At 74.4% G+C, this 113705-nt stretch carries 106 protein-coding genes (1 of these 106 running past the window's edge); 49 read left to right on the top strand and 57 right to left on the bottom strand.

The window, feature by feature from the left end; all coding sequences use genetic code 11:
- Positions 1 to 103 precede the first annotated feature (103 nt).
- The 3 genes from G3T38_RS03345 to G3T38_RS03355 all read right to left on the bottom strand — a co-directional run bounded on the left by G3T38_RS03345 (position 104) and on the right by G3T38_RS03355 (position 5696).
- Positions 104 to 3532, bottom strand: coding sequence for an Rne/Rng family ribonuclease (locus G3T38_RS03345; RefSeq protein WP_163770688.1), 3429 nt, complete (start codon positions 3530 to 3532; stop codon positions 104 to 106).
- Positions 3533 to 3778: 246 nt separating this feature from the next.
- Positions 3779 to 4501, bottom strand: coding sequence for a TIGR03936 family radical SAM-associated protein (locus G3T38_RS03350; protein WP_163770689.1), 723 nt, complete (start codon positions 4499 to 4501; stop codon positions 3779 to 3781).
- Entirely contained in the window at positions 4494 to 5696 is a 1203-nt protein-coding gene (locus G3T38_RS03355; RefSeq protein ID WP_163770690.1) for a winged helix DNA-binding domain-containing protein, read from the bottom strand. Before G3T38_RS03355 ends, G3T38_RS03350 begins: the two co-directional genes overlap by 8 nt.
- 72 nt (positions 5697 to 5768) lie before the next feature.
- Here G3T38_RS03355 and G3T38_RS03360 point away from each other — a divergent pair, with 72 nt between their 5' ends.
- Together G3T38_RS03360 and G3T38_RS03365 are read left to right on the top strand one after the other, a co-directional pair.
- The gene (locus G3T38_RS03360) at positions 5769 to 6551 is read left to right on the top strand and encodes a DUF4190 domain-containing protein (protein WP_163770691.1); all 783 of its coding nucleotides are present in this window, start codon (positions 5769 to 5771) and stop codon (positions 6549 to 6551) included.
- Positions 6552 to 6579: 28 nt separating this feature from the next.
- Complete coding sequence (locus G3T38_RS03365; RefSeq protein WP_163770692.1) at positions 6580 to 7344, top strand: DUF4190 domain-containing protein; 765 nt, start codon at positions 6580 to 6582, stop codon at positions 7342 to 7344.
- 30 nt (positions 7345 to 7374) lie between these two features.
- On the opposite strand, the gene G3T38_RS03370 is transcribed toward G3T38_RS03365, so the two are convergent.
- From G3T38_RS03370 to G3T38_RS03410, 9 genes are all read right to left on the bottom strand, one after another.
- Complete coding sequence (locus G3T38_RS03370; protein ID WP_163770693.1) at positions 7375 to 8946, bottom strand: hypothetical protein; 1572 nt, start codon at positions 8944 to 8946, stop codon at positions 7375 to 7377.
- Between the two features lie 424 nt (positions 8947 to 9370).
- Complete coding sequence (locus tag G3T38_RS03375) at positions 9371 to 9883, bottom strand: GNAT family N-acetyltransferase (protein WP_163770694.1); 513 nt, start codon at positions 9881 to 9883, stop codon at positions 9371 to 9373.
- Positions 9880 to 11895 (bottom strand): TIGR03960 family B12-binding radical SAM protein, encoded by a 2016-nt coding sequence (locus G3T38_RS03380; RefSeq protein WP_163770695.1) that lies wholly within the window; start codon positions 11893 to 11895, stop codon positions 9880 to 9882. The genes G3T38_RS03375 and G3T38_RS03380 overlap by 4 nt, the downstream gene beginning before the upstream one ends.
- 348 nt (positions 11896 to 12243) lie before the next feature.
- Positions 12244 to 13443, bottom strand: coding sequence for a rod shape-determining protein RodA (rodA, locus tag G3T38_RS03385; RefSeq protein ID WP_338037439.1), 1200 nt, complete (start codon positions 13441 to 13443; stop codon positions 12244 to 12246).
- Positions 13440 to 15587 carry a penicillin-binding protein 2 gene (gene mrdA, locus G3T38_RS03390; RefSeq protein WP_163770696.1) on the bottom strand — a complete coding sequence of 716 codons (2148 nt, stop codon included), beginning with the start codon at positions 15585 to 15587 and terminating at the stop codon, positions 13440 to 13442. Before mrdA ends, rodA begins: the two co-directional genes overlap by 4 nt.
- On the bottom strand, positions 15587 to 16099 hold the full coding sequence (gene mreD / locus G3T38_RS03395) for a rod shape-determining protein MreD (protein WP_163770697.1): 513 nt from the start codon (positions 16097 to 16099) through the stop codon (positions 15587 to 15589). Before mreD ends, mrdA begins: the two co-directional genes overlap by 1 nt.
- The gene (mreC, locus tag G3T38_RS03400; protein ID WP_338037440.1) at positions 16096 to 17145 is read right to left on the bottom strand and encodes a rod shape-determining protein MreC; all 1050 of its coding nucleotides are present in this window, start codon (positions 17143 to 17145) and stop codon (positions 16096 to 16098) included. Before mreC ends, mreD begins: the two co-directional genes overlap by 4 nt.
- A gap of 2 nt (positions 17146 to 17147) precedes the next feature.
- A complete protein-coding gene (locus tag G3T38_RS03405) occupies positions 17148 to 18176 on the bottom strand; it encodes a rod shape-determining protein (RefSeq protein ID WP_275940814.1) in 1029 nt (342 codons plus the stop codon).
- 434 nt (positions 18177 to 18610) lie between these two features.
- A complete protein-coding gene (locus tag G3T38_RS03410; RefSeq protein WP_163770698.1) occupies positions 18611 to 20341 on the bottom strand; it encodes an ATP-binding cassette domain-containing protein in 1731 nt (576 codons plus the stop codon).
- Positions 20342 to 20397: 56 nt separating this feature from the next.
- On the opposite strand from G3T38_RS03410, the gene G3T38_RS03415 reads away from it, so the two are divergent.
- From G3T38_RS03415 to G3T38_RS03425, 3 genes are all read left to right on the top strand, one after another.
- Positions 20398 to 21318, top strand: a complete 921-nt coding sequence (locus G3T38_RS03415; protein ID WP_338037441.1) for an MOSC domain-containing protein — start codon at positions 20398 to 20400, stop codon at positions 21316 to 21318.
- Positions 21319 to 21415: 97 nt separating this feature from the next.
- The gene (locus G3T38_RS03420) at positions 21416 to 22177 is read left to right on the top strand and encodes an SDR family oxidoreductase (RefSeq protein WP_163770699.1); all 762 of its coding nucleotides are present in this window, start codon (positions 21416 to 21418) and stop codon (positions 22175 to 22177) included.
- Positions 22174 to 23010 (top strand): SDR family NAD(P)-dependent oxidoreductase, encoded by an 837-nt coding sequence (locus G3T38_RS03425; RefSeq protein WP_163770700.1) that lies wholly within the window; start codon positions 22174 to 22176, stop codon positions 23008 to 23010. Before G3T38_RS03420 ends, G3T38_RS03425 begins: the two co-directional genes overlap by 4 nt.
- An 18-nt stretch (positions 23011 to 23028) precedes the next feature.
- Here G3T38_RS03425 and hemE read toward each other — a convergent pair whose 3' ends face one another.
- Positions 23029 to 24090: a uroporphyrinogen decarboxylase gene (gene hemE / locus G3T38_RS03430; RefSeq protein ID WP_338037442.1), complete on the bottom strand. Its 1062-nt coding sequence runs from the start codon at positions 24088 to 24090 to the stop codon at positions 23029 to 23031.
- Between the two features lie 69 nt (positions 24091 to 24159).
- Here hemE and G3T38_RS03435 point away from each other — a divergent pair, with 69 nt between their 5' ends.
- Both G3T38_RS03435 and G3T38_RS03440 read left to right on the top strand, forming a co-directional pair.
- Positions 24160 to 24765 (top strand): DUF3000 domain-containing protein, encoded by a 606-nt coding sequence (locus G3T38_RS03435; protein WP_163770702.1) that lies wholly within the window; start codon positions 24160 to 24162, stop codon positions 24763 to 24765.
- Positions 24762 to 26072, top strand: coding sequence for an HRDC domain-containing protein (locus tag G3T38_RS03440; RefSeq protein WP_163770703.1), 1311 nt, complete (start codon positions 24762 to 24764; stop codon positions 26070 to 26072). Before G3T38_RS03435 ends, G3T38_RS03440 begins: the two co-directional genes overlap by 4 nt.
- A 7-nt stretch (positions 26073 to 26079) precedes the next feature.
- On the opposite strand, the gene G3T38_RS03445 is transcribed toward G3T38_RS03440, so the two are convergent.
- The 4 genes from G3T38_RS03445 to G3T38_RS03460 all read right to left on the bottom strand — a co-directional run bounded on the left by G3T38_RS03445 (position 26080) and on the right by G3T38_RS03460 (position 31065).
- The gene (locus G3T38_RS03445; protein ID WP_163770704.1) at positions 26080 to 27465 is read right to left on the bottom strand and encodes an extracellular solute-binding protein; all 1386 of its coding nucleotides are present in this window, start codon (positions 27463 to 27465) and stop codon (positions 26080 to 26082) included.
- Positions 27466 to 27513: 48 nt separating this feature from the next.
- Positions 27514 to 28791: a PucR-like N-terminal domain-containing protein gene (locus tag G3T38_RS03450; protein WP_163770705.1), complete on the bottom strand. Its 1278-nt coding sequence runs from the start codon at positions 28789 to 28791 to the stop codon at positions 27514 to 27516.
- 98 nt (positions 28792 to 28889) lie between these two features.
- Positions 28890 to 29843, bottom strand: a complete 954-nt coding sequence (locus G3T38_RS03455; RefSeq protein ID WP_163770706.1) for an HAD family hydrolase — start codon at positions 29841 to 29843, stop codon at positions 28890 to 28892.
- A gap of 127 nt (positions 29844 to 29970) precedes the next feature.
- Positions 29971 to 31065: a hypothetical protein gene (locus G3T38_RS03460; RefSeq protein ID WP_163770707.1), complete on the bottom strand. Its 1095-nt coding sequence runs from the start codon at positions 31063 to 31065 to the stop codon at positions 29971 to 29973.
- A 236-nt stretch (positions 31066 to 31301) separates the two neighbouring features.
- Here G3T38_RS03460 and G3T38_RS03465 point away from each other — a divergent pair, with 236 nt between their 5' ends.
- The 4 genes from G3T38_RS03465 to G3T38_RS03480 all read left to right on the top strand — a co-directional run bounded on the left by G3T38_RS03465 (position 31302) and on the right by G3T38_RS03480 (position 34152).
- Positions 31302 to 31946: a hypothetical protein gene (locus G3T38_RS03465; RefSeq protein WP_163770708.1), complete on the top strand. Its 645-nt coding sequence runs from the start codon at positions 31302 to 31304 to the stop codon at positions 31944 to 31946.
- Positions 31947 to 32029: 83 nt separating this feature from the next.
- Positions 32030 to 32665: a hypothetical protein gene (locus tag G3T38_RS03470; protein WP_163770709.1), complete on the top strand. Its 636-nt coding sequence runs from the start codon at positions 32030 to 32032 to the stop codon at positions 32663 to 32665.
- A 94-nt stretch (positions 32666 to 32759) separates the two neighbouring features.
- Positions 32760 to 33389, top strand: a complete 630-nt coding sequence (locus tag G3T38_RS03475; protein ID WP_163770710.1) for a hypothetical protein — start codon at positions 32760 to 32762, stop codon at positions 33387 to 33389.
- Between the two features lie 118 nt (positions 33390 to 33507).
- Positions 33508 to 34152: a hypothetical protein gene (locus G3T38_RS03480; RefSeq protein WP_163770711.1), complete on the top strand. Its 645-nt coding sequence runs from the start codon at positions 33508 to 33510 to the stop codon at positions 34150 to 34152.
- Here G3T38_RS03480 and G3T38_RS03485 read toward each other — a convergent pair.
- Positions 34139 to 35173, bottom strand: a complete 1035-nt coding sequence (locus tag G3T38_RS03485; RefSeq protein WP_163770712.1) for an ABC transporter permease — start codon at positions 35171 to 35173, stop codon at positions 34139 to 34141. The two genes, G3T38_RS03480 and G3T38_RS03485, sit on opposite strands and share 14 nt — an antisense overlap.
- A gap of 132 nt (positions 35174 to 35305) precedes the next feature.
- On the opposite strand from G3T38_RS03485, the gene G3T38_RS03490 reads away from it, so the two are divergent.
- Together G3T38_RS03490 and G3T38_RS03495 are read left to right on the top strand one after the other, a co-directional pair.
- On the top strand, positions 35306 to 35857 hold the full coding sequence (locus G3T38_RS03490) for a TetR family transcriptional regulator (protein WP_174267598.1): 552 nt from the start codon (positions 35306 to 35308) through the stop codon (positions 35855 to 35857).
- Between the two features lie 62 nt (positions 35858 to 35919).
- Positions 35920 to 36456, top strand: coding sequence for a VanZ family protein (locus G3T38_RS03495; RefSeq protein WP_163770713.1), 537 nt, complete (start codon positions 35920 to 35922; stop codon positions 36454 to 36456).
- 39 nt (positions 36457 to 36495) lie between these two features.
- On the opposite strand, the gene G3T38_RS03500 is transcribed toward G3T38_RS03495, so the two are convergent.
- Positions 36496 to 37725, bottom strand: coding sequence for a PucR-like N-terminal domain-containing protein (locus tag G3T38_RS03500; protein ID WP_163770714.1), 1230 nt, complete (start codon positions 37723 to 37725; stop codon positions 36496 to 36498).
- Between the two features lie 280 nt (positions 37726 to 38005).
- Here G3T38_RS03500 and G3T38_RS22915 point away from each other — a divergent pair, with 280 nt between their 5' ends.
- The 10 genes from G3T38_RS22915 to G3T38_RS03550 are packed head-to-tail and all read left to right on the top strand — an operon-like array spanning position 38006 to position 48787.
- Positions 38006 to 39793, top strand: coding sequence for an ABC transporter permease (locus tag G3T38_RS22915; RefSeq protein ID WP_163770715.1), 1788 nt, complete (start codon positions 38006 to 38008; stop codon positions 39791 to 39793).
- Positions 39793 to 40632: an MlaE family ABC transporter permease gene (locus tag G3T38_RS03510; protein ID WP_163770716.1), complete on the top strand. Its 840-nt coding sequence runs from the start codon at positions 39793 to 39795 to the stop codon at positions 40630 to 40632. The genes G3T38_RS22915 and G3T38_RS03510 overlap by 1 nt, the downstream gene beginning before the upstream one ends.
- The gene (locus tag G3T38_RS03515; RefSeq protein WP_163770717.1) at positions 40629 to 41957 is read left to right on the top strand and encodes an MCE family protein; all 1329 of its coding nucleotides are present in this window, start codon (positions 40629 to 40631) and stop codon (positions 41955 to 41957) included. Before G3T38_RS03510 ends, G3T38_RS03515 begins: the two co-directional genes overlap by 4 nt.
- Positions 41954 to 42976 (top strand): MCE family protein, encoded by a 1023-nt coding sequence (locus tag G3T38_RS03520; protein WP_163770718.1) that lies wholly within the window; start codon positions 41954 to 41956, stop codon positions 42974 to 42976. Before G3T38_RS03515 ends, G3T38_RS03520 begins: the two co-directional genes overlap by 4 nt.
- The gene (locus tag G3T38_RS03525) at positions 42976 to 43998 is read left to right on the top strand and encodes an MCE family protein (protein ID WP_163770719.1); all 1023 of its coding nucleotides are present in this window, start codon (positions 42976 to 42978) and stop codon (positions 43996 to 43998) included. Before G3T38_RS03520 ends, G3T38_RS03525 begins: the two co-directional genes overlap by 1 nt.
- Positions 43995 to 45068: an MCE family protein gene (locus G3T38_RS03530; protein WP_163770720.1), complete on the top strand. Its 1074-nt coding sequence runs from the start codon at positions 43995 to 43997 to the stop codon at positions 45066 to 45068. The genes G3T38_RS03525 and G3T38_RS03530 overlap by 4 nt, the downstream gene beginning before the upstream one ends.
- Positions 45065 to 46453, top strand: a complete 1389-nt coding sequence (locus tag G3T38_RS22060) for an MCE family protein (protein ID WP_163770721.1) — start codon at positions 45065 to 45067, stop codon at positions 46451 to 46453. The genes G3T38_RS03530 and G3T38_RS22060 overlap by 4 nt, the downstream gene beginning before the upstream one ends.
- Positions 46450 to 47658, top strand: coding sequence for an MCE family protein (locus G3T38_RS03540; RefSeq protein WP_163770722.1), 1209 nt, complete (start codon positions 46450 to 46452; stop codon positions 47656 to 47658). The genes G3T38_RS22060 and G3T38_RS03540 overlap by 4 nt, the downstream gene beginning before the upstream one ends.
- Positions 47655 to 48269 carry a hypothetical protein gene (locus G3T38_RS03545; protein WP_163770723.1) on the top strand — a complete coding sequence of 205 codons (615 nt, stop codon included), beginning with the start codon at positions 47655 to 47657 and terminating at the stop codon, positions 48267 to 48269. Before G3T38_RS03540 ends, G3T38_RS03545 begins: the two co-directional genes overlap by 4 nt.
- On the top strand, positions 48266 to 48787 hold the full coding sequence (locus tag G3T38_RS03550) for a hypothetical protein (protein WP_163770724.1): 522 nt from the start codon (positions 48266 to 48268) through the stop codon (positions 48785 to 48787). The genes G3T38_RS03545 and G3T38_RS03550 overlap by 4 nt, the downstream gene beginning before the upstream one ends.
- 40 nt (positions 48788 to 48827) lie before the next feature.
- Here G3T38_RS03550 and G3T38_RS03555 read toward each other — a convergent pair whose 3' ends face one another.
- The 3 genes from G3T38_RS03555 to G3T38_RS03565 form a co-directional block, all read right to left on the bottom strand.
- A complete protein-coding gene (locus G3T38_RS03555) occupies positions 48828 to 49433 on the bottom strand; it encodes a hypothetical protein (protein WP_163770725.1) in 606 nt (201 codons plus the stop codon).
- 327 nt (positions 49434 to 49760) lie between these two features.
- On the bottom strand, positions 49761 to 53630 hold the full coding sequence (gene hrpA / locus G3T38_RS03560) for an ATP-dependent RNA helicase HrpA (RefSeq protein WP_163770974.1): 3870 nt from the start codon (positions 53628 to 53630) through the stop codon (positions 49761 to 49763).
- 33 nt (positions 53631 to 53663) lie between these two features.
- Positions 53664 to 54071, bottom strand: coding sequence for a hypothetical protein (locus G3T38_RS03565; protein WP_163770726.1), 408 nt, complete (start codon positions 54069 to 54071; stop codon positions 53664 to 53666).
- Between the two features lie 119 nt (positions 54072 to 54190).
- Here G3T38_RS03565 and G3T38_RS03570 point away from each other — a divergent pair, with 119 nt between their 5' ends.
- From G3T38_RS03570 to rocD, 3 genes are all read left to right on the top strand, one after another.
- Positions 54191 to 54901, top strand: a complete 711-nt coding sequence (locus G3T38_RS03570; RefSeq protein WP_163770727.1) for a response regulator transcription factor — start codon at positions 54191 to 54193, stop codon at positions 54899 to 54901.
- 4 nt (positions 54902 to 54905) lie between these two features.
- On the top strand, positions 54906 to 56429 hold the full coding sequence (locus G3T38_RS03575) for an ATP-binding protein (protein ID WP_163770728.1): 1524 nt from the start codon (positions 54906 to 54908) through the stop codon (positions 56427 to 56429).
- A 127-nt stretch (positions 56430 to 56556) separates the two neighbouring features.
- On the top strand, positions 56557 to 57822 hold the full coding sequence (gene rocD, locus G3T38_RS03580; RefSeq protein WP_163770729.1) for an ornithine--oxo-acid transaminase: 1266 nt from the start codon (positions 56557 to 56559) through the stop codon (positions 57820 to 57822).
- A 45-nt stretch (positions 57823 to 57867) separates the two neighbouring features.
- On the opposite strand, the gene G3T38_RS03585 is transcribed toward rocD, so the two are convergent.
- From G3T38_RS03585 to mmsB, 3 genes are read right to left on the bottom strand one after another with little or no spacing between them, the layout of a single operon-like run.
- A complete protein-coding gene (locus G3T38_RS03585; protein WP_163770730.1) occupies positions 57868 to 59337 on the bottom strand; it encodes an aldehyde dehydrogenase family protein in 1470 nt (489 codons plus the stop codon).
- Positions 59338 to 59377: 40 nt separating this feature from the next.
- A complete protein-coding gene (locus tag G3T38_RS03590; protein ID WP_338037445.1) occupies positions 59378 to 60733 on the bottom strand; it encodes an MFS transporter in 1356 nt (451 codons plus the stop codon).
- Complete coding sequence (mmsB, locus tag G3T38_RS03595) at positions 60730 to 61674, bottom strand: 3-hydroxyisobutyrate dehydrogenase (RefSeq protein WP_163770731.1); 945 nt, start codon at positions 61672 to 61674, stop codon at positions 60730 to 60732. Before mmsB ends, G3T38_RS03590 begins: the two co-directional genes overlap by 4 nt.
- Positions 61675 to 61851: 177 nt before the next feature.
- Between mmsB and G3T38_RS03600 the strand changes: the two genes are divergently transcribed.
- From G3T38_RS03600 to G3T38_RS21345, 6 genes are all read left to right on the top strand, one after another.
- Positions 61852 to 62745, top strand: a complete 894-nt coding sequence (locus tag G3T38_RS03600; protein WP_163770732.1) for a LysR substrate-binding domain-containing protein — start codon at positions 61852 to 61854, stop codon at positions 62743 to 62745.
- A 105-nt stretch (positions 62746 to 62850) separates the two neighbouring features.
- Positions 62851 to 63087: an RNA polymerase sigma factor gene (locus tag G3T38_RS03605; RefSeq protein ID WP_163770733.1), complete on the top strand. Its 237-nt coding sequence runs from the start codon at positions 62851 to 62853 to the stop codon at positions 63085 to 63087.
- A 5-nt stretch (positions 63088 to 63092) separates the two neighbouring features.
- Entirely contained in the window at positions 63093 to 63362 is a 270-nt protein-coding gene (locus tag G3T38_RS03610; protein ID WP_241728461.1) for a sigma-70 family RNA polymerase sigma factor, read from the top strand.
- Positions 63298 to 64131, top strand: coding sequence for a hypothetical protein (locus G3T38_RS03615; RefSeq protein ID WP_163770734.1), 834 nt, complete (start codon positions 63298 to 63300; stop codon positions 64129 to 64131). The genes G3T38_RS03610 and G3T38_RS03615 overlap by 65 nt, the downstream gene beginning before the upstream one ends.
- Before the next feature lie 118 nt (positions 64132 to 64249).
- Positions 64250 to 65629, top strand: a complete 1380-nt coding sequence (locus G3T38_RS03620) for an MFS transporter (protein WP_163770735.1) — start codon at positions 64250 to 64252, stop codon at positions 65627 to 65629.
- Between the two features lie 316 nt (positions 65630 to 65945).
- A complete protein-coding gene (locus G3T38_RS21345; RefSeq protein WP_241728462.1) occupies positions 65946 to 66173 on the top strand; it encodes a hypothetical protein in 228 nt (75 codons plus the stop codon).
- 185 nt (positions 66174 to 66358) lie between these two features.
- On the opposite strand, the gene G3T38_RS03630 is transcribed toward G3T38_RS21345, so the two are convergent.
- From G3T38_RS03630 to G3T38_RS03640, 3 genes are all read right to left on the bottom strand, one after another.
- Positions 66359 to 67066 carry an NUDIX hydrolase gene (locus G3T38_RS03630; protein WP_338037446.1) on the bottom strand — a complete coding sequence of 236 codons (708 nt, stop codon included), beginning with the start codon at positions 67064 to 67066 and terminating at the stop codon, positions 66359 to 66361.
- Between the two features lie 32 nt (positions 67067 to 67098).
- Positions 67099 to 68028, bottom strand: coding sequence for an alpha/beta hydrolase fold domain-containing protein (locus G3T38_RS03635; protein ID WP_206675771.1), 930 nt, complete (start codon positions 68026 to 68028; stop codon positions 67099 to 67101).
- Positions 68029 to 68090: 62 nt separating this feature from the next.
- Positions 68091 to 68732 carry a TetR/AcrR family transcriptional regulator gene (locus tag G3T38_RS03640; RefSeq protein ID WP_163770736.1) on the bottom strand — a complete coding sequence of 214 codons (642 nt, stop codon included), beginning with the start codon at positions 68730 to 68732 and terminating at the stop codon, positions 68091 to 68093.
- Between the two features lie 72 nt (positions 68733 to 68804).
- On the opposite strand from G3T38_RS03640, the gene G3T38_RS03645 reads away from it, so the two are divergent.
- Positions 68805 to 70364 (top strand): flavin-containing monooxygenase, encoded by a 1560-nt coding sequence (locus G3T38_RS03645; RefSeq protein WP_163770737.1) that lies wholly within the window; start codon positions 68805 to 68807, stop codon positions 70362 to 70364.
- Positions 70361 to 71185, top strand: a complete 825-nt coding sequence (locus G3T38_RS03650; RefSeq protein ID WP_163770738.1) for an SDR family NAD(P)-dependent oxidoreductase — start codon at positions 70361 to 70363, stop codon at positions 71183 to 71185. The genes G3T38_RS03645 and G3T38_RS03650 overlap by 4 nt, the downstream gene beginning before the upstream one ends.
- On the opposite strand, the gene G3T38_RS22065 is transcribed toward G3T38_RS03650, so the two are convergent.
- Positions 71140 to 72414, bottom strand: a complete 1275-nt coding sequence (locus tag G3T38_RS22065; RefSeq protein ID WP_163770739.1) for an O-antigen ligase family protein — start codon at positions 72412 to 72414, stop codon at positions 71140 to 71142. The genes G3T38_RS03650 and G3T38_RS22065 overlap by 46 nt on opposite strands.
- 63 nt (positions 72415 to 72477) lie before the next feature.
- On the opposite strand from G3T38_RS22065, the gene G3T38_RS03660 reads away from it, so the two are divergent.
- Both G3T38_RS03660 and G3T38_RS03665 read left to right on the top strand, forming a co-directional pair.
- The gene (locus tag G3T38_RS03660; RefSeq protein ID WP_163770740.1) at positions 72478 to 73008 is read left to right on the top strand and encodes a ribonuclease FAU-1 family protein; all 531 of its coding nucleotides are present in this window, start codon (positions 72478 to 72480) and stop codon (positions 73006 to 73008) included.
- Complete coding sequence (locus G3T38_RS03665) at positions 73005 to 73544, top strand: hypothetical protein (protein WP_163770741.1); 540 nt, start codon at positions 73005 to 73007, stop codon at positions 73542 to 73544. The genes G3T38_RS03660 and G3T38_RS03665 overlap by 4 nt, the downstream gene beginning before the upstream one ends.
- A gap of 372 nt (positions 73545 to 73916) precedes the next feature.
- Here G3T38_RS03665 and G3T38_RS03670 read toward each other — a convergent pair whose 3' ends face one another.
- Complete coding sequence (locus G3T38_RS03670) at positions 73917 to 75248, bottom strand: threonine/serine exporter family protein (RefSeq protein ID WP_338037447.1); 1332 nt, start codon at positions 75246 to 75248, stop codon at positions 73917 to 73919.
- Between the two features lie 74 nt (positions 75249 to 75322).
- Here G3T38_RS03670 and G3T38_RS03675 point away from each other — a divergent pair, with 74 nt between their 5' ends.
- On the top strand, positions 75323 to 76456 hold the full coding sequence (locus G3T38_RS03675; protein ID WP_163770743.1) for a glutamate--cysteine ligase: 1134 nt from the start codon (positions 75323 to 75325) through the stop codon (positions 76454 to 76456).
- Positions 76457 to 76484: 28 nt separating this feature from the next.
- On the opposite strand, the gene G3T38_RS03680 is transcribed toward G3T38_RS03675, so the two are convergent.
- The 7 genes from G3T38_RS03680 to G3T38_RS03710 all read right to left on the bottom strand — a co-directional run bounded on the left by G3T38_RS03680 (position 76485) and on the right by G3T38_RS03710 (position 81679).
- Positions 76485 to 76997: a Sec-independent protein translocase subunit TatA/TatB gene (locus tag G3T38_RS03680; protein ID WP_163770744.1), complete on the bottom strand. Its 513-nt coding sequence runs from the start codon at positions 76995 to 76997 to the stop codon at positions 76485 to 76487.
- 7 nt (positions 76998 to 77004) lie between these two features.
- Positions 77005 to 77781, bottom strand: coding sequence for a twin-arginine translocase subunit TatC (gene tatC / locus G3T38_RS03685; RefSeq protein WP_206675772.1), 777 nt, complete (start codon positions 77779 to 77781; stop codon positions 77005 to 77007).
- Complete coding sequence (locus tag G3T38_RS03690; RefSeq protein ID WP_163770745.1) at positions 77778 to 77990, bottom strand: Sec-independent protein translocase subunit TatA/TatB; 213 nt, start codon at positions 77988 to 77990, stop codon at positions 77778 to 77780. Before G3T38_RS03690 ends, tatC begins: the two co-directional genes overlap by 4 nt.
- A gap of 63 nt (positions 77991 to 78053) precedes the next feature.
- The gene (locus G3T38_RS03695) at positions 78054 to 79127 is read right to left on the bottom strand and encodes an intradiol ring-cleavage dioxygenase (protein WP_163770746.1); all 1074 of its coding nucleotides are present in this window, start codon (positions 79125 to 79127) and stop codon (positions 78054 to 78056) included.
- A 119-nt stretch (positions 79128 to 79246) separates the two neighbouring features.
- A complete protein-coding gene (locus G3T38_RS03700; RefSeq protein ID WP_163770747.1) occupies positions 79247 to 80344 on the bottom strand; it encodes an FUSC family protein in 1098 nt (365 codons plus the stop codon).
- A 60-nt stretch (positions 80345 to 80404) separates the two neighbouring features.
- Positions 80405 to 80803 carry a hypothetical protein gene (locus tag G3T38_RS03705; RefSeq protein ID WP_163770748.1) on the bottom strand — a complete coding sequence of 133 codons (399 nt, stop codon included), beginning with the start codon at positions 80801 to 80803 and terminating at the stop codon, positions 80405 to 80407.
- Between the two features lie 186 nt (positions 80804 to 80989).
- Positions 80990 to 81679 carry an HNH endonuclease family protein gene (locus tag G3T38_RS03710; RefSeq protein ID WP_163770749.1) on the bottom strand — a complete coding sequence of 230 codons (690 nt, stop codon included), beginning with the start codon at positions 81677 to 81679 and terminating at the stop codon, positions 80990 to 80992.
- A gap of 164 nt (positions 81680 to 81843) precedes the next feature.
- Between G3T38_RS03710 and G3T38_RS03715 the strand changes: the two genes are divergently transcribed.
- Complete coding sequence (locus tag G3T38_RS03715) at positions 81844 to 83241, top strand: wax ester/triacylglycerol synthase family O-acyltransferase (protein WP_163770750.1); 1398 nt, start codon at positions 81844 to 81846, stop codon at positions 83239 to 83241.
- Here G3T38_RS03715 and G3T38_RS03720 read toward each other — a convergent pair.
- Entirely contained in the window at positions 83228 to 84412 is a 1185-nt protein-coding gene (locus tag G3T38_RS03720) for a DNA methyltransferase (protein WP_163770751.1), read from the bottom strand. The genes G3T38_RS03715 and G3T38_RS03720 overlap by 14 nt on opposite strands.
- Positions 84413 to 84467: 55 nt before the next feature.
- On the opposite strand from G3T38_RS03720, the gene G3T38_RS03725 reads away from it, so the two are divergent.
- A complete protein-coding gene (locus G3T38_RS03725; RefSeq protein ID WP_174267596.1) occupies positions 84468 to 85022 on the top strand; it encodes a GNAT family N-acetyltransferase in 555 nt (184 codons plus the stop codon).
- Here G3T38_RS03725 and G3T38_RS03730 read toward each other — a convergent pair.
- Positions 84967 to 85338, bottom strand: a complete 372-nt coding sequence (locus G3T38_RS03730; RefSeq protein WP_163770753.1) for a hypothetical protein — start codon at positions 85336 to 85338, stop codon at positions 84967 to 84969. The two genes, G3T38_RS03725 and G3T38_RS03730, sit on opposite strands and share 56 nt — an antisense overlap.
- Before the next feature lie 40 nt (positions 85339 to 85378).
- Between G3T38_RS03730 and G3T38_RS22070 the strand changes: the two genes are divergently transcribed.
- The 3 genes from G3T38_RS22070 (at position 85379) to G3T38_RS03745 (ending at position 88082) form a co-directional block, all read left to right on the top strand.
- Positions 85379 to 86260 (top strand): matrixin family metalloprotease, encoded by an 882-nt coding sequence (locus tag G3T38_RS22070; RefSeq protein ID WP_163770754.1) that lies wholly within the window; start codon positions 85379 to 85381, stop codon positions 86258 to 86260.
- Positions 86261 to 86359: 99 nt separating this feature from the next.
- Positions 86360 to 87262, top strand: a complete 903-nt coding sequence (locus G3T38_RS03740) for an ABC transporter permease (RefSeq protein WP_206675773.1) — start codon at positions 86360 to 86362, stop codon at positions 87260 to 87262.
- A complete protein-coding gene (locus G3T38_RS03745) occupies positions 87255 to 88082 on the top strand; it encodes an ATP-binding cassette domain-containing protein (RefSeq protein WP_163770755.1) in 828 nt (275 codons plus the stop codon). The genes G3T38_RS03740 and G3T38_RS03745 overlap by 8 nt, the downstream gene beginning before the upstream one ends.
- Positions 88083 to 88458: 376 nt before the next feature.
- Here G3T38_RS03745 and G3T38_RS03750 read toward each other — a convergent pair whose 3' ends face one another.
- Entirely contained in the window at positions 88459 to 89424 is a 966-nt protein-coding gene (locus G3T38_RS03750; RefSeq protein ID WP_163770981.1) for a glycosyltransferase family 2 protein, read from the bottom strand.
- Positions 89425 to 89534: 110 nt separating this feature from the next.
- On the opposite strand from G3T38_RS03750, the gene G3T38_RS03755 reads away from it, so the two are divergent.
- A complete protein-coding gene (locus G3T38_RS03755) occupies positions 89535 to 90770 on the top strand; it encodes a phosphodiester glycosidase family protein (protein ID WP_163770756.1) in 1236 nt (411 codons plus the stop codon).
- 31 nt (positions 90771 to 90801) lie between these two features.
- Here G3T38_RS03755 and G3T38_RS03760 read toward each other — a convergent pair whose 3' ends face one another.
- The 4 genes from G3T38_RS03760 to G3T38_RS03775 form a co-directional block, all read right to left on the bottom strand.
- Positions 90802 to 91422, bottom strand: coding sequence for a response regulator transcription factor (locus G3T38_RS03760; protein WP_163770757.1), 621 nt, complete (start codon positions 91420 to 91422; stop codon positions 90802 to 90804).
- Entirely contained in the window at positions 91419 to 92612 is a 1194-nt protein-coding gene (locus G3T38_RS03765; protein ID WP_163770758.1) for a sensor histidine kinase, read from the bottom strand. Before G3T38_RS03765 ends, G3T38_RS03760 begins: the two co-directional genes overlap by 4 nt.
- A gap of 125 nt (positions 92613 to 92737) precedes the next feature.
- Complete coding sequence (locus tag G3T38_RS03770) at positions 92738 to 93556, bottom strand: ABC transporter permease (protein WP_163770759.1); 819 nt, start codon at positions 93554 to 93556, stop codon at positions 92738 to 92740.
- Between the two features lies 1 nt (position 93557).
- On the bottom strand, positions 93558 to 94568 hold the full coding sequence (locus tag G3T38_RS03775; protein ID WP_163770760.1) for an ABC transporter ATP-binding protein: 1011 nt from the start codon (positions 94566 to 94568) through the stop codon (positions 93558 to 93560).
- A 103-nt stretch (positions 94569 to 94671) separates the two neighbouring features.
- Here G3T38_RS03775 and G3T38_RS03780 point away from each other — a divergent pair, with 103 nt between their 5' ends.
- Entirely contained in the window at positions 94672 to 95265 is a 594-nt protein-coding gene (locus tag G3T38_RS03780; RefSeq protein WP_338037449.1) for a mismatch-specific DNA-glycosylase, read from the top strand.
- Between the two features lie 19 nt (positions 95266 to 95284).
- On the opposite strand, the gene G3T38_RS03785 is transcribed toward G3T38_RS03780, so the two are convergent.
- The gene (locus G3T38_RS03785) at positions 95285 to 96769 is read right to left on the bottom strand and encodes a GntP family permease (RefSeq protein ID WP_163770762.1); all 1485 of its coding nucleotides are present in this window, start codon (positions 96767 to 96769) and stop codon (positions 95285 to 95287) included.
- Positions 96766 to 97314, bottom strand: coding sequence for a gluconokinase (locus tag G3T38_RS03790; RefSeq protein ID WP_206675774.1), 549 nt, complete (start codon positions 97312 to 97314; stop codon positions 96766 to 96768). Before G3T38_RS03790 ends, G3T38_RS03785 begins: the two co-directional genes overlap by 4 nt.
- A gap of 127 nt (positions 97315 to 97441) precedes the next feature.
- Here G3T38_RS03790 and G3T38_RS03795 point away from each other — a divergent pair, with 127 nt between their 5' ends.
- Positions 97442 to 98197 carry an FCD domain-containing protein gene (locus G3T38_RS03795; RefSeq protein WP_163770763.1) on the top strand — a complete coding sequence of 252 codons (756 nt, stop codon included), beginning with the start codon at positions 97442 to 97444 and terminating at the stop codon, positions 98195 to 98197.
- A gap of 32 nt (positions 98198 to 98229) precedes the next feature.
- Here G3T38_RS03795 and G3T38_RS03800 read toward each other — a convergent pair whose 3' ends face one another.
- The 3 genes from G3T38_RS03800 to G3T38_RS03810 form a co-directional block, all read right to left on the bottom strand.
- A complete protein-coding gene (locus tag G3T38_RS03800) occupies positions 98230 to 99216 on the bottom strand; it encodes a hypothetical protein (RefSeq protein ID WP_206675775.1) in 987 nt (328 codons plus the stop codon).
- 140 nt (positions 99217 to 99356) lie between these two features.
- Positions 99357 to 100439, bottom strand: a complete 1083-nt coding sequence (locus G3T38_RS03805) for a hypothetical protein (protein ID WP_163770764.1) — start codon at positions 100437 to 100439, stop codon at positions 99357 to 99359.
- Positions 100440 to 100543: 104 nt separating this feature from the next.
- On the bottom strand, positions 100544 to 101458 hold the full coding sequence (locus tag G3T38_RS03810; RefSeq protein WP_163770765.1) for a hypothetical protein: 915 nt from the start codon (positions 101456 to 101458) through the stop codon (positions 100544 to 100546).
- Between the two features lie 251 nt (positions 101459 to 101709).
- On the opposite strand from G3T38_RS03810, the gene G3T38_RS03815 reads away from it, so the two are divergent.
- Together G3T38_RS03815 and G3T38_RS03820 are read left to right on the top strand one after the other, a co-directional pair.
- Positions 101710 to 102156: a VTT domain-containing protein gene (locus G3T38_RS03815; RefSeq protein ID WP_163770766.1), complete on the top strand. Its 447-nt coding sequence runs from the start codon at positions 101710 to 101712 to the stop codon at positions 102154 to 102156.
- Positions 102157 to 102181: 25 nt separating this feature from the next.
- A complete protein-coding gene (locus G3T38_RS03820) occupies positions 102182 to 103969 on the top strand; it encodes a DUF429 domain-containing protein (protein WP_163770767.1) in 1788 nt (595 codons plus the stop codon).
- Here G3T38_RS03820 and G3T38_RS03825 read toward each other — a convergent pair.
- Both G3T38_RS03825 and tsaB read right to left on the bottom strand, forming a co-directional pair.
- Positions 103966 to 104427, bottom strand: a complete 462-nt coding sequence (locus G3T38_RS03825) for a GNAT family N-acetyltransferase (protein WP_338037450.1) — start codon at positions 104425 to 104427, stop codon at positions 103966 to 103968. The genes G3T38_RS03820 and G3T38_RS03825 overlap by 4 nt on opposite strands.
- Complete coding sequence (gene tsaB, locus G3T38_RS03830; protein ID WP_163770768.1) at positions 104424 to 105056, bottom strand: tRNA (adenosine(37)-N6)-threonylcarbamoyltransferase complex dimerization subunit type 1 TsaB; 633 nt, start codon at positions 105054 to 105056, stop codon at positions 104424 to 104426. The genes G3T38_RS03825 and tsaB overlap by 4 nt, the downstream gene beginning before the upstream one ends.
- A gap of 93 nt (positions 105057 to 105149) precedes the next feature.
- Between tsaB and G3T38_RS03835 the strand changes: the two genes are divergently transcribed.
- Entirely contained in the window at positions 105150 to 106514 is a 1365-nt protein-coding gene (locus G3T38_RS03835; protein WP_163770769.1) for a hypothetical protein, read from the top strand.
- 27 nt (positions 106515 to 106541) lie between these two features.
- On the opposite strand, the gene tsaE is transcribed toward G3T38_RS03835, so the two are convergent.
- Genes tsaE through glmS form a run of 6 tightly spaced genes read right to left on the bottom strand, consistent with a single transcriptional unit; the run spans position 106542 to position 113406 of the window.
- Complete coding sequence (gene tsaE / locus G3T38_RS22465) at positions 106542 to 107474, bottom strand: tRNA (adenosine(37)-N6)-threonylcarbamoyltransferase complex ATPase subunit type 1 TsaE (RefSeq protein WP_338037451.1); 933 nt, start codon at positions 107472 to 107474, stop codon at positions 106542 to 106544.
- Positions 107467 to 108516 (bottom strand): alpha/beta fold hydrolase, encoded by a 1050-nt coding sequence (locus tag G3T38_RS03845; protein ID WP_163770770.1) that lies wholly within the window; start codon positions 108514 to 108516, stop codon positions 107467 to 107469. Before G3T38_RS03845 ends, tsaE begins: the two co-directional genes overlap by 8 nt.
- The gene (gene alr, locus G3T38_RS03850; RefSeq protein WP_163770771.1) at positions 108513 to 109706 is read right to left on the bottom strand and encodes an alanine racemase; all 1194 of its coding nucleotides are present in this window, start codon (positions 109704 to 109706) and stop codon (positions 108513 to 108515) included. The genes G3T38_RS03845 and alr overlap by 4 nt, the downstream gene beginning before the upstream one ends.
- A 43-nt stretch (positions 109707 to 109749) precedes the next feature.
- Positions 109750 to 111174, bottom strand: a complete 1425-nt coding sequence (locus tag G3T38_RS03855) for an NAD(P)H-hydrate dehydratase (RefSeq protein WP_163770772.1) — start codon at positions 111172 to 111174, stop codon at positions 109750 to 109752.
- A gap of 26 nt (positions 111175 to 111200) precedes the next feature.
- Positions 111201 to 111557: a holo-ACP synthase gene (locus G3T38_RS03860; protein ID WP_163770773.1), complete on the bottom strand. Its 357-nt coding sequence runs from the start codon at positions 111555 to 111557 to the stop codon at positions 111201 to 111203.
- Positions 111558 to 111561: 4 nt separating this feature from the next.
- On the bottom strand, positions 111562 to 113406 hold the full coding sequence (glmS, locus tag G3T38_RS03865) for a glutamine--fructose-6-phosphate transaminase (isomerizing) (protein WP_163770774.1): 1845 nt from the start codon (positions 113404 to 113406) through the stop codon (positions 111562 to 111564).
- Between the two features lie 119 nt (positions 113407 to 113525).
- On the opposite strand from glmS, the gene coaA reads away from it, so the two are divergent.
- Positions 113526 to 113705: the 5' end (the start) of a type I pantothenate kinase gene (gene coaA / locus G3T38_RS03870; RefSeq protein ID WP_241728492.1), read on the top strand. Its footprint extends 804 nt past the window's final position; 180 of the gene's 984 nt are visible here — the first part of the coding sequence; its start codon is at positions 113526 to 113528; the stop codon falls past the right edge of the window.

A 113705-nucleotide genomic window follows, 5' to 3' on the forward strand; every position in this document is an offset into this window, starting at 1 on the left:
CGAGCCGCCGACCGCTGCTCTTCAGCATCCGCTCGACCAGCTCGGCCACCTGCGCGGGCGACACAGCAGAAAACGCTGCGCTGGGGCCACGACCCGGGAGAGGTCAGTCCTCGGTGGACTCCGCCGCCGGGGGCGCGACGGGCTGCCGGGTGCGCGTGACCACGGTGACGGCCGGGGCCGCCGGAGCGGTGACCGGAGCGGTCGCCTCCTCGGTGGGGTCGACGGTCAGCACGACCGCCTCCCGCGTGGTCACGACGGTCGCCCGACGCGTCGTGCGCTGGACCGAGCGCACGACCGGTGCGGTCGGCTCGGGCTGCGGCTCGGGCTGGGGCTCGGCCTGCTGGGGTGCCTCGAGCTCCACGGGCTCCACGGGCTCCACCGACTCCACAGGCTCCACAGGCTCCACCGACTCCACCGGCGCGACGGGCTCCTCGACCGCGGGCGCCGGGTGGCCGGAGGCCGCGGCGATGCGCGCGACCGCGGCGATCTCGGCCGGGTTGGGCTTCGCCACCGGCGCGGGCGTGGGGGTCGGCGACGGGTCGCCGTCCCCGCGTCCGCGTCCGCGACGCCGACCCGACCGACGCTCGCCGTCGCCCTGGTCACCGCCGCCGCCGTTGCCGCCGCGACCGTTCCCGGAGCTGTTGCCGCCGCCGTTGCCACCGCCCTTGGGCTCGATCGGGTGGTCGTGGAGGACGATGCCGCGGCCCTGGCAGTGGGTGCAGTTCTCGCTGAACGCCTCGACGAGGCCCGTGCCGATGCGCTTGCGGGTCATCTGCACGAGACCGAGCGAGGTCACCTCGGCGACCTGGTGGCGGGTGCGGTCGCGTCCGAGGCACTCGACGAGGCGGCGCAGCACGAGGTCGCGGTTGCTCTCGAGCACCATGTCGATGAAGTCGATGACGATGATGCCGCCGATGTCGCGGAGCCGGAGCTGGCGCACCATCTCCTCGGCCGCCTCGAGGTTGTTCTTGGTGACGGTCTCCTCGAGGTTGCCGCCGGAGCCGGTGAACTTGCCGGTGTTGACGTCGACGACCGTCATGGCCTCGGTGCGGTCGATGACCAGCGAGCCGCCGGAGGGCAGCCAGACCTTGCGGTCGAGGCCCTTCGCGATCTGCTCGTCGATGCGGTAGCGCTCGAAGACGTCCTTGCTGATGTTCGCCGTCGGGTCGGGCACGTGCCGCTCGAGCCGCTCGGCGAGGTCGGGGGCGACCTGGTCGACGTAGGTCGACACGGTCTGCCAGGCGTCCTCGCCCTCGATGACGAGCTTGGCGAAGTCCTCGGTGAAGAGGTCGCGGACGACCTTGAGGGTGAGGTCGGGCTCGCCGTACAGCAGCTGCGGCGCGCCGCCCTTGCCGGACGCCTTGGCCTCGATCTCCTCCCAGCGCGCCTTGAGCCGCTCGACGTCGCGGGTCAGCTCCTCCTCGGTGGCGCCCTCGGCGGCCGTGCGCACGATCACCCCGGCGCTCGGCGGCACGATCTCCTTGAGGAGCGCCTTCAGCCGGGCGCGCTCGGTGTCGGGCAGCTTGCGCGAGATGCCGCTCGTGGTGCCGTCCGGCACGTACACGAGGAAGCGGCCCGCTAGGCTGACCTGGCTGGTGAGGCGGGCGCCCTTGTGACCGACCGGGTCCTTCGTGACCTGCACGAGGACGGTCTGGCCCGACGAGAGCACCGACTCGATCTTGCGGGGCTGGCCGTCCTTGTGCCCGAGGCTCGACCAGTTGACCTCACCGGCGTACAGCACCGCGTTGCGGCCCTTGCCGATGTCGATGAACGCCGCCTCCATCGAGGGCAGCACGTTCTGCACCCGACCGACGTAGACGTTGCCGATGAGCGAGGTCTGCGACTCGCGGGCCACGTAGTGCTCCACGAGCACCTTGTCCTCGAGCACGGCGATCTGGGTCAGGTCCTCCTTCTGGCGGACGACCATCACGCGCTCGACCGACTCCCGACGGGCGAGGAACTCGGCCTCGCTCGCGATCGGGGCGCGACGCCGGCCGGCCTCGCGGCCCTCGCGACGGCGCTGCTTCTTCGCCTCGAGGCGCGTGGAGCCCGAGACCGCGGTGATCTCGTCCTCGATCGAGCGGCCCTGCCGCACCTTGGTGACGGTGTTGTCGGGGTCGTCGTTGGTCCCGCCGGAGGAGTCGCCCGAGCGGCGACGACGGCGACGACGGCGCGACGAGCTGCCGCCCTCCTCGCCCTCGGCGTCGTCGTTGGTCTCGTCGGCGTCGTCCGCGGACTCCTCGCCCTTGTCGGACGCGTCGTCCTGCTTCGGTCCCCGACCGCCGCCCGACTGGCCGCCGCGGCCACGTCCACCGCGGTTCGAGCGGCGCTCGCCGCCCTCCCCCGACGTCTCGGCGGCGTCGTCCGCCGCGTCGCCCGCGGAGGACTCGGCGGCACCGTCGGAGCCCTCGGAGCCCTCGGACTCCTCGTCGTCGCTGCTGTCGTTCCCGCCGCTGCCGCCCCGGCGGCGGCGACGACCACCACGGCGGCGACGGCGACGACCGCCGCCCGACGACTCGGAGTCGTCGTCGCCGTCGTTCTCGCTGTCCTCGGCGTCCTCGGTGTCGTTGGCGTCCTCGACCGCCGGCGTCTCGACCTCGGCGACCTCGGTCGCCTCCTCGGTCTCCTCGGTCGGCTCCTCGGTCGGCTCCTCGGTCGGCTCCTCGGTCGGCTCCTCGGTCGGCTCCTCCGCCTCGACGACGGGCGCCGGCGCGGCCGCCTTGCGGGTGCGCCGACGGGGCGCGGGGGTCGCCTCGGGCGCCTGGAACAGCGGTACGGCGAGGGCGCCGGCCGCAGGGGCCTCGGCGTCGCCCGGGAGGTCGACGGGGGCGTCGACAGCCACGGTCGCGGCCTCGGCCGGCGGGGCCGTCTTCGGGGCCGCCGCCTTCTTCGCCGTGGTCTTCTTCGCGGTGGTCTTCTTCGCCGTCGTGCGCTTGGCGGCGGCCTTCTTGGCGGGCGCCGCGGCGGGCTCGGACGCGGGCTCGGCCTCGGCGGCAACCGGCTCCACGACCGGCTCGACAGCGGGCTCGGCCGGAGCGGCCTTCTTCGCCGCACGCTTGCGGGTCGCCTTCTTCGCCGGGGCCGCAGCCTCCTCGGCGACCGGCTCGGCCTCGACGACGGGCTCGACGACGGGCTCGACGACGGGCTCGGCCGGAGCGGTCTTCTTCGCCGCGCGCTTGCGGGTGGTCTTCTTCGCCGGCGCCTCGGCGGGCTCGGCGGGGGCCTCGGCGGCGGGCTCAGCGGGGGCCTCAGCAGGGGCCGCGGCAGGAGCCGTCTTCTTGGCCGCGCGCTTGCGGGCGGTCTTCTTCGCCGGGGCCTCGACGGGCGCGTCGTCCGCGGCCGGGGCGGCGGCCGGGGTGGCGGCCTCGTCCGCGGCCGGGGCGGCGGCTGTCTTCTTCGCGGCGGTCTTGCGCGGGGCCCGCTTGCGGGGGGCGGGGGCCTCGGTGGCCCCGGGAGCCTGGAAGAGCGCGTCCTGCGGCGTGTCGCCGGCAGTGGTCTCGTCGGGCTGGTCGGTCGGGTTCTCGTCGAGCACGGTGCTCCTGTCGGCCCCGCGGCGAGCGCAGGGCGAGTCGGTACGCCGCGGCCGAGGTCTCCCACGGCGCGGACGCAAAGCCTGTCGTCGCACCGCCGGTGGCGGTGCGCGGCGGGCGGTCGCCGTGCTGCCGCGGTCGCTGGGGCGGGGCCGCTGTCACCGACCTCCGAGCCACGTCGCGGCGGCGCGACCGAGCACGCTCACCGTCGGCGAGTATCGCACACGCCGGTCGAGGAGACCGGTTCCTCAGCCGACGGCCGGGGCGAGCGGGTCGCCGACGACCGCCGTCGCCTCGTCGAACGGGCCCTGCGCCAACCGCGTCAGCCGGGGCGACTCGCCGGGCTCGACGCCGCTGGTGGCGCGCAGCCCGGTGAGGACGTCGTCGGGTCGCACCGCGGGCACGGCGTGGCGCAGCACGAGGTCGAGCTGCGCCGTACCCACGGCGTCCTCGACGACCGCCAGCCGCACGACGGCGCCGCGGCAGTCGAAGGAGCGGACGCCCTTCTTGGTCATCCGCTCGACGAGCACCTCCTCGGCGGCGAGGAAGGCGGCGACGCCCACCTCCAGCTCCGCGCGCGGGGTCGTGGTCTCGATGCGCCAGTGGCTGGCCTGGAGCAGGTCGGCCAGGGAGCCGCCGGGCGACTCGACGACCTCGACGACGTCGAGGCCGTCGGGCAGCGCCTCGTCGAGGAGGGCATGCACCTCGGCGGGGTCGACGAGGGCGGCGAGGGCGATCTCGAGGTACTCCGCCTCGCTCGCCGATCCCGTCGGCGCAGCGTTCGCGTAGGAGATGCGGGGGTGCGGGTTGAAGCCCGACGAGTAGGCCATCGGGATCCGCGCCCGGAACACCGCCCGCTCGAACGCGCGGCTGAAGTCGCGGTGGCTGGTGAAGCGGAGCCGCCCGCGCTTGGTGTAGCGGATGCGGAGCCGCTGGACGGGCGGGGCTTGCTGCTCGGGCTGGTCACGCACGGAGGACAGGGTACGGAACCTCCGCCGTCTCCTGCCGCATCGCCGTCGACGGGTAGACGGTCCCGACCCGCGTGCCGGCCAGCCAGGAGGTCAGCCGCGCGGCCTCGGCCCGGAGCGCCGCCGCGGCGTCGGGGCCGAGGGGCTCGAGCGGCCGCACCTCCACGACCCCGTCGGGGTCCTGCACCCAGCACCCGACGACGCGCCCGTCCCACCAGGCGGTGGTGCCGGCGTTGCCGTTGCGGTCGAAGAGGGCGTCCCGGTGCGGCCCGAGGTAGAAGCCGCGCTCCTTCCACCCCATGACGGTCGGGTCGAGCACCGGGAGGAGCGCGGCCCACGGCTCGACCGGCGGGAGCGACCCCTCCAGCAGCGGGTCGTCGGCGGCCACCCAGGCGGGTCGCCCGTCCTCCAGCGCGACCTCCACCGCGCCGACGTCGGCGAGCGCGCGCCGTACGACGCCCTTGGTCGCTCCCAGCCACCACACGACGTCGTCCTCGGTGCCCGGACCGAAGGTGCACAGCCAGGCCGCGACGAGCCGCGCCCAACCGGCGGCGGGCTCGAGGGGCGGCGGCACGTCGCCGAGCCAGTCGGCGATCGCGGTCCACCGCGGACGAGACAGGCGCCAGTGCTGCGTGTTGGCGCCGCGCACGAGGAGCGCCGAGAGGCCCAGGTTGGTGACGACCCGGCCGGCGAGCTGGCGGACCTCGGCGGGCGCGCCCTCGGCCGTGAGCTCGGGGAGCACGGGCCGGAGCTCCTGGGCGGTGAGCCCGTCGGGCGCCGTCGCGAGGGCGTCGAGCACCCGGCCGCGGGCGTCGTCGAGCCAGGCGTGGCCGTCGGGCGCCACCCCGAGCGCGACGGCGTCCTTGGCCACGCGGTTGCGCTCCGCGGCGAGCACCCGGGCACTCGCGCTCCCCCAGGCGGCCGGCAGGAGGTCGCGGGGGAAGACGAAGAGCGTGCGACGCATGGCCAGCTGCTTGACGACGGCCCGCGTGTCGTAGAGCTCGCGGTCCACGTCGGCGAGCGACAGGTCACCCACGCGGGCGTGCAGGGAGAGGTGCACGGTGGCGGGCTCGGTCGCGTGCAGCACCGTCATCGCGCGGACGGCGGTGACCACGTCGCCGTACCGGTGCTGCGGCGCGACGCCGTGCCGTCGCGCGAGCAGGATGCGGCGTTCGGCGTCGGTGACCGTGCGGACCATGGTGGGATCATGACGCACCCTCGACGAGGGCTGCTGCCCGAGACGACCCCTGCCGATGGAGCTGGTCCCGCGATGAGCGACCCGCACGACCCCTACCGCCCTGACCTGTCCAAGCCTCCGCAGGAACCGGGACCGCAGGGGTACGGCCAGCCGTACGAGCAGGGCCCCAGCCCGTACCCGCCGCAGCAGCCGCCCTGGGGCCAGGTCCACCCGGGCGGCGCGCCGGCGCAGTGGACGCCGCAGAGCCCGTACGGCGCGCACCAGCCCGCGCCCCGCGACGGCGTCTCCCTCACCGGCTTCTTCGTCAGCCTCACCTGCTGCCTCGGACCGCTCGCGGTCCTCCTGGGCCTCATCGGGCTCGGTCGCACCGGCGCGGGCAAGCGCGAGGGCCGGTGGGCGGCCGTGTCGGCGATCGTCATCGGCGCGCTCGGCACGCTGGGGATGGTCGCGGCCGTCGGGGGCGGGTTCTGGCTGTTCAACAACTCGCGCCTGATCGAGGAGACCTCGGTGGGCCGCTGCTACGACCGCTTCATGGCGGACTCCAGCTCGGTGCCCCTGCTGACGCCGCAGGACTGCGACGAGCCCCACGACGGCGAGATGGTCGCCCTCACCGACCAGGCCGAGGTGGACGAGGTGTTCGCGAGCCTCGGCGTCGACCAGGACGAGGCGTCCGGCGCCCAGCGCCGGGAGGCGTGCGCGCTCCTCGCGCCGGAGCGGTACGGCGACGCGCTCAGCAGCGACGACGTGCGCGCGCGGTTCCTCTCGGACTGGGACAATCCGAGCGGGCGCGACGTCGTCGGCTGCTTCGTCGAGAGCGCCGACGGCCAGCTCACCACGCCGCTCACCCAGCGGTGACCACGCTGCACACGAACCAGGAGCCCGCATGAGCAACCCGTACGAGCCCAACCTCAACAAGCCGGGCGACCAGCCGCAGCAGCCGCAGCAGCCGGCGTGGGGCCAGCCCGGTCAGGGGCAGCAGGGTCAGTACGGTCCCAGCTACCCCGCCTACGGCGGCCAGCAGTGGGGCAGCCAGAGCCCGTACGGCGCGCAGCAGCCCACCACGACCGACGGCCTCTCGATCACGGCGTTCGTGCTCAGCCTCACCTGCTGCCTGTCGTTCATCGGCCTCATCCTCGGCTTCGTCGGCCTCGGCCGCACGAAGAACAACCAGCGGAAGGGTCGCTGGGCGGCCGTCTCCGCGATCGTCATCGGCGGGCTCGGCACGCTGGCGCTGATCGGCGTCGTCGCGGTGGCCGTCTTCGTCGGCACGAGCGCCATCGACCCGCGTGACGCCGAGGTCGGCGAGTGCGGCAACATCCTCAGCGAGGACCGCGACACCATCACGATGACGTCGAAGGACTGCGACTCCAAGCACGACCTCGAGATCGTCTACGTCGGCACCTACGACGAGATCGAGGACTCGCAGTTCCTGCCCTCCGACCCCGACGACCTCACCGACGCCGGCATCTCCGCGGGTGTCTGCATCGACCTGATGCCGTCCGAGGACGTCGCGACGCTCGACGAGGCGGACGACGAGCTGCGCTACGGCATCGTCACCGAGGACACCTCGCCGAACGGCGACGACGCGTTCTTCTGCTACGTCGAGCGTCCCGGCGACGCGAAGCTCGAGGGCTCCCTGCTCGGCTGACCCACCCCCGTGGGGCCAGCCCCCTCGGGGTCAGCGGACCGTGATCGAGCGCTCCTGGCTGGCCCCGAGGGCGAGCGTCCCGCCCGAGTAGGCCACCGTCATCCGGTAGGTGCCCTTCGCCAGGGCGGGCAGTGCGGTGCGGTAGGTGCCGCCCGTGAGGGCGCGGGCACCCGAGTACCAGACTTGGCGGCCGTCGGCCCGGTAGATCCGGATGCCCACCGACCCGGCGGGCCGCGGCACCGAGGCCTTGCCGTTGCCGGTGAACGCGGCACCGACGAGCATCGTCCCGGTCGCCCGCGGAGTCGGCATCCGGCTGATCGAGCTGCCCACGACGGCGGCGCCCTTGTGGACGGCGAACGGGCTCGTCTGCCGGGTGCCGTTGCCCGCGCCGTTCGTCGCGAGCACGAACGTGGCGGTGTAGCGGCCCGGGGCGAGCGAGGCCGGCACCCGGAACGACGCGCGGCCGTGGGTGACGGTGGCCGTCTGGCGAGCACCGACCCCCGTGAGCGTCACGGTGCCGGCCCCGTCCGCCACGCCGCTGACGCTGACCCCCACCCAGGTGGTGGTCGCGTAGCGCTGCCCCGTCGAGCCCGCGAACGTGAGCGCGACCGCAGGCGCCGGCGTACCGGTCGTCGGCTGGACGGTCGGCTCGGCGGTCGGCTCGGCGGTCGGCTCGGTGGTCGGCGGCGCGGTCGGGCCGGGGCACGCGACGACGCTGCCGTGGTAGCTGCGGTCGGTGCTCCCCGAGCGGCTCGTCTCGCTCCACAGCACCGTCACGTTGCTGACACCGAGGGCGGAGAAGTCGAATGCGGCGGGCGCGGTGGCGGTCCAGCCGTCGACGGTGCCGCCCTCGACCTGGCGGACACCCGTGTAGGACCGCGTGCCGTCGCCGCGGCGGTAGGACACGTCGGTGAGGCGGACGTCCGTGGCCGTCGGCGCCCAGCGGACGGTGCAGCCGTCGACCGTCGTCGTGGTGCCGCGCGTGCCCGTCCCGAGCACGCAGTCGAACGTGTCGAGCGGCGCGCTGCTCCACCAGGCGCCGTCGGGGTCGGCGCCGTTGCGGGCGTCGTACGTCGCGGTCGCACCCCCCGCGCGGACCGTCGCCGTCGCGCCCGCGCCGGACAGCGTGAGGGCCGTCGCGCGGTCGCGGCCGGCGGCACCGTCGACGTACACCTCGACGGGCTCCGCGAAGCGGCTCGTGAAGGTGACGTCGCAGCCCGTGACCGTCGTGGTGACGAGGTCGTCGGCGCGGGCAGGGCCGAGGTACCACTCCCACGACAGCTCGTCCGGCTCGGCCAGGGTGTGGCCGGCGGCGGCGACCGCCTTGAGGTAGACGGTCCCGGTCGCGCCCCCCGACGCGGCCGGGACCGTCAGGCGCCCCGTGACCGGGGAGCCGTTCGCGTCGACGTAGGTCACGCCGGGGACGGAGGGGACCTCGACGGCGTTCCACGCGACGTACGTCGGCGTCGCCGGCCGCACCGCCGCCGGGTCGCCGGCCGTCGCCGGTGTCCCGCCGCCGGTGAGCGCCAGCGCGGCCAGCACGGTCACCACCGTGCCCGTGACCGCTGCGGCGCCTGCCGCGACGCCCGTCCGTGCCCGCATGTCGTGCCTCCCGAGTCGAGGGTCCCCGGGTGGAAGGTCGGCAGGGACGGGGCGATCTGGAGGAGAACGGTCGAACGAGGTCGGGGGAATGGTGCTGCGGGTGGGCGACCCGGTGCCGGGAAAGAAAACGCGGACAGGCTCCCGGGCCGGAGAAAGAAAACGCGGACCCCGGAGGCGACACGCCCGGCTCCGACCCCCTCCCGGTCCGCGTTTTCTTTCTCCGGGTCGGCCGGCCCGCGCACTTTCCTTCTCCGCGTCCGCGTTTTCTTTCTCCGGGCCGCCCGGCTCGGCCCGCGCCCAGGTCACCCGCAGGGCAGGTCAGGTCGGGTCCAGCCCGTCCTGCGCAGCATCTCGAACAGTGCGGCTGCGCCACGCCCGCCGGCGTGGACATCACCCCAGGTGCACAGTTCGGGCCCCGACCCTCTCAGCGCACGTCGTCGACAGCGCGCCGCACGAGCAGGCCGTCCGTGGTGGCGAAGCCGTGCCGCGCGTAGAGCGACACGCTCCGCGGCGACGGGCTCAGCACGATCCGGGCCCACCCGACGGCGTCGGCGTGGGCGGTGCAGGAGGCGAGCAGGGCCTGCCCCACGCCGCGTCCCCGGGCGTCGGGACGCACGTAGAAGTTGGCGAGGTAGCCCCAGGCCGAGGGACGCACGCGGTCCGCACGACGCGGTGTCGGCATCCGCTCGAACTCGAGCACGTTGAGCATGCCGAGCGCATCGGCCCCGGAGCCGAGCGCCAGCCACGTGATCCGCTGCTCACGCTCGCGGTCCCACCACGCGTCGAACCGCTCCGCGAAGGTGGGGTCGTCGAGCGGACGACCGGCGTCCTCCTCCGACCACGCCCGGCGCAGCGAGCGCACCGCGGCCACGTCGTCGGCGTCGCGGCCGTCGACGCGGCGTACCGGCACGGCGGCCCGAGGCGACCCGCCGCTCACACCACCGAGAGCGGCAGGAGCGTGCGTCCGGTCGGGCCGACCTGGATCTCGGTGCCCATCTCGGGGCACACGCCGCAGTCGTAGCAGGGCGTCCAGCGGCAGTCCTCGACCTCGACGTCGGACGACCCGTCGGCCACCGCGAGGGCGTCCTCCCAGTCGGCCCACAGCCAGTCCTTGTCGAGGCCCGAGTCGAGGTGGTCCCAGGGCAGGACCTCGTCGTACTCCCGCTCTCGCGTCGTGAACCACGCCAGGTCCACGCCGGTGCCGTCGAGCGCGGCGTCCGCGGCGGCGACCCAGCGGTCGTAGGAGAAGTGCTCGCTCCAGCCGTCGAACCGGCCGCCGTCGCGCCACACGGCCTCGATGACCCGGCCGACGCGGCGGTCGCCGCGGGAGAGCAGTCCCTCGATCGTGCCGGGCTTGCCGTCGTGGTAGCGGAAGCCGATGGCGCGGCCGTACTTCTTGTCCGCCCGCACCGTGTCGCGCAGCTTCTTCAGCCGCTCGTCGGTGGTCTCGTGGTCGAGCTGCGCCGCCCACTGGAACGGCGTGTGCGGCTTGGGCACGAACCCGCCGATGGAGACCGTGCAGCGCACGTCGTTGCGGCCCGAGACCTCACGGCCCTTCGCGATGACGCGCTTGGCGAGGTCGGCGATCTGCAGCACGTCCTCGTCGGTCTCGGTGGGGAGGCCGCACATGAAGTAGAGCTTCACCTGCCGCCAGCCGTGGGAGTACGCCGCGGCGACCGTCGCGATGAGGTCGTCCTCGGTCACCATCTTGTTGATGACCTTGCGCATCCGCTCGCTGCCGCCCTCGGGCGCGAAGGTCAGGCCGGAGCGGCGACCGTTGCGCGAGAACTCGTTGGCGAGGTTGATGTTGAAGGCGTCGACGCGGGTCGAGGGCAGCGAGAGCGAGACGTTGGAGCCCTCGTAGCGGTCGGCGAGGCCCTTGGCGACCTCTCCGATCTCCGTATGGTCGGCGCTCGAGAGGGACAGCAGGCCGACCTCCTCGAAGCCCGACTTGCGGATGCCGTTCTCGACCATGGTGCCGATGGTCTCGATCGACCGCTCGCGCACCGGCCGCGTGATCATGCCGGCCTGGCAGAACCGGCAGCCGCGCGTGCAGCCGCGGAAGATCTCCACCGAGAAGCGCTCGTGGACGGTCTCGGCCAGCGGCACCAGCGGCTTCGCCGGGTACGGCCACGCGTCGAGGTCCATCAGCGTGTGCTTGCGGACGCGGTGCGGCACGCCGGGCAGCGCGGGCTCGTAGGCCGTGATGGTGCCGTCCGCGCCGTACGCCACGGAGTAGAACTTCGGCACGTAGACGTTGCCGGTCACCGCGAGGCGCCGGAGCAGCTCGTCCCGGCCCGACAGGCCGAGCTCGTCGTTGCCGGGGCGCCCCTGGCCCTTCCACTCCCGCACGACCTCGGAGATCGCGAGCACGACCTCCTCGCCGTCGCCGAGCACGGCGGCGTCGAGGAAGTCGGCGATGGGCTCCGGGTTGAAGGCGGCGTGGCCGCCGGCGAGCACGACCGGGTCGTCCGCGCCGCGGTCGACGGCGTGCAGCGGGATGCCGGCGAGGTCGAGCGCCGTCAGCATGTTGGTGTAGCCGAGCTCCGTGGAGAAGCTCAGGCCGAAGACGTCGAACGCACCGACGGGACGGTGCGCGTCCACGGTGAACTGCGGGATCGGTCCCCGCTCGTCACCGGCGCGCAGCACGGCCTCCATGTCGGGCCAGACCGAGTAGGTGCGCTCGGCGACGATCCAGTCGCGCTCGTTGAGCACCTCGTAGAGGATCTGGACGCCCTGGTTGGGCAGGCCGACCTCGTAGGCGTCGGGGTACATCAGCGCCCAGCGCACCGTCGGGCCGGTGCCGGCCTGTTCGCCGCAGTCCCAGTCCTTGACCGTCGAGTTGAGCTCGCCGCCGACGTACTGGATCGGCTTGGAGACGCTCGCGAGCTTCGGCTCGAGACGGGCGAAGACGGACTCGGGGGCGGAGTCGGTCACGGGGGACGGCACGAGGACACCTCGGTGGTCGGGGGCAGGACGACGTCCCAGGGTACGGCGCGCCCCCGGCCCCGGCCTACTCCTGCGGCGCCCTCGGGTCGACCGCAGGCCCGTCGATCTGGTCCCGACGGCCGCACCATCCTGGGAGAAAGAAAACGCGGAACGCCCCGGGGCCGGTCCTGCGCGGGCGAAAGAGAACGCGGACTCCGAGCCGCGACACGCCGAGGCAATCCCAGCGCCGGTCCGCGTTTTCTTTCTCCGGCCCGCGCCGGCCGCGCACTTTCCTCCGCCGTCCTCCACGCGTCCGCGTTTTCCTGAACCCCGGCGAGCCAGGCCCGCCGGGGCGACCGCCGCCGACGCTCAGCCGGCCTCGCCGCGCGTGCCGTTGCGGAGGTGGATGCTCTGCAGCACCCCGACGGCCAGCATGACCGCGAAGAGGGACGAGCCGCCGTAGGAGACGAACGGCAGCGGCACGCCGGTGACCGGCATGATGCCGAGGCACATCCCGACGTTCTGGAACGCCTGGAAGCCGAACCAACAGGCGATGCCGCCGGCGGCGACCCGGCCGAACGCGTCGTCGGAGGCCGACGCGATGCGCAGGGCGCGCCAGACGACGAGCGCCAGCAGGGCCACGACGAGGCCCGCGCCGACGAGACCCAGCTCCTCCCCCGCGACGGTGAAGATGAAGTCGGTCTGCTGCTCCGGCACGAACCCCGAGCGCGTCTGCGACCCGTCGAAGAGCCCCTGGCCGAAGAGCCCGCCGTTGCCGATGGCGATGCGGGCCTGCTCGGTGTTGTAGCCCGCGCCGCGCGGGTCGAGACCGGGGTTCGTGAACGCGAGGAAGCGGTCGACCTGGTAGGGCTTCAGCACCCCCGCACCCACCGCGAGGACGGCCGCGCCGGCGCCCGCGACGAGCAGCCCGAGGATCCAGCGCCGGGGGGTGCCGGCGATCGCCAGCACGCCGAGCACCGTGGCGCTCAGCACGAGCATGGTGCCGAGGTCGGGCTGGGCCAGGATCAGCGCGGCGGGCACGGCGGCGATGGCGAGCATGCCGACGACCTCCCGGGTGCCCACCGAGCGGCGCCACGAGGACTGCGCACGCTCCGCGACGAGGAGGGCCATGCCGACGACGACCGCGAGCTTCGCGAACTCGGCCGGCTGGATGGACATGCCCCCGAGACGCAGCCACGACCGGGAGCCGTTGATGGTCGAGCCCATGACGAGCACCAGCACGAGGCCCACGACGGACACGAGGTAGACGAGGGGCGCCACGATCCGCAGCCAGCGGTGGTCGGTGGCCACGACGACGACCGCGAGCACGACGCCGATCGCGACGTTGACGAGCTGGCGGCGCAGGAAGGCGGTGGAGTCGTCGCCGACGAGCGAGGCGCGCGTCGCGGTGGCCGACCAGACGAGCAGGGTCCCGACGACGAGCAGCGCGGCGACGGCGGCGAGGAGCACCCAGTCGAGCCCGGGGATGCGGGTGCGGGTCGTGGCGGCGGCCGCGCCGCGACCGCCGAGGGGACGCGCCCCGAGCGGGCGCAGCGGGGTGACGGTCACGAGCCCTCCTGCGGGTCGCGGGCCGGCGGGAGGATGGAGCCGTCGGGGGTGAACGTCGGGAGCTCCTCGCCGGCGACGACGCCGGGGATCGCGGCGGCCGTCGGGACGACGGTGTCGCCCTCCACGCCGTACAGCGACTCCCAGATCGCGCGCACCGCCGGGCCCGAGGTGCCCGAGCCCGTGCCGCCCTGCGACACCATCATGACGACGACGTAGTCGTCGGAGTACGACGCGACCCACGACGTCGACTGCTTGCCGTAGACCTCCGCGGAGCCGGTCTTGGACCGGACGACGACGTCGTCGAGCGGGAAGCCGCCCATGCGCCAGGCCATCGTCCCCTCGCGGGTGACGCCCTGCAGCGCGCCGTCGATGTAGTCGACCACGTCGGAGGGCACGTCGACCGTCGCCTTGACCTCGGGAGCGATCTCCCGCACCAGCTCGCCGTCCGGCGAGACGACGGCCTTCGCGACCCGCGGCTCGTAGAGGGTGCCGCCGTTGGCGAGCGCGGCGTAGGCGTCGGCCAGCTGCAGCGGCGTGACGATGGTGTCGCCCTGCCCGATGGAGAAGTTGACCGCGTCACCGGCGCGGTAGGCGTAGCCCTCCACGCAGAACTCCCGCGCGAACCGGTGCTGGAAGTCGTTGCCGTCCTCCTCCGCGAGACCGCAGTAGAAGTCCTTCTGCGCCTCGTAGTACTCCCGCTTCCAGGCGCGGTCGGCGATCCGGCCCGACGCCTCGCCGGGCAGGTCGACGCCCGTCGCGGTGCCGAAGCCCCACTCCTTGGCCTCGTCGACCAGCGGGTCGAAGGCGTCGACGTCCTCGACGTCGGAGCCGTAGGTGGCCCAGAAGTCGTAGCCGATCCGGTAGAAGAACGTGTTGCAGGAGACCTCGAGCGCCTTGGCGAAGCCGATGGAGCCGTAGGCCCCGGACTCGTAGTTCTTGAAGTCGCGGTTGCCGACCCGCAGGCTCGACGAGCAGTCGAGGCGGCTGTCGGTGGTGTAGCCGTTCTCGAGCGCCCCGGCCGTCATGAACGGCTTCCACGTCGACCCCGGCGCGAACTGGCCCTGGGTCGCACGCGAGAGCAGCGGGGTGCCGGCCTCCTCCGAGTAGAGCCGGTCGAGGTCGGTCTGGGAGATGCCGCCCGTCCACACGCCCGGGTCGTAGGTCGGCTGGCTCGCCATCGCCACGATCCGTCCCGTGTCGGCCTCCATGACGACGACCGCGCCCGAGTCGGCGACGTAGTTGCGGCCCGTCACCGTGTCCCGCGTGTTCCGCGCCGTCTCGATCGTCGAGGCCAGCTGCTGCTCGACGACCGACTGCACCTGGGCGTCGATCGAGGTCACGAGCGTGTCGCCGGGCGTCGCCTCGATCTCCGAGTCGTCGCCGATCACCTGGCCCATGGAGTCGACCGCCACGCGCCGGTAGCCCGGCATGCCACGCAGCCACGCGTCGTACTCCTGCTCGATGCCCGCGCGGCCCACCACGGAGGCGCCGTTGACCGACGCGTCGTCCGCGTCCTCGGCCGCGTCGAGCTCGCTCTCGGTGATGGGGCTGAGGTAGCCGAGGAGGTGGGCGGCGTTGACGCCGTACGGCGCGGGGTAGTCGCGCACCGTCTGCTCGTCGACCACGACGGCCGGGTAGTCCTCGGGCTGCTCGCGGATGGCCAGCGCCACCTCGCGGTCGACGTCGACGGCGATCGGCACGGGCTGGTACGGCGAGCCGTTCCAGCAGGTGCCCTCCACCGAGCCCGCGTCGCCGCAGTCGAGGAGCGCACCGTCGAGCGCGGGACGCTCGAGGCCGACGGCGGTGGCGACCCGGTCGAGCAGCACGTCGGCCGCCGCGTCGTCCATCTGGCCGAGCACGCTGCGGTCGACCGCGACGACCCAGGCCGTCCGGTTCGCGACGAGCGGACGGCCCTGCGCGTCGACGATGAGCCCACGCTGCGGCTGCACGACGATGTCGCGCACCGACTGCGACGCGGCCTTCGCCTGATAGAGCTCGCCGTCGAGCACCTGGACGTACCAGAGCCGCGCCAGGAGGGTGCCGAACAACGCCAGCACGAGGGCCTGCACGACGATCAACCGGAGCCGGCTGCGCTTCGCGCCGGGGCTCTCCGGCGTGGCGCGACGCGTCGACGAGGCGGCCATCAGGCGAACCGTCGCTGCGGCTCGAAGCGCGTCAGCAGCACGAGGAGGGGCAGCAGCACCAGCGGCGCGACGACCAGGTCGCTCACGAGCCCGACCCCCACCGCGGCGAGCACGTCACCGACGGACGTCGCCGGGTCCTGCATGACGACGCCGAGCAGCGCGAACACGGACGACCCGACGAACGAGGCGACGGCGGCCGTCACGAGCACCACGGGCAGCGTGGGCCGCTCGTCGCGGCGGACGCTGCCCGCGACGTACCCGACGACCATGAGCGCGAGCGCCCACCGACCCGCCAGGTGGTCCGCCGGCGGGGCGAGGTCGAGCGCCAGGCCGGCGCAGAAGCCGAGGATCACGCCGACGTTCGGGCCGCGGGTCAGGGCACCGGCGACGACCACGAGCAGCACGAGGTTGGGCACCACGCCCCGCCACGACAGCTCCGGCAGCAGCGCGGCCTGCAGCACCACGGCGAGGAGGACGGCGAGGGCGGTCACGGCCGTGCGCGCGGCGTTCATCGGCGGATCCCGTCGGGTCCGATGAGAGCGCGGTCGCTCTCGGTGTCGGGGGGCACGACGACGCCGACCGTGTCGAGCCGGCTGAAGTCGACGAACGGCTCGATGACCGCGCGCTTCGTGGTGTCGCGAGGCGTCGAGAACAGCTCGGCGACGGTGCCGATGGGCACGCCCGCGACGTAGGGACCGGCGTTGCCGCTCCCCCAGGTCGCGACGACGTCGCCCTCGGCCGGTACGACGGTGGTGTCGACCAGGTCGAGGTCGAGGCGGCTCGGCTCGTCCAACGACCCGCCGCCCGAGAGGAAGCCGACCTCGTTCGAGCTGCCCACCCGGGCACCCACGGTGGAGTCGACGTCGACGACGAGGAGCACCGTGGCGGTCGTGCGGGTCACCCCGACGACGCGGCCCACCAGGCCCGCCGGGGCGATCACCGTCATGTCGGGCTGCACGCCCGACGACGTCCCCGCGTCGATGGTGACGGTGCGGGTGAAGGTCTGCGCCGCGCCGTACGCGACCACCCGGGCGGGGACGAGGTCCACCTGCTGGGCAGCGGCGGCGGTGAGGAGACCGTCGTACTCGGCCAGGCGCGCGCGGTCGAGCGGCTCGGTCGCGAGCCGGCTCTCGAGCTCGGCGTTCGCGGCCTCGGCGGCCGCGAGGTCGTCCCGCAGGGACGCCTGGGTCTGGAACCACGCGGGGACCGCCGCCACGGGACGGACCGCCGCGGCCGCCACGGACTCCAGCGGCCCGACGACCTCGCCCACGACGGTGCGCGCGGGCTCGACGGGCGAGCTGTCGCCGCCGAGGTGGTCGAGGGTCATGAGGGAGAGGCCGGTGATGGCGAGCGCGGCCACGAGCGCGCGCGGTGGGCGTCGCTCCTGCGCCTCGCCGGGCGCCCACGACACCGTGAGGGGGAGGCGGCGCAGGCGGGCGAGGCCGCGGGGACGCCCCGTGCGGCCCAGGCGGTCGTCCTTGCCGGGACGCGGAGCGCGGTCGCCGGGGCCCGGGCCGGTGTCGGGCCCGGTCGGCGGGAGGGGGGTGCGGAGGGCCACCGTCAGTACCTCCGGCGGTCGGAGACGAGCACCGCCTGAAGGGCCTCGAACTCCTCGACGCAGCGACCCGCTCCGAGGGCGACCGACGTCAGCGGGCTCTCCGCGACGTGCACCGGCATGCCGGTCTCGTGACGGATGCGCTCGTCGAGGCCGCGCAGCAGGGCGCCGCCGCCCGTGAGCACGATGCCGCGGTCCATGATGTCGCCGGCCAGCTCGGGCGGCGTCTGGTCGAGGGTGACGCGCACGGCGTCGACGATCGCGTGCACCGGCTCCTCGAGGGCCTGGCGGATCTCCGACGTGCTGACGCTGACCGTGCGCGGGAGGCCCGAGACGAGGTCGCGGCCGCGGACCTCGACGTCCGGGTCACCGGAGGTGGGGAAGGCGGAACCGACGGTGGTCTTGATCTCCTCGGCCGTGCGCTCGCCGAGGAGCAGCGAGTGCTCCTTCTTCATCCACGCGATGACGGCCTGGTCGAGGTCGTCGCCGGCGGTGCGGATCGACAGGGACGTGACGATGCCGCCGAGGGAGATGACGGCGACCTCCGTCGTGCCGCCGCCGACGTCGACGACCATGTTGCCCGTCGCCTCGTGCACCGGCAGCCCGGCACCGATCGCCGCCGCCATGGGCTCCTCGACGATGTAGACCCGGCGGGCGCCCGCCTGGTAGCCCGCCTCCTTCACCGCCCGCTGCTCGACCGCGGTGATGCCGCTCGGCACGCAGACGACCAGGCGCGGCTTCGCCAGGTAGCGGCGCTTGTGCACCGCCTGGATGAAGAAGCGGAGCATCTGCTCGCAGGCCTCGAAGTCGGCGATGACGCCGTCCTTGAGGGGACGGATCGGCATGATCGTGTCGGGGGCGCGGCCGATCATCCGCTTGGCCTCATGGCCGACCGCGACGATCTCCTGCGTCATCGTGTTGAGGGCGACGACCGACGGTTCGTCGAGCAGCACGCCCTTGCCACGCACGTAGACGAGCGTGTTCGCGGTGCCCAGGTCGACCGCCATGTCGCGGCCGATGACGCCTCTCATCATCCGGTGTGCCTCGCTCTGGGTAGGACCCCGTGCGGGTCCGATGGGGAAGTGGGGTGTCGACGAGCAGCCGAGCCCGAGCCACGAGGGTAGGAGCGCGGCCCCGGCCCAGCGGGGAGGCACGCCGGTGCGGCGGGGCGCCGGGCTGGGTGCGTCGAGTTGTCAGGTACGGCGCGCCGGGGAAAGAAAACGCGGACGCGCTCCAGCCCCGGGGAAAGAAAACGCGGACTCCGGACCCCGACACGCCGAGGGCCGAGAACCTCCGGTCCGCGTTTTCTTTCTCCCAGCCCGGGGCTGTGCGCAGTTTCCTGCCCCGGACCCCGGACCCCGGACCCCGGACCCCGGACCCCAGGCCCCGGGTCCCGGGTCCCGGGTCCCGCACGTCGTACAGCCTCGGCGGCCACGCCACGGCGTAGGTGACAACTCGACGCGACGAGCTACCGGGCCCGCGCCACGCGGCCCTCGTCCCAGACGGGCTCGGTGGACTCGTAGACGGTGCCGTCGGCGCCGTACACGAGGAACCGGTCGAAGCCGCGCGCGAACCAGCGGTCGTGGGTCACCGCGAGCACCGTGCCCTCGAACGCCGCCAACCCCTCCTCGAGGGCCTCGGCCGAGGCGACGTCGAGGTTGTCCGTGGGCTCGTCGAGCAGCAGCAGGGTCGCGCCCGACAGCTCCAGCAGCAGGATCTGGAAGCGGGCCTGCTGACCGCCCGACAGCGACTCGTAGGGCTGGTCGGCACTCGCGGCGAGCTCGTAGCGGTCGAGCACCCGCGCCGCCTGCTCCCGTCCCATCCCGGCGCGGCCGTGGGGCGAGCCGTCGCCGCGGTGGAGGATCTCGGTCAGGGTGCGCCCGACGAGCTCCGGGTGCTCGTGCGTCTGCACGAACCACCCCGGCCGCACCCGCGCCCCGAGCCGCGCCCGCCCCGTGTGGGGCACCGGCGCCGGTGGGGTCTCCCCCACGGGCCGGTGCTCGACATCGGGGTCGGTGCCACCGCCGGCCAGCAGCCGCAGGAAGTGCGACTTGCCGGAGCCGTTGGAGCCGAGCACGGCGACGCGCTCGCCGTACCAGACCTCCAGGTCGAAGGGGTCCATCAGCCCGGTGAGCCCCAGCTGCTCGCAGACGACGGCGCGCTTGCCCGTGCGTCCGCCCCGCAGCCGCATCGTCACCTGCTGCTCCCGCGGCTGCGCCGTGGGCGGGCCGGCCTCCTCGAACTTCGACAACCGGGTCTGCGCCGCCTTGTAGGCGCCCGCCATGCCGTCGTTGAACTCCGACTTCACCCGCAGCCGGTGCACGAGGGCCTTCAGCTTGGCGTGCTCCTCGTCCCAGCGCCGCCGCAGCTCCTCGAACCGCTCGAACCGGTCGCGCCGCGCGTCGTGGTAGCTGCCGAACCCGCCGACGTGCGTCCACACCGAGTTGCCCGCCCCGGCACTGCCGAGCTCGACGGTCACCACCCGCGTGGCGGTGTTCGCGAGCAGCTCGCGGTCGTGGCTGACGAGCAGGATGGTCTTGGACGACGCGGCGATGCGCTGCTCGAGCCAGATCTTGCCGGGTACGTCGAGGTAGTTGTCCGGCTCGTCGAGGAGCAGCACCTCGTCGGGGCCGCGGAGCAGGTACTCCAGCACGAGCCGCTTCTGCTCGCCGCCCGACAGGGTGCGGAGCAGCCGGTTGCGCGCCCGCTCCCACGGCATGCCCAGCGCGGCGACGGCGCACGTGTCCCAGACGACCTCGATCTCGTACCCGCCGGCGTCGGCGAGCTCGCCCAGCGCGGTGGCGTACCGCATCTGCGTCGGCTCGTCGTCGGTCTCCATGAGCGCGAGCTCGCAGCGGTCGACGGCGGCGAGCGCCGCGCGCACCCGCTCGGGCGCCACCGACGCCAGCAGGTCACCCACGGTGGGGTCGGCGACCTCCGCGTCCCCGTCCGCCCCCGTCCGCACGACGCCCTGGCCCACGAACTGCCGCATCACCCCGAGCCCGCCCGACCGCGTCACGGCGCCCTCGTGGGGCACGAGGTCGCCCGTCACGATGCGCAGCAGCGTCGTCTTGCCCGCGCCGTTGGCGCCGACGAGCGCGACCTTCTGCCCGTCCCCGACGCGGAACGAGACGTCGGCCAGCAGCACCCGCCCGTCCGGCAGCTCGTAGCGCACCCCGGCGACGTCCACGTGACCCACGAGGAGCCATCATCCGGTCCCCCGCTGAGACGCGCCAGCCGATTACGCTGCGCAGCGTGCCGCTCGCCGTCTCCGCCCTCCACCGCTACCCGGTCAAGTCGATGCACGCCGAGGACCTCGACGTCTCCGTCGTCGAGCCGTGGGGCCTCGCCGGGGACCGGCGGTGGATGGTCGTCGAGGCCACCGAGGGGCGCGGGGGCCGCCAACCGGGTGACTTCGTCTCGGCCCGCACCGACCCGGCCCTCCTGCTCGTGCGGGCCCGCCTCCTCGCGGAGGGGTACGGCGCGCTGGAGCTGGCGACGGGCACCGGGGCCGCGTCGTCCTCGATCACCGTGCCCGTCCCCGACCCGGCCACCCAGCTGCCCGTCGAGGTCTGGGGCTCCCACCTCACCGCGGCCCCGCAGCCCGCCGCGGACGCCTGGCTGAGCGACCTCCTCGGCCGTCCCCTGCGCCTCGTCCACCTCGACGACCCGACCCGCCGCCCGGCCGATCCGCGCTACTCCCACCCCGACGACCGCGTGTCGTTCGCCGACGGCTACCCGCTCCTCCTCACCACCACCGCGTCCCTCGCCGCCCTCGACGACGCGCTCCTCGAGCACACCCAGGGCGCCGCGGAGCCCCTCGGGATGGCCCGCTTCCGTCCCAACCTCGTGCTCGCCGGGGACGAGCCGGCGTGGGCGGAGGACGACTGGCGCCGGATCCGCGTCGGCGACGTCACCTTCCGCGCCGTGAAGGGCTGCGCCCGCTGCGTCATGACGACCTTCGACCCCACGACGGGCGAGCGCGGCCACGAGCCGACGCGCACCCTCGCGCGCCTGCGCCGGTACGACGGGGGTGTCTGGTTCGGCATCAACCTCGTCCCCGACGTGCCCGCGCCCGTGCCCGGCGCGCCGGCCCCCGAGATCCGGGTCGGCGACGATGTGGAGGTGCTCGAGCGCGCGCCCGCGGGCGACGGCCCCCTGCGGACGCCCGCCTGACGGGCACCCCCATCGTGCCCGCGTCGATCTGGTAGGCATGGCCCAGGTCACAGCACCGCGGCACGTCCAGCAGGTCCAGCAACAGGAAGGCACCGCCATGCCCGCATCCCCCGGCCTCGCCGGCAAGACCGCCCTCGTCACCGGCGCCAGCCGCGGCATCGGCCTCGCCATCGCCCAGCGGCTGGTCGACGAGGGCGCCCGGGTCGTCATCACCGCCCGCAAGGTCGACGCCCTCGAGGCGGCCGTCGCCGAGCTGGGCGGCCCGTCGAAGGCGCTCGGCATCGCGGGCCGCGCCGACGACGAGGAGCACCAGGCGGACGTCGTCGCCCGCGCGGTCGAGACCTTCGGCAGCCTCGACCTGCTCGTCAACAACACGGGCATCAACCCGACCTACGGCACGCTCATGGACATCGACCTCGACGCGGCCCGCAAGATCCTCGAGGTCAACGCCATCGGCACGCTGGCCTGGACCCAGAAGGTCGTGGGCGGCTGGATGGCCGAGCACGGCGGCTCGATCGTCAACGTCGTCTCCGTCGCGGGCCTCCGACCGGCTCCGGGCATCGGCTTCTACGGCGCCTCGAAGGCCCTCCTCGTGCACCTCACCGAGGAGCTCGCGGTCGAGCTCGGGCCCGGCATCCGGGTCAACGCCGTGGCGCCGGCCGTCGTCAAGACCCGCTTCGCGGAGGCCCTCTACTCGGGTCGCGAGGAGGAGGTCTCCGCGGCGTACCCCCTCCAGCGCCTCGGCGTCCCCGAGGACATCGCCGGCGCCGTCGCCCACCTGCTCTCCGACGACGCGTCGTGGACCACGGGCCAGACCCTCGTGCTCGACGGCGGCCTGACGCTGACGGGCGGCGTGTGAGCACCTCGCCCGCCCCGGCCGAGCGGCTCGCGGGCCTCGGCGTGGTCGTCACCGGCGGTGGACGCGGCATCGGCCGTGCCCTCGCCGTGCGGGCCGCGGCCGAGGGTGCCCGGGTGGTGGTCAACGACCTCGACGCGGACGCGGCCGCCGCCGTCGCGGCGGAGGTCGGGGGCACCGCGGCTCCTGGGGACGTCGCCACCACCGACGGCGTACGCCGCGTGCTCGCCACCGCCGTCGCCGAGCTCGGCCGGGTCGACGTCTTCCTCGCCAACGCCGGCATCGACTCCACGGCGGGCGGGATGGTCGACGCCGCCCCCAGCCTCGCGACCTCCGACGCGGAGTGGGCCCGCATGGTCGACGTCAACGTCATGGCCCACGTGCGGGCGGCCCGCGAGCTCGTCCCCGGCTGGCTCGCCCGTGCCGAGGAGACCGGCGGCACCGGCGGGCGCTTCGTCGTCACCGCGTCGGCGGCCGGGCTGCTGACGATGCTGGGCTCCGCGCCGTACTCCGTCACGAAGCACGCGGCCGTCGGGTTCGCGGAGTGGTTGAGCGCGACGTACGGGCACCGCGGCGTCGCGGTGCAGGCGCTGTGCCCGCAGGGCGTGCGCACGGCCATGCTGGAGAACGCCGGGCCGCTCACCGGGCTGCTGTCGCGCGACTCGGCGCTGGAGCCGTCCGACGTCGCCGACGCCTGGGTGCGCGCGCTGGACGAGCAGCGGTTCCTGGTGCTGCCGCACCCGGAGGTGGCGGACTACTACGCCGCCCGCGCGGGCGACACCGACCGTTGGCTCGCGGGCATGCAGCGCCTGCAGGCGAAGCTGGACCGGGGCTGACCTCGGCTGGTCCGGAGCTCAGTCCAGCGCGTAGGTCTGCACGAACTCCGTCAGCCGCTCGAGCTGGCCGGGGTCGGTCGAGGGGATGACCCCGTGGCCGAGGTTGAAGATGTGGCCCGGCGCGGCGCGACCGGCCTCGATGACCTCCGCGGCCCGCGCGAGCAGCACCTCGGTGGGCGCGAACACCAGCGTCGGGTCGAGGTTGCCCTGCACCCCCCGGCCGCCGACGCGGCCGATCGCGTCCGCCAGCGGGGTGCGCCAGTCGACACCCACGATGTCGGCACCGGCGTCGCCCATCAGCCCGAGCAGGTTGGACGTGCCCACCCCGAAGTGGATCCGCGGCACGCCCAGCTCGCCGACCGCGGCGAGCACGCGCGCCGAGTGGGGCTGCACGTGGGTCGCGTAGTCGGCCGGGGTGAGCGCCCCCGCCCACGAGTCGAAGAGCTGCACGGCCGAGGCACCGGCCCGCACCTGCACCTCGAGGAAGGCCGCCGCGATCCCGGCGATCTTCTCCATGAGCGCCGCCCACACGTCGGGGGCGCCGAACATCATCGCCTTCGTGCGCGCGTGCTCCTTCGACGGACCACCCTCGACGAGGTAGGACGCCACCGTGAACGGCGCGCCCGCGAAGCCGAGCAGCGGGGTGCCGCCCAGCTCGCCCGCCAACCGACGGACGGCCTCGGTGATGAAGGGGACGTGCTCCGGCGTGAGGTCGGGGATCGCGGCGACGTCGGCCAGGGTGCGCACCGGGTTCGCCACGACCGGGCCGATGCCCGGCTTGATGTCGAGGTCGACACCGACCGCCTTGAGCGGCAGCACGATGTCGGAGAAGAACACGGCCGCGTCGACGCCGTACCGGCGCACCGGCTGGAGCGTGATCTCGGTGACGAGGTCGGCGTCCATGCAGGACTCGAGCATGCCGATGCCCTCGCGCACCCGCAGGTACTCCGGCAGCGAGCGCCCGGCCTGCCGCATGTACCAGACCGGCGTGTGCGGCACCGCCTCCCCGCGTGCGGCCCTGAGGAAGACCGAGTCGGCGAGGCGGGGGTCGGGCTGCGGGACGGGCTGGGGCGCGGACACCCCCCGATCCTCGCAGGTCAGGCGGCGTGGCGCACGGCCGACCCGGCCGCCCCGGCTTACCCTCGGCCCATGGCCGCTGGACATGACGCGCGCCCGGGCACCGACGCCGGGCTCGTCCCGAGCGCCTTCCGCGACGCCGTGGCGGCGATGCGGGGGGCACGGGTGCGACCCGAGGTGCACCTGGAGGAGATGCCGGCCCCGCGCCGGATCGCGCCCTACGCGGCCGCCGTCACGGGCGACGTCGAGGAGGGCGAGGAGGAGGTCGCGACCGGCCGCCTCATCCTGCTGCACGACCCCGACGGCAACGACGCGTGGGACGGCACGTTCCGCTGCGTGACCTACGTGCGCGCCGACATCGAGGGCGAGCTCGCCACCGACCCGATGCTCGCCGAGGTCGGCTGGTCGTGGTTGCGGGAGGCCCTCGAGGCGCACGGCGCCGGGTACGTCGCGGCCGCCGGCACCGTCACCTGCGTCACGACGCGCGGGTTCGGCCAGATGTCCGACGACGAGACCACCGCGCAGATCGAGATCCGCGCGTCGTGGTCCCCCAGCGACCTCGCGCTCGACAAGCACACCGAGGCCTGGGCGGAGCTCATGTGCCAGGCCGCGGGACTCCCGCCGCTGCCCGACGGCGTCGCGCTGCTCCCCAGCCGCCGCCAGCGGGGCCGCTCGTGACCGACGCCCCGTCGACGGGACCCGACGACGCCCAGGAGCCCCCGGAGGCTCCCGAGGCCCCGCTGCTCGAGCTGCGCGACGGGCTCACCCCGGTCATCGAGACCGCGGAGGCCCTGGCGGAGTACTGCGCCGCGCTCGCCACGGCGGACGGCCCGGTCGCGATCGACGCCGAGCGCGCGTCGGGCTACCGCTACTCCAACCGCGCCTACCTCATCCAGCTGCGCCGCGAGGGCGCCGGTACGGCGCTGGTCGACCCCATCGCCTTCGCGTCCCTCGCCCCGCTGCAGGAGGCCATCGGCGACGCCGAGTGGATCCTCCACGCCGCGACGCAGGACCTGCCGTGCCTCGCCGAGGTGGGGCTGCACCCGGCGAAGCTGTTCGACACCGAGCTCGCCGGACGTCTGCTGGGCCACCCGCGCGTGGGGCTCGCGAGCCTCGTCGAGCGCCAGCTCGGGCGGCGGATGCGCAAGGAGCACTCCGCCGTCGACTGGTCGCGCCGCCCGCTGCCGGAGCCGTGGCTGGTCTACGCCGCGCTCGACGTGGAGGTGCTCGTCGAGCTGCGCGCGCTCCTCGTCGCCGAGCTCGAGGAGCAGGGCAAGACCGAGTGGGCGCGCCAGGAGTTCGAGCACCTGCTCTCCTTCACGCCGACCGTGCGGGTCGACCCGTGGCGACGGGTGTCCGGCACCCACAAGCTGCGCGGCCGCCGAGCCCTCGCCGCGGTCCGCGCCCTCTGGACGACCCGCGACGAGGTCGCCCGCACCCGCGACACCACGCCCAGCCGCGTGCTGCCCGACTCCGCGATCATCGCCGCGGCCGAGGCGCTCCCCACGACGCGCGCGGCGCTGCTCGCGACGCCGGGCTTCAAGGGCCGGGGAGCGGACCGGTACGCCACGCGCTGGGTCGAGGCGATCCAGGAGGCCCTCGACCTCGACGAGTCCGCGCTGCCTGCCCGCACCCTGCGGGGCGACGGACCGCCGCCGGTCCGGGCCTGGGCCGACAAGGACCCCGCCGCCGCCCGTCGCCACACGGTCGGTCGCGACGCCGTCGTCGCGCTCGCCGAGGAGCGCTCGGTGCCGGTCGAGAACCTGCTGACGCCCGACTACCTCCGGCGGCTGCTCTGGTCGCCGCCACGCACGCGCGACCGCGCCGAGCTGGTGGAGGCCGTGGGCGCGCAGCTCGCGTCGTACGGCGCCCGCCCCTGGCAGGTGGAGCTCACCGCGCCCCTGCTCGCCGACGCCGTGATCGCCGGCGACGTGGAGCCGGTCCCTGAACCCCAGCCCGAGCCGAGCCCCGGGGACGAGGCCTGAGCGACCGCTACTCCTCCTCCGCGGCGCTGCCGCCGAGCAGCAGCCGCGAGGCCTCGTCGAGCTCGGTGACGGTCGAGAGGATCGTCTCCTCGTTGAGGATGGCGTCGTTGAGGAGCGCGTCGAGGTACGGCGCGACCGCGGCGTCGAGCGCCGCCTCGTCCGGCACGGCCGGCAGGAAGTAGGTGTAGCGCAGGTTGTTGGTCCAGACGCTCGCGTGCTCGGGCAGCTGGTCCGTCTGCTGGTAGGCCTCGGACTGGGCGACCTCGAGGAGCACCGGCACGATGTAGCCCGCCTCGGTGACGCCCGCCATCGCGTCGGGGCTGGTCAGGTCGACGATGGTGTCGGCCGCCGCCTCCTTGGCGTCGGAGTCGAGCGACATGCAGATGCCGCCGGCGGTGCCGACGGTGGCGCGCTCGTCCACCGACGGCGGGAAGATGACGTCGAAGTCGAGCCCCTCCACCGCGCGCAGCGCAGGCACCGCGGAGCGCGGCGCCATGATCATCCCGAGGCGACCCGACGTGAACCACTCCATCGCGTCGGCCTCGGCCAGCTCGTCGGCGGTGAGCGTGATCTGGGGCTCGCGGAGCACCTGCAGGGCCTGGGTGAGCGCGCTGACGGAGGACTCCTCCGACAGCGCGGTCGAGGTCGGCGGCGTCTGGTCGTCGAACACGCTGCCCCCACCGGACAGCACGAACGGGGCGAGCTGCTCGAGGGTCGGTCCGACGTAGAGCCCCTTCGTGCCCGCCTCGGGGTCGGACGCGGAGCGGGCCGCGGCCTCGAGCTCCTCGAGGCCCCACCGGCCGCTGCTCGGCACGGGCAGGCCCTCGGCCTCCATGGCGTCGAAGTCGACGAGCGCCGTGTTGTAGAACATCACGAGCGGGTCGATCGAGTAGGGCATGCACGCGAGGCGGTCGTTGACGGTGAACGCCTTCACCCCGTCGTAGGACAACGTGTCGCCGAAGTCGACGTTGCGCGCCACCATGTAGGAGTCGACCGGCTCGATGAGGTCCTGGCCGTCGAGGTAGGCCAGGTCGCTGTTGGAGGCGAAGAAGAGGTCGGGCAGGGCCTCGCCCGCCGCGACGGCCTCACGCAGCGACGAGTCGGAGGACTGCACCTGCACCTGGCGCGTCTCCGTGGCCTCGTTGAGCTCCGCCGTCTCGGACACGAGCGCCTCCACCTCGGCCTGCGGCATGCCGTAGGTGCCCAGCGTGAGGTCGGCGGCCGCCGCGGTCGACGGGGGCGTCGGCGGAGGCGTGACCTCGCCGTCGCCCTGGCAGGCCGCGAGGGTCGGCACCAGCAGGGCCACCGACGCGACCGCTCCGACCGCAGCTCTCCGACGCTCCACGTTGCCCCCGATCGTCTCCGCGGCCCCGGTGCCGGGGCGCGCCGTCACGATACCCGTGGGCCACCCCCGGCCGGCCGGGTGGGAGCGGCACGCTCCTCAGCCCGTCGCCCGGTGGAAGCGCTCGAAGTCGCGCTGGTCGCCGGCCTTCCACAGCGGGACGCTGGCCTTGAGCACCATGGTCAGCGACACGACGAACTCCGGGTCGTGGAGGTCCTCGCCGAACAGCTCGTTGATCCGCTTCCAGCGGTAGCGCACCGTCTGGGCGTGCACCCCCAGGCGCGCCGCGATCGCCGGCGCGCTGTCCCGCGACTCGAGCCACGCCAGCAGCGTCTCGGAGAGGATCTCGCGGGAGTTGGGGGTCTCCGCCAGCAGCGGCGACAGCAGGTCCTGCACCAGGCCCTGGCGCAGCAGCGGCTCGGCGTGCAGCCAGATCTGCGTGCGGTGCTCGGCGCACCGGAGCAGCGGGCCGTCCGGCACGATCCCCGATCCGGCCAGCGTCAGCATCTTCCGCACCCAGCGGAGGGCGTCGCGCAGCTCGGCGGGACCGACCGGCCAGCCCAGGCCGACCCGGTGACCCGTCTGCTCGAGCAGCGGCTCGAGCACCTCCACGACCTCGTCGACCTCGGGCGCGGGCGCCAGCAGCACGAGCCCCGAGCCGTCGGGGCGCACCAGCACCCGGTCGAGGACGCCTCCGGCGGCCAGCACCTCGCGCACCTGCTGGCGCAGCGTGGCCGACTGCTCGTCGGCGACGGTGACCTCCCGGTGCTCCAGGCCCAGCACGACGAGCCGCTCCGGCACGCGCCACTGCGCCGCACTCGCCAGCGACCGGAGTGCCTCCCCGTCGACGCCGCGGAGCAGGGCGTCGAGCAGCCGGCGCCGTGCGCGGCCACGGTCGGCCTCGAGGCGGCGTCGCGCGACGTCGTACCCGATGCGGGTCTGCTCCACGAGGTGGTCGAGGTAGGCGAACATCCGGTCGCCCAGCACCCCGAGCGCGTGGGCCGAGAGGCCGTGCGTGCGCGCGAGGTCGCGCAGGTGGCGCCACGCGTCCTGGGTGGCGACGCGGAACGCCGCCTGGGTGGCGTCGAGGTCGCCCTCCTCCCACGCCTCCCCGTGGCCCATCTGGCGGAAGAGGTCGTCGACGCGCGCGTTGGCGAACGGGCGTCCCTCCGCCACCGCCATGAGGTGCTCGATCGCAGCGGCGACCGCGCCCTCGATCAGCTGGTGCCGACGCCCCTCGGGGTGACCGGCGTAGCTCGCCACCTTCGCCTGGATCTCGTCGGCGATCTCCAGCGCCAGCTCGGGCGCCACGGAGCGCACGGCGCTGGTCAGGCGCGCCGCCGCCTCGGCGTCCTCCGCCCGGATGGGCAACGTCACCGCACCCACGTCTGCTCCCCCATGCGTTCCCTCCCTCGTCGACCGGGCCCGCCGCACGCGCGGCGCGTCCCTTCCTGCAGCCGGTGCAGCCCTCCCGCTCACACCAGCACCCCCGCGACGACGAGCGCAGCCCCCGCCAGCGCCGCCGCCCCGCTTCCGATCCGTACGGCGCGCAGCCGCCCCGGCAGTCCCCGCAGCCTCGCGAGGAGCACCTCCACGCGGTCGACCGCCACGTCGGGCAGCACCACCACCGGCACGTCGCCCGCGCGCGCCACCGCGGCGCCGGCCGTGTCGGTGAGCGCGAGACGCGCGCCGACGGGCACGGTTCCGGCGCCTCCCGCCACCCAGACCACGGAGCGGCCGGCCCCGGCGAGCTCCGCGACCAGCGTCCGACGGCCGTCGGCGTCCGCGACGGCACGGACGTCGCCCCCGGTCTCCGCCGCCAGCCGCTGGGCCTCGACCTCGCCGGCGGAGGTCACCATCGTGGTCGCCCAGCCGTCGGTCGCGAGCCGGGCCAGCGCTCCCGTGGCCTCGGGCCGCACGCGGTCGGCGACCGTGATGGAGCCGAGCATCCGCCCGTCCACCTCGACCGCGACCGTGCGCCCCCCGCGGGTGACGGTCGGCGCGGCCACCCCGAGCCACCGCGGGTCGCCCACGCGCACCGGGTGGCGGTCGACCGAGCCCTCGATGCCGGCGCCGGGGACGCGACGTACGTCGGTGACACGGCCGCTGCCCGCCAGACGTGAGATGGCCCGCGAGACCGGGCCGTCGCCCTGGTGCTCGAGCGCCCCGGCGAACCAGCGCAGGTTGCGGTCGTGGTCGGGCTCGACCGGCTCGACCGCCACCACCTGCAGCTCGCCGTCGGTCGCGAAGCCACCGGCCTCGGCGACGACGGCGTCCCCGTGGCGCGCGGCGGCGAGCAGCACGCCGCCGCGCGGGACCACGGTGCCGTCCGCCCGGAGCGGGGCGAGGGCGAGGGTGTCGGCCAGCACGACGAGGAGGGCGGCGACGAGCAGCAGGACGGCACCGACGGCGAGCAGCACGGCGCTCATGCCGGTCGGCCGGTCCCACGCAGGACGTCGTCCACGCACTCACTCCCCGATAAGTCAGTGTGGTTGCGGTCACAGTAGAGCCGCCGGGTGGGCCGTCCGTCAACGCCCGGCAGCGACGGGGGCCCGGTCACTGCCCCGCGGCGTCGCCGGGGGCGTACGTCGGGTACTCGCGGGGGACGGGGATCGAGTTCCACCGGGGGTCGCCGGGGACGTTCTCGAACACGAAGCACCCAGCCTCCTCCGGCGTGTCGGCGCCCGCCGGAGGTGGGCCGAAGACGGGCGTCCCGTCATCGAGGATCGCGAAGCACCCCATGGTGCCGTACCGCACGGTGACGGGGTTGTCGGGACCTGAGAGGAAGGAGCTGAGCGTGGCACTGACGTCGTCGCCGGAGCTCGTCCGGCATCCGGACAGACCGGGGATGTCGACGGTGCCGCTGAAGCTGCCGCCCGTCGTGCCGTAGGCGGTCCTGTCAGGATCGACCCACTGGAGTTCCTCGGCCACCGGGCCCGAGTCCGGCTCGCTCTGGAGGCGGAGCGCGAACGGCGGTGTCTCGCAGGCACGCAGCCCCACGTCGACCCCGTCGACGGCGAGCGAGACCACACGGAGCCGCACGTCACCCGTGAGGGTCGCCTGGTCCATGTTGTTGCGGTCGCCGCTCGCCGCGGACGTGTACCGCTCCTGCAGCCGTGTCGTCAGGGGGACCGGGAGCCCGTCGCCGTCGCGCACCTGGTTCATCTGGATCTCGACCACCACGGGAATGCTCCCGAACGCGACCGTGTGCACGGGGATGATCTCGCCCTCGCCGTACGGGTGTTCCGATCCCTCCGGCGAGACCATGAAGGCCACCGCTTGCAGAAGGCTGGCGAACGAGGTGTCCTCGGAGACGGGATAGGGGCAGGGGTTGTCGGGGATCGCGTTGGCGGGTCCCGTGCACGTCCCGAAGGTCGCGTTGATCGCGAGGGCACGTGTGGGTAGACGCAGCCACTGCTCCGAGCGTGTCGATCCGGCCAGTCCGTTGTAGGGACCGTTGAGCCACGACACCTCGTTGCGGTCCTGCCCCGGGATGCCGAGCGTCGGCGGGAAGGGCGGACCGGCGTCCTCGACCAGGGGCAGGCCGGGGAAGGGTCCCGGCTCGGCGCTGCCCGCCGTGGGCAGCATGAGCAGGGCGAGCACCACCCCCGCAGGAGCCAGGCAGCGACGGACGAACGACGAGGACCTCACCGGCGCACTGTCGCAGCGGCCGCGAGGGAGCCGACAGCGCTGCGCCGGAGCCCGACCACCGTGGGAGCAAAAGTTGTCATGTGGGTGATAAACGCGCCCTGCCCGTTGTCACGTCCGTGACAATCCAGCGGCCTATTTCGCCGACATCGGCCGGCCCCCCTGGACGCGCGGCCCCTGGACCGGGCTGCATGGGCCCCGTGACACCCGTCACAAGCTCGGAACCCAGGAGGACAGCAATGAAGCTCAGGACCCTCGCCGCCGGTGCGGCCGTCGCCGCCGTCGTCACCGTCTCCAGCCCCGCGTTCGCCGCCGGACCGCCATACACCGTCTCGGTCGGCGGCAGCAGCGCCGCGGGCACCCACGCCATCAGCGCCACCAGCACCGGCACGGTGACGTTCAACGCCCGCAACACCTCCGGCACGATCATCAACATGAACTGCTCGTCCGTGACGGGCTCCGGCACCGTCACCTCGGGCACGGGCGTCAACCCCGTCGCGACGATCGCGACGACCACGTGGACCGGCTGCACGATCCCCGGCGGCGCGGCCACCGTGACCCACAACGGCACGTGGAACATCACCGGCACGGGCACCAACGCGACGACCGGCAACGAGACGATCGCGGGCTACGTCGGCGGCGCCAACGCCTCCGTGCGCACGACGTCCAACCCCAACATCTGTCGCTTCACGGTCACCGGGCAGGCGAACGGTTCCTTCAACGAGGCGACCCAGCAGCTCAACATCAGCCAGACCGGCTACTCGAGCAACCTGACCCTCTCGAACGTCGTGGGCTGCCTCGGCCAGCTGCAGAACGGCAACCCGGCCAACATGGTGGCGAACCTCAACGTCGCCTCGCCGGACGGCGCCATCAACCTGTCGTGACCCCGAGCGGGCGGGCCGTTCCCCTCCCCCGGCCCGCCCGCTCCTCGGCTCGACCCCACCCCCACGTCAGGAGACCCGCCCGCATGACCGCCAGCCCGTTCACCCGCCGCGTTCGCCGCGCCCTCACCACCGCCGGCGTCGGCGCCGCCGTCGCCCTCATCCCGCTCGCCGCCCACGCCGCGACCATCGTCCCCATCGAGTACGACGCCGTCGGCACCAGCACCATCGCCAAGACCGGCTCCGACGTCGGCCTCGGCCCCACCACCCTCAGCACCGACCTCGACGTCGACTCGGGCAACTTCACCGGCTCCCTGCCCCTGCCCGGCACCCGCACCAACTTCAAGGCCGCCGGCCTCCTCCCCGTCCAGGCCGACGTCGCCTTCGTCGAGGTCGCCCCCGTCACCGGATTCATCAACCTCTCCGGCGACATCGCCTCCGTCGACGCCACCGCGACCTACAACGTCAAGCTCTCCAACATCAAGATCCTCGGCTTCCCCACCTTCACCGGCACCAAGTGCCAGACCACCACCCCGGTCACCATCCCCGTCGGCACCGAACCCGGCGTCGGCTTCGACCTCACCGAAGGCGGACGCCTCGTCGGCGAGTACACCATCGGCAAGTTCTCGAACTGCGGCCTCAACACCGGCCTCATCAACCTGCTTGTCCCGGGCGCCGGCAACACCGTCGAGATCGACGTCTCGAACGGCCGCTTCCTCTGATCGACCGCGTCTCGCAGCGGGCAGGCCGACCTCTCCCCCCGGCCTGCCCGCTTCGCCGTCCCTCCCCACTTGCCTCCCGCACGTCAGGACTCCCATGAGCAGCACCACCCGCCGCGCACGTCGCGCCCTCACCACCGCCGGCGTCGGCGCCGCCGTCGCCCTCATCCCGCTCGCCGCCCACGCCGCGACCATCGTCCCCATCGAGTACGACGCCGTCGGCACCAGCACCATCGCCAAGACCGGCTCCGACGTCGGCCTCGGCCCCACCACCCTCAGCACCGACCTCGACGTCGAGACCGGCAACTTCACCGGCTCCCTGCCCCTGCCCGGCACCCGCACCAACTTCAAGGCCGCCGGCCTCCTCCCCGTCCAGGCCGACGTCGCCTTCGTCGAGGTCGCCCCCGTCACCGGATTCATCAACCTCTCCGGCGACATCGCCTCCGTCGACGCCACCGCGACCTACAACGTCGAGCTCTCCAACATCAAGATCCTCGGCTTCCCCACCTTCACCGGCACCAAGTGCCAGACCACCACCCCGGTCACCATCCCCGTCGGCACCGAACCCGGCGTCGGCTTCGACCTCACCGAAGGCGGACGCCTCGTCGGCGAGTACACCATCGGCGACTTCGCCGACTGCGGGGCGAACACCGGGCTGATCAACGCCCTCGTGCCCGGCCCCGGCAACACCGTCGAGATCGACGTCTCGAACGGCCGTTTCCTCTGAGGCATCGCGTCACCCGAGGGCTGCGGACGGTGCGGCTGGTGCCGGCCCGAGTCGGGCGGAGCCGTCCCAGCCGCACAGTGCACCGCCCGTTCACCCTCGTCCGACCCAGGAGACCCCCATGAAGCTGAAGACACTCGCCGCCGGCGCGGCCGCGACCGCCGCCGTCATCGTCTCCAGCCCGGCGTTCGCGGCGGGACCGCCGTACACGGTGTCGGTCGGCGGCAGCAGCGCCGCGGCAAGCCACAGCGTCACCGCCGCCAGCACGGGCGCCGTGATGTTCAGCATCCGCAACAACGCCGGCACGATCATCAACTCGAACTGCACGTCCGTCAGTGGCACCGGCACGGTCACCTCGGGCACCGGAGTGAACCCGGTCGCCTCGATCTCGACGACCACCTGGGTCGGCTGCGCCATCCCCGGCGGCGCCAAGACCATCACGCAGAACGGCACCTGGAACATCACGGGGACGGGCACGAACGCCACGACCGGCAACGAGACCATCGCGGGCCAAGTCGACGGCATCGACGCCAGCGTCCACACCACGGCGAACCCCAACGTCTGCCGCTACACGGTGACCGGCCGAGCCAGCGCCTCGTTCAACGAGGCCACGCAGCAGCTCGTCATCGACGAGACCGGCTACACCGGCAACCTCACGATCTCGAACGTCGTCGGCTGCCTCGGTCGGCTGCAGAACGGCAACGCTGCCAGCTTCGCGACCACCCTCAACGTCACCTCCCCCGACGGCGCCATCAACCTGTCGTGACGCCCCGCCGGTGCAGCACCCAGGACGCGCCCATCGTCAGCACGACCCCGGCGACCGCCCAGGCCGCGATGACCAGCACGGGGCCACCGATCCCGGCGGCGTCGAAGTAGACAGCGCTGCGCACCGCCTCCGTCGCCGCCCCGTTGGGCAGCCACGGCCCGACCGTGCGCCAGAAGGTCGGCAGCAGCGCCGCGGGCACGGCACCACCGGCGCTCGGGTTGCCGATGACGACGAAGAGCAGGATCGCGACGGCGATGCCCACCGTGCCCAGCAACACCTGGAGGGCCACCGTCATCGCGGCGCCGGCGAGCACCACGAGGGTCCCGATGCCGGCCAGCACCCAGACCGGCCCGTCCAGGGCGCCCAGCCAGGGACCGACGACGAGCGCGCCGCCGAGGCCCGAGGCCGCGGCGTACGGCACCAGCGACGCGAGCCGCACCGCCGCCCGGCGGGGCGTGGCGGGACGGCTGCCACGGGCGACGCCGAGCAGGGAGGCGACGAGGTAGCCGCCCACCATCCACCCGACGACGAGGTAGAAGCCGGTCAGCCCGCGGGCGTCCCCGCCCTCGAGGGGCACGAGGTCCTCCGTCGTGAGCGTGCGTCCCTGCGACGCCTCCGCCTGCGTGAGCACGGACTGCACGGCGGTCACGACGGACGACCCGCCGCCCGAGGCGACGAGCAGCGTGTCCTCGGTGCCGTCGGCGGAGACCACCAGGGCCGCGGCGAGGTCGCCGTCCCGAACCTGCGTCCGCGCGGCCGCCTCGCTCGTCGCCGTCGCTTCGAGCGGGGAACCGTCGATGCCGTTCAACCGGTCGACGACCTGCGTCGCGACGCTGTCCGGCGCCACCACCCCGACCTCGATCTCGTGGGGCGTCGGGTCGTGGAACGCGCCGACGTACGACGCGACGAACGCCAGCTGCAGCACGAGCACGCCGAGCACGAGGCCGACGGACCGCAGCGGTACGGCGTCGCGGAAGGTCCGCAGGGCGGCGCGGCCCCGCGCCGATCGAGTCGTGGTCATGTCGTCCTCCATTGCGCTACCAGCAGTTTCGTAATCGACGGTACGCCGCCGCCGCGCATTCCGAAACTCTCAGTAGCGATATAGGGTGGTGACGTCGGCGACAGCCGCCGGCACCGCGAGGAGGGCAATCGGGTGAGCAGGACCGCAGGGCGTCCGCGTCGCGCCGGCATCAGCCGCGCGGTGCTCGACGCCGCCGTCGAGCTCGTCGCGCGCGACGGCTACCGCGCCACCTCGCTCGACGACATCGCCCGCGCCTCGGGGGTCGCCAAGACGACGGTCTACCGCCGCTGGGAGTCCAAGGGCGCCCTTGTCGCCGCCGCGCTCCTCGACCGGCTGGGCGACCTGCCCGGGGTGACGGGCGAGAGCGACCTGCGCGCGACGGTGGCCTGGCTCGCCGGCGCCGCGAGCCGGCCCGACGTGCACGCCCTCCTGCTCGGGGTGCTGGCCGAGACCACCGACTCGGAGCTGCGCTCCGAGCTGCGCGCCCAGGTGCGGGCCCCGTTCGTCGCGGCGCTGGCCCAGGGCTGGGGGGTCGACGCCGAGTCCGCCGCCACCGCGTTCGACCTCGTGGTGGGCACGCTCCTGTTCCGCTCGGCCGGTTCCGAGCCCGTCGAGCGGAGGCTCGTCACCGACCTGACCGACCTCGTCGTCGGCTACCTGGTGGACCAGCGACGCGGTACCTGAGGGCGCCCGGTCGGCACCTGCGGACGAGGCGACCGGGGCGCGTCGCTCCCTAGGGTCGGACCGTGTTCCGCCAGGTCCCCGTGCTCCCCGTCGTCGTGCCGATCGCTGCCGTCGTGCTCCTCGGCCTCCTCCTCCACCTGCGCCGTCGGGGCCTGCTCGACCTGCAGCGGGCGAGCGTCGCGCTCGCGCTGGCGGCGTACGTCGCGGGTGTCGTCGCGAACACGGTGTTCCCGATCTACCTCGACAAGCCGACCTCCACGGCGCCGTGGCACGCGGGGCTCGCCCTCGTCCCCCTCCACGACTACGAGGTGGCCGACGCGCTCATGAACGTCGGCGTGTTCCTCCCGGTGGGCGTGCTCGCGTCCCTCCTCCTGGCCCGACCGTCCTGGGCACGGGTGCTCGCCGCCGCGGCGCTCTTCAGCCTGGTCATCGAGGTGACGCAGTACGTCACCGCCCGCACCCTGGGCGGCGGGCACGTCGCCGACGCGGACGACCTGCTCTGGAACGTGGTGGGCGGCGTGCTCGGCTGGGGGCTGCTGCGCCTGGCCGTGCGTGCACCGGCGCTGGCGCGGCTGCACGACCGGTTCGCCTGGCGCTGAGCCGGCTGCCGGATCCGCACAGCCCGCACCCCCGGCCCCTCACCCCGACCGGGCCCCGGCCCGCGCGCGCTCCGCGTGGAGCGCCGGGAGCAGCACGGAGGCCATCGCCGGGTCGTCCACCGCCTCGCCGAGGAGGTCGCGGAGCCGCCGCATCCGGTGCCGCACCGTCTGGTGGTGCACCCCCAGCTGCTCCGCCAGCACCGGGGCGCTGCCCCGGGTCTGCAACCACGCGAGCAGGGTCTCCGCGAGCGCGTCGCGCTGGGCGGGCTTGCAGACGTCGAGCGGGGCCAGCAGGTCGGAGGTCACCTGCTCCAGCAGCGCCTCGTCGGCGTGCAACCAGAGCGTCTCGCGGTGCTCGGCGCAGCGCACCACCCCGTCCGGGGGAAGCGCGATGACGCCGCTCCGCACCAGGCGGAGGGCACGCACCGCCCACCGCACCCCGTGCGGCACCTCGTCCGGCTCTCCTCCCCAGCCGAGGGCGACCGGCCGTCGACCCCGGTGCGCGAGCGCGGCCGCGACGTCGGCCGCGACGCGCTGGGCGACGACGAGCACCGCCCGCCCCCGCAGCACGCCGGCCAGCAGGTCCTCCCGGAAGGGCTCGACCGCGGCGACCTGGGCCGCACGCGCGGCCCCCTGCACGGTCTCCGTGACCACGGCGACGAGCGGCCCCGGCGGCGGCCAGGAGAGCCCGGCCTCCTGCGCCAGGGCGCCGAGCCGGGTCGGCGACGCACCGGCGAGGAGCGCCGCGAACAGACGGGTGCGGGGCTCCTCCGTCGCCACCCGGGGCGCCGCGGTGCGCTGCTCCTCGACGTACCCGCGCACCGCCTGGTCGTGCAGCCACCGCTGGTAGGCGAGGAGGACGTCAGTGACCCGGTCCACGAGCGCCGGTGGCGTCGCCAGCTCGGCGGCCCGGCGCCGGAGCTCCGACCAGCCCTGCTGGGTGGCCACCTGGTGGGCGGCCTGCATGGCGTCGAGGTCGTGGCCCGCGGCGGCCTCGAGCCGACCGAGCCGGTCGAAGTGCCGGGCGAGCTCGCCGGTGCGCACCGACGCGCCCGCGAGCGCGTCGACGAACGCCGTGACCGCCAGCGCGACCGCCTCGTCGACGACGGGCCGCAGCGTGGGGTGCGCGAACCCGGCGACCACCGCGACCACCTCGTCGGCGAGGCGGCGGCTGAACGCGGGCACGCGGGGCCGGTACGCCGTGGCGAGCCCCGGCGCGAGGCCGTGGGCGCGCGCGAGCGGGCACGGCGCCGCGTCCCCGTCGACCACGGCACCTCCCCGGCTCCCCCGGCGCGGTCGTCGACCGGCGCTCCCCCTGACGTCCGCAGTGAACGGTCGGCGGGCCGGTGGGTCCAGCCCCGAGGCGCCGGCGGGGGCCGACGGACCCGGTTGCGGAGCAGAAGTTGTCAGGCCCGTGACAACTTCTCCGCCCCCGACCACCGAGGGGCCACCAGATTGGCTCCGAGCGGTGACAGGTGACCGGCACCACACATAGTTTCGCCGCGCTGCGGCTCCTCGTCGCGGCCCGAGGACGACAGGGGGAACCGCGATGGGCGGCACGGTCGAGGTCACCGGCCTGACGAAGAGCTACGGGCGCCAGAACATCTGGCGCGACGTGAGCCTGACGCTCGAGCCCGGGGAGATCACGGCGCTGCTGGGCCCGTCGGGCACGGGCAAGTCCGTGTTCCTCAAGTCGGTGATGGGCCTCGTGCGACCGGAGGCGGGCCGCATCCTCGTGGACGGCGTCGACATGGTCTCCGCGAAGGAGTCCCAGCGCCTCGAGCTGCGCCGCCGCTTCGGCGTGCTCTTCCAGGACGGCGCGCTGTTCGGCTCGATGAACGTCTACGACAACGTCGCCTTCCCCCTGCGCCAGCACACGAAGCTGCCCGAGCGGGAGATCCGCCAGCGGGTGCTCGAGAAGCTCGACATGGTCGGGCTCGTCGGGCAGGAGCACAAGGTGCCGGGCGAGATCTCGGGCGGCATGAAGAAGCGCGCCGGGCTGGCGCGCGCGCTCGTCACCGACCCGTCCATCATCCTCATCGACGAGCCCGACTCGGGCCTCGACCCGGTGCGCACCTCCAACCTCGCGCAGCTGCTCATGGAGGTCAGCACCGCCACGGACGCGACCATGCTGGTCGTCACCCACAACATCGAGCTCGCCCGCACGCTGCCCGACAACCTCGGGATGCTCTACCGCCGCGAGCTCGTCATGTTCGGCCCCCGCGAGCAGTTCCTGCTCACCGACCACCCCGTCGTCTCGCAGTTCATGAGCGGCGACCCGGACGGCCCGATCGGGATGAGCGAGGAGGCCGACCACCGCCGCACCGACGCGACCGACCCCTACCCCGCGGCGCCCGTCGGACCTGGGGGGCCGACGGGCACCGCGCTGCTGTCCCGCCACGCGGGCGCCCGCTCGATCGAGGTGCTGCCCCGGCAGCTGGTCTCGCGCACGGGCTTCCCGCGTGCGGCGACGACCCGGCACCGCGAGCGCATCGACTCCGGCGCGGCGCGCCTCCACGTCGCCCCCGACGACGAGGTCGACCGAGAACCGCCGCTCCTCCCCCGCAGCGCCGCCGTCACACGGGCGCTCCGCACCACCGGCGACCTCTTCGCGCTGGCCCTCGACACGGTGCGGGCCACCTTCCGCCGCCCCTTCGCGGCGCGCGAGCTGCTCGAGCAGTTCTGGTTCGTCGTCAGCGTCTCCTGGGTGCCCGCGATGCTCGTCGCGATCCCGTTCGGCGCGGTCATCGCGCTCCAGCTCGGCACGCTGACGCGCCAGATCGGCGCCCAGTCGTTCACCGGCGCCGCCAGCGTGCTCGCCGTCGTGCAGCAGGCAGCGCCGATCGTCACGACCCTCGTCATCGCCGGTGCCGGCGGCGCGGCCATCTGCGCGGCGCTGGGCGCGCGCCGCACCCGCGACGAGATCGACGCCCTGCGGGTGATGGGCGTCGATCCGGTGCAGCACCTCGTCGTGCCGCGGGTCATCGCGTGCATCCTGGCGGCGGTCCTGCTCAACGGGCTCGTGTCCGTCGTCGGCGTCATCGGCGGCTACGTCTTCAACGTGATCGTGCAGGGCGGCACCCCGGGCGCCTACCTGTCGAGCTTCACCGCCCTCGCGCAGCTCTCCGACCTGTGGGTGGGTGAGCTCAAGGCCGTCATCTTCGGCTTCATCGCCGGCATCGTGGCCTGCCACCGGGGGCTCAACGCGGCCGGCGGGCCGAAGGGCGTCGGCGACGCCGTCAACCAGGCCGTCGTCGTCACCTTCTTGCTCCTCTTCTTCGTCAACTTCGTCATCACGACGCTGTACCTGCAGCTCGTGCCCGGCAAGGGGGCCTGATGGCGCTCTCCCTCGGTCCGCTGACCTCGGTGGTCACCACGCCGCTCGACCGGCTCGCGTCGCTCGGCGCCGGCCTGCGGTTCCACCTGACGGTGCTGGCGTCCGTGCCCCGCACCCTGCGCCACCACCTCAAGGAGATCGTGCGCCTCCTCTCGGAGGTCAGCTTCGGCACCGGCGCGCTCGCCGTCATCGGCGGCACGATCGGCGTGATGGTCGGCATGACCCTCTTCGTCGGCACGGTCGTCGGCATGCAGGGCTACTCGGCCCTCGACCAGATCGGCACCGCGGCCCTCAACGGCTTCGTCTCGGCGTACTTCAACACCCGCGAGATCGCCCCCCTCGTCGCCGCGCTCGCGCTGTCGGCCACGGTCGGCTCGGGCTTCACCGCCCAGCTGGGCGCGATGCGGATCAACGAGGAGGTCGACGCGCTCGACGTCATGGGCGTCTCGAGCCTGGCGTTCCTCGTGACGACGCGCGTCATCGCGGGCGTCGTCGCGATCGTGCCGCTCTACGTGGTCGGCCTGCTGGTCTCGTGGGCGGGCTCCCGCGCCGTGACGGTCTACTTCTACGGGCAGTCGGCCGGCACCTACGACCACTACTTCGGGCTCTTCCTGCCGCCGGGCGACATCCTCGGCTCGTTCGTGAAGGTCGTCGTCTTCGCGGTGCTCATCATCCTCATCCACTGCCGGCTCGGCTTCACGGCGACCGGCGGCCCCGCAGGCGTGGGCGTCGCGGTGGGCACCGCCGTGCGCCGCAGCATCGTCACCGTCGCGATCCTCGACCTGGCGCTCTCCATGGCGCTGTGGGGCACCACCACGACCGTGCGGGTGGCCGGATGAACGAGAACGCTCGCCGCCCCGTCGACCTCGTGCTCGGCCTGGTCCTCCTCCTCGTGATCGCCCTCGGCGCCGGCGGCGTCGTGCTGGCCTACGACCAGGCGTTCACGTCCCGCACCGAGATCGTGCTGACGACCGGATCGGTCGGCAACGCGCTGCAGAAGGGCTCCGACGTGAAGCTCAACGGGGTGCCCGTCGGCGAGGTCACCGAGGTGCGGGCCACCGACGACGGCGCCCGCCTCGTGCTGGCCCTCGAGCCGGACGTCGCCGACGGCCTGCCCGCGGACACCGTGGCCCGGCTCCTGCCGAAGACGCTCTTCGGCGAGCGCTACGTGCAGCTGCTCGCGAAGGGGGCCCGCAGCGGCGGCGGTCTCGCCGACGGCGCGACGATCCGGCAGGACGACTCCGACGAGGCCGTCGAGCTCGAGGAGGTGCTCGACGAGCTCCTGCCCGTGCTCCAGGCGGTGCAGCCGCAGAAGCTCGCGGCCACGCTCGGCGAGCTGACGCTGGCGCTTCGCGGCCAGGGCGCCTCGATCGGCGAGTCGATGGAGCTGTGGGGGTCCTACCTGACCGAGCTCGCGCCGTACGTCCCCACCCTGACCGAGGACCTCCAGCGGCTGGCCGAGGTCGCGGACGTCTACGACGTCGCGGCGCCCGACCTGCTCGCCGCGCTCGAGGACCTCACCGTCACCGCGACGACCCTCGTCGAGGAGCGCACGACCCTGGACGACCTGTACGCCGGGGTGACGGCCGCCGCGACGAGCACCGACGCCTGGCTGACCGCCAACCAGCAGACCATCGTCGTGCTCGCGGAGGAGAGCCGGGAGGCGCTGGCCGCGGTCGCGCCGTACGCCACGCAGTTCCCCTGCGTGCTGCGGTCCGTCGCCGACTTCGAGCCGGTCATGGAGGAGGTCCTCGGTGTGGGGACCGCGGAGCCCGGCGTGAAGGTCACGCTCAGCATCGGCGACGTGAGCGGCGCCTACCAGCGCGGGACGGACCGACCGACCTACCGCACCGACGGGCAGCCGCGCTGCCCCTACACGGTGTCGTCGCGGTCGAGCGCACGGGAGACCGGCGGCTCCGAGCCCGCCAGCGTGCGTCCGCCGACGGCGGACCTCCTCGAGTCGTACGTCGCGGGCGAGGGCTCGGCGACCCGCGCGCAGCAGGCGCTCGCGGCCGGGCTCGGCGACGCGAACTCGCCCGCCGAGAACCAGCTGATCGCCGAGCTCCTCGCCCCCGGCCAGGGCCTGGCCCCGGACGAGTACCCCGACTGGGCGAGCCTGCTGCTCGGCCCCGGTCTCCGGGGCGCGGAGGTGGTGCTGCGATGAGGAGCGGACTGACCCCCGTCGCGGTGAAGAGCATCGTCTTCACGCTCGTCACGGTGCTCGCCACGCTCGTGCTCGCCGCCACGATCCGCAACGGCAGCGGGGGCGGCGGGGAGTTCACCGCCCGCTTCACCGACGCCACCAGCCTCAACGAGGGCGACGACATCCGCATGGCCGGTGTGAAGGTCGGCGCGGTGCGCGACATCGAGGTCGCCGACGACGGCCTCGCCGAGGTCACCTTCACCGTCAGCGACGAGGTGGCCGTGCCCGCGGGCACGACCCTGGAGCTGCGGTTCCGCAACCTCGTCGGGCAGCGCTACATCGCGCTCCAGCCGCCGACCACGCCCGCGGGCGGCGACGCGATCGCCCCGGGCCACGAGTTCGGGGTCGACGCCACCTCGCCGGCCCTCGACCTCACGCTCCTCTTCAACGGCTTCCACCCGCTCTTCCGGCTGCTCGACCCCGAGGACGTCAACGCGCTCTCGGGCCAGGTGCTCGCCGTCTTCCAGGGCGACGGCGCCTCCGTCGACACCCTGCTGGAGAGCACCGGCCGCCTCACCACCACCCTCGCCCAGAAGGACGCCGTGATCGGCCAGCTCATCACCAGCCTCGGATCCGTGCTCGCGACCGTCGAGAGTCGCACCGACGAGGTCGACGCCACGATCGTGACGCTCCAGCAGCTCGTCAGCGGGCTCGCGGCCGACCGCGACACGATCGGCGCCACCCTCGACGGGCTCGGCTCGCTGTCCGTCAGCGTCGCCGACCTCCTCGACGAGGGGCGGGCACCGCTCCAGGAGTCGATCGTCGGTCTCGGCGACCTCGCCGGGAACCTCGCGGAGTCCAGCGACACCATCGACACGCTGCTCGCCAACCTGCCGGGACGTCTCGACGCGCTGGGTCGGGTCGGGAGCTACGGCTCGTGGCTGAACTTCTACGCCTGCTCGGTGCAGGGGCTCATCCCGCTGCCCGAGGGCTACACGGGCGACCTGGGCGTCGAGCCGGTGGCAGCGAGGTGCCGGTGATGCGGCGCCGCCACCCCACCGCCTTCGCGGAGCGCAACCGCGTCGTCGTCGCGATCGTCGGCATCCTCGCCCTGGCGGGCGTCTTCCTGCTGACCTTCAACGCCGCGGCGCTCCCCCTCATCGGCGGTGGGCGCACCTACACGGCGGAGTTCGCCGAGGCCGGTGGGCTGCGGGCCGGCAACGAGGTGCGGGTCGCCGGCGTGCGCGTCGGCGAGGTGACCGGCCTCGAGCTCGACGGCGACGTCGTCGAGGTCACCTTCCGCGTGAAGGACGTCGAGCTGGGCTCCGAGACCCGGGCGGCGGTGAAGGTGAAGACGCTGCTCGGCCAGAAGTACCTGGCGGTGGAGCCCGCGGGACGCGGCGACCTCGACGGGACCATCCCGGTCTCGCGCACGAGCACGCCGTTCGACGTGACGGCGGCGTTCTCGCAGCTCTCCACGACGGTCGGCGAGATCGACACCGGGCAGCTCGAGGCCAGCTTCGAGGCACTCACGACGGCCTTCGCCGACACCCCCGAGGCGGTCCGCGCGACCGTCACCGGGCTCGCGGAGCTCTCGCGCACCGTGTCGAGCCGCGACGAGGAGCTCGCGAGCCTGCTCGAGGCGGCCGAGCAGGTGACCGGCACCCTGGCGAGCCGCAACGAGGAGCTGGCCGACCTGCTCACCGACGGCGACCTGCTGCTCGAGGAGCTCGCCGCCCGGCGGGCCACCGTGAGCGCGCTGCTCGAGGGCACCACCCGGCTCGGCGAGCAGCTGCAGGGACTCGTCGCCGACAACGAGGCGACCCTCGCGCCTGCGCTGGCCCAGCTCGACACGGTCGCCGAGATCCTCACCCGCAACCAGGAGGGGCTCGACGCGTCCCTGGCACGGCTGGGCCCCTACTACCGCCTGCTCGCCTCCGCGACCGGCAACGGCCGTTGGGTCGACGCCTACGTCTGCGGCCTCTACGCGGCCGACGGCTCGCCCCACCTCGACAACGACGTCGAGCGCACCTGCGCCCCGACCGCCGGAGGTGGCTCGTGAGCACCCGCACCCCGCGTCCTGCCGGCCGTCGTGCCCGGCTGCTCCGCAGCGGCGCCCTCCTGCTCGCCCTGGCGGCGGTCGTGCTCGCGGTGACCGCACGCTCGGCGTACGTCGACGGGCGGAGCACCACGGTCGTCGCCGACTTCGACTCGGCGGTGGGCCTCTACGTGGGCTCCGACGTGCAGGTGCTCGGCGTGCCCGTCGGGGAGGTGACCGAGATCGAGCCCGGCGTGGAGGCGGTCCGGGTCACGATGCGGCTCGATCCCGGCCGCAAGGTCGCGGCCGGCACCGCCGCCGTGATCGTGGCGCCGACGGTGGTGAGCGACCGCTACGTGCAGCTGACCGAGCCGTGGACCGAGGGCGCGGCGCTCGCCGACGGCGCCGTCATCGACGCCGACCGCACCGCGGTGCCCGTCGAGATCGACGAGCTCTACACCAGCCTGGAGGACGTCAGCACCCGCCTCGGGCCCAACGGCGTCAACGCCGACGGGGCGCTCTCGGCCTTCCTCGAGGTCGCGGCCGAAAACCTCGACGGCACCGGTGCCGACCTCAACACGATGATCGGCGAGTTCAGCGACCTCTCCGCCACCGTCTCCGGCGTCGACGCCGACCTCTTCGCGACCATCGGTCACCTCGCCGAGCTGAGCGACATGCTCGAGGTGAACGACGAGACCGTCGGCTCGGCCACGTCCCGCTTCGCCGAGGTGGCCGACTACCTCGCCGCCGACCGCGACGACCTCGCCACCGCCGTGCAGGAGCTCGGCGCCGCGCTCGCCGTGCTCGACGACTTCATCGCCGACAACCGCTCCGCGCTCCGCACGAGCGTCGACAACCTCGTCGGCCCCACCCAGACGCTCGTCAACCAGCGTGCGTCGCTCGAGGAGCTGCTGCGCATGGCGCCGCTGACGCTGCAGAACTTCCTGCAGGCCTACGACCCCGCGACCGGCAGCCTGCAGGGACGCGCCAACCTCAACGAGGCCAACCTGTGGAGCTCCGACGGCCTCAGTGCCCGCTCCTCGAGCGACGCCCCGCCCGTGCTGCTGCCCGGCATCGGGGAGACGGGCCGATGAGGCGCGGGCTCGCCGCCCGGGCCGTCGGCGCCGCGCTCGGCGCGGCGCTGGCCGCCGGTGCGCTCACCGGCTGCGGCATCCTCGACGACGGGATCTACGACGCCCCGCTGCCCGGCGGTGCCGATGTGGGCGACCACCCCGTCACCCTCACCGTCGAGTTCACCGACGTGCTCGACCTCGTCCCGCAGTCGGCCGTCAAGGTGGACGAGGTGGCCGTCGGCCGGGTCACCGCCGTCCGGCTCGCGGACGACGGCCTCGGCGCCGAGGTCGACCTGCTCGTCAACGGCGACGTCGCGCTCCCCGTCGGCACGACCGCCCGGCTCCAGCAGACGTCGCTGCTCGGCGAGAAGTACGTCGCGCTCGTGCGCCCGGCGGGCTCGGGTGCGGGCTCGGGTGCGGGCTCGGGTGCGGGCTCGGGGGGCGGCCAGCTCGCCTCCGGCGCCACCATCGAGCGGGCCGACACCGACGAGGCGGCGCAGGTCGAGCAGGTGCTCGGTGCGCTGTCGATGGTGCTCAACGGCGGCGGGATCGCCCAGTTCCAGGAGATCTCCACGGAGCTGCAGGCCATCTCGGGCGACGACCCCGAGCGGGTGCGCACCTTCATCCAGCAGCTGGGGGGCTTCGTGTCCCAGCTCGACGCCCGCAAGGAGTCGATCACCGCGGCGATCGACTCGCTCGCCGACCTGTCGACGACCCTCGAGGCGGACGAGGACCGCATCACCACGGCGCTCGACGGTCTCCACCCCGGCCTCGCGGCGCTGGAGGAGCAGCGTCCGCAGCTCGTCGCGATGCTGGAGGCGCTCGACAGCCTCTCCGACGTCGCGGTGGACACGCTCGACGCCGCCCAGGAGGACATCGTCGCCGACCTGCAGACCCTCGCGCCGGTGCTCGAGCAGCTGGCCGCGGCCGGCCAGGACCTCCCCGACGCGCTGGGCCTGCTGCTCACCTACCCGTTCCCCGACGCGGTGACGGGCGCCATCCGGGGCGACTACCTCAACGTCTTCGTCACGACCGCGTTCACGAGCGTGCCGGAGGACTGCGACGCGATGGGCTGCGCGTGGCTGCAGCCGTCGCTCGAGGCCCCGGCACCGGACGGCGGCGCCGCGGGGCGCCCCTACCTGCTGCCCCCGACGAGCTCGGCCACCCCCGGGCTGCCGTCGCCGACGGTGACCGTGCCGACGTCCGACGCCACGACCTCTCCGCCGTCGGGCTCTCCCTCGGCATCGCCCACCGCCTCGCCCTCCGCCCCCGCGACCGGACCCACGGGCTCGCCGACGGCGCCCGCGACGACCGGGCCCACCGGCGTACCCACCTCGCCGGACGGCGAGCCCACCGGCGGACCGGCGCCGACGACCGCCCCCACGACGCCGAGGAGCGAGCCGTGATCACCACTGCCGTGAAGGTGAAGGTCGTCGCCTTCGTCGTGCTGGGGCTGCTGGCGACGGGCTACCTGCTGCGCACCTACGTCGGGATCGACCCGCTCCGCGACGACACGCGGGTGACGATCGAGCTGAGCGACGCCTCCGGGCTGTTCGAGGGCAGCGAGGTGACCTACCGCGGCGTGTCGGTCGGGACCGTCGACGCGCTCGAGGTGACGGACACCGGCACCGACGTGCGGATCGTGCTGGACGCGGACGCGCCCGCCATCCCCGCCGACGTCGACGTCACCGTGGCGAACCGGTCGGCGATCGGCGAGCAGTACCTCGACCTCGTGCCGGCCGGCTCCGCCGACCGGGCCGTGCTCGCGGACGGCGACCGCGTGGTCGCCGCCGACGCGACCGTGCCGCCCGCCTTCGACGCCGTGCTCCGCTCGGGCCGCGACTTCGTCGCCTCGGTGCCGGAGGACGCGCTGCGGACCGTCGTCGACGAGACCTACCTGGCGGCCCGCGGGGTCTCCCCCGACGTCGCCCGGCTCGTGGAGACGTCGCTCGCCTGGGCCCGCACGGCCGACGCGAACTTCCTCGTCACGACGCGGCTGATCGAGAGCTCGGCGACCGTGCTGGACCGCCAGCTCGACTCCGCCGACGCGATCCGGTCGTTCAGCGGCGACCTCGAGCTGCTCGCCGCCACCCTCCGCGACTCCGACGGCGACCTCCGCGCCCTCATCGGGGCGACCCCGCAGGCCGCCCTCCAGCTGCGGGACCTCGTCGCCGAGGTGGGTCGTCCGCTCGGTCTGCTGCTCACCAACCTGGTGACGCCGGCCCAGGTGTTCGGCGTCAACAGCGCCGGCGTGGAGGACCTGATGATCCGCCTGCCCGACGCCGTGAGCGCCGGCTGGGCAGTGACGAGCACCGGCAGCCTCAACCTGTCGCTCGTGCCCAACTTCGCGAACCCGCTGCCCTGCACGACGGGGTACGAGGGCACGCCCCGCCGCGCCGGCGACGCCACCGGGGGCGGCGCGTTCGACACCGACGCCGGCTGCACGCTGACCAGCGGCCCGTCCAACGTCCGCGGCCCCGGCGCGGTGCCCAGCAACCTGGACGACCTCGCCGTGCCGGTGGACCCCGGTACGGCGCGCCCCACCGGAGGCGCACCCGTCGTGATCCGCGACGCCACCAGCCTGGAGGACCTCATGGGAGGAATCGGATGACGCTCGACACGCGCACGGAGCAGGAGGCCGAGCCGGGGACGGCCGCGGAGCCTGCAGCCACGGCTGCGGGTTCGCCGCCCTCCGGGGACGCGGCGCGCACGCGGCGGCAGCGGCTGCGCGCCGGGCTGCCCTGGCTGGTGCTCGTCGTGGCCGTCGTGGTCGCCGCCCTCGGCGGTCGGTCGTGGTGGCTGGCCGAGCACGACGACGGTCTGCACCGGGCGGCCGAGCGCGACGCCGTGCTCGTCGCCGCCCGCACCCACGTCGCGACCCTGACCACCATGGACAGCCGGGACGTCGCCGGCGGCCTCGAGGCATGGGGCGCGGCGACGACCGGGATGCTCCACGACCAGATGACGGACGTCGACGACGGCAGCCGCGGGATGCTCGGCGAGCTCGGCACGACGTCGGTGGGACGCGTCGTCGACGCGGCGGTGCTGGAGCTGGACGGCGCGACGGCGACCGTGCTCGTCTCGGTCGAGGTGACCGTCACGGAGAACGACGACGCCGGGGCCGAGCCCACCGTCAAGCGCAACCGCTTCGCCGCCGACCTCCGCGAGGTGGACGGCGCCTGGCTGCTGGAGAACCTCCAGCAGGTGGCGGTGACGCTGTGAGCGCCGCGACGATCGGGAAGCGCCTGGCGCTGCTCGGGCCGTGGGTGGCGGCGGCGTTGCTCGTCGCGTTCGGCGTCCACGCCTTCACGCAGGCCGACGGCCTGCGCTCGACCCCGGCCGCCGAGAACCACGCCCTCGTCGACGCCACGGGCACGGCGGAGGTCCAGGCCGCGGCGACGCAGACGCTGACGCGGGTGCTCAGCTACGACCACGCGGCGCCCGAGGCCACGACCGCTGCCGCGGACGAGCTGCTCCGGGGCGCGGCGCGCGAGGAGTTCGACGTGCTCTACGCCGGCCTCGCCGAGCGCGCCGGCGAGCAGGAGCTCGTGCTGACCGCCCGCGTGTCGTCGGTCGCGGTGCAGGAGCTCACGGACGACAGCGCGCAGGTGCTCGTCTTCCTCGACCAGACCAGCCAGCGGGCCGGCGACGCCGAGACCAGTGTCTCGGCAGCCCAGCTCTCCGTGGGTCTGGAGCGTGACGGGTCCGGCTGGACCGTCACGGACCTCACGCCGCTCTGAGCGGCGCGTCCCCGAGACCCTGACCCGCGCGGGGGGCGGGTCAGGCGAGCGCGCCGGCCAGCTCGAGGTGGCCGGCGTGCTCGAGCTGCTCCGACATGAGGAGCACCCGCTCGACCTCCGGGCTCGGTCCGGGCTCGGCGCGACCCGCTGCGACGACCCGGGCGAACGCGGCAGCGCGGAGGAGCACGTCGGCGAACTCACGCTCGACGATGCCGCGCAGCACGTCGTCGATCATGCGGCGCAGCTCGTCGGGACCGGGCGGCTCGGCGACTCCCGCCACCACGCGGGCGACCGGGGCCAGGCGGCGCCCCGCCTCGAACTGGCGCGCCGCCTCGTGCGGGTCGGCGTGCACCCAGGCGCGCAGCACGTAGAGCCGCCACAAGCACCCCGACAAGGTGTCGGCCGGGGCCCCGGACCACAGCTCCGCGAGGGTCTCGAGGCCCTCGGTCTCCGCCAGCCCCACGACCCGCTCGGCGAGCGCGGCGGTCTCCCCCTCCCCCGCGCGCGGCCCCCGCACGAGGGCGGTCGCGGCCCGCTCGGCGGCGGCGCCGAGCTGCGCGGGGTCGACGCCCCCGGTACGGGCCTCGAAGAAGGCGGACCCGGGACGCGTCGGACGGTGGTGGCGAGGCGTGGTCGATTCAGGCATCGCCGTCGAGGTTACGCCCCGGCGCGTGAGGGGTCGTGCGCCGAGTTGTCATGTACGGCGCGGCGCGCGGCTCCCGGGACAAAGAAAACGCGGACGCGCTCCCGGAGGGGACAAAGAAAACGCGGATCCCTGGTCCCGACACGCCGAGGCCCGAGCCCGTCCGGTCCGCGTTTTCCTTCCCCGGCGCCAGCAGACGGCGCACTTTCCTCCACCCGGGCCAGGCCGACACCAGCCGGGGGCCACACCGGCGCCGTACTCCACCTCGTGCAGGTCGTCCCAGCTCGACGCGTCCACCGCGCCGTACATGACAACTCGGCGCGACCGACCTCAGCCCGCCAGCGCCTTGCGGATGCGGGCGTCGCTGACGGCGACGGCGGTGCCGAGCTGCTGGGCCCAGAGGGACACGCGGTACTCCTCGAGCAACCACCGCACCGTCCGCAGCGACGCGCCGGGGGGCCGGCCGGGCGGGAGCGCCGCGACCTGGTGGGCCCACGAGCCCTGCAGGTCGACGATCTGCCCCATGAGCTGACGGTCCTTCTGCACCGCGGGCACCCCGCCGGTGACGAGCCGCTGGTGCCGCTCCTCCATGGCGCGCAGGTAGGTCGGGTACCGCCGCAGCTGCGCCGGCCCCGCCTCCGCCACGAACCCGACGTGCACGAGCCCCGCGAGCTGCTCCTTGAGGTCGGTGAGCGCGTCGAGCAGGTGCATCTCGGCGCGGCCGGTCAGCCGCTTGTCCACCGCCCGGTGCGCCGCCAGCGCCCGCACGACGTCGCCGACGACGCTGCGCACCCGCGCCTCGAGATCGCCGCGGACCACTCCGAGCAAGGCGTCGAAGGCACGCTCGTCCCGCACCGCCGGCCGCGCGTCGACGGCCTCGGTCACGACGGCGGTGCGGCAGTCCTCGAGCAGGTCGGGGATGGAGGGGTACGGCGAGCCCACCAGCCCCAGCTTGTCCGTCGTGCTCAACGAGTCCGCCACCCGCTTGAGCAGGCCCGGCTGCTCGGCCGCGAGCGCCAGCAGGAGCAGGCGCCGCACGCCGAGCCGGTGCCGCGCCTCCTGCTCGTCCTTCGAGCCGACGACGCGCAGCGCGACGCTCGCGCCCTCGTCGTCGAGCGTCGGGAAGCCCCGCACCTCGTGTCCCGCCCGCTGCTGCGTGAACGACGCCTCGATCGTGCCGAAGACCCAGCTCGTCGCACCGGTGACCGTCTGCCCGGCGTCGGCGGCGACGTCGGCGATCGCCTGCTCCAACGACGGCCGCAGCGGCTCGGCCAGCGTCACCAGGTCCTTGCCGCGTGCCACCTCCCCACCGTCGGGGTCGACGACGCGGAAGGTCGGACGCAGGTGCGGCGCCACCTTCGACCAGTCCCACGCGTCCCGCGGCACGATGGCGCCCGAGGCGTGCCGGGCGTACCGCTCCAGCGCGTCCAGCAGCGGCTCCTCCCCCGGCGGCGTCTCCGCCAGGAAGCGCCGCGCGTGGTCGGGCGCCGGCACGAGCGACGTGCGCAGGTGCTTGGGCAGCGACCGGATCAGGGCCGTCACGAGCTCCTCGCGCAACCCGGGCACGTTCCACGAGAAGTCCCCGGGCTCGAGCTGGTTGAGCGACGCCAGCGGTACGTCGATGGTGAGCCCGTCGTCGGCCGCTCCGGGCTCGAAGTGGTAGCTGATGGGGAAGGTCAGGTGCCCGCCGCCCGCGCCGGTGGCGCGCCACTCCTCCGGGTAGTCCTGGGCCTGGATCTCGGCTGCGGTGTCGTGGGTGAGCATCGACGGGTCGAAGACGAGGAGGTCGGGACGCTTCTGGCGCTCGCGCTTCCACCACTGGTCGAAGTGCGCGGCGCTGACGACGCTCGCGGGCACGCGCGCGTCGTAGAAGTCGAAGAGGGTGTGCTCGTCGACGACGATGTCGCGGCGGCGGGCCCGGTGCTCGAGCGCCTCCGCCTCCTCGAGCAGCCGCTGGTTCTCGGCCAGGAAGCGGTGCCGGCCGGTCTCGGCGGCGCCCCACTCCCCGTGCACGAGGGCGTGGCGGAGGAACAGCTCGCGGGCGAGCTCGGGGTCGACCCGACCGAGCTGCACGGTGCGGTCGGCGGCGAGCGGCACGCCGTACAGGGTCACCCGCTCGTTCGCGACCGCGCTGCCGCGCTTCTTCGACCAGCGCGGCTCGGCGTAGGTGCGCTTCACGAGGTGCGCGCCGAGGCGCTCGGCCCACAACGGGTCGATGCCGGCGACCTGGCGCGCCCAGAGCCGTCCGGTCTCGACGAGCTCGGCGGCCATGACGAACTGCGGGTTGCGGCCCTTGAGCACGCTGCCGGGGAAGATCGCGAAGCGGGTGGAGCGGGCGCCGAGGTACTCCCGCGCGCCCGGGCGGCGCCCCTTGGTCCGCGACGCCTCCTTGTCGCGCTCCTCGAGCAGACCGATCTGCGAGAGCAGGCCTGACAGCAACGCCTGGTGGATCCCGTCGGCGTCGGGCTGGTCGGCGGGCTGCCCGATCTCGACGCCCATCTCCTTGCAGACCTGGCGCAGCTGGGACTCGAAGTCCTGCCACTCCCGCACCCGCACGTAGTTGAGGAACTCCGCCTTGCACATCCGGCGGAAGGCGCTGCCGGAGAGGTCGCGCTGCTGCTCCTTCAAGTGGCGCCACAGCTGCAGCCACGTGAGGAAGTCGCCCGACTCGTGCTTGAACCGGGCGTGGGCCTGGTCGGCCTGCGCCTGCTGCTCGGCGGGGCGCTCGCGCGGGTCCTGCAGGCTGAGCGCGGCGGCGATGACGATGACCTCGCGCACGCAGCCGCGCTGCTCGGCCTCGAGGATCATCCGCGCGAGGCGCGGGTCGATCGGCAGGCGCGCGAGCCGGCGACCGACGTCGGTGAGCCGGCCCTCGCCCAGCGCGCCGAGCTCCTCCAGGAGCTGAGTGCCGGCGGTGATGTTGCGCTTGTCGGGCGGCTCGACGAACGGGAACCGACCGATCTCGCCGAGGCCGAGGCTCGTCATCTGGAGGATGACGCTCGCGAGGTTGGTGCGGAGGATCTCGGGGTCGGTGAACTCGGGTCGGCTCTCGAAGTCCTCCTCCGAGTAGAGCCGGATCGCGATGCCCTCCGCGACACGGCCGCACCGGCCGGAGCGTTGGTTGGCGCTCGCCTGGCTGATGGGCTCGATCGGCAGGCGCTGCACCTTGGTGCGGGCCGAGTAGCGCGAGATGCGGGCGACGCCGGAGTCGACGACGTACCGGATGCCCGGCACCGTCAGCGACGTCTCCGCGACGTTGGTCGCCAGCACGATGCGGCGCCGCGAGCCGGTCGGCTTGAAGACCCGGTGCTGCTCCGTGGCGGAGAGGCGGGAGTAGAGCGGGAGCACGTCGATGCCCCGCGGCCCCTGCACCTTCGCCAGGTCGCCGAGGGCCTCCGCGGTGTCGCGGATCTCGCGCTCGCCGGGCAGGAAGACGAGCACGTCGCCGGGGCCCTCGCCCGAGAGCTCCTTGACCGCGTCGACGATCGCCTCGGTCTGGTCGCGCACGACGGCCTCGCCGTCCTCGTCCTCCTCGGGCAGCTCGATGAGGGGGCGGTAGCGCACCTCCACCGGGAACGTGCGGCCCGACACCTCGATGATCGGCGCGGGCTTCCCGTGACGGTCGGCGAAGTGCGCCGCGAACCGCTCCGGGTCGATCGTCGCCGAGGTGATGACGAGCTTCAGGTCGGGCCGCCGCGGCAGGAGCCGCCGCAGGTAGCCGAGCAGGAAGTCGATGTTGAGGCTCCGCTCGTGGGCCTCGTCGATGATGATCGTGTCGTAGCGACGCAGGTCGCGGTCGCGCTGCAGCTCCGCGAGCAGGATGCCGTCCGTCATCAGCTTCACCCGGCTGCTGCGCGACGTCTTGTCCGTGAACCGCACCTGGTAGCCGACGAGGTCACCCAGCTCGGTCGCCGTCTCCTCGGCGATGCGCTCCGCGACCGAGCGGGCGGCGATGCGGCGGGGCTGGGTGTGGCCGATGAGGCCGCCGCGGCGGCGCACCTTGCCGTCCCGACCCGTGTGCTCGGTGACCTGGCCGCGGCCGAGCTCGAGGCAGATCTTCGGCAGCTGGGTGGTCTTCCCCGACCCGGTCTCGCCGGCGACGATGACGACCTGGTGGTCGCGGATGGCGGCCGCGATGTCGTCGCGGCGGGCCGAGACCGGCAGCTGGGGTGGGTAGTCGATGCGCACAGCGCCGACCATCATCCCCCAGGGCCCCAGGCCGCCGCGAACCGATTAGCCGGAGAGCCCCGGCACCTGCCCCTGCTGCCCCTGACCCGGCTGCCCCTGACCCGGCTGCCCCTGACCCGGCTGCCCCTGACCCGGCTGCCCCTGACCCGGCGCGAACCCGCCTCCCGGCCCGCCCGCCCCGCCGAACCCGCCGGACCCACCGGGCCCGCCGTCGTCCGCCGCGGACCCGCTGCTGAGCGCGCCGATCGCGAGCGCGCCCCCGGCCCCCAGCACGAGGGAGGCGAGGGCGACGCCGGCCGTGGCGACCAGGCCCAGCCGCCGGGGGTCGCGCGCCGCGGAGGGCGCGGGCACCGGCGGCACCGGCGGCACCGGCGGGTACGGCGAGGGCTGCGGGCCCGGCGGGGGCGGGGTGGCGGCGTACGGGGGCGGGGCGGGGCGCTGCTGGTCGTCCATGCCGACGACGGTGCGGACCGTGGCTGTGCTGCGGCTGTGCGTCCCCGCAGGACGCACTGTGGACCCACCCACAGGCGACGCACAGCAAACTCACACGTTCGTCCGGCAGGGTCGACCTCATGGAGCTCACCCGCCCCGACGGATCCCCCCTGCGCGTCCTCGTCGTCGACGACGAGGTGAACCTCGCCGAGCTGGTGGCGATGGCGCTGCGCTACGAGGGGTTCGAGACCCGGATGGCGCACGCGGGCGCCAAGGCGGTCGCGGTCGCGAAGGAGTTCGGGCCGGACGTCGTCGTGCTCGACATGATGCTGCCGGACTTCGACGGCCTCGAGGTGCTGCGCCGGATGCGCGGCGTCGACCCCCACGTGCCCGTGCTCTTCCTGACGGCCCGCGACGCGGTCGAGGACCGGGTGGCGGGGCTGACCGCCGGCGGGGACGACTACGTGACGAAGCCGTTCTCCCTCGAGGAGGTCGTCGCCCGGCTGCGCGCGCTGCTGCGTCGGGCGGGGGCGCGCGCGGCCGAGCGGGAGAACGTGCTGGTCATCGGCGACCTGACGCTCGACGAGGACAGCCACGAGGTGCGGCGCGACGGCGCCGAGATCGCCCTGACCGCCACGGAGTTCGAGCTGCTGCGCTTCCTCATGCGCAACCCGCGGCGGGTGCTGAGCAAGGCGCAGATCCTCGACCGGGTGTGGAACTACGACTTCGGCGGCCAGGCGAACGTCGTCGAGCTCTACATCTCCTACCTGCGCAAGAAGATCGACGCCGGGCGCGCGCCGATGATCCACACCATGCGCGGCGCCGGCTACGTGCTGAAGCCGGCGGACTGAGCCGGTGGAGTCCACCGGGCCGGCCCCCAGGGGACGCCGCCTCGCCACCCTGACCTCGCGGCTCGTGCTCGCCACGGTGCTGCTCACCACCGTGCTGGCCCTCGCCATCGGCGCGGCGACGACGCTGGCGATGCGGGCCAACCTCACCGACCGGCTCGACGACGAGGTCACCTCGATCCTGCCGAGGGCCGGCGGCGGCAGCTTCCGGCCGCCGGAGGGCGACCGGCCGGCGGGCTCCACGGAGGGCGGCTGCGACCGGTTCGTGCCCGGCAACCAGGGTCCCGGCACGCTCCTCGCGGTGCTGCCGGGAGGCAGCGCGACCGCCGACGGCGCGCGCGGCGGGGTGCTCACGGAGCAGGTGTGCGGCGAGCGTGCGGTGGCGACGGCAGCCCTCGAGCAGCTCGCCGACGTGCCGACGGACGGCTCCGTCCACGCGGTCGACCTCGTCGCGCTCGGCTCCTACCGCGTCGTCGCGACGCGCGGGGACGACGGCACCGTGGTGGTCGCCGGCCTCCCCACCGATGCGGTCGACGACGCCGTGCGCTCGCTGGTGGGCTACGAGCTCCTCATCGGGCTCGCCGCGGTGCTGCTGGCGGGCGGGGCCGCGACCCTCGTCGTACGCCGCCAGCTGCGCCCCCTCCGCGACGTCGCCGCCACCGCCCACGAGGTCGCCACGCTGCCGCTCGCGGAGGGCGAGGTCGACCTCGCCGGCCGGGTGCCGGCGCACCTGCGCGACGAGCGCACCGAGGTGGGCCAGGTGGGCGCCGCCCTCGACACGTTGCTCGCGCACGTCGACGCCGCCATGACGGCGCGGCACCGCAGCGAGCACCAGGTGCGGCAGTTCGTCGCGGACGCCTCCCACGAGCTGCGCACGCCGCTGGCGACGATCGTGGGGTACGCCGAGCTCGCCCGCCGACGGCCCGACGACGCCGATGCCGCCCGCACCGCGCTGGCGAAGGTGGAGGGCGAGTCGGGCCGCATGCGTCGGCTCGTCGAGGACCTCCTCATGCTGGCGCGCCTCGACGCCGGACGTCCGCTCGGCCACGACCCCGTCGACGTCACGATGCTGCTCCTCGAGGCGGTCGAGGACGCCCACGTGCTGGCCCCGGACCACCGGTGGCGCCTCGACCTGCCCGACGAGGCCGTCGAGGTGACCGGAGACGCCCACGGCCTCCACCAGGTGGTGACGAACCTGCTGTCCAACGCGCGGCGCTACACGCCCGGCGGCACCACGGTGACGGTCGCCGCGGCCCTCGAGGCCGACCGGGTCGTGCTGCGCGTGCACGACGACGGCCCCGGGTTCCCCCCGGACCTGGCCGCGTCGGCGTTCGACCGCTTCGTGCGCGGCGACACCGCCCGGGTCCGCGGAGGCGCGGACGACCCCGGTCGCGGTCCCGACGACGGTGCCGCCGGCGGTTCCGGGCTCGGGCTCGCCCTGGTCCGCGCCATCCTCGCGGCGCACGGCGGGACGGTGGCCCTCGCCAGCCGCCCGGGCGACACGACCATCGAGGTCGCGCTGCCGCGTTGAGCGCCCGGCTTGACTTCGCGCGTCGTCCTGCGACGGTGGAGGTGGCGCTCCGGCGCAGAGACGCTAGGGTGAGCGCCGGTCCGATTGTCCGACAATCCGGACCTGCCGCAACCAGAGGAGGCGACGCATGACCAGCACGATCGACGAGGGCCGCACCACCGCCGACGGCACCGCCGACGGCAACGGCGTGCCGCGCAGCCAGGCGTTCTTCCAGCAGGCGCAGGAGCGCACGGCGCACAACTACCACCCGCTCCCCGTGGTGGTGTCCCACGCCGAGGGCGCCTGGATGACCGACGTCGACGGCACGCGCTTCCTCGACATGCTGGCCGGCTACTCCGCCCTCAACTTCGGTCACGGCCACCCCGAGCTGCTCGCCACCGCGCACGCCCAGCTCGACCAGCTGACGCTCACCAGCCGCGCCTTCGTGCACGACCGCTTCGGCGAGTTCTGCGCCGCGCTCGGCGACCTGTGCGGCAAGGAGCTCGTGCTCCCCATGAACACGGGCGCCGAGGCCGTCGAGACCGCCATCAAGGTGAGTCGCAAGTGGGGCTACGACGTCAAGGGCGTCGAGGTCGACCGCGCCGAGATCATCGTCGCGACCGGCAACTTCCACGGCCGCACCACCACGGTCGTCGGCTTCTCCGACGACCCCGACGCGCGGGACGGCTTCGGCCCGTTCTCGCCGGGCTTCACCAGCGTGCCGTACGGCGACGCCGCGGCCCTCGAGGCCGCCATCACGCCCAACACCGTGGCCGTGCTCATCGAGCCCATCCAGGGCGAGGGCGGTGTCGTCATCCCGCCGGCGGGCTACCTGCGCGAGGTCCGCGAGATCACGACGCGGCACAACGTGCTGTTCGCCGCCGACGAGATCCAGGCCGGCCTGGGCCGCACGGGCCGCACGTTCGCCTGCGACCACGAGGACGTCGTCCCCGACCTCTACGTGCTGGGCAAGGCGCTCGGCGGCGGCATCGTGCCGGTCTCGGCCGTCGTGGCCGACCGCAGCGTGCTCGGCGTGCTGCACCCGGGCCAGCACGGCTCGACCTTCGGCGGCAACGCGCTGGCGTGCGCGGTCGGCACCAAGGTCGTCGAGATGCTGGCGAGCGGCGAGCCGCAGGAGCGCTCGCAGCGCCTCGGGCTCGTGCTGCGCGACCGGCTCGAGTCCCTCGTCGGCCGCGGCGTGCTCGCCGTGCGGGTGCGCGGCCTCTGGGCGGGTGTCGACATCGACCCGACGGTCGGCACGGGCCGTGCGGTCTGCGAGGCGCTGCTCGCCCGGGGCGTGCTGGCCAAGGACACGCACGGCTCCACGATCCGCCTCGCGCCGCCGCTGGTGGTCTCCGAGGAGGACCTGCACTGGGGCCTCGACCAGCTCGAGGCGGTCGTCACCGGGGGCTGATGCCCCGGCGACGACCGCCTCGGCGGTCGGACGATCAGCGGGCGGTCAGCCCAGCTTCACGTTGACCTGCTTGATCTGCGTGAACGACTCCATCGCGCCCTCGATGGAGAACTCGCACTTGTAGCCGCCGTAGCTCTGGCCGACCATCTGGCCGCCGCCCTGGTTGACCTGCACCCACCCGGACTCGATCCGGTGGGCCGTGTCGAGGGCGGCGGTCAGGTCCTGGCTCCAGACGTACGCCGCGAGACCGTAGTGCGAGTCGTTGGCCATGCGCACGACCTCGTCGCGGTCGGACCACGGGATGGCCACGAGCACCGGACCGAAGATCTCCTCCTGCGCGATCCGCCAGTCGTTGGAGACCGCCGAGAAGATCGTCGGGCCCTGGTAGAACCCGTCGAGGCCGTCCGGCACCTGCTCAGAGCGGTCCAGCGGCACCTCGACGCCGGCCTGCGCGCGGCCGTCCGCGATGTACGACTTGATCTGGTCGAACTGCTTCTGGTTGATGATCGCGCCCATGTCGGTCGCCTCGTCCAGGGGGTCGCCGACGACGAGCCGGTCGACCTGGGAGACCAGCTCGGCGAGGAGCTCGTCGTACACGTCGCGGTGCACGAAGAGCCGCGAACCGGCGGTGCACGACTGGCCCTGGCGGGTGAAGCGCATCGCGGTGAGCACGCCCGTCGCCGTGGCGGCGAGGCGGTCGCCCGCGACCGCGTCGGGGAACACGATGTTGGGGCTCTTGCCGCCCAGCTCGAGCGAGACGTGCGCGAGCCGCTCCCCCGCCGCGGACGCGACGTGGTGACCGACCCGGCTCGACCCCGTGAACGAGACCTTGTCGACGCCGCGGTGCTGCACGAGCGCCTCGCCGACCTCCGCGCCGTACCCGGTGAGCACGTTGAGCACGCCGTCGGGCAGGTACGGCGCGACGAGCTCCGCCATCCGGATGATGGTGAGCGGCGCGTCCTCCGCGGCCTTGAGCACGATCGTGTTGCCCGCCGCCAGCGCCGCCGGCACCTTCATGGCCGCGATCATGAGCGGGGAGTTCCACGGCAGGATGCCCGCGACGACGCCGAGCGGCTCGCGGCGCGTGTACTGCAGCTGGTCGTCGCCCGCCGGCAGCGTGACGCCCTTGAACTCGCCCGCGACGCCACCGAAGTAGCGGAACAGCGCGACGAGCGTCTGCGACTCCGGGCGCGCCTGGGGACGCAGCGCGTTGCCGGTGTCGATCGCGGTGAGCTGCGCCAGCTCCTCCGCCGCCGCCTCGAGCGCGTCGGCCGCCTTGAGCAGCGCGAGCTGACGGTCCTTGAAGTGGGTGGCGCGCCACGCGGGGAAGGCGGCACGAGCCGCCCGTACGGCGCGGTCGGCGTCCTCCTCGCGCGCCCGGGGCGTGCGGCCGAGCGCGAGGCCGCGGCGGCCGGGCGACGTGACGTCGATCCACTCGCCGGCGGCAGCCGCCACGCGCTCGCCGCCGATGAGCATGAGGTGGTCGCCGGAGGGGGTCTCGATGGTCTGGGTCATCTTCACTCCTGGGTCGTTCGGGATCGGTGGTCGGGAGCGCTCAGCGCGCGTCGTACTCGTCGTCGAGAGCGGTGAGCGAGGTGCCCTTCGTCTCCTGCGCGAAGGCGAGCGCGACGAGGCTGACGAGCGCGGCAGCCGCGAGGTAGATCGCGATCGGCGTGGTGCTGTCGTACTTGTCGAGCAGCGCGACGGCGATGATCGGCGCCATCGAGCCCGCGACGATCGCGGTCACCTGGTAGCCGAGCGACACCCCGGCGTACCGCATGCGGGTCGGGAACATCTCCGACATCAGCGAGGGCTGGGGGGCGTACATGAGGCCCTGGATGGCGAGGCCGCCGACGATGGCCACGACGACGAGCAGGTCGTCGGCGGTGTCCATCATCGGGAAGGCCCAGAAGCCCCACGTGGCGGTGCCGAGCACGCCGACGAGGTAGACGGGGCGGCGGCCGTAGATGTCGGAGAGCAGGCCCACGGTCGGCACCACGAAGACGTGGGAGAGGTGGCCGACGAGCAGGAGCAGCAGCACGTGCTGGACGTCGAAGCCGATGTGGTCCTGGCGCAGGTACGAGATCGTGAAGGTGACGACCATGTAGTACATGATGTTCTCGCAGAAGCGCAGGCCCATGGCCACGACGACCTGCTTCGGGCGGTACTTGATCGCGTCGAGCACGGTCGAGCGGGTCGCCTTCTCGGCCTCCTCCTTCTCGAGCGCGGCCTTGAAGATCGGCGCGTCCTCGACCTTGGTGCGCACGTACCAGCCGACGAGCACGATGATCGCGGAGGCGAAGAACGCGATGCGCCAGCCCCAGCTGAGGAAGGCCTCCTCGCTCAGCGCCGCCGACAGGCCGAGCATCACGAGCGTGGCGATGAGGTTGCCGACCGGCACGCCGGCCTGCGGGTAGCTGGCCCAGTAGCCGCGGCGGTTGTCCGGCGCGTGCTCGGCGACGAGGAGCACGGCGCCGCCCCACTCACCGCCGACGGCGAAGCCCTGCACGAAGCGGAGCAGCACCAGGAGCACGGCCGCGCCGTACCCGATCTGGGCGTGGGTCGGCAGCGCGCCCATGAGGAAGGTCGAGACGCCGACGAGGACGAGGGAGAGCTGCAGCAGGCGCTTGCGGCCGAACTTGTCGCCGTAGTGGCCGAAGACGAGGCCACCGATCGGGCGGGCGATGAAGCCCACCGCGTAGGTGCCGAGGGCGGCGATCGTGCCGACCGTCGGGTCGCTCTCCGGGAAGAAGAGCGCGGGGAAGACGAGGATGGCCGCGGTCGCGTAGACGAAGAACTCGTACCACTCGACGATCGTGCCGGCCATGGAGGCGGCGACGACCTTGCGGAGGTTGGAGCGACCGGCCGGGGGGACGCTCCGGGCGCTGGTGGGGGTGGTGCTGGTGGTCACGCGGTGGTCTCCTGGCTGAGGGTGGCGGCGACGGCCTCGTCGCGCGCCGGGGAGGACAGCTCGCCGTCGACGAGCTTGACGAGGACGGAGCAGTCGCGGTCGGCGAGGCCGAGCTCGACGAGCTGGTCCATCCGGTCACGGACGGCGGTGGCGAACGGGAGGGCGGTGGAGGTGGACTCCCCCGCCGCGAGGGCGAGCTCGAGGTCCTTGCGCAGCAGCGCGGTGGCGAACCCGCCCGTGAAGTCACGGTTGACGGCGGCGGTCTCGACGACACCGGCCACCGGGTACCAGGTGCGCAGGGCCCAGCTGTCGCCGGAGGACACCTGCGCGAGCTCCCAGAAGGTGGTCGCGTCGAGGCCGAGGCGCTCGGCGAGCACCGCGCCCTCCGCCGTCGCGGCGAGGGTGATGCCGAGCATCATGTTGTTGGTCAGCTTGGCGGCCTGGCCGTTGCCGGGCCCGCCCGTGTGGAAGATGCGGCCGGCCATCACCTCGATGACGGGACGCACCTCCTCCAGCACGGCCGCGTCGCCGCCGACCATGAAGGTGAGCGTGCCGGCGGCCGCACCCGAGATGCCGCCGGAGACCGGGGCGTCGAGGAAGCGGAAGCCGGCAGCGGAGACCGACGCGTGGAGGGAGCGCGCGGCGTCGATGTCGATCGTGGACGAGTCGATGACGACCGCGCCCGGCTCGGCGTGCGCGAGCACGCCGTCGGGGCCGTCGAGGACGGCGGTGACGATGCCGTGGTTGGGCAGCATCGTGACGACGACGTCGGCCCCGGCGACCGTCGCGGCCACCGTGTCCTCGACCGTGACGCCCTGCGCCGCGGCGGCCTCACGCGCCGCCTCCGCGAGGTCGAAGCCGTGGACCTCGTGGCCCGCGGCGACGAGCCGCCCGCTCATGGGGGCGCCCATGTTGCCCAGTCCGATCCAGCCGATGCGCATGCCTGCTGCTTTCTACGAGGGAAACGGGAGGCGGTCCGCGACGTGACGGACGTCGCGTGACGCGGACCACTCGACGATCCATGCTCGACCTTCGGCCAGGTGCGCGCAATGAGGGGTCGGGCGGGGTGCCTGTGCGGAAATGCACGGCCTCCCGCAGGCTCGACTAGGGTCCGGAGCGTGCGCGCCGACGACCTCCTCATCCTGCTCGAGGTGGCCCGCGCGCGCTCGTTCGTGCAGGCCGGCGTGGCCCTGGGCATCGACCACACCACCGTCTCGCGACGCATCGGCAGCCTCGAGAAGGAGCTCGGCGACCGGGTGCTCGACCGCTCGCTCTCCGGCGTGCAGCTGACGGCGCTCGGCCGAGCGATCCTGCCGGCCGCCGAGCAGGTGGCGCGGGCGATGGACGCGGCGAGCCAGGCCGCGCGCCCGGACCGCGACGTGGCCGGCCACGTGCGGATCGCCTCCACCGAGGCGTTCGCCGCCGTCTTCGTCGCGCCCGCCATGGCCCGCGTGCAGCGGGCCCACCCCGGGGTGAGCCTCGACCTCGTCGCCGCCACCCGCCCCCTCGGCCAGGCGACGGGCGTCGACGTCGAGATCGGGGTGGGCACGCCGCCGTCCCGGGGCTTCGAGGTCACGCCGCTGACCGACTACCGCCTCTCGCTCTACGCGGCGCCGTCCTACCTCGAGCGCGCCGGCGAGGTGACCCCGGCGAACCTGGCCGAGCACCCGATCGTCTACTACATCGACGCCCTCCAGCGCGTGGACGAGCTCGGGCTCACCGAGGCCGGCATCCCCATCGACGCCGTGCGGCTCGGCTCCACGAGCGTGCTCGTGCAGCACGAGCTGACCGTCGCCGGGGGCGGCGTCGGCCTGCTCCCCGACTTCCTCGCCCGCTCGACGCCCGGCCTGGTGCGCCTGCTCCCCGACGAGGTGCGCATGACGAAGACGTTCGTCGCACTGCTGCCGCCGCGGGCCCTGCGGCGTCCGGCGGCGATCGCGTTCATGTCCGCGCTCGTGCGGGAGATGGCGGAGCGACGCGACGAGCTGGACGACGACCTGGCCGGTTCCTGAGCGCGGTCCTCACCGAAAGGTGTCTGCTGGACCCAACCTCCACCCGAGCCCGTTCGTCTCTAGTGGTGACAGGGACGGTCGGAGGACGATCTGAGGAGCACGCGGATGGGACCCCAGCGCGAGGTCGACGAGCTGCTGGCCGTTCATGGCGATCGGCTCTTCAACCTCGCGCTGGCGTTGGCGGGCAACACCGCTGACGCCGAAGACCTCATCCAGAGCGTGGCCGAGAAGCTGTTGCGGCGCTGGTCGCGCGGCGGGGCGACCGTCGACAACAGCTACGCCTACGCTCGCGCAGCCGTGGTGCGGACCACATCACCACCTCGCGACGTCGAGCGCACCTGACGGCGTTGCTCCCCCGGGCAACGCGGGACTCCCCGACCACGGAGAGCCCGCACGACCTGCAGGTGGAGCGCCTCCACCTGCAGGAGCTGCTGCAACAACTGCCGCCACGCCAGCGCCAGGCCGTCGTGCTGCGCTACCTCGAGGACCTCCCTGTCGAACGCGTCGCCGAGCTCATGTCCATCCGTCCCGGCACCGTCAAGAGCAACGCCCATGACGGTCGTCGAGCACTGCACCTCCTCATCGAAGCGCAGCAACAGAGGGAGATCCTCCAGTGAGCAACCACGAGCAGAACACCCCCTCATCGACGAGCTGCAGGCGGCCTACCGCCAGGCCCCGGCCTACCCCGGCCTTCGGCGCCCCCTGCCCGACGCACGACGCACGCGACCCGAGGTCAGGGCGCTGTGGCTCGCGGGAGGAGCGGTCGCGGCAACCGCGGTCGCGATCGGCGTCGGCTACCCCCTCATCGGCGGCTCCGCCGGGTCCGGGGCTCCGGACGACAACGACCAGGTCGCGGCCAGCGCCGAGGCGACCTCCACGAGTTCCTCCCCGCCCTCGTCGGGAGCTACGTCCACCGCCACCGACGACGACCTCGGTCTGGTCGCTGAAGCCGTCACCGGCATCGTCGAGTCGGACGCATCGGGGGCGGAGATGGCAGACCTGGTCATCGACGAGGACGCCGGTTCGGTGACCGTCTGGCTGTCGGGAGAGCCCTCCTCGGCCTTGGTCGCGGAGCTGCAGGAGGCCGCCGAGGCACACGGGGTCGCCCTTGTGATCGACAGCGCCGAGCACTCCGAGGCCGAGCTCATGAGCATCGGCGCCGCCCTGTGGGAACGCAACGACGAATGGTCGACCCGTGGGTTCACCATCGACGGTTACTGGAGCACCGCCGCCGGCCTGCACATCTGGACAGAGGGCGACGTCGAGTCCGCACGGGAGGCCCTGTCTTCCGTCCCCGAGATCGTGGAGATCGAGGACGGCGGCGGATCCGACGCGGGCCCCGGGTTCGTCGAGCTCCCGGCCCCTCCGCCGGCTCGTTGGCGATGACTCAGGCCCTGACGGAGCAACCCAGGGTTGACTGCCCAGGGCGAATGACGACGGATTCTCGCTCCGCGAGACGTCGGGCGTAGCGTGCTCCGGTCCCCCTCCCCTGCCGGAAAGACCGATGACCACCGCCCAGCAGTCCGCCACCCCGCCCACCCCCGAGAGCGCCTCCGACGTCACGTCCGAGCCCGCCAACCCGCGCTCGCGGGTGCTCGTCGCCAGCCTCGTCGGCACGACGATCGAGTTCTACGACTTCTACATCTACGCCACCGCGGCGGTGCTGGTCTTCCCGCACCTGTTCTTCCCGGCGGGCAACGACACGACCGCGCTGCTGGCGTCGTTCGCGGTGTTCGGCGCCGCGATGGTGGCCCGCCCGCTCGGCGCCGTCTTCTTCGGCCACCTCGGCGACCGTCGCGGCCGCAAGGTGACCCTGGTGGCGTCGCTGCTCACCATGGGCGTGGCGACGTTCGCGATCGGCCTGCTCCCGACGTACGCGCTCGTCGGCTGGCTCGCCCCCCTGCTCCTCGTGCTCATGCGCCTCGCGCAGGGCTTCGCCATCGGCGGCGAGTGGAGCGGTGCGGCGCTGGTCGCGACCGAGAACGCCCCGGAGGGCAAGCGCGCCTGGTACGGCACCTTCCCCCAGCTCGGCGCCCCCCTGGGCTTCATCCTGGCCAACGGCCTGTTCCTCGCCATCGCCGCGGCCATGCCGTCCGACGACCCCTCGACGCCGTCCGACATGTTCCTGTCGTGGGGCTGGCGGATCCCGTTCCTGTTCTCGGCCGTCATGGTGGTCGTCGGCCTCTACGTGCGCTTGCGGCTCGTCGAGAGCGCCGCGTTCCAGCGGGCCGTCGACAAGGGCACCGTCACGCGCCTGCCGCTGGGCGAGGTCGTCCGCACCCACGGCCGCGAGCTGGTGCTCGGCACGTTCTACATGCTCGCGACCTACGTGCTCTTCTACCTGATGACCACGTTCTCGCTGAGCTACGGTCGCGCCGCGACCGACGCCGAGGTGCCCGGCCTGGGCTACACCTACAACGGCTTCGTGCTCATGATGATCGTCGGCGTCGTCTTCTTCGGGATCTTCACCATGGTCTCCGGCCCGGTCGCCGACCGCTTCGGGCGACGCGCGCACCTGCTCCTCGTGACGACCGGCATCATCGTGTTCGGCCTCTGCTGGGTGCCGCTCCTCGAGGCCGGCGACGTCGGCGTCATGGCCTGGCTGCTGCTCGGCTTCAGCCTCATGGGCCTGACCTTCGGCCCGATGGGCGCCCTGCTGCCGGAGCTCTTCGCGACCAACGTGCGCTACACCGGCTCGGGGCTGTCCTACAACGTCAGCTCGATCCTCGGCGCCGCCGTCGCCCCGTTCATCGCCGTGTGGCTGTGGGGTGCCGCCGACGGCAGCCCCTTCCTCGTCGGGGTCTACCTCTCCGCGATGGGTCTCATCACCCTGCTCGCCCTGGCCGTCGGCCGCGACACCCGGAACCTCGACATCGACCGCTGAGGTAGGCGGCTCGGCTCGGCTCGGCTCGGGGGAAGGAAAACGCGGACCCGGGCCGGAGCCGCCGGGCGTGGTGGAAAGAGAACGCGGACCCGAGGGCGCGACACGCCGATCCGGCAGCCCCTCCGGTCCGCGTTTTCCTTCCCCCGCGCCGTACCCCCGCGCACTTTCCCCGCCCCGGCCGGGCCGGGCACCCCGCACCGGTACGCCGCACGCGGCTCACAGCGTCCCCACAGACCGCCCCCACGCGGCCGACGCCGCGGCCGCGCTGCTCCCCCACGTCGCGGACGACTCCTGGTTCTTCGACACCGAGCTGCTCGTGCTGGCCGAACGAGCCGGGCTGCGGATCCACGAGGTGCCCGTCGACTGGGTCGACGACCCCGACAGCCGTGTCGACATCGTGCGCACGGCCGTCGAGGACCTGCACGGCATCCGACGCCTGCGGCGCGGGCTGGCGCACCGCACGATCCCGGTCGGGGAGGTGACCGACGCCGTACGGCGGGTGCGCGGTGGGGTGCCCGTCCGGTGTGACGCCTCCCGGTCGTAGCGCCTCGGCGGTGCGGTGCTCCGGCGGTGCGGTGCTTCGGCGGTGCGGTGCTCCGGCGGTGCGGTGCTCCGGCGGTGCGGTGCTCCGGCGTGTAACGCGGTGTCCGGGTCACTATGGAAGGGGTAGACCACGTGCACAGTGACCCGGACACCGCGTTACACGCCCGGCAGGGCCCCCGCCCCCCTTCACATCGCGCTACGGAAGATCGGCGTCGCGAGCTTGTCGAACGGCTCGCCGATCGGTCGGAAGACCTCGGCGGGACGACCCCGGCCCCCGGCCGGCTTGGCCGACGCGCCGGTGGACTCGAGGAAGTCGCGGGCGGAGCGCAGCTTGCGCTGGAAGTTGCCGGGGTCGATGTCGAGGCCCCACACGGCCTCGTAGACCCCGCGCAGCTGGGCGAGCGTGAACTCGGGCGGGAGGAAGGACCGGCCGAGGCGGGTGTACTCGAGCTTCGAGGCCACCCGCTCGCGTGCCGTCGCGAGGATCTCGTCGTGGTCGAAGGCGAGCGTCCCGGCGACCTCGTCGACGGGGCGCCAGACGGCCTCCTCGGCGTCGGTACCGGCGGTCGTGGCCTCCGCGTGCGGGGTGACGGCCAGGTAGGCGACGCTGACGACCCGGTGGGGCCGGCGGTCGCGGTCGGGGGCACCGAAGGTCTTCAGCTGCTCGAGGGCGAGGCCGTCGCCGACGATCCCCGTCTCCTCGACCAGCTCGCGCCGCGCGGCGTCGAGGAGCTCCTCCCCGTCGCCGACGAAGCCGCCGGGCAGGGCCCAGCGCCCGGCGTACGGGTCCTCGCCGCGGCGCACCACCAGCACCGCGAGCGCACCGTCGAGCACCGCGAAGACGACGACGTCGACGGTCAGGTAGAAGACGGGGAACTCGCTGCGGTACTCCACCCCGCGACGCTAGTTGTCACCCCGACAACAAGTCAACTGCGATGGGGCGGTGCGACGCCGAGGTCACGCGCCACGTGGCCGAGGATCTCCGCCACGGCCCGCCGTCCCTCGGGCACCGGCAGGATCGGGAAGACGTGGATCGCGCCCTCGACCTCGTGGTAGCCGACCTCGCCCGTGCCGGCGAGGTGCTGGGCGAGCAGGCGGCAGTCGGGCTGCGTCACGTCGCGCGTGCCGACCCACAGCTCGACGCGGGGCAGGCCCTCGGTCGAGCGGAACAGGGGGCTCACCGTGGGGTCGTCCAGCGGCGTACCGGCCGCCCAGACCCGCGCCACCTCCCGCAGCGCGGCGCGCGCCAGCCACGGGTCGACGCGCTCCACGGCGTCGACGGCGGGGTTCGCCATCGAGAGGTCGAGCCACGGGGCGATGAGGGTCAGCCCCCGGAGCGTCGAGGGACGCGCACCGGCCGACGCGGTCGCCCGCTCCACCTCGTCCTGGGCGGCGATGAGGGCGAGGCCGCCGCCGGCCGAGTCCCCCATCAGGTACGCCGCGCGCCCGCCCGCGACGAGCCGCTGGAGCACCGTCGCGACGAGCGCCCTCGCCTCGGCCGCGTCGTGGTCGGGGGCGAGGCCGTAGATCGGGACCTGGACCTCGACGTCCAGCTCGTCGGCGATGCGGGCGACGAGGTGCCAGTGCTGCTTGACGATCTCGTTCACGTAGGCGCCGCCGTGGAGGTAGACGACGACCGGGCGCTGCCCGACCGGCGTGCCGCGCCGCACCAGGGAGTAGACGTCGAACCCGTCGACCACCTCGGTGGCGACGTCGACGCGCCGCGCGACCGCGGGCGGCGGCACCGGGGATCCCTTGGGGCGCGCGAGCAGGGCCGCCCCGCCCTCGGGGTCGGCGAAGGAGCGCTTGCGGGTCACGCGCATGAGGGCGCCGATCGCGGTCATCTGCCAGGACACCGCGTCAGGCTCTCATCTGGAGCGACGCGGGGGAAGCGCGCCCGGCGCGCTCCGGCGGACGCTCAGCCCTCCGGCCGCACCGGCGGGGCGCTCACGGCGACCTGCGCGAGGATCGCGGACAGGGAGAGCAGCAGGTCGTCGCGCGCGACGCCCGCAGGGTCCTCCACCCAGCGGATGACGACGTCCTCGACGAGGACCGCCCAGCCCCGCACGAACAGGCGCACCGCCGGGGTGTCGACGACCCCGAACTCCGCGAGGCCCTGCTCGCCCGCGGTCGCGAAGATGCGATCGGTGAGGGCCGCCCGCGCCTCCTCGTAGATCTCCCGCATGACGGGGTTGCTGCCGTTGGCGGCGCGCACGAGCGAGACGTAGCCGCGGTGGTTGGCCTCGACGAACGCGAGGTAGCGGTCGAGCGAGACGAGGAGACGCGTGCCCATGTCGCCGTCCTCCACCGGTGCCGTGACGGCGATGAGGTCGGCGGCGGCCCGGCGCACGACGGCCTCGTGGAACTCCTGCTTGTTGCCGAAGTAGTGGTAGAGCAGCCCGCGCGAGATGCCCGCCCGCTCGGCCAGCAGGTCGATGGAGAGCTCGTCGAGGTCCCGGGTGGACAGCAGCTCGACACCGAGGTCGAGCAGCTGCTCCTTGCGGGTCGCGGGGTCGAGGCGGACGCGGGGCGAGCCGGACGGTGCGGACGCGGCGGACATGGGCGGCACTCTACTGAACTGCGTTCCAATTGGCTATTGACCTTCGTTCAACAGCGTGTCACGCTCGGTCCCATGAGCACTCAGGGCTTCCGGGGACCCCTCCCCGAGCACGTGGACGTCCTCGTCGTCGGCGCCGGCTTCGCCGGGCTCGCCACGGCCATCCGCCTCGACGAGGACGGGCGGGACTTCCTCGTCGTCGACAAGGGCGACTCGGTGGGCGGCACGTGGCGCGACAACACCTACCCCGGCGCCGCCTGCGACGTGCCGAGCCAGCTCTACAGCTTCTCGTTCGCCCCCGGCGACTGGTCGCGGTCGTTCTCCCCGCAGCCCGAGATCAAGGCCTACCTCGACCGCGTCGCGGCGTCGTCCGGCGTGCTCGACCGCTTCGTGTTCTCGACGTCGCTCGAGCACGCGGCGTGGGACGAGACGCGTCAGCGCTGGGACGTCCGCACGAGCGCCGGCTCGCTCACGGCCAGCGTGCTCGTCTCCGGCGCCGGCGGCCTCTCGGAGCCCAAGCTGCCCGAGATCGCCGGCATCGAGGACTTCGCCGGCGAGATCTTCCACTCCGCCCGGTGGGACCACGACGCCGACCTGGCCGGCAAGCGGATCGCCGTGATCGGCACCGGCGCGTCCGCGATCCAGATCGTGCCGCAGCTGCAGCAGGTCGCCGCCCGCCTCGACGTCTACCAGCGCACCGCCCCCTGGATCATCCCGCGGCACGACCGCACCTACCCGGGTGTCGAGCGCCTCGCGCTCGCGAAGGTGCCGGGCCTGCGGCGGCTCTACCGCACGGCGATCTACTGGGGTCGCGAGACCTACGTGCCCGCGTTCACGCTGCTCCCCGACATCGCGAAGCCGGCGGAGCTGATGGCCCGCGCCAACATCCGCACGGGCATCTCCGACCCGGAGCTGCGGCGGAAGGTCACCCCGGACTTCAAGATCGGCTGCAAGCGGATCCTGATCTCGAACACCTACTACCCGGCGCTCGACGCCGACAACGCGGAGCTGGTGACCGACCCCATCGCGCGGATCACGCCCACCGGGATCGTCACCGCCGACGGCACCGAGCGCGAGATCGACGTGCTCGTCGTCGCCACCGGGTTCCACACGACCGACCAGCCGATCGCCCACCAGATCGTGGGGCGGGAGGGTCGGAGCCTCGCCGACGTCTGGGCCGAGAGCGGCATGCAGGCCTACCGGGGCACGACCATCCACGGCTTCCCCAACCTGTTCCAGGTCGTCGGCCCCAACACCGGCCTCGGCCACTCCTCCATGGTGTTCGTCATCGAGTCGCAGGTGGCCTACATCCGCGACGCGCTGCGGGTGATGGCCCAGAACTCGTACGCCGCGGTCGAGCCCCGCCGCGACGCCCAGGACGAGTGGAACCGCCGCCTGCACCGCCGGATGGGCCGCACCGTCTGGAGCACCGGCGGCTGCGCGAGCTGGTACCTCGACGAGCACGGCCGCAACACGACCCTGTGGCCGCGCTCCACCGTCAGCCTCCGGCTCGGGCTGCGCTCCTTCGACACCCGCGCCTACACGGTGACCGGTCCGGTGCCGGCCACCACCCCCACCCGCGAGACTCCCCCCACCACTCCCACCACCCCCGATCGAGAGGTCGTGACCGCATGAAGTCCCTGGACGACAAGGTCGTCGTGATCACCGGTGCCGGTTCCGGCATCGGGCGCGCACTGGCCGTGAACGCCGCCGGTCGGGGGGCGCACGTCGCCATCTCCGACGTCAACGAGGCCGGCCTCGCCGAGACCGTCGAGCTCGTCAAGGGCGCCGGCGCCCGCGCCGTGCGCTCGGACACCCTCGACGTCGCGAAGCGCGACGAGATCGTCGGCTACGCCGAGGCCGTCGCCGACCAGTTCGGTCGCGTCAACGTCGTGGTCAACAACGCGGGCGTCTCCATGACGGGGAACTTCGCGAACATGAGCTACGAGCAGATGGAGTGGATCGTCGACATCAACTTCTGGGGTGTCGTCAACGGCACCAAGGAGTTCCTGCCGCACCTCGTCGCCTCGGGCGACGGCCACGTCGTCAACATCTCCTCGCTCTTCGGCCTCATCTCGATGCCGGGCCAGACGCTCTACAACTCGACGAAGTACGCCGTGCGCGGCTTCACCGAGGCGCTGCGCGAGGAGATGCTCATCGGCAAGCACAAGGTCGGCGTGACCGCGGTGCACCCGGGCGGCATCAAGACGGGCATCGTCCGCAACGGCCGCGTGACGGACGGCGACGACCTCGAGGCCCTGGCGAAGCTCTTCGACAAGAAGCTGGCCCGCACCTCGCCCGACGACGCCGCGGCCGCCATCGTGAAGGCCGTGCTGCGCAACCAGCCCCGCCTGCTCATCGGTGCGGACGCCCACGCGCTGCACCACATCGGCAAGCTCCTGGGTGCTCGCTACCAGGACGTCTTCGCCTTCGGCGCCAAGCGCGTCCTGCCCTGATCGTCCGGTCGCCGGCGGCCCCGCAGCTCGCCGGCGACCAGGATCGCCACCACCGTCCACAGGGGCACCGCCACGGTGGTGCGGAACGACGGGTTGTCGAAGAGGCTGATGACGGCGAAGCCCGCCAGCCCGACCCCCGCGGCGATGCTCAGCGCGTCCCGGCGCCGCGCCCCGCGCACCACCAGCACGGCGAGGACGACGGAGAGCGTCCCCGCCGCCAGCAGGCCCGGCAGGCCGGCCTCCACGAGCCACGTGAGCCACAGGTTGTGGGAGTGGTAGAACTGCTGGTCCCCCGGGATCCGCGCGTCGATGAACGGCCCCGAGCGGCCGAGACCGACACCCCACGGGTGCTCCCGCACCAGCTCCAGCGACACCCGCCACACCTCCGTGCGCGGACCGAGCGAGAACCGCGCGAGCAGCGCGCCGAAGGCGACGGCGATGCCCGCCGCCACCCCGAGGGCGGAGCCCACGAGCGTGCGGGACGACGGGTTGCGCAGCGCCAGCGCGGCCACCGTCAGGGCCACGAGGCTGACCAGGCCGCCCCGCGACAGCGTCATCACGAGAGCCGTCGTGCCGAGCGCGCCGAGGCCGATCGCGGCCGCCTGCGCCCACCGGCGACCGACGCGGGGGCCGAGGGTGCTCCGCAGCGCCACGCACCCGACCGGCACGAGCAGCACGAGCACGGGCGCGAGCAGGTTGGGGTTGGTGAGCGTCCCGATCACCCGCACGGAGGTCACGCTGCGCTCGCAGCTGTCCGCACCACCCACGATCTCCGCGCGGCAGTAGCCCGTGTCGAGCCCCAGCACCCACTGCAGCACCGCGACGAGCGCCGTGGTCCCCACCGCCGCGGCCGCCGCCAGCGCGAGGACGGTGCGCCCGCGACGCCAGGCGACCTGCACGCCGACGAGGAGGTAGAAGGCCAGCGCGAACGCCAGGTGTGCCCACAGGCGGCTGCCGCCGTGGCCGTTGATCCAGAACGCCAGGACCCCTGCGCCGAGCCCGGCGCCGACGGCCAGGTCGAGCGGGGTGCGGAGCGCCCGCAGCGGGAGGCCGGCGCGGAGGAGGGCGAGCAGTCCGGCGGCCGAGACGGCGGCCACCGGCGTGGCCGAGAGGCGCACGACGACGGTGGCGACGACCACGACCAGCGCGGCCCCCACGGCGACACCGAGCGCGCCCCTCGTCGGGCGGATCGCTCCGGTCGGGACGGTCCACGCACGTTCGTCGGTCACCACGTCGAGCCATCCTGTCCGGTCGGCCAAGCGCTCACACCCGCCAGGGGGTAGAACGGAGCCATGACCCCGGCTGCCGGCGACGCGGTGCGCATCGAGATGAGCAAGCACGGCGGTGGGCCCCACTGGCGCTACGACGCCGTGGTGCTGGGCGCTGACGCCGACGGCGCCTGGCTGGGGGTGCCGGCCGGCACCCACCACGAGCGTCCCGGCGCCGCCTTCGACTCCGCCGTCGACAAGGTGGTGCGGATCACCGCCGAGCACCGCGTCGCGGCCCTGCTCGCGACCGGGCTGTGGTGCGACGTGTACGTCGACGTCGCGACCCCGCCGCAGTGGGACCTCTCCGGACCGGTGCCGGTGCTGCGGTCCGTCGACCTCGACCTGGACGTGATCCGCCGCGCCGACGGCACGGTGTTCGTCGACGACGAGGACGAGTTCGCCGACCACCGGGTGAGCCTCCGCTACCCGGACGAGCTCGTCGCCGCCGCGGAGGCGTCGAGCGCCGCCACGCTGGCCGCCGTGCGCGACGGCGAGCCGCCGTTCGACCGCGCCACCGCGGCGCACTGGCTCGACGTGCTGCGAGCGCTCCGATGAGCGGCGCCCCCGGCCTGCCGGTCCACCTCCGCCCGCCGGAGCGCCCCGGCCTGGTCCGCCTGCTCGAGCGCGTGGCGGTGCTCGGTGCGCTGCTCCTCGTGCTGGGCGGCCCGGTGTGGTGGTTCATGCACGGCACGGCCGCCGGCTGGACGGAGCACCACGTCGTCGAGGTCTCCGTGCCGGCCGACGCGACCTGCCGCACCGGTCCCCCGCCGGGCCGCCCGGTCACCTGCGAGGCCGCGTGGTCGGCGTACGACGGCGGGGAGACCGTCACGGGCGACGTCAGCAACCGGTACGGCGGGGACGAGCCCCGCCCGGGCGCGAGCCTCGACGCGCGGGAGGTGCGGGCCGCCGGCTCGGACGGGGCCGGGGGCCTCGCCTTCACGGGCTACCAGGGCGCGCTGCTGCGGTGGGCGCTGGCCGCGCCGTACCTGGCGGTGGGGGGCGGTGTCCTGCTCCTCGGGGGCGCGATCGGGCTGGTGCGCCACGACCCGCGCTGGCGCTCGACGCGCACGGACCTGCCCCCGCCGGGCTGACCTGGAGGAAGAAAACGCGGACCGGACCCAGCCGGAACCGGGAAAACGCGGACCCCCGGGCGCACCCGGTCCGCGTTTTCCTGATCCGGGGCGGCGCCGACCGGATCGGCCCACTCGAACCGCCGGCAGATTCGGAGCACCCGGTGAGCTCGATCTTGCGCCGGTCCGGCTCGCTCGAGCACGGGGCGTATCTCGTTGCACATGCAGCAACCGATCCCGCCCAGGCTGACCCCTGAGGAAGAAAACGCGGACCGGACCCGGCCGGAACCGGGAAAACGCGGACCCCCGGGCGCACCCGGTCCGCGTTTTCCTGCTCCAGGCTGGCGCCGAGCGGGCTGGTCCGGCCCGCCCCGGCTGCCCCGGCCCGCGGGCTCAGCGGCGGCGCGCCGCCCGGGCCCGGAGCGGTCCGACGAGACGCGGGCCCGCGAGGCGGTTCTCGAGCCGCGCGGCCTCGCGCTTGAGGGGCTGCGCGACGTACTCCCCCAGGATCACGCCGGACGCCAGCGCGACCGCCACGGACGCGGCCTGCACGAGCGCCAGCAGGCCGGGCGAGGTGGAGCCGCCGCCCTCGGCGAGCAGGGAGAGGCCGCGGTAGATCGTGAGGCCCGGCAGCATCGGCACGATCGCCGGGACGACGATGACCAGCGGCGGCACGCGCACCCGGCCGGCGACGCCGTAGGCGACCAGACCGATGCCGAACGCGGCGATGCCGGCGGCCCAGACCCGGCTGTCGGAGGCCTCCCGCACGGCGGAGTAGAGCAGGATCGCCAGCGACGCGACGACGGCGAGCGGGAGGATCGAGCGACGCGGCGCGTAGGTCGCGCCCGCGAAGGCCGCCGCGCACACGGCGGACCCGAGGGCGAGCATGCCGACGCCGACCCAGCCGGCGCGCCCGGGGTCGACGTTGGTGATCTCGACCCCCACGACCGACGCCAGGGTGAGGCCCCCGCTGACCCCCGCGATGATGCCCGCCGTCGCGAGCAACGCCTCGAGGATGCGGGCGCTGGCGGTGACGTAGAAGCCCGTCAGGGCGTCCTGGATCGCGCCCATGAACCCGATCCCTGCGAGCAGCATGATGATGTTGGCGGTGACCATCAGCGACACGTCGACGTCGGGGACGACGGCGGCGATGCCCGTGGCCAGCACGGCGGCCACGAGCCCGCCCGCGACCTGGAGGTAGAAGGTCGGCAGCCGGCGGCGCGCCATGGCGAGCTGCACCCGGTCGATGAGCACGGCGGCCACCAGGGCGAGGCCGACCACGAGGAGGGAGCCGCCGAGCTGCAGGGTCACCCCGGCGCACATGAACCCCCAGGCGCCGGTGACGAGCCACCGGGGCGACCCGTGGCCCGAGGAGACGATGCCGGCCAGCCGCGACCGGGCCTCCACGAGGTCGATCTCGTCGGTGAGCACGGCGGTCACGAGCCGGTCGACCTTGGTGAGGTCGTCGTAGTCGATGTCGCGCTGCTTCACCTGGCGGATCTGCACGATCGGGGGCTCCCCCGGGTCGGCCTGGTGCGACATCGAGAGCGAGGTGAACGTCACGTCGATCTCGGGGTGCCGCACGCCGAGGTGACGGGCCAGCGACTGCATCGTGGCCGTCACGTCGGCGGCGCCCGCCCCCGAGGAGAGCAGCACCTCCCCCACCCGCAGGCTGAGGTCCAGCGTGAGGTTGAGCGTCCGTGCGTCGAGGGATTCGGCAGCCACGCCCCGCATGATGCCTGCCACCCGCTCGCCGCCGAAACGGGCGTGTTCGTGGTGCTCTGTGGTTGGCTCGTGCCGTGCGCATCGACTTCCGAGGCTCGCCCCGTCCGACGCTCGGCGTCGAGTGGGAGCTCGCGCTCGTGGACCGGACCTCCCGGGACCTCGTCAGCAGGGCCCAGGAGGTGCTCACCACCGCCCACGGGCGGCTGGAGCAGCCGCACCTGCTGCACGCCGAGCTGCTCCGCAACACCGTCGAGCTCGTGACGGGGGTCTGCGACGACGTCGGGGAGGCGATGGCCGACCTGCGCACGACGTACGACGTCGTGTCCGCCGCCGCCGCGGAGCACGACGCCGACCTGTTCGGTGCCGGCACCCACCCCTTCGCCTCGTGGTCGACCCAGCAGCTGTCGCCGGGCCACCGCTACGAGGAGCTCATCAACCGCACCCAGTGGTGGGGCCGCCAGATGCTCATCTGGGGCGTGCACGTGCACGTCGGGCTGCCCGAGCAGGCCCGGGTCATGCCGGTGCTCTCGGCGCTGCTCACCTACTACCCCCACCTGCAGGCGCTCTCGGCGTCGTCGCCCGTCTGGGCGGGCACCGACACCGGCTACGCCTCCAACCGGGCCCTCATGTTCCAGCAGCTGCCCACCGCCGGGCTGCCCTTCCAGTTCGAGCGCTGGGAGGAGTTCGAGGCGTTCGCGCACGACCAGATGACGACCGGCGTCATCGACGACCTGTCGGAGATCCGCTGGGACGTGCGGCCCGCCAGCCACCTCGGCACCATCGAGAACCGCGTCTGCGACGGCGTCTCCAACTTCGACGAGCTGGCCGCGCTGACGGCGCTCGTGCACTGCCTCGTCGTCGACCTCGACACGCGGCTCGCCGCCGGGGAGACCCTCACCGTGCTGCCGCCGTGGCACGTGCAGGAGAACAAGTGGCGCACGGCCCGCTACGGCCTCGACGCCATCATCATCCTCGACGCGGCCTCCAACGAGCGTCTCGTCACCGACGACCTCGACGACCTGCTGACCCGGCTCGAGCCCGTGGCGCGACGGCTCGGGTGCGCCGACGAGCTGCGCTCCGTCACGGACATCCCGCGGCGCGGCGCGTCCTACCAGCGCCAGCGCGCCGTCACCGCGTCCGGCGGCGACCTCGTCGCCGTCGTCGACTCCGCCGTGCGCGAGCTGCGCGACGGGGTGGCGTCCGTCTGACACCCGCGCACCGGCGCGCCGCTCGGCCTCAGTCCCGCTCGGGGGCGCTGCCCTCGGCGACCTCGGCGGCGGAACGCGCCGCGGGTGCCTGGGCGGCCAGGCGACGCGGATCGTCGGCGGGGAGCGAGGCGATCGCCACCCGTCTCGGGTGGGCGGCGGACCCGGTCACCAGGAAGCGTTGACCGGGTCGCACCCGCGACGCCTGCTCGACCAGCTCCGCACGCGCCGCGGCGTCCACCGGGCGGTCACCACCGGCGCCCGTCGGCGCCGACGTCGGCGCCGACGTCGGGGCGCCGTCGAGGGCGTCGCGCACGATCCGGCGCGGGTCGTACTGCCGCAGGTCGAGGGCCTCCCACTCGGCCCGGGTGAGCACGTCGCCCACCTCCGCCCGGGCGCGGGCCCGGGAGGCCTCGACGAACGCGCGGAACCCGCGGACCGTCTCCCGCAGCTGGTGCGCGTACGCCGGCAGCCGCTGCGGGCCGATCAGCACGCCGGCGACGACGGCGACCAGGAAGAGCTTCTCGAAGGTCAGTCCGAACACGGGGGCCTCACTCGGCGGTCGGCAGGGATCGGGCGGTTCTGCGGTCGTGGACCTGCGTGACCACGAGCGCCGCACCGAAGAGGACGGACATCGGAGCCGCGACGAAGAACATCGACATGACGTCCGCAGCGGGCGTGACCAGGGCGCTGAAGAGCACGATGACCACGACGATGGCGCGCCACCCGCGGAGCAGGGTGCGGGCCGGCAGCACCCCGAGCAGGTTGAGCGCCACGAGGAACACCGGCAGGACGAAGGCGATGCCGGTCGCGAGCACGACCCGGAGCACGAAGTCCACGTAGTACGACGCCGTCAGGATGGTCGTGTCCTCGGTCGAGGAGAAGCCCGCCAGCACCCGCACCATGTGGGGGAAGAGCCAGAAGCCGAACGCGCAGCCCCCGGCGAAGAGCGGCACCGCCGCGAGCAGGAACCCCGTGGCGGCCCGCCGTTCTCGCCCGGTCAGCCCCGGCGTCACGAAGGCGACGAGCTCGAGGAACCAGACGGGGCTCGACAGCACGATGCCGGAGAAGATCGCGATCTTCAGCTTCAGGTCGAACGCCGCGGTCACGGTGTCGTAGTTCAGGCTGGCCTGCCGCGACTCCCCGAGCTCCTCGATCGGGGCGCGCAGGACGTCGAGGACGTGGTCGGAGAGCAGGTAACCGACCACGACCCCCACGACGAGGGCCGCCGCCGCGCGCACCGTGCGCCTGCGGGCCTCGCGCAGGTGGTCCGCCAGCGGCATCTCGCCGCGGGGCGGGGACTCCGGCGCGACGGCGGTCACGCTCACGGCACGCGGCGGTCGGCCACGGACGTGACCGGGGCGACCGGGGCGACCGGGGCCGTGGAGGAGGGGGAGTCGTCGTGGGTCTCGTCCTTGAGGATCCGCACGGACTGGCCGACGCTCCTCGCGAGGGCGGGCAGCTTGGACGACCCGAAGACGAGCAGCACGATCGCGAGGATCACGAGGGCGTGCCATCCGGTGAGGTTCTGCAGCATGGGAGTTCTCCTGGGGTGGGTGGGGGTGGAAGTGAGCGGCGCGCGGTGGGGGGGGTCCGGGGATCACCCGGTGGTGGACGAGTCCGGCGGAGCCTGGCCGTCGGTCGGCGGCTGACCGCCACCGGGACCGCCGCCCTCACCACCGGAACCGCCGCCCTCACCGCCACCACCGCCGGGACCGCCGCCCTCACCGCCACCACCGCCGGGGGCGGCGCCGGCGCCGGCCTCCGTGGTCGTGTCGATGGCCACCGCGAGGGATCCGACGTAGCCCGCGTCGACGTCCCCGGTGAAGGTGCCCATCTCCAGCTCGTACCCGTCGCTGAAGACGTTGTCGGTCTCCAGCGACACCTGGGCGAGGTTCTGCGTGGAGCCCGCGTAGGTGTCGAGCGCGTAGACCTCGGCGAGCACGTCCTCGGGGAACGCCACCTGCGACGTGGCGATGGCGTTCGCGACGTCGGTCGCCGAGTCCACGTCGGGATAGACCTCGAAGTGGATGTGGGTCCACCGGCCCGCGTAGCAGGCGGGGACGATGGTCGTGAACGTGACGCGGCCGTCGCTGTCGGCGACCTGGACGCCGCGGAGGTAGGTGACGTCCTCGAGGCCCGTGGAGTACATCGAGTACTCGCCGTGGGCGTCGCAGTGCCACATGTAGACGGCGGCGCCGGCGAAGGGCACGTCACCGCCGGCCATGTCGGTGAGGGCGAAGGACATGTCCAGGGGCACCCCGTCGGCGACGACGGACCCGTCGAGGCTGGAGGTCACGTCGCTGCGCACGATCCCGGACTCCTGCAGCACGTTGAGGTCCGCGGTGCCGTCGGCCGGGTAGGGGCCGTTGGTCTCCTGCGGGATCTCGCCGTCGGCGGTCGCGGCGGCCGACGTGTCGGCGCTGCTCCCGCCGGAGGTCGCCGAGGACCCCGCGGAGCCGGTGCTCGACGAGCCCGGTCCAGAGGAGCAGGCGGCGAGGGCGAGCGCCCCCGCGCCGAGACCGGCCACGCCGAGCACGCGGCGGCGGGTCAGCAGGGTGGCGGCGTCGAAGCCCGCGCCCTGGTCGACGACGTCCTCGTCGGGACGGGGGAGCAGTCGGCCGTCGTAGGCGGGACCGTCCGGGGTCTGGTCGGGTGGTGGCGTGTTGCTCATGGTCGGCACTCCTCGGGGCGTCTGGTGGACGAGTCACACCGTGCCCGCGGAGGCGGGGAGGACCATGTGCGCCGCCTGTGCGACCCCTGTGAGCCTGCGACGCTGCGCGCGGCCCGCGGTCAGCCCACGGGCGGCAGCGCGTCCGTCGCCTCCAGCGCCTCCATGCCGGTCACCTCCAGGAGGTCGGCGATGACCGAGCGCATCTGCGCCAGCAGCACCTCGACGCTCAGCTCGTCGGTGCGCTCGAGCTGGGCCGAGCCGCGGGCCGCCCGCAGGAGCTGCGGCTGCGCGTCCGTGGCCATGCGGTTGTGGGCGAGCTCGCCGGCGACGGCCTCGGCCGCTTCGGAGATCTCCCGGCAGAGCACCGCGTACCCCGGCGGCACCGGCCGCCGGCGGTACGCCGCGATCGCCGTGCGACGCGTCAGCACCCGGGTGCTGCGCAGCGCCTTGTCGAGCGGCTCGACGAGCTCGCTCATGCGCCGCACGGAGTCGCGGTGGCGGAACCGGAACGGCGACGACGCCACCACCGACATGCCCTCGTCGGCGGCGTCCTGCAGCTCCCGGATGAGGTAGTCGGTGGCGCGGGCGTCGGCCAGCACGTCGAACGCCCGCTCCGTGTCGCCGTCGACCATCACCTCCGAGGCCGCCCGCAGCAGCGCCGCGATCTTGCGCACCACCACGGCCGCCTGCTCCCGGGGCCGCCGCAACGGCGCGGACGGGACCAGGGTCGCCGCCACCAGGGCCACCGCGCCGCCCACGAGGGCGTCGGTCCACCGCACGAAGGCACCGCCCGGCGTCGGCACCAGGGTGGCCACGAAGATGGCCTGCACGGCCGACTGGGTGACGAGCAGCTGACCGCCGTCGAGCAGCAGCGCCGTCGACATGGACAGCACGACGATGAGCATCAGCTGCCACCAGCCCGACCCGATCTGCAGCACGAGGAGGTCGGCGACCAGCACGCCCACGGCGACTCCGACCGCCACCTCGGCCACCCGGCGCAGCCGCTGCCCGTAGGACGTGCCGAGCCCCAGGACGGCCGCGACGGGCGCGAAGAACGGGTGGTCGTGGCCGAGCACGTCGGAGGCCAGGAACCAGGCGACACCGGCCGCGATGGCGCACTGCGCCACCTGGAAGCGCTTGGAGCGCCAGCGCGCCACGCGGGCGCTCGCCGACAGCCGGCCCTTGGCCCAGATCCGATCGACGGGCAGCGCCTCCACGAGGCCCGATCATGCCAGAGGAGGCGCCGCCCGGACCGTGACGCCGGTCGCGACCGCGGCTCAGCCCGCGTGCACCGTGCCCCGGCCTCCCCCGCCGGCGTCGTGGCGGGCCCAGGCGATGGCGACCTGGAGATCGGCCAGGTCCCGGTACCACGTCTCCACCTCGGCGGTGCAGACCGCGACCTGCACCTCCGTGTCGTACTCCCCGCACTCCGCCGTCGCCTCCGACAGCGTGGGCGGGTGCAGCGTCGTGCCGTCGTGGTGCTCGATCGAGAACCCGTTGTCGGCGTCGCCGGTCACCGCCACCACCGTGTCGCCCGGCGGGACCCAGCCGGGCGCCCGCTCGGTCGACCGGTCCGCGGCCGCCGCTCCGCCGCCTCCGGCGGCGAGCCCCCCGATGGTGCCCACCGCCGCCGCACCCACGATCCCGACCACGATCCCTGCTGCTCGACGTGCCATCCCGATCCCCCGTCCTGCTCCGGCACCGGACCCTCCGGTGCGACGAGGACGACGCTAGGACGCAGCGACCCCGCCCGGGGGTGCCCGGACGGGGCCTGGGGACGACGGTCCCCCGCGCTGCGGCTGGGGAGGACGAGCGGGCCGGGCCAGCAGCGGCCAGCAGCGGTCAGCAGCGGTCAGTAGCGGTCAGTAGATGGTCACGCTCACCGTCTGGGAGCAGCCGGCGGCGTACGACGTCAGTGCCTGCTTCTCGGCCGCGTCGACGGTGAGGCCCCAGCGGTGCTTCACCGAGACCCACTCGGTGACGTAGCGGCAGTGCGACCCCGACGGCATCCACTCGGCCGGGTCCTGGTCGCTCTTCGAGCGGTTGGAGGAGGCACTGACGGCGATGAGCGACCCGTAGAAGCCCAGGTCGTTGGCGAAGGCCTCCCGACGGCTCGCGGACCAACCCGACGCCCCCGAGTCCCAGGCCTCGGCCAGCGGCACCATGTGGTCGATGTCGAGCGAGGACGCGCTCGTGTAGCTGGTCGCGTCGTAGTAGGAGTACCAGCGACCGCCGGAGATCGAGCAGCCCGAGCCCACGGTCGGCGCCGTGTCCGCCTCGCTGAGGAGCACCTCGGCGCGCGTGTTGCACCCGTCGCCGTCGGCGTCGATCCAGTGCCGGAAGAGGTCGCGGCTGTAGCCCGTGCGGTTCTCCGCCGCCACCGGCAGGTCGGCGACGGCCTGCGTCACCGGCGCCGAGTACGTCGCGGCGTGGGCCGGCGACGGCGCGACGAGCAGGCTGCCGATGGCGAGGAGGGCCGCCAGGACGGCGGCGACGAGGTAGGAGGTCGCCCGGTGGGCGGCGGGCGGGCAGGGGTGGGCGAGGTCGCGCATGGAGGTGCTCCCGAGATGGAGTGGACGACGTGTGCCCCGCCACCCTGCGACGCCGGCGTGCGTCGGGAAAAGGCCTGGGGAGGAAAACCTGGGTAACGCGCGGACGGCGAGTACGTTGTGAGCCACGACACGCCGTCGTACCTCTCCCCGTCTGGAGGCCACCCGTGGGCGCACCGCTGGACCCGACCGCTGCCGCGTTCCTCTTCGCGGAGAGCCGCAGCATGCCGATGCACGTCGGGGGGCTCCAGCTGTTCGAGATGCCCCCGGACGCGGGGCCGGAGTTCACGCGCGACCTGGTGCAGCGGGTGCGGGCGACGCCGGACATGTCGCCGCTGTTCCTCCAGCACCCCCACCGGTCGCTCGCCACGGGCGGCGCGTGGACCTGGCGGGAGGACGTCGAGTTCGACGTGGAGCACCACGTGCGCCACAACGCGCTGCCCGCGCCCGGTCGCATCCGCGAGCTCCTCGACCTCTGCGGCCGGCTGCACGGCACCCGGCTGGCCCGGGAGCGACCGCTCTGGGAGTGGCACCTGATCGAGGGGCTCGCGGACGGCCGCGTCGCGATGTACTCGAAGATGCACCACGCGCTCCTCGACGGTGTCGGGGCGATGCGCCTGCTGCAGAGCGTGCTCACCGACGACCCCGACCTGCGCGACATGCCGGCGCCGTGGGCGCGGCGCGAGCGGCCCTCCCGCCCGCCGAGCCGCTCGAGCCTGGCCCTGCCGACCCAGGCGCTCAACGGTGCGCTCGCCGTCGCGGGCGAGGCGGCCGGCATGCCCGCCTCGCTGGTGCGGACGCTCAACCGGGGCGTGCGCAACGAGACGTCCGCGGTGAGCTTCTACTCGCCGCGCACCCTGCTCAACCGTCGCATCACCGGCGCGCGACGGTTCGCCGCCGACGACTGGCCGCTCGAGCGGCTGCGCGCCATCGGGCGGGCGTCGGGGACGACGATCAACGACGTCGTGCTGGCCATGTGCTCCGGTGCGCTGCGGGCCTACCTCTCCGAGCTCGACGCCCTGCCCGACACGACCCTGACGGCGATGGTGCCGGTGTCGTTCCGGCGCGGCCAGGCGGCCGTCGCCTCCGACGAGGGCGGCAACGCGGTGGGCGCGGTCATGGTGAAGCTCGGTACCGACCTGGCGGACCCGGCCGACCGGCTGCGCTCGGTGCGCCGCTCGATGCTCGAGGGCAAGGAGGCGCTCGGGTCGATGACCAACACCCAGGCGCTGGCCATGACGGCGCTCGGGCTCGCGCCGGCCGTCGTGCTGCCGCTCCTGCGCATGCAGGGCGTGGTGCGGCCGCCGTTCAACCTGATCATCTCCAACGTGCCCGGCCCTGACGGCCCGCGGTGGTTCGACGGCGCCCGCATGGTGGGGATGTACCCGCTGTCGATCCCGCTCCACGGCATCGCCCTCAACATCACCTGCACGTCCTACGACGGACGCCTGGGGTTCGGGCTCACCGGCTGCCGCCGGACGGTCCCGCGCCTGCAGCGGCTCCTCACCTTCCTCGACGACGAGGTGGCCGCCCTCGAGAAGGCGACCGGCGTCAGCGGGGCGTGAGCCCCCCGAGGCCCTCGGCGTAGCCGCCACCGAGGGTCGCGTCCACCGCCCGCAGCCGGGCGCGGGTGACGTCGGCGACGGTCGCGAAGCCGGCCTCCGCCGCCGCGGACCCGGGCCGCACGGGCTCGCCGGCGTTGATGCTGAGGCACGTGCGGGTGCCCCCGTCGGCCGCGTTGAGCAGCGCGACCGCGTGCCCCGTCGTACCGCTCCCGGCGAAGGGGTCGAGCACGCGGGCGTCGGCGGGGTACGTCGCGACGACGCGCCGCAGGAGACCCGTGGGCTTGGGCGAGTCGAACGCCTTGCCCACGAGGGCCGTCACCTCCGCGACGGCCGTGTCGGTCGAGCCGATCTCCTCGGCCAGCCAGATCGTCGTGAGCTTCTTGCGACGCTCGGGCGTGAGCCAGTCGCGCTGGAAGACGTCGACCCGCTCGCCCAGGCGGCCCCGGACCGTGCGGCAGACGAGGTCGTCGGCCCGCTGGGCCACCAGCGGCGCCGACCACCGCCACACCGCCGGCGCGCCGTCGCCGAAGACGGGGCGCACCTCGGTCGAGCCCTCGAACGGCGTGCAGGAGACACGACCCGTGGCCGGGTCGCCGTGGAGCGGGTAGTGCAGCGTCGGGGCCGTCGTCGGCCGGAAGCGCTTGTTGGTGTTGCGCAGCGGGAGCAGCCGGTAGCGCCGGCCGTCGTCGGCGGTGTGACCGAAGTCGGCCGGGTCGACGGTGTCGGGGCTCGTCGGGTCGAGGCGGCAGCGGCGGGCGTCGCGGGCGTAGACCAGCAGGTACTCGTGGCTGACCGCGAACCCGCCACCCAGCTGACGGCCCTTCGCGTTGAGGTTGACGACCACCTGCGCCACGAACGCCGGCTCGCCGAAGACCTCGTCGAGGAGGAGCCGCAGGTGGGCGACCTCGCGGTCGTCGATGCTGACGAACACGGCGCCGGAGGGGGCGAGCACGCGGCGTACCTCGGCGAGCCGGGGACGCATCATCGCCACCCACGCGGCGTGCCGGTCGGCCGCGCCGGCGCGGCTCGCGGCGCTGCGGTCGCGGTAGACGAGCGCCGTGTCGCGGTTGTAGGGCGGGTCGAGGTAGGCGACGTCGACGGATTCCGCGGCCAGGCGGGCGAGCACGTCGAGGTTGTCGCCCTCGATGAAGGTGTTGCTGGGCGCCGGCACGGCGTCATCATGCCAAGCGGACGGCGTCGGCGGCGGGCCGATAACCTCGACGACCGTGTCGCCCGTCCCGCCTGTCCCGCCTGCTGTCCCGCCCGCCGTCACCGTGTCCGTCGATCCCGACCTCACCGCCCCCGACGTGCGGGCGCTGCTGGAGGCCCACCTCGCCGACATGCGGGCGGTCTCGCCGCCGGAGTCGGTGCACGCGCTCGACCTCGACGAGCTGCGGGACCCCGCGATCACCTTCTGCGTGGCCCGCGCCGCCGACGGGACGCTGCTGGGGGTGGGGGCGCTCAAGGAGCTCGACGACCCGGCCGAGCCCGGGGGCCACGGCGAGGTGAAGTCGATGCGCACCTCGCCGACGGCCGTCCGGACGGGCGTCGCCTCGCACCTGCTCGCCCACCTGCTCGACCTCGCCCGCGAGCGGGGGCTCGGCCGCGTCAGCCTGGAGACCGGGGCCGAGCCGTTCTTCGCTCCGGCGCGCCGGTTCTACGCACGGCACGGGTTCGTCGAGCGCGGTCCGTTCGCCGGCTACGAGCCCGACCCGAACAGCGTGTTCATGACCCGCCCCGTCGCAGGGAGCGCGGCTTCTCCGGAGCCACCGCCCGCGTGAGGTCGGCGTGGGCGACGAGCTCGCCCAGCGGGGTCTCGACGGGCGGGTACGCCGCCACCGGCGTGCTGCCGCTCAGCACGACGTAGACGGTGTCGCCGCCCGGCGCGAGCTGGAGCACGGAGGCGTCGACGAGCCCGGCGGCGTGCGCGTGGGCCTGCCGCTTGGCGCGCACCAGCCCGGCCCGCCGGGCCGCCGCCTGCGCGGCCTGCTTGCCGCCCTTGTCCCAGGCGAGCTTCAGCTGGGGGCCGTACTTCACGGCCAGCGTGACGCCCGTGGTCGCGAGGGTCGCCGCTTTCTTCGGGTCCATTCGTGCCATGTGGCCATGATGCCGCGCCGTACCGCAGCATGATGGGCGCGTGCGCGGGGACGGATCGGGTGGGAGCAGGCGGGAGCGGCGGGAGCGCCGACGCCGCGAGGCGGAGATGCTGCGGCGCCTCGAGGAGCTCGACCGCGTCGACGCCGCCCTCGGCCTGGGCGCGCTGCCCTACGGCGTGCCCGCCGGCTCGCGGCCACCGCCGCCGCGCCGGCGGTGGGTCACCGTGCTGATGGGGTCGACCGTCCTGGTCCTGCTGATGGGCGTCGTCGTCGCGCTCGCGCCGCAGGCCGCGCCCCTGCGCGACCTCCTCGGGCTGCAGCGGTACGGCGAGCGTCCGCCGTACGCCGCGGGCGAGGGCACCTACGCGTTCCTCGCGACGCAACCCGGCAGCGACGAGCCCGTCGGCTACGACCCCTGCCGGACGGTGGAGGTGCTCGTCAACCCCGAGGGCGCCCCGCGCGACCACCGCGAGCTCCTCGACGCGGCCCTCGCCCGCGTCGGCGCCGCGACCGGGCTCGACCTGCGGGTCGTCGGCGAGACGGACGACCGCGACACCGACCGCATCGACGACGCCGGCCGGCCCGAGCCCGTGCTCGTGCTGTGGGCCGACGAGGACGAGCAGCGCGACCTGCGCGGCGACGTCGCCGGGTACGCCGGCAGCGTGGCCCTCGGCGGCGCGCGGCTCAGCTACGTGACGGGCGTCGTCGTGCTCGACGTCGACGCCTTCGCCGAGATGGCCGCGGAACCGGGCGGAGCGGCGTACCGGCAGGCGGTCGTCGACCACGAGGTGGGTCACCTCGTCGGCCTCGACCACGTCGACGACCCCGGGGAGCTGATGTACCCCGAGACCGGCGCCATGACGGAGTTCGGTCCCGGCGACCTCGAGGGGCTCGGCCGTCTCGGTGCCGTTCCCTGCGGTTGAGGGAGGTACCCTGCCCGATGCTGTCCGCACGACCCGGCTCCGGCCGCCCCGATCCCCGAGGAGCACCTGCATGACCCGCCGCCTCCGCGAGGTCCCCGCGTGACGTCCGCGGAGCCCGTCGCCGACGGACAGGGCCGCCTGCCCGACGAGGTCGGCCTCTCCCTCAAGGAGATCGCCGAGAGCAACGGGCTGCGCCAGGTCGGTGGTCGGCCGCGGCTCGGCACCTACCTCGCCGGACTGTGGGGTCGGCGCCACTTCGCCTGGATGCTCGCCAAGTCCCAGGCCTACAGCCAGAACCAGGGCAGCTACCTGGGCCAGGCGTGGAACATCCTCAACCCGCTCATCAACGCGGCGGTCTACCTCACGATCTTCGGCTACGTGCTGAAGACCGACCGGGGCATCGAGAACTACATCGCCTACCTGCTCATCGGCATCTTCTTCTTCCAGTTCATCACCCGCGCCATCACGCTGGGCTCGAAGGCGGTCGTCGGCAACACCGGGCTCGTGAACTCGCTGCAGTTCCCCCGCGCGCTGCTCCCCATCTCGACGGTGCTGACCGAGCTGCTGACGTTCCTCCCCGCGACCGTCGTGCTGCTCGTGCTGGTGCCGCTGTCGGGCGAGCCGTTCACGTGGTGGTGGCTCGCGCTGCCCGGCGCGATCGCGCTCATGCACGTCTGGGGCACGGGCATGGCGTTCCTGCTGGCCCGGCTCGTGGTCGAGGTGCGGGACGTCGCCAACCTCATCCCGTTCATCATGCGCGCCCTCATGTACTTCTCCGGCGTCTTCTTCTCGATCACCACCTACGCCGGATCGGGCCTGCTCGGCACCGCACTGGCCTACCAGCCGGTGGCCGTCTACCTGCAGCTGGCACGCACGTGCCTCATGGTCGAGGCGGAGCCGTCGGCGACGCTGTGGCTGGCCGCGCTCGGGTGGGCCGTGGGCACCCTGGTGGTGGGGTTCCTCTTCTTCTGGCGGGCGGAGGCGAAGTACGGCCGTGGCTGAGCACACTCCACCGACCGAGGCCGCACCGGCGGCGACCACGACGCCCGACAAGGGGCGTCCGGTGCTCGTCGTCGACGACGTGCACCTCAAGTACAAGACGTTCGGCGGCAAGCGCCGTACCGGCTCGTCGCGGCTGCCCGGCTGGGCCCGCGGCTTCTCGCAGGGCGTCGGCGCCGTCGACGTCGTGCACGCCGTCAAGGGCGTCTCCTTCGTGGCCCACCACGGCGAGTCGATCGGCCTCATCGGCCACAACGGCTCCGGCAAGTCGACGCTGCTGCGCGCCGTCGCGGGCGCGATGCCCGTCACGAGCGGGGCGATCTACACCGACGGCGTCGCCTCGCTGCTCGGCGTCTCCGGCGCGCTCATCAAGAACCTCTCCGGCGAGCGCAACATCATCCTCGGCTGCCTGGCGCTCGGCCTGAAGCCGGACGAGGTGGCGGCGCACTACGAGGAGGTCGTCGAGTTCGCCGACATCGGCGACTTCGTGCGCCTGCCGATGGAGGCCTACTCCTCCGGCATGGGCGCCCGGCTCCGGTTCGCGATCTCCACCGCCGCCTCCCCCGACATCCTCATGATCGACGAGGCGCTCGCCACGGGCGACGCGTCGTTCAAGGCGCGCTCGCAGCGCCGCATCGACGAGATCCGGGCCCGCGCCGGCACCGTGCTGCTCGTCAGCCACTCGATGGGCACCATCAAGGAGACCTGCGACCGCGTGCTGTGGCTCGACTCGGGCGTGCTCCGCGCCGACGGCAAGCCCGACGAGGTCATCGAGGCCTACATGGAGACCCAGCGCGCCAAGGTCGAGGCGTCGAAGAAGTAGGGCTGTCCGGGCTGTGCCGGGGCTGTACCGGGCGCTGAAATGTGCGGCTGGGACAGGCCCGCCACCGTCCCACCTGCACCAGACGCACAGTCCTGGCCCCGACCGGCTCCACCCCGCCGGACGTCATGCGCAGCGGCCGCCCCCGGCACCGAACCGCATGACGTCCCACGCAGGCCGGGACTCGCGCACCCGGACCCCGGCGCCGACAACCCCACTGCCCTGACGAAGGAAAACGCGGACGCGCTCCGGACCCCGGGAAAGAGAACGCGGACCCCAGCCCGCGACACGCCGATGCCGGGCCACCTCGAGTCCGCGTTTTCTTTCGCCGAGGCGCACTTTCCTCGCCGCGACCGCGCCCCGACCGCGCGCTCGACGATCAGGCCCGCTCGGCCCGCTCGACGTTGCGCAGGAACCCGGCGCCCCAGGACAGGTGCATGGTCATGATCACGACGGGCAGCCACGCCCGGGCCCGCGGGGGCAGGTCGCGCCCCTCGGGCAGGGACGCGGCGGTGACGGCTGCGGCGTACCCCGCCGGCGCCGCCCAGCCCAGCTGCAGCACGCGCGAGCCCGTGACCGACCCCAGCACGCCCGCGGCGGTGCCGAGCGCGACCGCGGCGGTGACGACGGGCGGGGCGAGGTAGCGCACGGAGGCCGTCTCCGGGTAGTGCTCGACCACGCGGCGACGCCACCGGCCCGAGCCGTGGAACTGCTTCGCCAGCGCCCGCACGGTGCGGCGCGGCCGGTAGGTGACGGCGATCGCGGGGTCGAACCAGATCTCCTCGCCGGCCGCCCGGATGCGGTGGTTGAGCTCCCAGTCCTGGGCGCGGCGGTAGCGCTCGTCGTACCCGCCCAGCTGCTCCAGCACCGCCCGCCGGAAGGCGCCGAGGTAGACCGTCTCCGCCGGCCCCGCCGCGCCACCCAGGTGGAAGCGGGAGCCGCCGATGCCGAGCCGCGAGCTCATCGCCACGGCGACGGCACGCCCGAAGTCGTCCTCGCCGACGACGTGCATCCGTCCGCCGACGTTGGCCGCGCCCGTCGACTCGAGCAGCTCGACGACGCGACGCACGTAGCCGTCGGGCAGGAACCCGTGCGCGTCCACCCGCACCACGTAGGGCTGCGTCGTCGCGGCGAGCGCGGCGTTGAGGGCCTGGGGGGTGCGCCCCGTGGGGTTCGGTACGACGCGCACCCGCGCCTCCCGCGCCGCGATGTCCGCTGCGATCGCCTCGGTGGCGTCGGACGAGGGCCCGACGGCGAGGACGACCTCGAAGGGGCCGTCGTAGTCCTGGGCGAGCACCCGGTCCACCGAGTCCGCGAGGTAGGGCTCCTCGTCGAGCACCGGCATCACGACCGACACACCCGGGAGGGTGGCGGGCCGAGCGGTCTCGGAGGAGGTCGCGGGTGAAGTCTCGGGATGCACCGGCGGAATGTTACCGATCGCCCTACCGTGCTCCCATGTCCCTCCGCCGCAGCACGGCGGCCGGCGTCGGATCCCTCCTCCTGCTGCTCTGCGCCGCCCCACCCTCGCCCGCCACCACGGATCGCCCGATCGCGTGGAGCGCCGGCGCCGTCACCGACGACGGCTCCTCCGACACCGAGGACCCCTCGGTCGTCCCCGTCCCGCCCGCTGCCCGCCGCGGGGAGCAGGCGCGCAGCGACGCCACCCACCCGCTCCGCACCGGTGACACGGTGCGGCTCGCCACGGGCGTTTACCTCAAGACGTTCAGCGAGGTCGACGAGCGGGGCGGGTACGTCGGCAAGCTCGTCGCCATCGACCTCGGCGGGTCCACCAAGGTCCGCCCCGACCACGCCTGGAGCGGCCAGGTGGCGACACGCGCCACCCTGGACCGGCTCGTGGGCCCGAACGCGGTCGCCGCGATCAACGGTGACTTCTTCGACATCGACACGACGGGGGCGCCGCGCGGGTTCGGCATCAGCCGGGGCGCCGGGGTGCTCAACGGCCGCGAGAGCGGCTGGAACTACGCCGTCTGGATGACCCGCGGCGGCAGCGTCGGGCTCGGCCAGCTCGACCTCCAGGCCAGCCTGGCGGAGTTCCCGGGCCTGGCCGTGAGCGCCTGGAACTCGGGCGCCGTGGCGGCCGACTCGGTCGGCGTCTACTCGTCGGCCTGGGGCACCTCGGTCGACGCCCGCCCCGTGACGGCGGGCGCGACCGACGTGCGCACCGTCGTCGTGCGCGACGGCCGCGTGGTGCTCAGCTCCTCCGCCCCGGTGCGCACCGTCCCGCCCGGCGGCTACGTGCTCGTGGCCCGTGGCACGGCGGCGGCCCGGGCCGCGCAGATGCCGTACGGCACGGTCGTCACCCCCCGCGTCGCCGTACCGGGCAACGTGGCGTTCGCGGTCGGCGCCAGCGGACCGCTCGTGCGGAACGGGCAGGTCGCGAACCGCAGCGACACCACGCTCGCCCCCCGCACGGTCGTCGCCTACGACCGCGACACCCACCGGCTGCTGCTGTTCGTCGTCGACGGCCGCTCGGAGCGCAGCCGCGGCATCACCCACCTCGAGGCGGCGGAGATCGCGCTGTGGCTCGGCGCGGACGAGGCCCTCAACCTCGACGGCGGCGGGTCGACGACGATGCTGGCCCGGGTCGGCGGCCGGATGGTGACGGTCAACGAGCCCTCCGACGGGAGCAGGCGCCCGGTGCCCAACGGCATCCAGGTGGGCTACCCCTGACGAGCGCCCTGGCCAGTGCCCCGCCGGGCGGTCAGATCCAGCCCATCCGCCGCGCGCTGGCGCAGGCGTCGTGGCGGTTGGCCGCGCCGAGCTTCGTGACGGCGCTCGAGAGGTAGTTGCGCACCGTGCCCGGCGACAGCGACGCCCGCCGCGCGATCTCCTCCACGGGGGCGCCGTCGGCCGCGAGCTCGAGCACGTCGGCCTCCCGGGGCGTCAGCGGGCTGTCGCCGGCGCTGATGGCCTCGGCGGCGAGCTCGGGGTCCACGTGGCGCCCGCCGTCGTGGACCGTGCGCACCACCCCGGCGAGCGTCGCCGCCGAGGTCGTCTTGGGCAGGAACCCGCGTACGCCGGCGGCGAGCGCCCGCTTGAGGTGCCCGGGCCGCCCGTGGCTGGTGACGATGACCGCCACGCAGCCGGGGGCCACCGTCGCGAGGCCCTCCGCGACCTCGATGCCGTCGGGGCCGCGACCGTCGCGGCCCGGCATCTGCAGGTCGAGCACCGCGACGTCGGGGCTGGTCCGCCGCGCCATCGCCAGGGCCTCGTCACCGCTCGCGGCCTGCGCGACCACCTCGAGGTCGTCCTCCAGCGCCAGCATCTGGGCGAGCGCCTCGCGGATGAGGTTCTCGTCGTCGGCCAGCAGCACCCGGATCATGCGGGCTCCTCCCCTCGTCCGGCCGCCGTCTCGGCCGGGAAGTCGACGCGGAGCACGAAGTCGTCGTCCTGCCGCGCGGTGTCGAGCGTCGCACCGGTGGGAGCCAGGCGCTCCGCCAGCCCCACGAGGCCGGTGCCGCGGTGCGCGGGGTCGGCGGGCCGGGCCCCGTCGTTGCGCACGACGAGCGACCCCGCTCCGCCGGCGCCCTCCGGGCGGCGCTCCCAGCGCACGGCCACGCGGGTCGCGGTGGAGTGGCGCAGCACGTTGGTGACGGCCTCCCGCACCACCCACCCGACGGGCTCGCGCCAGCGGGGCGGCAGGTCGTCGAGGTCCTCGTGCCAGTCGATGCCGGCGGAGCGCACCAGCGACCGGGCACCCTCGAGCTCGGTGCCGAGGTCGACCGGGCGGTAGCCGCGAGCAAGCGCCCGAGCCTCGCGCAGCGCCTCGTGGGCGGCGGCCCGCACCTCGAGCATCGTGGCGGCCGCCCGCTCGTCCCCGCGCTCGGCGAGCCGGGAGGCCAGCTCGGCCTGGACCGCGATGGTCGAGAGGTGCCGGCCCAGCACGTCGTGCACGTCGCGGGAGAAGCGGAGCCGCTCCTCCGCGATCGCGAGCCGGCTCTGCGCCTGTCGCGCCTGGTCGAGCTCGCGCACCACCGCGAGCAGCCACAGCGACGAGCGCAGCGTGAAGACGAAGAAGGCGTAGACGCCCAGCCAGACGAGCGCGGCGGGCGACGCACCGATCCCGAACAGCGCGACGGCGCCGCCGACGAGGACCACCGGACCGAGGGCCACGGCGGCTCGTCCGCGCACGGCACCGACCCCCCAGGCGAGCGTCCCGGCGACGACGGTCACGACGAGGCCCCGGTCGTCCTGCGGCAGCGCGAACGCGAGACCGAGCGCGACGAGGGCGGCGACGACGTTGAGGGCGGTCGCGCGGCGTACCCGCGGGTCGTCGAGACGGGGCCGCACCTGGTCCATCGCGACCCGGAGGCCGAGCGTCGCGGCGAGCGCGGTGAGCACGACGGCCACCGCCAGCAGCAGCGCCGTCCGGGGTGACGCGAGCTCGCCGGGACGGAACGCCACGACGGAGAGCCCGACCCACCACACGAGGACGTAGAGCGAGACGCGGGTGTAGAGCTCGACCCGCTGCACGTCCGTGCGGCGGGTCCAGAACCCGTTCCACCGTGCCATCGACCCTCCTGGTCCTGCAGCTGGTCCCCTCCACGCGCCGGGGCGCGGACGACCATCATGGCCGCCCGCGCCCCGGCGCCGTCCCGCGCGTCCCCCGCGCGCCCGGGACCGGTCCGCGCGATCGGTCAGCCGCGCGGCTCCCACCGCATCGACCGCGCCGCCAACGAGGCGGCCACGACGGCCCACACGGCGAGCGTCACGAGCGGCTGCGCCGACGCCGCGAAGGAGTCCCCGAACGAGACCGCGGCACCGTCGGCGTCCTGCCCGAACCAGCCGATCCGCACGAGCGTGTCGAGGGCGGCGCCGGGCGTCCACTCGAGCACGGGCTGCACGCGCTCGGGCAGGATCGCCACGAGCGAGCCGACGACGGCGACGAGGATGACGGGCATGGAGGTCAGCTGGGCGGCCTCGGCGTTCTTGGTCCAGGCGGCGGTCCAGAAGGCCAGCGCGGCGAAGGCCCCGGCGACCAGCACGGCGGCGAGCGCCACGACCACCCCGTTGCGGGGCAGCGGCTGCCCGAGCGCCGCGGCTGCCGGGACGCTGATCGCGACCACGGCCAGCAGCACCGCGATGCCCGGCAGCGCCATCGACGCGAGGATCTCGCGGTCGGTGGCTTCGCCGGTGCGCAGGCGCTTGAGCACGAGCTCGTCGCGGCGGGTCACGGTGAGCGAGAGCAGGTTGTAGTAGACGGGGAAGATCGCGGCCAGCATCAGCACGTTGGTGAGCGCGGAGATGCCGGTGCCGGCCTCGCCGCGCGGCCCGGCGAGCAGCAGCGCGAGCGGCACCAGCGGCATGACGACGGCGTAGACGAACGTCATCCGGTTGCGCACGAGGAGCACCGCGTTGGCCCGGGCCATGCCCAGCACGCGGCGGGCCGCGGACCCCTGCGGTCGGGCGTCCGCCCCGGTCCCGTACGACGCGGGCGTCAGGTCGATCGTGCTCATGTCAGGCTCCCTTCGGGGTGGCGGGCGCGGTGGGCGCGTCCCGCCGGTCGTCGGTGCTGGAGTCGGCGATCGCGAGGAACACCTGCTCGAGGCTGGCGCTGCGGGCGTCGAGGCCCTCGAGGCGCACCTTCTCGTCGCGGGCCCAGTCGAGCAGCGCGGTCAGCGTGGCCTGGAGGTCGACGGTCTCGACGACGGTCCGCGGCTGCCCGTACGACGCGGGGTCGACCACGCCGCCCGCCAGCTGCTGCGGCAGCGCCCGCTCGAGGCGGTCGAAGGCGATCGTCGAGGGGTGGCCGTCGGCGATCTCGCCGGCGGTGCCGCTGCGCACGATGCGGCCGCCGTGCATGATCTCGAGCCGGTCGGCCAGGGTCTCGGCCTCCTCGAGGTAGTGCGTCGTGAGGAGCACGGTCGCCCCCGCCGCGCGGAGGCCGCGCACCAGGCGCCACACCTCACGGCGGCTCTCCGGGTCGAGGCCGGTCGTCGGCTCGTCGAGGAACACGAGCTCCGGGCGGCCCATGAGGGTGCACGCCAGGTCGAGCCGGCGCCGCTCGCCGCCCGAGAGGGCGCTCACCTTGACCGCGGCACGGGCGCCGAGGTCGAGCATCTCGAGCGCCTCGTCCACGGGCCGCGGGGTCGAGAGCGTCGAGTGCCACAGCCGGGCGGTCTCGGCGACGGTGAGGTCGCCGGAGAAGCCGCTCGTCTGCAGCAGCACGCCGGTGCGGCGCCGCACCGCGGCGCGGTCGGCGATGGGGTCGAGCCCGAGCACCCGCACGGTGCCGCCGCTGGCGCGGCCGAGGCCCTCCACGACCTCGAGGGTCGAGGTCTTGCCGGCGCCGTTGGTGCCGAGCAGGGCGGTGACGGTGCCGGTCGGCACGTCCAGGTCGACGCCGCGCACGGCCTCGAACGCCGCGGCGCCCTTGCCGTAGGTGCGCCGCAGGCCGCGGACCGAGATCGCGGCCCCCGTCCCGGCACCCGTGCCGGACGCGCTTCGGGTCTGCTCTGTCGTGGTCATGCCTCCATCGTGGTCCCCGGTCGACCCCTCGGGCAGTGCACGGCCGCACGCGTTCACCGGCGGTCCTCACGGGTCGCCGATGACATCTGTCATGCTCCGACGGGTGGCCCCACCGCGTCGTACGTTCACCCGCGCCGAGCTCGAGACCTACCGCGGGCAGGAGGTCCCCGACCTCCTGCCGGGCCCGGACGACCCGCCGCTGCGGCTCCTCTTCGTGGGGATCAACCCCGGCCTGTGGACCGCGGCGACCCAGACGCACTTCGCGCACCCGACGAACCGCTTCTACCCGGCGCTCCACGCCGCCGGCATCATCGAGCGGCCCATCGACCCCGCGGCCGGCATGACGGACGCCGACCGCGACCACCTGCGGTCCCGCGGGATCGGCATCACCAACGTCGTACGGCGCGCGACCGCCCGCGCCGACGAGCTGACCACCGCGGAGTACCGGGAGGGCGGGCAGCGGCTGCGCGACCTCGTGGAGCGGCTGTCCCCGCGGGTGGTGGCGGTGGCCGGGCTGACGGCGTACCGCAGCGCCTTCAAGGAGCCCCGCGCGACCGGCGGCCTGCAGGCCGACCCGTGGGGCGAGACCGAGGTGTGGGTCGTGCCGAACCCGAGCGGGCTCAACGCGCACGACACCCCGGCGACGCTGGCGGAGAAGTACGCCGCCGCCGCGCGCGCCGCCGGGGTGCTGGGCTAGCCGGTGCGGTGCCGGACCGCTAGATCACGAGGTCGGCGGCCAGCACGAGCACGAGGCCCGTCACCGACAGCACCGTCTCCATCGCCGACCACGTCTTGATGGTCTGGGGCACGTCGAGGCGGAAGTACTCCTTCACCAGCCAGAAGCCGGCGTCGTTGAGGTGGGAGAAGAACACCGACCCGGCGCCGATCGCCAGCACCATCAGCGAGACCTCGCCCGAGCTGAGGCCGTCCACGAGGCCCGCCATGAGCGACGAGGCGGTGACCGTCGCGATGGTCGCCGAGCCCGTCGCGAGGCGGATCAGCACGGCGAGCACCCAGGCGAGGAGCATGACCGAGACGTTGGCATCCTGCGCCCACTCGGCGAGCAGCGTGCCGACGCCCGTCGAGACGAGCACCTCCTTGAAGCCACCGCCGGCGGCGACGATGAGGAGGATCCCCGCGACCCCCGGCAGCGAGGACTCGACGCTGCGGCCGACCTGCTTCAGGTTCCAGCCCAGGCCGAGGCCGAAGGTCCACATGGCGACGAGCACCGCGATGAGGAGGGCGACGAACGGGGTGCCGAGCAGGTCGAACACGCGGTAGGCCGGGTTGTCCTCCGACAGCGCGATGTCGGAGATCGCCTTGCCCATCATGAGCAGGACGGGGAGCAGCACCGTGGCGACGGTGACGGCGAAGCCGGGTCGCCGGGCACCCTCGGGAGCCGTGTCGGAACCGGTCCCTCCGGGTCCCTCGCTGCCCGGCCCGTCGTCGTCCTTCGTGCCGGGGCCGGCGGGCGCGCCGACGGCAGCGGGGGCGGGCACCGGCACCCACCGGGCGGCGAGGATGCCGAACAGCGGTCCCGCGACGATGACGACCGGGATCGCGAACAGCACGCCGAGGCCCAACGTGATGCCGAGGTCGGCGCCGAGGTTGTCGATCGCCAGCAGCGGACCCGGGTGGGGCGGGACGAGCGCGTGCATCGCGGAGAGACCCGCGAGCGTCGGGATGCCGATCGCGACCAGCGACAGCTCGGCCCGGCGGGCGACGAGGTAGATGACCGGCATCAGCAGCACAAGGCCGATCTCGAAGAACATCGGCAGGCCGATGAGCGCGCCCACGCCGGCCATCGCCCACGGCAGCGCGCGGCGCGAGGACCGGCTGACGATGGTGTCGACCACCTGGTCGGCGCCGCCCGAGTCGGCGAGGAGCTTCGCGAACATCGCACCGAGGGCGATGAGCAGCCCGACGCTGGCGGTCGTGGAGCCGAAGCCGGTCGAGAAGACGGTCACCACGTGGGCGAGGTCGTAGGCGACCCCGTCCACCTGGGCGTCGGAGCCGATCGAGGCGATGCCGCCGACGGTGAAGCCGCCCAGCACGAGGGCGAGGAACGGGTGGAGCTTGACGACGGCGACGAGCACCACGACGACGGCGATGCCCGCGAGGCCCGCCCCGATGAGCTGGGCTCCGCCGTTGATCGGCTCGACGAGGTCGCCGGTGGCGGCGCTCGTGAAGGCGGCGCTCATCGGGCACCCCCGTCGGTGACCCCGTCGGTGACCCCGTCGGCGACCCAGCTGGCCGCGGCGGCCACGATGTCGTCGACCGGCTGCGCGACGTCGACGGCCACGCCGGCCTCGTCGGCGCCGAGGTCCTCGAGCGTCTCGAACTGCGAGTCGAGCAGGGAGGCCGGCATGAAGTGGCCGGGGCGGCTCGCCTGCCGGCGGGCGATCACGTCGCGGCTGCCCTCGAGGTGCACGAAGACCGCGGCGGGGGCGGCCTCGCGGATGAGGTCGCGGTAGGACCGCTTGAGCGCGGAGCAGGTCACCACTCCCCCGCTGGTGCCCGCGCGCTCGGCGAGCCAGCGGCCGATGGCCTCGAGCCAGGGGCGACGGTCGTCGTCGTCGAGCGCGTGGCCCGACGCCATCTTGTCGATGTTGGCCTGGGGGTGGAAGTCGTCGGCGTCGCCGAACGGCACGCGGAGCCGCTGCGCGAGGGCCGCGCCGACGGTCGACTTGCCCGACCCCGACACGCCCATCACCACGACGAGCGGTGGCTGGTCCTGCTGGCTCATGCGGTTCCTCCGTTCCCGGGCGCGCGTCTGTGCGCGCCGTCACACCAGTTGCCCCCCAGTGTGGGATGATTCATCAGTCGTTTACAAGACCGTAGCCGAAGAAATCTGATCTTTGAGGAGCGAATGCGTGAGCGCAGACCCCTCCCGTCCCGTCGGACCCCGCACCGGGACGGTCCTCGACGCCCTCGGACGGCGCATCACCCACGGCGACCTCCCGCCGGGCTCGGTGCTGCGGCTGGAGGACGTGGACGCGGCGTACGCGGTCTCCCGGTCCGTCTCCCGCGAGGCCGTGCAGGTGCTGACCTCGATGGGGCTCGTGACGTCGCGGCGGCGCGTCGGGATCACGGTCGCGGAGCGCGACTGCTGGAACGTCCTCGATCCCCGCCTCATCGTCTGGCGGCTCGACGGGCCGGAGCGCGACGCACAGCTGCGGAGCCTCTCGGAGCTGCGGGCCGGGTTCGAGCCGGCCGCGGCCGCGCTCGCTGCGGAGCGCGCCGACGCGGCGCAGGCCGCCACCCTCGCCTCCGCGGTGTCGGACATGACCGTCCACGCCCGGGCCCGCGACCTCGAGGCCTACCTCGAGGCGGACCAGCTCTTCCACCGCACGCTGCTGGCGGCGTCGGGCAACGAGATGTACGCCGCCCTCGCCCACGTCGTCGACGCCGTGCTCGCCGGCCGCACCCACCACGACCTCATGCCGGCCGACCCCGAGCCCGCGGCCATCGAGTGGCACGCGGACGTGGCCGACGCCGTACGCCGCGGGCGACCCGCCGACGCCGACGCCGCCATGCGACGGATCATCGCCGAGGCCACGGCGGCGCAGCAGGCCCGCGCGCTCGAGGGTCGGCCGGAGGACGGGACCGGGAGCGCGGTGGATCGCTGAGCCGACGGGTGCTCAGCGGACCACCGCGCTGATCAGGCCGCCCGCGCCGCGACGCAACCGGCGCCGCAGGGCGTGACCGCGCCCTCCCACCCCCGCTGCACCAGCAGCGCGCCGATCCGCTGCGCCGTGGCGCAGCCGCGGTCGAGGACCTGGCCGTAGGACAGCCGCACCGTCGCCCGGCCCTCCACGAGGCTGTCGAGGTCCCGCTCCATGTCGGCGTCGCGCTGGCGGGTCGTGTCGTGGTGGAGCCGCCCGTCGAGCTCGACGAGGAGCCCCTCGTAGGCGTTGTCCCGGTAGACCACCCCGCACCGCGACGTCCCGCGCTGCTGCCGCTCGGCGGCCGGCAGTCCGTGGGCGCGCTCGACGCGGTCGACGTAGGCCTGCTCGAGCACCGAGCAGGCGCCGTCCGCGACGTCGCGGAGCACGCCCACCCAGAAGGCCCGGTCCCGCACGCGCCGCCGTGCCTGGAGGGCGTCGGCGAGCTTGGCGGCGACGGTACGGCGCGCCTGCACCCCCGCGGCGAGGACGGCCAGTCCGTCGGTGCGCGACGCACAGCGGAGGGCGACCTCGACGCTGGCCTCCTCGTAGCGCTGCCGGGGTGGCCGCCGGTTCCACTGCACCGCGTCGTCGTCGAAGCGGGCGACCCGGTGGACGACGACGCCCCCGGCCGTGCGGAGCCCCCGCACCACGCGGTCACGCTCGACGGCGACGTGCAGGGGGCCCGCGTCGTCGTGGCCCCGGCGGCCCGGCCCCTCCGCCGCCCGCAGCGCCGAGATGCCGTGGAGCACCGCCGGGCGGGCGTGCAGCACGGCCGCCCACGCCCGCTGCTGCCAGGTCAGCGGGCCGGTGTGCGCGACGTACACGCCTGGGTGCACCACCACGAGCGCCTGCCGGGCGAGCCACCGACGGACCTGCCAGGCCGGTGCGCCGAGGTCATCGAGCAGCTGGGAGCGCGCGACGACGGAGTCCTGGTCGGCGAGGAGGGCGAGGACAGGGGCGGGCAGCGGAGCGGGAGGCACCGGTGCGTCGTTCCCCGCGTGGCGGGGCGTCGCACGGGGTTCGGCGAGGCTGTGGACAACCAGCACGGTGGATCGCTGAGCCGACGGGTGCTCAGCGGACCACCGCGCTGTCGGGAGCCGTCAGGAGCCGCCAGGAGCCGTCAGGGACGACCGGCGCCGAGCGCGCGGACGGCCGTGACCAGCGCCGCGACGACTCCGACGACGACGAGGCCGTACCCGACGTAGGTGAGCACGTCCGTGCCGGTCGAGTGCACCGACTGCGACGCCGCCTGGCCCGAGACGAAGGCGATGAGCGCCCCCACCCCGGCGAGGAAGGCGGCGATGACGAGGCCGTCGCGCAGCGACGAGCTCGCGGGGTCGCCGGCGCGCTCCGGGTGGCGCTGGGCGCGCTGCGGGACCTCGGGCACGGCCGCCGGCACGGGCGGGATCCCGGCCCGGCGCTCCTCCGCGAGGCGCGCCGCGCGGAGCCGGGACGACGAGGGCGGGTGGGACGACGCGCGGGGCCGCGGCGCGTGGGCCGCGGGGGCCGGCGGCACGGGCGGCACGTAGGACGCGGGGAAGGACGGGTACGACGCGGCCGTCGGCCGGACGGGCGCGAGCGGCACCTCCGGCGACGGCGGCGCGGGTGGCGCGGCCGAGCGGACGGTGGGCGGGCCGAACGGGCTCGGACCCGACCGCCCCCGCACCGCCACGGGCAGCTGTTCGGTCGGCGCCGCGGCAGCGACCGCGACCGCCGGGGTCGGGACCGGCGGCGGGGCGACGGGCGGGAGCACGACGGGGGCGGTGACGTGGGGGGCGGTGACGAGGGGGCCAGCGGGCGCGGCGACGGTGGGGGGCGGCACGTAGGACGCGTACGGCGCGTAGGACGCGTACGGCGCGGCAGCGGGGGCGGGTGCGTGCCCGGCGGCCCGCTGGGCGTGGAGCACCTGCTCGAAGGCGTCGCGGTCCCGCACGTCGGGGAAGGTGAGGCGCGCGGGCAGCAGGCCGTGGACGTGGAGCACGACACCGTTGAGCCCGACGAGCTCGAGCGAGGCGACGTCGGTGAACGGACGCGTCACCAGCCCGCCGTGCTCGCTCCACGTCAGGCCGGCCGACGAGGCGGCCAGCAGGCCCCGCACGCCGGATCGGTTGATGCGCCAGATGCGCCGGTCGGCCGGAAGACCGGCCACGGCCTCCCCGAGCCCCGGCACCCAGGCCTGGGCGGCGGCGTCGTCGATGTCCATGTGGGTTCTCCCTTCCCACGGCCATCGTGCGCCGAGGACGGGGCCGCGGGCGAGGGCTCCGAGCGACCCTGGACCCAATCTTGACGACGGCTTGAGGCCCCGGATCAGGGGCCGGCGGTGCCCGCCGCGCCGGGAGTGGCGGCGGACGTCGGCGGCGCCGTGGGCGCCGTCGAGGTGGTGCCGCCCGTGGGGGCGCTGGTCGCCCCCGAGGTGGGGGCGTCGGTGGTGGGCGCGCTCGTCGGGTCGTCCGTCGCCGGCTCGCTCGTGGGCTCGGAGGACCCGGTGGATCCCGGCTCCTGGGTCCCCGAGCTGCCCCCCGTCGTCGGCTGCGGCGACGGGTCGCGGTCGGTGTCCCCCGACCCGCCTCCCCCGCCGACGAGCTGCCCGACCGAGGTGCGGGAGCCACCGTCGGAGCCGCCCGTGAGGTCGGACGCGGACTTGCCCACGACGCCCTCGATCACCGTCAGCACGAGCATGGCCGCCACGAACAGCCCCGCGGCGGCGAGCCCGACCTTGGCCCAGGGCACGGAGGCGAGCAGGGAGCCGGCGTTCCGGTCGGCCCCGGTCGTCGCGGGCGGGGTCGTCGCGGGCGCAGTCGTCGCGGGCGCCGGCTCGGACTCGGACGCGGCGGTGACCGCGGCGAACGTGACCGTCGGCATGCTGCGCGGGTCGACCGGCTCGACGGGGTCCGGGGTCCCGACGATCTCCTCCGCCGGGGTGTCCACCACGAGCGTGGTGGTCTCGCCCTCGGGGCGTCGGCGCAGCGGCACCTGCACCTCGAGCACCTTCTGGCGGCTGCGCTCCAACGAGGTCGAGTAGAGCGTCGAGCTCACCGAGGCGATCACGCTGCCGAGCGCGGCGCCGGCCAGGGTGCCGACGGCACCGAGCGTGGACAGCAGGAACGCGGAGGACACCGCGGCCAGCGCACCGGCCACCAGCTTCACCCAGTCGAGGTCGAGCCGAGGCTTCTCCGGAGCGGCGGACGGGTCGTCAGGGGGACGGGGCGGTGGAGCAGACATCGCCGTCGATTATGCCGCCGCCGCTCAACCCGTCGCTCAACCCGCCGCGCACGCGCGCCCGCCCGGCACGAACTGTGCGCCTGGTGCAGCCCGGGCTCGACGCGACCGGCACCAGGTGAACATTTCCGTCGCCGGCCCCCAGCCCGCCACTCCCGCGCCCACCCCCGCGCCCACCCCCGCGCCCACCGGTGCGCCCGCCGGCCCGCCCCGCCGGTGCGCTCCCCGAAACGCGGGGCTGGTTCGATGGCCCCGTGTTCTCCGACCAGCCCGTCGCGATCGCGTTCGCCCTGCTGTGGCTGATCGCCACGCTGCGCGGGGGCGCGACGTACGGGCTGGGGCGTGCGCTCCGCGGCGCCTCGGGGCGCAGCGACCGGGCCGCCCGCCTGCTGGCGCGACCGGAGGTGGCGCGGGCGGAGGGCACGGTGCGGCGGTTCGGGGCGCCCGCGGTGACGCTCTGCTTCCTCACGGTGGGCGTGCAGACGGCGGTCAACGCGGCGGCGGGGCTGCTGCGGATGCCGCTGCGGCGCTACGTGCCCGCGCTCCTCCTGGGGGCGGCGGTCTGGGCGACGATCTACGTGACCGTGGGGGTCGCCGTGCTCACCGCGGTCTGGGGCGGCCACCCCGAGCTGCTCCTCGTCGCGCTGGTGGTCGTGGTGCTCGCCGTCGTGGTGGCGCGCGCCGTGCGTCGTCGCCTCTGAGCCCGCCGACTGGCAGGCTGTGCGCATGCACCTCGTCGGCGTCGACCTCGCGTGGGGCGAGCGGGCTCCCACCGGCATCGCCGTGCTCGACGAGCGCGGCCGCCTGCTGTCCACCGCGGCCGTCACGACGGACGACGAGATCGACGCGGTCGTCGCGCCGTACGTCGCCGGGGAGTGCGTCGTCGCCTTCGACGCCCCGCTGGTGGTGCGCAACGCCACGGGCACCCGGCCGGCGGAGAAGGCGCTCAACCAGGACTTCCGGGCCTTCGAGGCCGGCACCCACCCGACGAACCTGGGCAAGCCCGAGTTCGCCGACGGGCCACGAGCGGCGCGGCTGGCGAGGCGCTGGGGTCTCGACCTCGACCCGGACGCGACCGGTCGGCGGGCGCTGGAGGTCTACCCGCACGCGGCGACCGTGGCGCTGCTGCGGCTGGGGCGGACGCTGAAGTACAAGCAGAGCCGCGACCGCACCTTCTCCCAGATGCGCTCCGAGATGCTGCGCCTCACCGAGGGCCTCGAGCAGCTCGGCCGGGCGCGCACCCCGCTGCTCCTGCACCGCCGTCCCGTGTGGGAGGAGCTGGTCGCGCTCGTCGAGAACGCGGAGCGCAAGTCGGAGCTGCGGCTGGCGGAGGACCGGCTCGACGCGGTCGTCTGCGCCTACGTCGCGCTGCTCGCCGCGCGGGAGCCCGAGCGCCTGACGCGCTACGGCTCCGTGGAGGACGGCGTCATCGTCACCCCGACGCTGCCCGAGGGCCTCGAGCCCGCACCGCGGCGCACCCGGGCCGAGCGGGCGCAGGCCAAGGAGGTCGAGGCGTACGCCGCGCGCCTGCCCGCGACGCAGCACGCCACCGACCAGGCGGCGGCCCTCGTCACCGCCGCGCTCGACGACGCCGGCCTCAACTACCTGTCGGTGACGGCGCGGGCCAAGTCGGTCGCGTCGTTCGCCGCCAAGGCGGCGTCGCTCGAGGACGGGCACCCGCGCTACGCGGACGCGCTCGCCGAGATGGCCGACCAGATCGGCGTGCGCGTCGTGACCTACCTGGCCTCCGACGTGGAGGCCGTCGCGGACGTGCTCGGCGCCGAGCTGACCGTGCTCGGCGACCGTGACAAGGGGCTCGAGACGGCGCGGGCCGGGCGGTGGGGCTACTCCAGCCGCCACCTCGACCTCGCCCTGCCCGACGACGTGACCCCGACCCCGGGCACCGACGCGCTGCCCGGGCGGATCATCGAGGTGCAGATCCGCACGGCGCTGCAGCACGCGTGGGCCGAGTTCGAGCACGACATCCGCTACAAGGGCGAGGTGCCGCCCGAGCACGCCTCCGAGCTCGACCGCCGCTTCACGCTCGCCGCCGGGCTGCTCGAGCTCGCCGACCGCGAGTTCTCGACGATCCGCGACCAGCTGCGCGGCGACCAGGTCGCGGGCGGCGCGGCGAGCGGCGCCTGGGTCGCCGACGGGGACCGGGACCCGACCCGCGCGGACCGCCACCGGCTCAGCCCGGGCGACCTCGCGGCGTACCTCGCCGGCCGCTACCCCGGCGCCGGCTGGTCCCGCACCGACCACTACGAGTGGATCGCCGGGCTCCTCGCCGAGCTCGGCATCACCTCGGCGGCCGACCTCGCCGGCGCGATGGCGGACGTCGACAGCGAGGCCGTGACGGCCCGGATGGGCTACCGCTACCCCGCCGGCGCGGTCCGGCGGCTCGACGACGACCTGCTGGCGACGTACGGCGAGCGGTACGTCGAGCTGCCGGGCAACGCCCACCGCGTGGCGCTGCTGTCGTCGCGGCTGGCGAAGCTGACGAGCACCTCCTAGAGGGCGCGCTGGAGGACGAGGGCCGCGGCGTCGTCGCGGTAGTAGCGCGGGCGGCGGTGGATCTCGACGAATCCCCGGGCGGCGTAGAAGGCCGCAGCGCCCGTGTTGGCCTCGCTCACCTCGAGCAGCATCCGCTCGGCGCCCGCGGCGCGGGCCGCGCCGAGGAGGTGGGCGAGGAGCGCGGAGGCGACGCCGGTACGACGGAGGGTCGGGTCGACGCCGATCCGGAGCAGGTCGGCGAGGTCGCCCTGCACGCCGAGGACGGCGTAACCGGCCACCCCGGACCGATCGGCGGGGTCTTCGGCCACGAGCATCGCGCGACCGGGCGCCGACAGCTCGGCCCCGATCTGCTCCTCGCTCCAGGCGTCGCGGCCGAAGAGGTCGGCCTCGAGCAGGGCGACGCGGGCGACGTCGGCGGTCCGGGCGGGCCGCAGCACCCGGCTCGGCGGCTCGCTCACCGCTCGGCGCTGGCGACGGCGTCGGGACGGCGGAGGTAGAGCGGCTCCGGGTCGAGCAGCTCGGCGTGCTCGCCCGCCACGGCGCGGGCGAGCCAGGCGGCGTCGGGCTCGGTGGGGCCGACGGGCCGCGTGAAGGCGTCGGGGTAGAGCGCCGGGCCCGCGCCGACCACCGGCAGGTCGGTCGCGACGTCGGCGGGCTTCGTGACGGTGGGGCCGCTGAGGCGGGTGCTGGTCTCGTCGTAGGAGGCCAGGTAGACCTCCTTGCGCCGCGCGTCGGTGGCGACGAGGAAGGGCTCGGCCACGGCCCCCGTGGCGACGGCCTCGACGGCGAGCGCGTCGAGCGAGCACACGCCGTACACGGGCAGGTCGAGCACGTAGCCGAGCGTGCGCGCCGTGACCAGCCCGACGCGGAGACCGGTGAACGGTCCGGGACCGACGCCGACCACGAGCGCCGTGAGGTCGAGGCGGTCGAGACCGGCGTCCCGCAGGCAGCCGTCGACGAGCGGGGCGAGCTGCTCGCCGTGCTTCATCGGCCGCTCGGCGACCCCGGAGGCGAGCACGGTGTCGGTGTCGGCGTCGTAGACCGCGGCGCACACCCGCGGCGTCGCGGTGTCGAAGGCGAGGAGCACCCGACGAGGTTAGGACAACCCCGCGGGGGAAGAACGGTCGCGGTCGTCGGGAGGGCGGCGAGCGGGGATCACGGGGACATCGATGGGAGCAGCATGAGCAAGCGGGACTGGTCGTCGTTCGAGCCCGAGCCGCAGGACGTGGGCACCTTCGCCCGCGCCGTGGCCGGCACACCGGCCGAGGGCTGGTGGGACGACTACGCGACGGTCGAGGACACCGACGCCTACGCCGCGCCCGAGGGGTGGATCGTCCAGCTCGTCGAGGCCCGCACCAGCGACGCCGACGAGGCGCACGACTTCGCGGACCTCGCCGAGGCCGCGTTGCGGGCCGAGCTGGGGACACCGGAGGAGCGGGCGGCGGTGCACGGCTACACCGACGCCACCTGGATCGACGCCGTCGCGGTGGCGCTCGGCGCGGGGCAGGTGCTCGTCTGGCCGGTCGAGGACGCCGCCGTCGCGCTCCTGCGGGTGGGCGTGGGCGACCGCCTCGACGTGTGGTTGGTGACCGCGCTCGGCGCTGCTGCGAGCGCGACCCTGCCAGCGCTGCTGCCCCCGGAGCGCGACGGCGCCCCGACCTTCGACGAGCTGCCCGACGAGCTGGCGCGCACCTTCCGGTGGCTGGCGCGTCGCCGCCTGCCCGTCGGCGTCGAGCCGGGCGGCTCTCTCGACGGGTGGTTCCCCGAGGGCACGGACCCCGCCGCCCTCGAGCGGCTCCGCCCGCTCGTGCAGCTCGACGGGACGGGCTCGGTCGGCGCGCTGTGGCGGGCCGACGACGGGCGCGACCTCGTGGTCGCGCTGGGCAGCGAGGGCGACCGGTTCGTCGTCGCCGACTCGGTGCTCGACCTGGTGCGGCTGATGGCGGTGGGCTACGAGGAGCTCGACCGGCCCAGCGGTCCGCCCGTCACGCCCTTCGGGGTGCTGCGCGCCGCCGAGCTGCGGGCGTGGGTCGAGGAGTCCTTCGGCGTCGACGTCCCCCGGGAGTGGGTGTCCGGCGGCCCCGACGAGTTCAGCGCCTGGCTGGACGCGGTGCTCGGCGAGGACACCACGCCCGCCGAGCCCCCGGCGGGGATGCCCGAGGGCGCCCTGGGCGGTGACGTCGACGTGCTGCTCGGCGCCCTGGGCACCGCCGACGCCGTGCAGCGGATCGCCTACCTGCTCGCGCTACCGGCGGAGACGACCCAGCGTGACCTCGAGGCCCTGGGCGTCGAGATCGACCTCGGCCGGTCGGGCGCGCGGACCATCTGGGTGGACCCCCTCGACTACCCCCGGGCAGGGCAGCTGTTCGACGGCCTCGACGTCGACACGTCGGACTTCGACACCGTGGTCGCCCGGTGGGGCACACCGGAGAAGGCCGGGCCGGACGGCGGCTGGGCGCGCTACGTCGTCGGCGGCCGCTACCTCCACCTCGAGGTCGCCTCCGACGGGATCGGGCGCGTCACGCTCATGACCGACGCGCCCTGAGCCGGGTGCGTCCAGCTCGACGCCGCGTCAGGCCAGGGCAGTCGCCACGTCGACGTCGGCCCACCGCGCGCCGTACCCGGTCACGCGGACCAGCCGGACGTCGTCCGTGTCGTTGCGCTCGATGACCACCTCGAGGCGGTCGTCGGCGAGCTGCTCGGCGAGGCCGGCGCCCCACTCGACGACGGTGACGGCGTCCTCCAGCGACGTGTCGAGGTCGAGGTCGTCGAGCTCCGCCGCGCCGCCGAGCCGGTAGGCGTCGACGTGGACGAGCTCGGGACCGCCGACGGTCGACGGGTGCACCCGCGCGATGACGAAGGTCGGGGACGTCACGTCCCCGCGCACGCCCAGCCCCGCCCCCAGGCCCTGCGTGAACGTGGTCTTGCCCGCCCCGAGACCCCCCGTGAGCACGAGGAGGTCCCCGGCGCGCAGCAACCCGGCGAGCCGCCGGCCGAGGTCGCGCATGGCGTCCGCGTCGGGCACGACGAGGGACGGCGGGCGCACCATCTCGACGTACGGCGCCGTCCGTCCCACCTCGACGAAGCCGTGGCCCGCCCAGAACGCCTGGGCGCGCGGCAGCTCCTCGCGGGCGAGCACCGCGACCTCCCGGCCCGGGGTTGTCGCGATGACCGTCTCGACCATGCGGGCGCCGACGCCGTGGGCCTGCCAGGCCGGTACGACGCCGAACCGCCGCACCCAGACCCGGCCCTGCGCGGGCTCGGGGTCGAGCACGAGCGCCCCGACGGGGTGGCCGTCGCCCTCGGCGAGCAGGCCTCCCCCGGCGGCGAGCGCCCCGGCGATCGAGTCGACGGTCTCCGCGAGGGCGGCCGTCGGCGGGTCGAGGGCCGGACGCGCGGCGAAGGCGGCGCGGACGACGGCGTGCACGGCGGCGGCCCCCTCCGGACCGACCCGCCGCACCGTCACGGGCTGCACGGGCTGCACGGGCTGCTGGGCCTCAGGCACGGTGCTGCACCGCCGCGATGAGGTCGTCGAGCGCCTCGTCGACCACGACGTGCCGTTCCATGATCACCATGTGGCCGGCGTCCTCGACCTCGACGAGGCGCGAGCCGTCGATGTGGGCGTGGAGCTTGCGGGCGTGGCCGATGCTGGTCAGGCGGTCCCCGGTGCCGCAGACGATCGTCGTCGGCACCTTCTCGAGGGCGTGCACGACGGAGAACTTGTCGAGGCTGCCGAACGCGGGGAAGAACTGCGCGAGCACCTCGAAGGGCGTGCGGCTGAGCATGTCGTCGACGAACGCGACGTAGGTCTCCGGGACGTCGCTGCCGAACGCGAACCGGTCGGTGCCGACCATGGCGAGGTTCTTGCCGACCTTCCGGAACCCGTCGACGACGCGGTGGCCGCGCGACAGGCCGGCGACGAACCGCAGCGACAGCGGCCCGCCGAACGCCTTGGGCACCATCGGCAGCAGCGCCCGGGTCGGGTCGAGACCGCCGGCGGTCGTCGCGATGAGCCCCACGCCCACCACCCGGTCGCCGAACAGCTCGGGGTGCGCCTCGGCGAGCGCGATGATGCTCATGCCGCCCATGGAGTGACCGACGAGCACGACCTCCTCGTCGGGCGCGACGTGGTCGAGCACCGTCAGCAGGTCGGCGCCGAGCTGCTCGATGGTCGCGTGCTCGGCGTCGGAACGGCCCGAGCGGCCGTGGGAGCGCTGGTCGTAGAACACGGTGCGCACCTGGCCCCGGTAGGCCGCGCGCTGGAAGTGCCAGCAGTCGAGGTTGAGGGCGTACCCGTGGACGAACACCAGGGTGGGCGCGACGCCCCGGGCCGCCGGGTCGGGCTCGTCGACCTCGACGTGGAGCGCCACCCCGTCGTCGGCCACGACCGTCAGCGCGGGCGAGCGCAGCGAGCCGAAGGCCACCGCCTCCCCGGCGTCGCGGTGGGCGATGACGCGGCGCTGGTGCACCAGGCCCGCGGCCCCGCCCGCCAGGGCGACACCGGCCGCACCCGCGGCCAGGCCCGCGATCGCACGTCCGAGCTTCACCGGTCCCCTCCGTCCGTACCCTCGGTCGAGCCGTCCACGTGCACCCGCCGCGCCCGGCCGCGGAACCGCGTGACGACCTCGTAGTCGATCGTCCCGCAGGCCCGCGCCCAGTCGAGGGCCGTCGGCTCGCCGTCGCGGCCCGGCCCGAACAGCACCACGGGCGTGCCCGGCGGGAAGTTCTCGCCGTCGAGGTCGACGACGAGCTGGTCCATGCAGACCCGTCCGCGCACCGGCCGGCGGCGCCCGCCGACGAGCACCTCGGCGGCCTGGTCCGTCCCGACGCCGGCCGCGGCGTGCCGCGGCACCCCGTCGCCGTACCCCAGCGGCACGAGACCGACCGTCGTCGCCGCGGGCGCGACCCAGGTGTGGCCGTAGGAGACGCCGTCGCCCGCGGCCAGCGGCTTGCTCAGCACCAGCGGCGCGCGCACCGTCATGGCCGGCACCAGGTCGGGGCGCCCGCCCGGGAAGGCGGCGTCGGGGACGTCGGGCGCGGGGTCGATGCCGTACGACGCGATCCCGCACCGCACGAGGTCGAAGTGCGCCGAGGGGCGGAGGAGGGCCGCGGCGGAGTTGGCGAGGTGGCGCACCTCGGGCTCGAGGCCCGCGGCTGCGGCGACGTCGAGCGCCGCCCGGAACACGGCCTCCTGCGCGTCGTTGGCGGGATGGGTCGGTTCCTCGGCGGCCGCGAAGTGGGACCAGATGCCGGTCACCCGCACCGTCCCGGCCTCCTCGGCGGCCCGGGCGGCGGCGACCAGGTCGGGCCAGTCCGCGGGGAGCGCCCCGCCGCGGCGCAGGCCCGTGTCGACCTTCAGCTGGAGCCGGGCGGGCCGACCGGCGCGGGAGACCGCCGCGACGACGGCCGCGACCTCGTCGGGCGAGTACGCCGTGAGGTCCACCCCGGCGGCCACGAGCGGCGCGAGGTCGTCGGCCGGCACGGAGAGCCAGCAGAGCAGCGGCCCGGTGTCGCCCGCGGCGCGCAGCGCCAGCGCCTCGGCGGGCGTGGCGACGCCCAGCCAGTCGGTGCCGGCCCGCCGCGCGGCCCGGGCGACCTCGACCATGCCGTGGCCGTAGCCGTCGGCCTTCACCACGGTCATCATGCGCGCGGGGGCGACGCGGGCGCGCAGCACGGCGACGTCGTGCCGCACCGCTGCGAGGTCCACGACGACCTCGGGACGGTCGACGGCGTTCACGGAGGAGATTGTGGCAGGCGCGCCGAGCCCCGATCAGGCGCGGTCAGGTCAGCAGGTCGCGGACGACCTCGGGGATCGCCGCGGCGACCTGGGTCGCCACGACGGGGCCGCCCTGGCTGGCGTAGGTCGCGGCCGCGCCGTGCAGCCACGCGCCGACCGACGCCGCGTCGTACGGCGCGAGCCCGCCCGCCAGCAGGGCGCCGATGAGCCCGGCGAGCACGTCCCCGGCCCCGGCCGTGGCCAGCCACGGGGTGCTGCTCGTGTTGACGCGCACCCGGCCGTCGGGATGGGCCACGACGCTGTGGCTGCCCTTGAGGAGCACCACCGCGTCGTACCGCTCCGCGGCGCGGCGGGCGGAGGCGAGCTGGTCGGCCTCGACCTCGGCGCGCTCCACGTCGAGCAGGGCCGCGAGCTCGCCGGCGTGGGGCGTCAGCACGGCGGGGACGGGCTCCCCGCCCTCCCGGCGCACCGGGGCGTCGAGGTGGCGCAGCGCCTCGGCGTCGACGACGAGCGGCACCTCGTCGGCCAGCGCGGCGCGGAGGGCGGCGCCCGCGCGGTTGTCGCCGCCCGAGCCGACCGTCCAGGCCTGCACCCGACCGACGCCCACGACCTCCGGGTGCGCCTCCCGCACCCGGTCGAGCACGGTCGGGTCGCCGACGTAGCGCACCATCCCCACCAGCCCGCTCGCCGCGCCCGCGACGGCCAGCAGGCCGGCGCCCGGGTAGCGGCCCGAGCCGGCGCGGACGCCGACGACGCCGCGGGAGTACTTGTGCGACGCCGGCGTCGGCCGCGGCAGCAGCGCCGCGACGTCCGCCGCCTGCAGGGCCTCGACGGCCGGGGCCGGCAGGTGGGGCGCGAGACCGATGTCGACCAGCTGCACGACGCCGCACGCGCGGGCGGCCGGGTCGACGAGGTGGGCGACCTTGTGGGTGCCGAAGGTGACGGTGACGTCGGCGCGCACGTGCGCGTCCTCGGGGGTCCGGCCGGTGTCCACCTCGACGCCGCTGGGCACGTCGACGGCCACGACGGTCACCCCGGAACCGGCGGGCGCGTGGGCCTCGAGCGCGGCGACCGTGTCGTCCCGCAGCCCCGGGCGGCCGCCGATCCCGACGATCCCGTCCACCACCAGGTCGGGCAGCTCGCGGGGGGCGGCGGTCCCGCGGCGTACCCGGCCGCCGGCGGCCCGCAGCGCCGCCAGGCCCGCCTCGTGGGGCGACTCCGTCAGCAGCACCGCGTCGACCGCGGCGCCCCGCCGGGCCAGGAGCGCCCCCGCGAACAGCGCGTCGCCGCCGTTGTCGCCGCCGCCGACGAGCAGCGTGACGCGGCGACCGTAGGCGCCGTCGAGCAGCGCCAGCACGGCGTGGGCGAGGCCCGACGCGGCCCGCTGCATCAACGCCCCGGGCGGCAGCCCCGCCATCAGGGCCTCCTCGGCGGCTCGGACCTGGGCCTCGGTGTGGGCGGCACGCATGACGTCGACCCTAGCCGCGGGGCCCGTCAGCCCTCGAGCACCACGAACGCCGTGGCGATCCCCGCGTCGTGGGTGAGCGAGAGGTGGCTGCTGCGCACGCCCAGGGCGTCGGCGCGGGCGAGCACGGTGCCGGTGAGCCGCAGGTACGGCGCCGCCCCGGCCTCGCGGAGCACCGCGGCGTCGTGCCACTCCAGGTCGCCGGGGGCACCGAGCGCCTTCGCGAGGGCCTCCTTGGCCGCGAAGCGGGCGGCGAGGGACTCCAGCGAGCGCCCGTCGGTCTCGACGGTCGTGAAGAGGCGCGACCTCAGCGCGGGCGTGCGCTCGAGCGACGCGGCGAAGCGCCCCACGTCGCAGACGTCGACCCCGACGCCGACGATCGGCACCGGGTCACTCCACCGTGACGGACTTGGCGAGGTTGCGCGGCTGGTCCACGTCGTGGCCCTTCGCGGTCGCGAGCTCGCACGCGAAGAGCTGCAGCGGCACCGTCGCGACGAGCGGCTGGAGCAGCGTCGGCACCTTGGGGAGCCGGAAGAGCACGTCGGCGTAGGGCTCGATCGCCGTGTCGCCGACCTCGGCGAGGCACAGGGTGCGGGCGCCCCGGGCGCGCACCTCCTGGATGCCGGACACCATCTTGTCGTGCAGCTGGTCGCGGCCGCGGGACGGCACGACGCACAGCACGGGCAGGCCCTCGTCGACGAGCGCGATCGGGCCGTGCTTGAGCTCGCCGGCGGCGAAGCCCTCGGCGTGGAGGTAGGCCAGCTCCTTGAGCTTGAGCGCGCCCTCGAGGGCCACGGGGTAGCCCGCGTGGCGCCCGAGGAACAGCACGGACGTGGCGTCGACGTACTCCCGGGCCAGCGCGTAGACCTCGTCGGCCCGGTCGAGCACGTCCTGGATGTGGGCCGGCATCGCCTCGAGCTGGCGGACGATCTGGTGGATCTCGTCGCCGTACCGCGTGCCCTTGACCTGCGCCAGGTAGAGGGCGAGCAGGTAGCAGGCCACGAGCTGCGTGAGGAAGCCCTTGGTGGAGGCGACGCCGATCTCGGGGCCGGCGTGGGTGTAGATCACCGCGTCGGACTCGCGCGGGATGGTCGAGCCGTTGGTGTTGCAGATCGCCAGCACCTTCGACTTCTGCACGCGGGCGTGGCGGATCGCCTGGAGCGTGTCGGCGGTCTCGCCCGACTGGCTGATCGCGACGACGAGCGTCGAGTAGTTGAGGATCGGGTCGCGGTAGCGGAACTCGCTCGCCAGCTCGACCTCGACGGGGATGCGGCACCAGTGCTCGATGGCGTACTTCGCCACCATGCCCGCGTAGAACGACGTGCCGCACGCGATGATGATGATCTTGTCGATGTCGCGCAGCTCGTCGTCGGACAGGCGCACCTCGTCGAGCTGCAGCAGGCCGTCGGCGCCCATGCGGCCCAGGAGCGAGTCGGCGACCGCGCGGGGCTGCTCGAAGATCTCCTTGCGCATGAACCAGTCGTGGCCGTCCTTCTCGGCGGCCGAGAGGTCCCAGTCGACGTGGTACTGCTTCCCCTCCGCCGGGCTGCCGTCGAAGCCGGTCACCTCGACGCCCTCGCGGGTGATGGTGACGACCTGGTCCTGGCCGAGCTCCAGCGCCTCGCGGGTGTGCTCGATGAAGGCGGCGACGTCGGAGCCGAGGAAGTTCTCGCCCTCGCCGAGGCCCACCACGAGCGGCGAGTTGCGGCGGGCGGCGACGACGCGGTCGGGGTCCTGCGCGTCGACCGCGACGAGGGTGAACGCGCCCTCGAGCCGCGAGCAGACGCGCTGCATGGCCGTCGTCAGGTCCTCGCCCGACTCCAGTTGCAGCTCCAGCAGGTGGGCGGCGATCTCGGTGTCCGTCTCCGAGACGACGGTGATGCCCTCGTCCTCGATGCGGTCCCGCAGCGCCGCGAAGTTCTCGATGATCCCGTTGTGCACGACCGCGAGCCGCCCGTGGCTGCCGAGGTGGGGGTGCGCGTTGACGTCGGTCGGCGCGCCGTGGGTCGCCCACCGGGTGTGGCCGATGCCGATGGTCGAGGCGGGCAGGGCCCGCTCGTCGATCGCCTTCTCGAGGTTGGCGAGCTTGCCGGCCCGCTTGTCGACGGCCAGCGTGCCGTCGGCCACCAGCGCGATGCCCGCCGAGTCGTAGCCGCGGTACTCCATCCGCCGCAGCCCCTCGATCACCACGTCCTGCGCCGAGCGAGCTCCGACGTAACCCACGATTCCGCACATAGCCGCCGAGTCTACGGCCGTGGGGCGGTGGTCCTCGGATCCTCCGCGCGGCGTCGCGCACGTCTGTGACGTGCGTCCCTCCGCAGTCCTGGTGCTGGCATGCTGCAACAATGCCGAGCATGTCTGCCGCGGGCGACCTCGCCACCGCTCTGGACCAGGGCCGCGACCCCACGTCGCCCTACGTCGAGCTCGACCGGTCCGCCTGGGCGGCCCTGGCGAGCGCGACGGAGTCGCCGCTGACGCTCGAGGAGGTGCGCCGCCTCCGCGGCCTCGGCACCCACCTCGACCTCGACGAGGTG

The sequence above is a fragment of the Nocardioides zeae genome, from assembly GCF_010686755.1.
Lineage (GTDB): Bacteria > Actinomycetota > Actinomycetes > Propionibacteriales > Nocardioidaceae > Nocardioides > Nocardioides zeae.

Coding starts and splice junctions, on each gene's coding strand:
- G3T38_RS03355 (WP_163770690.1), bottom strand. CDS start 5,696: ATGGTCCGCACGGTCACCGACGCCGAACGCCGCATCCTGCTCGCGCGA.
- G3T38_RS03360 (WP_163770691.1), top strand. CDS start 5,769: ATGAGCGACCCGCACGACCCCTACCGCCCTGACCTGTCCAAGCCTCCG.
- G3T38_RS03365 (WP_163770692.1), top strand. CDS start 6,580: ATGAGCAACCCGTACGAGCCCAACCTCAACAAGCCGGGCGACCAGCCG.
- G3T38_RS03370 (WP_163770693.1), bottom strand. CDS start 8,946: ATGCGGGCACGGACGGGCGTCGCGGCAGGCGCCGCAGCGGTCACGGGC.
- mrdA (WP_163770696.1), bottom strand. CDS start 15,587: ATGGCCGCCTCGTCGACGCGTCGCGCCACGCCGGAGAGCCCCGGCGCG.
- mreD (WP_163770697.1), bottom strand. CDS start 16,099: ATGAACGCCGCGCGCACGGCCGTGACCGCCCTCGCCGTCCTCCTCGCC.
- G3T38_RS03405 (WP_275940814.1), bottom strand. CDS start 18,176: ATGATGAGAGGCGTCATCGGCCGCGACATGGCGGTCGACCTGGGCACC.
- G3T38_RS03420 (WP_163770699.1), top strand. CDS start 21,416: ATGCCCGCATCCCCCGGCCTCGCCGGCAAGACCGCCCTCGTCACCGGC.
- G3T38_RS03435 (WP_163770702.1), top strand. CDS start 24,160: ATGGCCGCTGGACATGACGCGCGCCCGGGCACCGACGCCGGGCTCGTC.
- G3T38_RS03455 (WP_163770706.1), bottom strand. CDS start 29,843: ATGAGCGCCGTGCTGCTCGCCGTCGGTGCCGTCCTGCTGCTCGTCGCC.
- G3T38_RS03465 (WP_163770708.1), top strand. CDS start 31,302: ATGAAGCTCAGGACCCTCGCCGCCGGTGCGGCCGTCGCCGCCGTCGTC.
- G3T38_RS03470 (WP_163770709.1), top strand. CDS start 32,030: ATGACCGCCAGCCCGTTCACCCGCCGCGTTCGCCGCGCCCTCACCACC.
- G3T38_RS03475 (WP_163770710.1), top strand. CDS start 32,760: ATGAGCAGCACCACCCGCCGCGCACGTCGCGCCCTCACCACCGCCGGC.
- G3T38_RS03480 (WP_163770711.1), top strand. CDS start 33,508: ATGAAGCTGAAGACACTCGCCGCCGGCGCGGCCGCGACCGCCGCCGTC.
- G3T38_RS03485 (WP_163770712.1), bottom strand. CDS start 35,173: ATGACCACGACTCGATCGGCGCGGGGCCGCGCCGCCCTGCGGACCTTC.
- G3T38_RS22915 (WP_163770715.1), top strand. CDS start 38,006: ATGGGCGGCACGGTCGAGGTCACCGGCCTGACGAAGAGCTACGGGCGC.
- G3T38_RS03510 (WP_163770716.1), top strand. CDS start 39,793: ATGGCGCTCTCCCTCGGTCCGCTGACCTCGGTGGTCACCACGCCGCTC.
- G3T38_RS03515 (WP_163770717.1), top strand. CDS start 40,629: ATGAACGAGAACGCTCGCCGCCCCGTCGACCTCGTGCTCGGCCTGGTC.
- G3T38_RS03520 (WP_163770718.1), top strand. CDS start 41,954: ATGAGGAGCGGACTGACCCCCGTCGCGGTGAAGAGCATCGTCTTCACG.
- G3T38_RS03525 (WP_163770719.1), top strand. CDS start 42,976: ATGCGGCGCCGCCACCCCACCGCCTTCGCGGAGCGCAACCGCGTCGTC.
- G3T38_RS22060 (WP_163770721.1), top strand. CDS start 45,065: ATGAGGCGCGGGCTCGCCGCCCGGGCCGTCGGCGCCGCGCTCGGCGCG.
- G3T38_RS03545 (WP_163770723.1), top strand. CDS start 47,655: ATGACGCTCGACACGCGCACGGAGCAGGAGGCCGAGCCGGGGACGGCC.
- G3T38_RS03555 (WP_163770725.1), bottom strand. CDS start 49,433: ATGCCTGAATCGACCACGCCTCGCCACCACCGTCCGACGCGTCCCGGG.
- hrpA (WP_163770974.1), bottom strand. CDS start 53,630: ATGGTCGGCGCTGTGCGCATCGACTACCCACCCCAGCTGCCGGTCTCG.
- G3T38_RS03565 (WP_163770726.1), bottom strand. CDS start 54,071: ATGGACGACCAGCAGCGCCCCGCCCCGCCCCCGTACGCCGCCACCCCG.
- G3T38_RS03570 (WP_163770727.1), top strand. CDS start 54,191: ATGGAGCTCACCCGCCCCGACGGATCCCCCCTGCGCGTCCTCGTCGTC.
- rocD (WP_163770729.1), top strand. CDS start 56,557: ATGACCAGCACGATCGACGAGGGCCGCACCACCGCCGACGGCACCGCC.
- G3T38_RS03585 (WP_163770730.1), bottom strand. CDS start 59,337: ATGACCCAGACCATCGAGACCCCCTCCGGCGACCACCTCATGCTCATC.
- mmsB (WP_163770731.1), bottom strand. CDS start 61,674: ATGCGCATCGGCTGGATCGGACTGGGCAACATGGGCGCCCCCATGAGC.
- G3T38_RS03605 (WP_163770733.1), top strand. CDS start 62,851: ATGGGACCCCAGCGCGAGGTCGACGAGCTGCTGGCCGTTCATGGCGAT.
- G3T38_RS03615 (WP_163770734.1), top strand. CDS start 63,298: ATGACGGTCGTCGAGCACTGCACCTCCTCATCGAAGCGCAGCAACAGA.
- G3T38_RS03620 (WP_163770735.1), top strand. CDS start 64,250: ATGACCACCGCCCAGCAGTCCGCCACCCCGCCCACCCCCGAGAGCGCC.
- G3T38_RS03640 (WP_163770736.1), bottom strand. CDS start 68,732: ATGTCCGCCGCGTCCGCACCGTCCGGCTCGCCCCGCGTCCGCCTCGAC.
- G3T38_RS03645 (WP_163770737.1), top strand. CDS start 68,805: ATGAGCACTCAGGGCTTCCGGGGACCCCTCCCCGAGCACGTGGACGTC.
- G3T38_RS03650 (WP_163770738.1), top strand. CDS start 70,361: ATGAAGTCCCTGGACGACAAGGTCGTCGTGATCACCGGTGCCGGTTCC.
- G3T38_RS03660 (WP_163770740.1), top strand. CDS start 72,478: ATGACCCCGGCTGCCGGCGACGCGGTGCGCATCGAGATGAGCAAGCAC.
- G3T38_RS03665 (WP_163770741.1), top strand. CDS start 73,005: ATGAGCGGCGCCCCCGGCCTGCCGGTCCACCTCCGCCCGCCGGAGCGC.
- G3T38_RS03690 (WP_163770745.1), bottom strand. CDS start 77,990: ATGCTGCAGAACCTCACCGGATGGCACGCCCTCGTGATCCTCGCGATC.
- G3T38_RS03695 (WP_163770746.1), bottom strand. CDS start 79,127: ATGAGCAACACGCCACCACCCGACCAGACCCCGGACGGTCCCGCCTAC.
- G3T38_RS03705 (WP_163770748.1), bottom strand. CDS start 80,803: ATGGCACGTCGAGCAGCAGGGATCGTGGTCGGGATCGTGGGTGCGGCG.
- G3T38_RS03710 (WP_163770749.1), bottom strand. CDS start 81,679: ATGCGCGACCTCGCCCACCCCTGCCCGCCCGCCGCCCACCGGGCGACC.
- G3T38_RS03730 (WP_163770753.1), bottom strand. CDS start 85,338: ATGGCACGAATGGACCCGAAGAAAGCGGCGACCCTCGCGACCACGGGC.
- G3T38_RS03750 (WP_163770981.1), bottom strand. CDS start 89,424: ATGCCGGTGCTCGACGAGGAGCCCTACCTCGCGGACTCGGTGGACCGG.
- G3T38_RS03755 (WP_163770756.1), top strand. CDS start 89,535: ATGTCCCTCCGCCGCAGCACGGCGGCCGGCGTCGGATCCCTCCTCCTG.
- G3T38_RS03760 (WP_163770757.1), bottom strand. CDS start 91,422: ATGATCCGGGTGCTGCTGGCCGACGACGAGAACCTCATCCGCGAGGCG.
- G3T38_RS03765 (WP_163770758.1), bottom strand. CDS start 92,612: ATGGCACGGTGGAACGGGTTCTGGACCCGCCGCACGGACGTGCAGCGG.
- G3T38_RS03770 (WP_163770759.1), bottom strand. CDS start 93,556: ATGAGCACGATCGACCTGACGCCCGCGTCGTACGGGACCGGGGCGGAC.
- G3T38_RS03775 (WP_163770760.1), bottom strand. CDS start 94,568: ATGACCACGACAGAGCAGACCCGAAGCGCGTCCGGCACGGGTGCCGGG.
- G3T38_RS03785 (WP_163770762.1), bottom strand. CDS start 96,769: ATGAGCGCCGCCTTCACGAGCGCCGCCACCGGCGACCTCGTCGAGCCG.
- G3T38_RS03790 (WP_206675774.1), bottom strand. CDS start 97,314: ATGAGCCAGCAGGACCAGCCACCGCTCGTCGTGGTGATGGGCGTGTCG.
- G3T38_RS03805 (WP_163770764.1), bottom strand. CDS start 100,439: ATGGACATCGACGACGCCGCCGCCCAGGCCTGGGTGCCGGGGCTCGGG.
- G3T38_RS03810 (WP_163770765.1), bottom strand. CDS start 101,458: ATGTCTGCTCCACCGCCCCGTCCCCCTGACGACCCGTCCGCCGCTCCG.
- G3T38_RS03820 (WP_163770767.1), top strand. CDS start 102,182: ATGCACCTCGTCGGCGTCGACCTCGCGTGGGGCGAGCGGGCTCCCACC.
- G3T38_RS03835 (WP_163770769.1), top strand. CDS start 105,150: ATGAGCAAGCGGGACTGGTCGTCGTTCGAGCCCGAGCCGCAGGACGTG.
- G3T38_RS03855 (WP_163770772.1), bottom strand. CDS start 111,174: ATGCGTGCCGCCCACACCGAGGCCCAGGTCCGAGCCGCCGAGGAGGCC.
- glmS (WP_163770774.1), bottom strand. CDS start 113,406: ATGTGCGGAATCGTGGGTTACGTCGGAGCTCGCTCGGCGCAGGACGTG.